Source organism: Flammeovirga sp. SubArs3, assembly GCF_947387565.1.
GTDB classification, from domain to species: Bacteria; Bacteroidota; Bacteroidia; order Cytophagales; family Flammeovirgaceae; genus Flammeovirga; species Flammeovirga agarivorans.
Genome location: NZ_CANDOA010000014.1, coordinates 1 through 115,343, shown reverse-complemented (window position 1 = coordinate 115,343; position 115,343 = coordinate 1). Strand labels below are relative to the sequence as shown.

General features: G+C 34.1%; 92 protein-coding genes (1 of these 92 running past the window's edge). 52 read left to right on the top strand and 40 right to left on the bottom strand.

Annotated elements, in window-relative coordinates; all coding sequences use genetic code 11:
- Positions 1–367, top strand: the 3' portion of a protein-coding gene (locus QL232_RS25350; RefSeq protein WP_168885443.1) for a gliding motility protein GldN. Its footprint begins 527 nt before the window's first position; 367 of the gene's 894 nt are visible here — the last part of the coding sequence; its start codon lies off the left edge, out of view; it ends in the stop codon at positions 365–367.
- A gap of 175 nt (positions 368–542) precedes the next feature.
- Here the strand turns inward: QL232_RS25350 and tsf are convergent, their stop codons facing one another.
- The 8 genes from tsf to QL232_RS25310 all read right to left on the bottom strand — a co-directional run bounded on the left by tsf (position 543) and on the right by QL232_RS25310 (position 6,940).
- A complete protein-coding gene (tsf, locus tag QL232_RS25345; protein WP_168885442.1) occupies positions 543–1,373 on the bottom strand; it encodes a translation elongation factor Ts in 831 nt (276 codons plus the stop codon).
- 126 nt (positions 1,374–1,499) lie between these two features.
- Positions 1,500–1,685 carry a hypothetical protein gene (locus QL232_RS25340; RefSeq protein ID WP_168885441.1) on the bottom strand — a complete coding sequence of 62 codons (186 nt, stop codon included), beginning with the start codon at positions 1,683–1,685 and terminating at the stop codon, positions 1,500–1,502.
- Positions 1,686–1,721: 36 nt separating this feature from the next.
- Entirely contained in the window at positions 1,722–2,483 is a 762-nt protein-coding gene (gene rpsB, locus QL232_RS25335; protein ID WP_168885440.1) for a 30S ribosomal protein S2, read from the bottom strand.
- 103 nt (positions 2,484–2,586) lie between these two features.
- Entirely contained in the window at positions 2,587–2,973 is a 387-nt protein-coding gene (gene rpsI / locus QL232_RS25330) for a 30S ribosomal protein S9 (protein ID WP_168885439.1), read from the bottom strand.
- 12 nt (positions 2,974–2,985) lie between these two features.
- Entirely contained in the window at positions 2,986–3,429 is a 444-nt protein-coding gene (rplM, locus tag QL232_RS25325) for a 50S ribosomal protein L13 (RefSeq protein WP_281616269.1), read from the bottom strand.
- Positions 3,430–3,686: 257 nt separating this feature from the next.
- The gene (locus QL232_RS25320) at positions 3,687–4,526 is read right to left on the bottom strand and encodes a hypothetical protein (RefSeq protein WP_281616268.1); all 840 of its coding nucleotides are present in this window, start codon (positions 4,524–4,526) and stop codon (positions 3,687–3,689) included.
- A gap of 211 nt (positions 4,527–4,737) precedes the next feature.
- Positions 4,738–6,012, bottom strand: coding sequence for a serine hydroxymethyltransferase (gene glyA, locus QL232_RS25315; RefSeq protein WP_168885436.1), 1,275 nt, complete (start codon positions 6,010–6,012; stop codon positions 4,738–4,740).
- Positions 6,013–6,253: 241 nt separating this feature from the next.
- Positions 6,254–6,940, bottom strand: a complete 687-nt coding sequence (locus QL232_RS25310; protein WP_168885435.1) for a Crp/Fnr family transcriptional regulator — start codon at positions 6,938–6,940, stop codon at positions 6,254–6,256.
- A 286-nt stretch (positions 6,941–7,226) separates the two neighbouring features.
- On the opposite strand from QL232_RS25310, the gene QL232_RS25305 reads away from it, so the two are divergent.
- From QL232_RS25305 to QL232_RS25295, 3 genes are all read left to right on the top strand, one after another.
- On the top strand, positions 7,227–11,936 hold the full coding sequence (locus QL232_RS25305) for a hypothetical protein (protein ID WP_281616267.1): 4,710 nt from the start codon (positions 7,227–7,229) through the stop codon (positions 11,934–11,936).
- A gap of 135 nt (positions 11,937–12,071) precedes the next feature.
- Positions 12,072–12,317, top strand: coding sequence for a type B 50S ribosomal protein L31 (locus QL232_RS25300; protein WP_168885433.1), 246 nt, complete (start codon positions 12,072–12,074; stop codon positions 12,315–12,317).
- A gap of 183 nt (positions 12,318–12,500) precedes the next feature.
- The gene (locus QL232_RS25295; protein ID WP_281616266.1) at positions 12,501–13,694 is read left to right on the top strand and encodes a GlmU family protein; all 1,194 of its coding nucleotides are present in this window, start codon (positions 12,501–12,503) and stop codon (positions 13,692–13,694) included.
- A gap of 59 nt (positions 13,695–13,753) precedes the next feature.
- Here QL232_RS25295 and QL232_RS25290 read toward each other — a convergent pair whose 3' ends face one another.
- The 3 genes from QL232_RS25290 to QL232_RS25280 all read right to left on the bottom strand — a co-directional run bounded on the left by QL232_RS25290 (position 13,754) and on the right by QL232_RS25280 (position 15,736).
- Positions 13,754–14,338: a hypothetical protein gene (locus QL232_RS25290; RefSeq protein ID WP_281616265.1), complete on the bottom strand. Its 585-nt coding sequence runs from the start codon at positions 14,336–14,338 to the stop codon at positions 13,754–13,756.
- Positions 14,319–14,801 carry a sigma-70 family RNA polymerase sigma factor gene (locus tag QL232_RS25285; protein ID WP_281616264.1) on the bottom strand — a complete coding sequence of 161 codons (483 nt, stop codon included), beginning with the start codon at positions 14,799–14,801 and terminating at the stop codon, positions 14,319–14,321. The genes QL232_RS25290 and QL232_RS25285 overlap by 20 nt, the downstream gene beginning before the upstream one ends.
- A 188-nt stretch (positions 14,802–14,989) precedes the next feature.
- Positions 14,990–15,736, bottom strand: coding sequence for a hypothetical protein (locus QL232_RS25280; protein ID WP_168885429.1), 747 nt, complete (start codon positions 15,734–15,736; stop codon positions 14,990–14,992).
- 153 nt (positions 15,737–15,889) lie between these two features.
- Between QL232_RS25280 and QL232_RS25275 the strand changes: the two genes are divergently transcribed.
- From QL232_RS25275 to QL232_RS25265, 3 genes are all read left to right on the top strand, one after another.
- The gene (locus QL232_RS25275; RefSeq protein WP_281616263.1) at positions 15,890–16,510 is read left to right on the top strand and encodes a hypothetical protein; all 621 of its coding nucleotides are present in this window, start codon (positions 15,890–15,892) and stop codon (positions 16,508–16,510) included.
- Between the two features lie 172 nt (positions 16,511–16,682).
- Entirely contained in the window at positions 16,683–17,702 is a 1,020-nt protein-coding gene (gene pdhA, locus QL232_RS25270) for a pyruvate dehydrogenase (acetyl-transferring) E1 component subunit alpha (protein ID WP_281616277.1), read from the top strand.
- 201 nt (positions 17,703–17,903) lie between these two features.
- Positions 17,904–18,626, top strand: coding sequence for a tetratricopeptide repeat protein (locus tag QL232_RS25265; protein ID WP_235958355.1), 723 nt, complete (start codon positions 17,904–17,906; stop codon positions 18,624–18,626).
- Between the two features lie 43 nt (positions 18,627–18,669).
- Here the strand turns inward: QL232_RS25265 and QL232_RS25260 are convergent, their stop codons facing one another.
- The 4 genes from QL232_RS25260 to QL232_RS25245 form a co-directional block, all read right to left on the bottom strand.
- Complete coding sequence (locus QL232_RS25260; RefSeq protein ID WP_281616262.1) at positions 18,670–19,512, bottom strand: AraC family transcriptional regulator; 843 nt, start codon at positions 19,510–19,512, stop codon at positions 18,670–18,672.
- Between the two features lie 108 nt (positions 19,513–19,620).
- On the bottom strand, positions 19,621–19,938 hold the full coding sequence (trxA, locus tag QL232_RS25255) for a thioredoxin (protein WP_168885424.1): 318 nt from the start codon (positions 19,936–19,938) through the stop codon (positions 19,621–19,623).
- Between the two features lie 195 nt (positions 19,939–20,133).
- On the bottom strand, positions 20,134–20,634 hold the full coding sequence (locus tag QL232_RS25250; RefSeq protein ID WP_281616261.1) for a hypothetical protein: 501 nt from the start codon (positions 20,632–20,634) through the stop codon (positions 20,134–20,136).
- A gap of 193 nt (positions 20,635–20,827) precedes the next feature.
- Entirely contained in the window at positions 20,828–21,607 is a 780-nt protein-coding gene (locus tag QL232_RS25245; protein WP_281616260.1) for an alpha/beta hydrolase, read from the bottom strand.
- Between the two features lie 175 nt (positions 21,608–21,782).
- Between QL232_RS25245 and QL232_RS25240 the strand changes: the two genes are divergently transcribed.
- A complete protein-coding gene (locus QL232_RS25240) occupies positions 21,783–22,655 on the top strand; it encodes a dienelactone hydrolase family protein (RefSeq protein WP_281616259.1) in 873 nt (290 codons plus the stop codon).
- Positions 22,656–22,889: 234 nt separating this feature from the next.
- Positions 22,890–23,537, top strand: a complete 648-nt coding sequence (locus QL232_RS25235) for a DUF1349 domain-containing protein (protein ID WP_281616258.1) — start codon at positions 22,890–22,892, stop codon at positions 23,535–23,537.
- 92 nt (positions 23,538–23,629) lie between these two features.
- On the opposite strand, the gene QL232_RS25230 is transcribed toward QL232_RS25235, so the two are convergent.
- Together QL232_RS25230 and QL232_RS25225 are read right to left on the bottom strand one after the other, a co-directional pair.
- Positions 23,630–24,271 carry a MarC family protein gene (locus QL232_RS25230; RefSeq protein WP_281616257.1) on the bottom strand — a complete coding sequence of 214 codons (642 nt, stop codon included), beginning with the start codon at positions 24,269–24,271 and terminating at the stop codon, positions 23,630–23,632.
- A gap of 199 nt (positions 24,272–24,470) precedes the next feature.
- Positions 24,471–25,835 (bottom strand): saccharopine dehydrogenase C-terminal domain-containing protein, encoded by a 1,365-nt coding sequence (locus QL232_RS25225; RefSeq protein ID WP_281616256.1) that lies wholly within the window; start codon positions 25,833–25,835, stop codon positions 24,471–24,473.
- 455 nt (positions 25,836–26,290) lie between these two features.
- Between QL232_RS25225 and QL232_RS25220 the strand changes: the two genes are divergently transcribed.
- A complete protein-coding gene (locus QL232_RS25220; protein WP_281616255.1) occupies positions 26,291–28,996 on the top strand; it encodes a carbohydrate-binding protein in 2,706 nt (901 codons plus the stop codon).
- Positions 28,997–29,036: 40 nt separating this feature from the next.
- Here the strand turns inward: QL232_RS25220 and QL232_RS25215 are convergent, their stop codons facing one another.
- Positions 29,037–30,086 carry a hypothetical protein gene (locus QL232_RS25215; RefSeq protein WP_281616254.1) on the bottom strand — a complete coding sequence of 350 codons (1,050 nt, stop codon included), beginning with the start codon at positions 30,084–30,086 and terminating at the stop codon, positions 29,037–29,039.
- Between the two features lie 255 nt (positions 30,087–30,341).
- Here QL232_RS25215 and thrA point away from each other — a divergent pair, with 255 nt between their 5' ends.
- The 3 genes from thrA to QL232_RS25200 all read left to right on the top strand — a co-directional run bounded on the left by thrA (position 30,342) and on the right by QL232_RS25200 (position 36,001).
- Positions 30,342–32,804: a bifunctional aspartate kinase/homoserine dehydrogenase I gene (gene thrA, locus QL232_RS25210; RefSeq protein ID WP_281616253.1), complete on the top strand. Its 2,463-nt coding sequence runs from the start codon at positions 30,342–30,344 to the stop codon at positions 32,802–32,804.
- Positions 32,805–33,226: 422 nt separating this feature from the next.
- Positions 33,227–34,159, top strand: coding sequence for a homoserine kinase (locus tag QL232_RS25205; RefSeq protein ID WP_168885415.1), 933 nt, complete (start codon positions 33,227–33,229; stop codon positions 34,157–34,159).
- A gap of 222 nt (positions 34,160–34,381) precedes the next feature.
- Entirely contained in the window at positions 34,382–36,001 is a 1,620-nt protein-coding gene (locus tag QL232_RS25200; RefSeq protein WP_168885414.1) for a cation:proton antiporter family protein, read from the top strand.
- A gap of 60 nt (positions 36,002–36,061) precedes the next feature.
- On the opposite strand, the gene QL232_RS25195 is transcribed toward QL232_RS25200, so the two are convergent.
- Positions 36,062–37,822: a long-chain fatty acid--CoA ligase gene (locus tag QL232_RS25195; protein ID WP_281616252.1), complete on the bottom strand. Its 1,761-nt coding sequence runs from the start codon at positions 37,820–37,822 to the stop codon at positions 36,062–36,064.
- A 254-nt stretch (positions 37,823–38,076) separates the two neighbouring features.
- On the opposite strand from QL232_RS25195, the gene QL232_RS25190 reads away from it, so the two are divergent.
- A complete protein-coding gene (locus QL232_RS25190; RefSeq protein ID WP_281616251.1) occupies positions 38,077–38,697 on the top strand; it encodes a class I SAM-dependent methyltransferase in 621 nt (206 codons plus the stop codon).
- A gap of 39 nt (positions 38,698–38,736) precedes the next feature.
- Here QL232_RS25190 and QL232_RS25185 read toward each other — a convergent pair whose 3' ends face one another.
- Both QL232_RS25185 and QL232_RS25180 read right to left on the bottom strand, forming a co-directional pair.
- A complete protein-coding gene (locus tag QL232_RS25185) occupies positions 38,737–39,177 on the bottom strand; it encodes a BLUF domain-containing protein (RefSeq protein WP_168885411.1) in 441 nt (146 codons plus the stop codon).
- Positions 39,178–39,247: 70 nt separating this feature from the next.
- On the bottom strand, positions 39,248–40,246 hold the full coding sequence (locus tag QL232_RS25180) for an AraC family transcriptional regulator (RefSeq protein WP_281616250.1): 999 nt from the start codon (positions 40,244–40,246) through the stop codon (positions 39,248–39,250).
- A 179-nt stretch (positions 40,247–40,425) separates the two neighbouring features.
- Here QL232_RS25180 and QL232_RS25175 point away from each other — a divergent pair, with 179 nt between their 5' ends.
- From QL232_RS25175 to QL232_RS25165, 3 genes are all read left to right on the top strand, one after another.
- A complete protein-coding gene (locus QL232_RS25175) occupies positions 40,426–41,934 on the top strand; it encodes a DUF1254 domain-containing protein (RefSeq protein WP_281616249.1) in 1,509 nt (502 codons plus the stop codon).
- 70 nt (positions 41,935–42,004) lie between these two features.
- The gene (locus tag QL232_RS25170) at positions 42,005–42,814 is read left to right on the top strand and encodes a hypothetical protein (RefSeq protein WP_281616248.1); all 810 of its coding nucleotides are present in this window, start codon (positions 42,005–42,007) and stop codon (positions 42,812–42,814) included.
- A 46-nt stretch (positions 42,815–42,860) separates the two neighbouring features.
- Positions 42,861–43,664, top strand: a complete 804-nt coding sequence (locus QL232_RS25165) for a hypothetical protein (protein WP_281616247.1) — start codon at positions 42,861–42,863, stop codon at positions 43,662–43,664.
- Positions 43,665–43,712: 48 nt separating this feature from the next.
- On the opposite strand, the gene QL232_RS25160 is transcribed toward QL232_RS25165, so the two are convergent.
- The 4 genes from QL232_RS25160 to QL232_RS25145 form a co-directional block, all read right to left on the bottom strand.
- Positions 43,713–45,434: a family 16 glycosylhydrolase gene (locus tag QL232_RS25160; RefSeq protein ID WP_281616246.1), complete on the bottom strand. Its 1,722-nt coding sequence runs from the start codon at positions 45,432–45,434 to the stop codon at positions 43,713–43,715.
- Between the two features lie 130 nt (positions 45,435–45,564).
- A complete protein-coding gene (locus QL232_RS25155) occupies positions 45,565–46,599 on the bottom strand; it encodes an alpha/beta hydrolase (RefSeq protein WP_281616245.1) in 1,035 nt (344 codons plus the stop codon).
- A 7-nt stretch (positions 46,600–46,606) separates the two neighbouring features.
- Entirely contained in the window at positions 46,607–47,167 is a 561-nt protein-coding gene (locus QL232_RS25150; protein WP_281616244.1) for a hypothetical protein, read from the bottom strand.
- A gap of 88 nt (positions 47,168–47,255) precedes the next feature.
- Positions 47,256–48,329 carry a hypothetical protein gene (locus QL232_RS25145; protein ID WP_281616243.1) on the bottom strand — a complete coding sequence of 358 codons (1,074 nt, stop codon included), beginning with the start codon at positions 48,327–48,329 and terminating at the stop codon, positions 47,256–47,258.
- Between the two features lie 384 nt (positions 48,330–48,713).
- Between QL232_RS25145 and QL232_RS25140 the strand changes: the two genes are divergently transcribed.
- The 3 genes from QL232_RS25140 to QL232_RS25130 all read left to right on the top strand — a co-directional run bounded on the left by QL232_RS25140 (position 48,714) and on the right by QL232_RS25130 (position 51,140).
- The gene (locus QL232_RS25140; RefSeq protein WP_281616242.1) at positions 48,714–49,121 is read left to right on the top strand and encodes a hypothetical protein; all 408 of its coding nucleotides are present in this window, start codon (positions 48,714–48,716) and stop codon (positions 49,119–49,121) included.
- Between the two features lie 111 nt (positions 49,122–49,232).
- Complete coding sequence (locus tag QL232_RS25135) at positions 49,233–49,964, top strand: hypothetical protein (protein WP_281616241.1); 732 nt, start codon at positions 49,233–49,235, stop codon at positions 49,962–49,964.
- Between the two features lie 249 nt (positions 49,965–50,213).
- Positions 50,214–51,140, top strand: a complete 927-nt coding sequence (locus tag QL232_RS25130; RefSeq protein ID WP_281616240.1) for a hypothetical protein — start codon at positions 50,214–50,216, stop codon at positions 51,138–51,140.
- 139 nt (positions 51,141–51,279) lie between these two features.
- Here the strand turns inward: QL232_RS25130 and QL232_RS25125 are convergent, their stop codons facing one another.
- On the bottom strand, positions 51,280–51,639 hold the full coding sequence (locus tag QL232_RS25125; protein ID WP_281616239.1) for a helix-turn-helix domain-containing protein: 360 nt from the start codon (positions 51,637–51,639) through the stop codon (positions 51,280–51,282).
- A gap of 217 nt (positions 51,640–51,856) precedes the next feature.
- On the opposite strand from QL232_RS25125, the gene QL232_RS25120 reads away from it, so the two are divergent.
- The 3 genes from QL232_RS25120 (at position 51,857) to QL232_RS25110 (ending at position 54,183) form a co-directional block, all read left to right on the top strand.
- Entirely contained in the window at positions 51,857–52,456 is a 600-nt protein-coding gene (locus tag QL232_RS25120; protein ID WP_168885398.1) for a nitroreductase family protein, read from the top strand.
- 181 nt (positions 52,457–52,637) lie between these two features.
- Positions 52,638–53,078, top strand: a complete 441-nt coding sequence (locus tag QL232_RS25115) for a GNAT family N-acetyltransferase (RefSeq protein WP_281616238.1) — start codon at positions 52,638–52,640, stop codon at positions 53,076–53,078.
- Positions 53,079–53,235: 157 nt separating this feature from the next.
- Positions 53,236–54,183, top strand: a complete 948-nt coding sequence (locus tag QL232_RS25110; protein ID WP_281616237.1) for an energy transducer TonB — start codon at positions 53,236–53,238, stop codon at positions 54,181–54,183.
- 60 nt (positions 54,184–54,243) lie between these two features.
- Here QL232_RS25110 and alaS read toward each other — a convergent pair whose 3' ends face one another.
- Together alaS and QL232_RS25100 are read right to left on the bottom strand one after the other, a co-directional pair.
- Positions 54,244–56,853, bottom strand: a complete 2,610-nt coding sequence (gene alaS / locus QL232_RS25105; RefSeq protein WP_168885395.1) for an alanine--tRNA ligase — start codon at positions 56,851–56,853, stop codon at positions 54,244–54,246.
- A gap of 251 nt (positions 56,854–57,104) precedes the next feature.
- Positions 57,105–57,449, bottom strand: a complete 345-nt coding sequence (locus QL232_RS25100) for a hypothetical protein (protein WP_168885394.1) — start codon at positions 57,447–57,449, stop codon at positions 57,105–57,107.
- A 388-nt stretch (positions 57,450–57,837) separates the two neighbouring features.
- Between QL232_RS25100 and QL232_RS25095 the strand changes: the two genes are divergently transcribed.
- The 4 genes from QL232_RS25095 (at position 57,838) to QL232_RS25080 (ending at position 63,061) form a co-directional block, all read left to right on the top strand.
- Positions 57,838–60,546 carry a family 14 glycosylhydrolase gene (locus tag QL232_RS25095; RefSeq protein ID WP_281616236.1) on the top strand — a complete coding sequence of 903 codons (2,709 nt, stop codon included), beginning with the start codon at positions 57,838–57,840 and terminating at the stop codon, positions 60,544–60,546.
- Positions 60,547–60,685: 139 nt separating this feature from the next.
- A complete protein-coding gene (locus tag QL232_RS25090) occupies positions 60,686–61,681 on the top strand; it encodes a helix-turn-helix domain-containing protein (protein ID WP_281616235.1) in 996 nt (331 codons plus the stop codon).
- 84 nt (positions 61,682–61,765) lie between these two features.
- Positions 61,766–62,449, top strand: coding sequence for a DUF4136 domain-containing protein (locus QL232_RS25085; protein ID WP_281616234.1), 684 nt, complete (start codon positions 61,766–61,768; stop codon positions 62,447–62,449).
- 9 nt (positions 62,450–62,458) lie between these two features.
- Positions 62,459–63,061: an OmpW family outer membrane protein gene (locus QL232_RS25080; protein ID WP_281616233.1), complete on the top strand. Its 603-nt coding sequence runs from the start codon at positions 62,459–62,461 to the stop codon at positions 63,059–63,061.
- Positions 63,062–63,332: 271 nt separating this feature from the next.
- Here the strand turns inward: QL232_RS25080 and QL232_RS25075 are convergent, their stop codons facing one another.
- Positions 63,333–63,461 (bottom strand): hypothetical protein, encoded by a 129-nt coding sequence (locus QL232_RS25075; protein ID WP_281616232.1) that lies wholly within the window; start codon positions 63,459–63,461, stop codon positions 63,333–63,335.
- Positions 63,462–64,732: 1,271 nt separating this feature from the next.
- On the opposite strand from QL232_RS25075, the gene tpiA reads away from it, so the two are divergent.
- The gene (gene tpiA / locus QL232_RS25070) at positions 64,733–65,494 is read left to right on the top strand and encodes a triose-phosphate isomerase (RefSeq protein ID WP_168885389.1); all 762 of its coding nucleotides are present in this window, start codon (positions 64,733–64,735) and stop codon (positions 65,492–65,494) included.
- A gap of 140 nt (positions 65,495–65,634) precedes the next feature.
- Entirely contained in the window at positions 65,635–66,450 is an 816-nt protein-coding gene (locus tag QL232_RS25065) for a hypothetical protein (RefSeq protein WP_168885388.1), read from the top strand.
- Here QL232_RS25065 and QL232_RS25060 read toward each other — a convergent pair.
- The 3 genes from QL232_RS25060 to QL232_RS25050 all read right to left on the bottom strand — a co-directional run bounded on the left by QL232_RS25060 (position 66,447) and on the right by QL232_RS25050 (position 71,606).
- Positions 66,447–67,235, bottom strand: a complete 789-nt coding sequence (locus QL232_RS25060) for an alpha/beta hydrolase (protein ID WP_281616231.1) — start codon at positions 67,233–67,235, stop codon at positions 66,447–66,449. The genes QL232_RS25065 and QL232_RS25060 overlap by 4 nt on opposite strands.
- Before the next feature lie 71 nt (positions 67,236–67,306).
- Positions 67,307–68,596, bottom strand: coding sequence for an amidohydrolase family protein (locus QL232_RS25055; protein WP_281616230.1), 1,290 nt, complete (start codon positions 68,594–68,596; stop codon positions 67,307–67,309).
- A gap of 10 nt (positions 68,597–68,606) precedes the next feature.
- A complete protein-coding gene (locus QL232_RS25050) occupies positions 68,607–71,606 on the bottom strand; it encodes an amidohydrolase family protein (RefSeq protein WP_281616229.1) in 3,000 nt (999 codons plus the stop codon).
- A 121-nt stretch (positions 71,607–71,727) separates the two neighbouring features.
- Here QL232_RS25050 and QL232_RS25045 point away from each other — a divergent pair, with 121 nt between their 5' ends.
- From QL232_RS25045 to QL232_RS25005, 9 genes are all read left to right on the top strand, one after another.
- A complete protein-coding gene (locus tag QL232_RS25045; protein ID WP_281616228.1) occupies positions 71,728–72,621 on the top strand; it encodes a TIGR01777 family oxidoreductase in 894 nt (297 codons plus the stop codon).
- Positions 72,622–73,336: 715 nt separating this feature from the next.
- Complete coding sequence (locus tag QL232_RS25040; protein ID WP_281616227.1) at positions 73,337–76,513, top strand: SusC/RagA family TonB-linked outer membrane protein; 3,177 nt, start codon at positions 73,337–73,339, stop codon at positions 76,511–76,513.
- 4 nt (positions 76,514–76,517) lie between these two features.
- Positions 76,518–77,963: a SusD/RagB family nutrient-binding outer membrane lipoprotein gene (locus tag QL232_RS25035; protein WP_168885382.1), complete on the top strand. Its 1,446-nt coding sequence runs from the start codon at positions 76,518–76,520 to the stop codon at positions 77,961–77,963.
- A 607-nt stretch (positions 77,964–78,570) separates the two neighbouring features.
- Entirely contained in the window at positions 78,571–81,546 is a 2,976-nt protein-coding gene (locus tag QL232_RS25030) for a TonB-dependent receptor (protein WP_281616226.1), read from the top strand.
- A 52-nt stretch (positions 81,547–81,598) separates the two neighbouring features.
- Positions 81,599–83,065, top strand: a complete 1,467-nt coding sequence (locus tag QL232_RS25025; protein ID WP_281616225.1) for a RagB/SusD family nutrient uptake outer membrane protein — start codon at positions 81,599–81,601, stop codon at positions 83,063–83,065.
- 568 nt (positions 83,066–83,633) lie between these two features.
- Positions 83,634–86,789: a SusC/RagA family TonB-linked outer membrane protein gene (locus QL232_RS25020; protein WP_281616224.1), complete on the top strand. Its 3,156-nt coding sequence runs from the start codon at positions 83,634–83,636 to the stop codon at positions 86,787–86,789.
- A gap of 30 nt (positions 86,790–86,819) precedes the next feature.
- On the top strand, positions 86,820–88,286 hold the full coding sequence (locus tag QL232_RS25015; protein ID WP_168885378.1) for a SusD/RagB family nutrient-binding outer membrane lipoprotein: 1,467 nt from the start codon (positions 86,820–86,822) through the stop codon (positions 88,284–88,286).
- 185 nt (positions 88,287–88,471) lie between these two features.
- Positions 88,472–90,001, top strand: coding sequence for a glutamine-hydrolyzing GMP synthase (gene guaA, locus QL232_RS25010; protein WP_168885377.1), 1,530 nt, complete (start codon positions 88,472–88,474; stop codon positions 89,999–90,001).
- Positions 90,002–90,228: 227 nt separating this feature from the next.
- Positions 90,229–93,738 carry a CUB domain-containing protein gene (locus QL232_RS25005; protein ID WP_281616223.1) on the top strand — a complete coding sequence of 1,170 codons (3,510 nt, stop codon included), beginning with the start codon at positions 90,229–90,231 and terminating at the stop codon, positions 93,736–93,738.
- Between the two features lie 84 nt (positions 93,739–93,822).
- Here the strand turns inward: QL232_RS25005 and QL232_RS25000 are convergent, their stop codons facing one another.
- Genes QL232_RS25000 through hemC form a run of 3 tightly spaced genes read right to left on the bottom strand, consistent with a single transcriptional unit; the run spans position 93,823 to position 95,795 of the window.
- The gene (locus tag QL232_RS25000) at positions 93,823–94,314 is read right to left on the bottom strand and encodes an NADH-quinone oxidoreductase subunit C (RefSeq protein WP_281616222.1); all 492 of its coding nucleotides are present in this window, start codon (positions 94,312–94,314) and stop codon (positions 93,823–93,825) included.
- The gene (gene nuoB / locus QL232_RS24995; protein WP_168885374.1) at positions 94,314–94,841 is read right to left on the bottom strand and encodes an NADH-quinone oxidoreductase subunit NuoB; all 528 of its coding nucleotides are present in this window, start codon (positions 94,839–94,841) and stop codon (positions 94,314–94,316) included. The genes QL232_RS25000 and nuoB overlap by 1 nt, the downstream gene beginning before the upstream one ends.
- A gap of 24 nt (positions 94,842–94,865) precedes the next feature.
- Positions 94,866–95,795, bottom strand: a complete 930-nt coding sequence (gene hemC, locus QL232_RS24990) for a hydroxymethylbilane synthase (protein WP_281616221.1) — start codon at positions 95,793–95,795, stop codon at positions 94,866–94,868.
- Between the two features lie 472 nt (positions 95,796–96,267).
- Between hemC and QL232_RS24985 the strand changes: the two genes are divergently transcribed.
- Both QL232_RS24985 and QL232_RS24980 read left to right on the top strand, forming a co-directional pair.
- Complete coding sequence (locus tag QL232_RS24985) at positions 96,268–96,669, top strand: metalloregulator ArsR/SmtB family transcription factor (RefSeq protein WP_168885372.1); 402 nt, start codon at positions 96,268–96,270, stop codon at positions 96,667–96,669.
- A 10-nt stretch (positions 96,670–96,679) separates the two neighbouring features.
- Positions 96,680–97,207 carry an RNA methyltransferase gene (locus QL232_RS24980; protein WP_168885371.1) on the top strand — a complete coding sequence of 176 codons (528 nt, stop codon included), beginning with the start codon at positions 96,680–96,682 and terminating at the stop codon, positions 97,205–97,207.
- Positions 97,208–97,284: 77 nt separating this feature from the next.
- Here the strand turns inward: QL232_RS24980 and QL232_RS24975 are convergent, their stop codons facing one another.
- The 3 genes from QL232_RS24975 to QL232_RS24965 all read right to left on the bottom strand — a co-directional run bounded on the left by QL232_RS24975 (position 97,285) and on the right by QL232_RS24965 (position 99,524).
- Positions 97,285–98,232 (bottom strand): hypothetical protein, encoded by a 948-nt coding sequence (locus QL232_RS24975; RefSeq protein ID WP_281616220.1) that lies wholly within the window; start codon positions 98,230–98,232, stop codon positions 97,285–97,287.
- A gap of 116 nt (positions 98,233–98,348) precedes the next feature.
- Complete coding sequence (locus QL232_RS24970; RefSeq protein ID WP_281616219.1) at positions 98,349–98,927, bottom strand: non-canonical purine NTP diphosphatase; 579 nt, start codon at positions 98,925–98,927, stop codon at positions 98,349–98,351.
- A gap of 45 nt (positions 98,928–98,972) precedes the next feature.
- Positions 98,973–99,524 carry a GNAT family N-acetyltransferase gene (locus QL232_RS24965; protein WP_281616218.1) on the bottom strand — a complete coding sequence of 184 codons (552 nt, stop codon included), beginning with the start codon at positions 99,522–99,524 and terminating at the stop codon, positions 98,973–98,975.
- A gap of 121 nt (positions 99,525–99,645) precedes the next feature.
- Here QL232_RS24965 and QL232_RS24960 point away from each other — a divergent pair, with 121 nt between their 5' ends.
- From QL232_RS24960 to uvrC, 11 genes are all read left to right on the top strand, one after another.
- A complete protein-coding gene (locus tag QL232_RS24960) occupies positions 99,646–100,272 on the top strand; it encodes an L-threonylcarbamoyladenylate synthase (protein WP_168885367.1) in 627 nt (208 codons plus the stop codon).
- Between the two features lie 32 nt (positions 100,273–100,304).
- A complete protein-coding gene (locus QL232_RS24955) occupies positions 100,305–101,240 on the top strand; it encodes a UDP-glucuronic acid decarboxylase family protein (RefSeq protein ID WP_281616217.1) in 936 nt (311 codons plus the stop codon).
- Positions 101,241–101,485: 245 nt separating this feature from the next.
- A complete protein-coding gene (locus QL232_RS24950; RefSeq protein ID WP_168885365.1) occupies positions 101,486–101,857 on the top strand; it encodes a hypothetical protein in 372 nt (123 codons plus the stop codon).
- Positions 101,858–101,944: 87 nt separating this feature from the next.
- The gene (gene lipB, locus QL232_RS24945) at positions 101,945–102,682 is read left to right on the top strand and encodes a lipoyl(octanoyl) transferase LipB (RefSeq protein WP_168885458.1); all 738 of its coding nucleotides are present in this window, start codon (positions 101,945–101,947) and stop codon (positions 102,680–102,682) included.
- Positions 102,683–102,693: 11 nt separating this feature from the next.
- Positions 102,694–103,902: a 3-phosphoshikimate 1-carboxyvinyltransferase gene (gene aroA, locus QL232_RS24940; RefSeq protein WP_281616216.1), complete on the top strand. Its 1,209-nt coding sequence runs from the start codon at positions 102,694–102,696 to the stop codon at positions 103,900–103,902.
- Between the two features lie 15 nt (positions 103,903–103,917).
- Entirely contained in the window at positions 103,918–104,496 is a 579-nt protein-coding gene (locus QL232_RS24935; RefSeq protein WP_168885363.1) for a MarC family protein, read from the top strand.
- A gap of 201 nt (positions 104,497–104,697) precedes the next feature.
- A complete protein-coding gene (locus QL232_RS24930) occupies positions 104,698–105,525 on the top strand; it encodes a GWxTD domain-containing protein (protein ID WP_168885362.1) in 828 nt (275 codons plus the stop codon).
- 65 nt (positions 105,526–105,590) lie between these two features.
- Complete coding sequence (gene hisB / locus QL232_RS24925; RefSeq protein WP_281616215.1) at positions 105,591–106,700, top strand: bifunctional histidinol-phosphatase/imidazoleglycerol-phosphate dehydratase HisB; 1,110 nt, start codon at positions 105,591–105,593, stop codon at positions 106,698–106,700.
- 96 nt (positions 106,701–106,796) lie between these two features.
- The gene (locus QL232_RS24920) at positions 106,797–107,345 is read left to right on the top strand and encodes a DUF2911 domain-containing protein (protein WP_281616214.1); all 549 of its coding nucleotides are present in this window, start codon (positions 106,797–106,799) and stop codon (positions 107,343–107,345) included.
- A 145-nt stretch (positions 107,346–107,490) separates the two neighbouring features.
- Positions 107,491–108,120, top strand: coding sequence for a transglycosylase domain-containing protein (locus QL232_RS24915; RefSeq protein WP_281616213.1), 630 nt, complete (start codon positions 107,491–107,493; stop codon positions 108,118–108,120).
- Positions 108,121–108,237: 117 nt separating this feature from the next.
- Positions 108,238–110,046 carry an excinuclease ABC subunit UvrC gene (uvrC, locus tag QL232_RS24910; RefSeq protein ID WP_281616212.1) on the top strand — a complete coding sequence of 603 codons (1,809 nt, stop codon included), beginning with the start codon at positions 108,238–108,240 and terminating at the stop codon, positions 110,044–110,046.
- Between the two features lie 36 nt (positions 110,047–110,082).
- Here uvrC and QL232_RS24905 read toward each other — a convergent pair whose 3' ends face one another.
- Complete coding sequence (locus tag QL232_RS24905; protein ID WP_281616211.1) at positions 110,083–111,030, bottom strand: ion channel; 948 nt, start codon at positions 111,028–111,030, stop codon at positions 110,083–110,085.
- Between the two features lie 16 nt (positions 111,031–111,046).
- A complete protein-coding gene (locus QL232_RS24900; RefSeq protein WP_281616210.1) occupies positions 111,047–111,904 on the bottom strand; it encodes an aldo/keto reductase in 858 nt (285 codons plus the stop codon).
- Between the two features lie 101 nt (positions 111,905–112,005).
- Between QL232_RS24900 and QL232_RS24895 the strand changes: the two genes are divergently transcribed.
- Positions 112,006–114,915, top strand: a complete 2,910-nt coding sequence (locus QL232_RS24895) for a PAS domain S-box protein (RefSeq protein WP_281616209.1) — start codon at positions 112,006–112,008, stop codon at positions 114,913–114,915.
- Positions 114,916–115,343 lie beyond the last annotated feature (428 nt).

Here is a 115,343-nt window from a genome sequence, read left to right as displayed (position 1 = left end):
CGATAGAAGAAGAGGTAAGTGGATTCACGACATACAAGTGTTATCATTAGTTCTTCCTGCTGAGAATAACGGTGGTACTCTAGAAAGACAAGTTGCTTCATTCTCTTACAAAGAGGTTGTTGAAAACTTATTCAAAGAAAATAGAGATGCACTATGGTACAATGATAAGAACCTTGCTGAAAGTAAAAACTTATCAGATGCATTCGATCTATTGTTATTCGATGGTAAGATCACTAAATACTCTAATACTCAAGATAAAGATATCGCTTTATTGTATGGAGATGCTAAAGGTGATATTGCCCTAATGAAAGGCTTAGAATACAAATATGATTTAGTTGAGTTTGAATCAGACTTATGGTCTAACTAATTCGATAAATCAAAATATATAAAAAGGACACTCTATTTTCTGTAGAGTGTCCTTTTTTTGTGGAATAGTTTTCTCAGTTCTTGTCAATCTATCATCCATTTATTTAATAAAAAAAGAGGTCTAATCAATGAAGATTAGACCTCTTTTTAATATAATTATTTCCTTTCGGAATGAATTACTTACCAGTTGAAACTCTGAAGAAAGACTTAACTTCCATACCAGATTTCACGCTACCTACGTAAGCTTTAACCGATTGGCTAGGCTCTTTAACGTAAGCTTGCTCAAGAAGAGTGTTTTCTTTTAAGAATTTCTTCACGTAACCGTCTGCAATACGCTCTAAGATATGCTCAGGCTTACCTTCTTGACGTGCACGCTCAACACCAATTTCTTTTTCTTTAGCGATAACTGCAGGATCTACATCATCAGCAGATAAAGCTAATGGACGCATAGCAGCAACTTGCATACCTACGTTTCTACCAGCTTCTAATACAGTTTCGTCAGCAGCTTCTGAAAGCTCAACTAATACCGCGATTGATGAACCGTGCTTATATGCAGCAACTGCAGCACCAGAAACGTTAGCGAAACCGCTAATTTCCATTTTTTCACCCATTTTTGCAGTAAGAGCAGTGATTGCTTCAGTAGCAGGAGCACCGTCGATCTCTAATGCAAGAACGTCTTCAGCAGTTTTAGCGTCTGAAGCAACAGCAGCGTCAAGTAATTTTTGACCTAATGCTTTGAACTCGTCGTTTACAGATACAGGTTCAGTTTCGCAAGCGAATGCTAAAGCAACTGATTTAGAGTTGTCATCGTTAGTGTAAACGAAAACTTGACCTTCAGTAGTCTCTCTATCAGCTCTTTTAGCAGCTAATTTTTGACCTTTTTTACGAAGGATCTCAACTGCTTTGTCGATATCGCCTTCAGCCTCAGCTAAAGCTTTTTTACAATCCATCATACCCGCACCTGTCATAGTACGAAGCTTTTTTACGTCTTGTGCTGTGATAGCCATCTCTAAAAGAATTTAAAAGATAGGTTAAAAATTGGTAGTAATACTACCTTGAATTTATTACGAACGAACCCGCAAGGTACTTGGTACGATGCGGGTTCGGTTTAAAACCCTAATATAAGTCTAAACTTATTTAGCAGCTTTTCTTACCGCCAAGCCTTCTTTAACTTTTGCTTTCAACTCAGCTACTTCCTTACGGATAGCTTCAAGAGCTGCAGCATCACGGTCAGCTTTTTTCTGCTTGAAGATATCGCCTTGCTTCACTTTTAAGTCGTGAAGTTTAGCTTCAAGCTCTTTGATATCTTTAATATCCATTGTTATTCAAAATTTAAAGGTAAAACGAGATAAGAATTACTCATTAGAAGCTTCGTCAGCCGCTTTCTTTTCTGCTTCAGCAGCAGCAGATGCAGCTTCGTCACGCTCTTTCTTACGCTCGCCAATTCCTTCTTCGATCGCAGAACCTACAGCACCCATGATAGCGCTTACAGACTTGAATGCGTCGTCGTTTGCAGGGATAACGAAATCAACTCCTTCAGGATTTGAGTTAGTATCAACCATTGCAAATACAGGAATACCCAATTTTTGAGCTTCTTTTACAGCGATAGATTCACGCTTAACATCAACGATAAATAATGCTGCTGGAAGACGAGTTTGGTCAGCGATACCGCCTAATACTCTTTCTAACTTCTCACGCTCACGTTGCATCATTAGACGCTCACGCTTTGCAAGAGAGTTATACTCATCCGACTTCATTAATTTGTCGATTGATGACATTTTTTTCAATGACTTACGTACAGTTTGGAAGTTAGTAAGCATACCACCTAACCAACGCTCAGTAACGAAAGGCATTTTTAATCTTGCCGCTTCTTGTGCAACGATGTCTTTTGCTTGTTTTTTAGTAGCAACAAACATCACCTTACGACCAGACTTTACAATATTTTTTAAAGCATTTTGTGCTTGCTCTAAAGCAGTCTTTGTTTTGTTCAGGTCAATGATGTGGATACCATTGCGCTCCATGAAAATGTAAGGAGCCATTTTAGGGTTCCACTTTCTGGTCAAGTGACCAAAGTGAACGCCTGCATCAAGCAGTTCTTTGTATTCTAAATTTTTCATTCTTCTAACAAGTAGATTTTTTTTGCAAAACGTATTCTAAGCAGCGCGGCAGATAGTCTTGAAACAAGACCATCGTATGCCGGCAAAACTGCAAAATACTTGATTAACGTTTCGAGAATTGGAATCTTCTTCTCGCTTTTCTGCGACCTGGCTTCTTTCTTTCCACCATACGAGGATCACGAGTTAAGAAACCTTCTGGTTTCAATGTCAATCTGTGTTCTGCGTTGATTTCGCAAAGAGCTTTAGAGATTGCTAAACGTACAGCTTCAGCTTGTCCGTTAATACCACCACCTTGCACATTTACGTTGATATCGTACTTGCCAGACTCATTAGTCAATTCTAATGGTTGTTGCACTTTGATTTGCAAAACCTCAGATGGGAAATAATCACCAAACTCACGTTTGTTGACAGTAATTTTTCCTTCACCTTGACTCAGGTAAATTCTTGCTACAGAAGTCTTTCTTCTGCCTGAAGTGTTAATTACTTCCATCACTTAATCTTATTAAAGTTCAATTTTCTTTGGTTGTTGAGCTTCGTGCTTGTGCTCTGTACCTGCATAAACATACAAGTTACGGTATAAGTCACGACCTAAACGCCCTTTTGGCAACATGCCTTTTACTGCGTTCTCTACTAATCTTGTAGGGAACTTTGCTCTCATTTCTGAAGCAGTTCTCGATTTTAAACCACCTGGGTATCCAGAGTAACGAAGGTAAACCTTCTCATCCTCTTTCTTACCAGAAAGCTTAACTTTCTCTGCGTTGATAACTACAACGTTATCACCACAGTCAACATTTGGTGTAAAGCTTGGCTTCTTCTTGCCACGTAAGTACATAGCAATTTCAGTTGCTAAACGACCCAATGTCTTACCTTCAGCATCGATTAAAACCCACTCTTTTTGAGCTGTAGCTTTGTTCACTGAAACAGTTTTGTAACTGAGTGTATCCACTGTGATTCTTCGTTTAATAAAAATTAAAACTTGAAGCATTTACACTACTGAGATACAGTTAGTTGCAAATACTTCGACCTGAACACGCAAAACGGGTAAACGTTTGCGACGGGCAAAGGTATTACTTTATTTTTTGATTACCAACAATTTAGCACTTATAAATGTCTAAATAATTCATAATTACATCATAAAAATAAGGTGTTCCTATCTGTATATGAACACCTTATAAATAAATATTTGGTAAACTCTCTGTTAATCTATTGTATATTGACTGTTTTTGACCATGTTCCAAACATAGGTTCACTATCACTTGTACAACCTATTGTAGAGTCAAAGAAATTATAGATAATATTGATTGTAAACTTGTCTTGAGGTAGCTCAGAATTATCTCCTGGTGTACTAACAGTATAAGTTGTACTGAAATTGTAAGTGTAATAACCGTTGCTATCTTGTTCCAATGAATGATCCGTAACTTCGAAACCAATTCTATTTGAATGTGGTAAATCAGATGCGTTATTATCTACAACTGCATCAAAAGCACCTTCAAGAACACTTGTACTAAATTGAATACCTGTTTGGCCAGGAACATTAATAGAGGTACTTGTTCCATTGAAAGGTAAAACTGATTTTATAGTACCTGTTACTGTAAAAGTCGAATTTTCAGCAGCTGAAGAAGGGACATTACTATCGTCAATATCAATAATAAATGGAGCTTCTATTACTTTTATTTTTTGACTAATATTTGAAGTTTTACCATCATCTGTATAAGCAGTAAATGTTATTGTATAATCTCCTTTTGAATAAGGAGCAGGCTGATTATAATTTAGATAGCCTTCATTTGCATTTAGAGTTGTGTCTTGTTGTTGAATACAATTGCCATCTGCATTTGTTTGGATGTCGCTAACCGGACGACCGTTATTTGTTTTTGCTAAAATATCTAGCCGTATGGGTTGTAATGGATAAACCTCTAGTACATCACTTTGATTATCTATTGAAATCGAAGGCCCATTATTGGGAGTTTCATTATTGTCGTTATTTCCACAGCTAAAGAAAGTGATAGTGAAGATTGATAAGATGATGATTGATAGATTTTTCATTGAGTAGTATAATTTGATATATTATAAAATACGTTAAAATCTATTATTCGTCGGTAAATTGTTTGCTAGCGTTACATTTATTATGATAAAAACGATGAAAAACTTATTCAATGAGTTGAATGCTAGTGATTTGATATAAAAAAAGCTAAGTCCAATGAAGAACTTAGCTTTTAGTCAGCATTTGAAAATCAAATACTTATAATATGTTTAATTACCACTGAAATAATGGGAATTGACGCATCCACTCATTGATCTCAGTTTTCACTTTCTCAATTTCAGCATCATTTTCATGATTCATCAATACACGATCGATAAAGTCAACGATTTTACCCATATCAGCTTCTTTTAAGCCACGAGTAGTAACTGCAGCAGTACCAACACGCATACCAGAAGTAACAAACGGTGATTTGTCATCAAATGGAACCATGTTTTTATTGATTGTGATATCCGCTTTGATTAAAGTGTTCTCAGCAATCTTACCAGTTAAGTTTTTCGAACGTAAGTCGATCAACATCATATGGTTATCAGTACCACCAGAAATGATTTCATATCCTTTTGCTAGGAAGTGCTTAGCCATTTCTTGTGCATTCTTTTGAACTTGAGTTACATATGCATCATACTCAGGAGTTAAAGCTTCACCAAAAGCAATTGCTTTAGCTGCGATAACATGCTCAAGAGGACCACCTTGAGTACCAGGGAATACACCAGAGTCTAATAAAGAAGACATCATACGTGTTTTACCTTTTGGAGTTTTTAATCCCCAAGGATTTTCGAAATCCTCACCCATCATGATAACACCACCTCTTGGACCACGAAGTGTCTTGTGAGTTGTAGTAGTTACGATATGACAGTGTTTGATAGGATCATCAAGTTTACCTTTAGCGATTAAACCTGATGGGTGTGAAATATCAGCTAGTAATAATGCTCCAATTTCGTCCGCCACGGCACGTAATTTTTTATAATCCCACTCACGAGAGTAAGCAGAAGCACCAGCAATAATTAATTGTGGCTTTTCTTTACGAGCAGTTTCAACAACTTTATCGAAGTCGATCAATCCTGTTTCTTTTTCTACACCATAGAACGTTGGCTTGTAAAGTTTTCCTGAGAAGTTTACAGGAGAACCGTGTGTTAGGTGACCACCATGAGATAAGTCAAAACCTAAAATTTTATCACCTGGCTTTAATACAGCAAGCATAACAGCTGCATTTGCTTGTGCACCAGAGTGAGGTTGAACATTGGCCCAAGCCGCACCAAATAGTTCTTTTAGACGGTCGATAGCAAGGTTTTCTACCTCATCAACTACTTCACAACCACCGTAATAACGTTTGCCAGGCAAGCCTTCAGCGTATTTGTTTGTTAATACACTGCCCATAGCTGCTCTCACTTGCTCTGAAGCAAAGTTTTCTGAGGCAATAAGCTCGATGCCTGAAATTTGTCTTTCTTTTTCGCGATCTATTAGATCGAAGATGATATCATCCTTCTTCATGGTTGCAATAGGGTTTGTTTTTTAGTTGAAATTCCTAAAAAATAGGGGGTTGTACCTTTATAGACATCGCAAAAGTACTAAATTTCAAATATTCAATAATGGAATTTGAGAAAAAAGATGTTTTTCCGACGAAAAATTGTGAATTATATAAGAAATAGAGCAAAAAATTGAATAAAAAAAATAGCCATAACGTGTGAGGTTAATGGCTATTTATACCTATTTCTTGAAAAGAAGGACTTAATTAATCGTAGAGATGACTGATTTTTACTAAGCCATCAGGATTAATTATTTTGATACTTCTTTTGTTGATTTCAATCAGTTTCTCATGTTTGAACTCTGAAATAATTCTGATTGCGGTTTCTTTCACAGTACCTACAAGGCCTGCAAGATCCTCTCTAGTTAGGGTTATTTGTTCTTTGTCCTCAAAAGCTTTGTCTAATAGAAGCAAAGCTTCTGCAATTCTACCTCTTACAGGTTTGTAAGCGATATCAGTAAGTTTTGATTCAGCATTGTCTATCTCATCACACAGTAAATGAACGATTTGCTGGTAGAAAGCAACATTCTCATGGAGTAACTCCATAAAAATCGCTTTAGGAATAAGACAAATTGATGAATCTTCTATCGCTATCGCAGATGCACGATATCGATTGCCCTTAATTAAGGATTTGTAGCCAACAAAATCGCCAGGTTTAGCAATACGTAAAATTTGTTCTTTACCGTTGCTTCCTAACTTAGTTACTTTGACTAGTCCATCACTGATACAAAAAACTCCAGTTGGTACTGACTCTTCTTGGAAAATAGGTTGCCCTTTTTTGTAGAACTGACAAGTATGTTGCTGAACTTTTTCTAGTTGATCAGGTGTAAGACAAGAAAACAAAGATTGGCTTCCCTTAGCTTTAAGTGCACAGGTGGGTTGTACCAATTTCATCTTTTTTATTGTAAGTGGATAATTCTGATAAAAGCGTTTAAAAGTAATACATGTATTAACAATTTTCCAAAAAAAAATGACATTTGTTACTTTTTAGACAAAAAAAACACAGCCAAGAGCGAAAATCACTCCCGACTGTGCGCTTTTATCAGAATTATCCATTGCAAAAGTAATTTGAGTTTTTCAAATTGCTTATGACAAAAGTTTTAATCAATAGTGAGAGAAGTCACTATTGAGACTTTTTTATTTTAACGATTCATAAATTTCTCTTCAAATGCTAAACTTAATGAAAACATTATTAAAGAGTTATCTCTTTTTAATGTTGCTTCTGCCGTTTACGGCCTACTCTCAAGCCACTAATTATTTTTCAGTTTTTTTTACAGACCAATTAGAACAAAAACTAAAATCTAGTGGAAAAACTCCCACAGGAGGTTATCAATTTATCGGAGATTCTATTGCAAGCCTTAAAACTGACGGTGGAACTGGACAAAGAGATGTTCAACTCTTTCATAAAGAAGAGTGGCTTTATAATTCTTCGGACACACTAGTGTGGAATCTTCAGGTTCAACAGAATTTTGTAGTTTCTTCATCACTTCAGAAAACAAATTTGACCAATTGGTGGGTCATTGAAGATGAACTATGTATCCACCTTGGTAGTAACTTAAAGGTAGAACATTTTGGTGAACGTATTGTTTCAACAAATTTTCCATGGAAATATGGTGAGTTATGGAATGATGTAAAATTAGTGTCTTATGGTAATGAATGGTTCTTAAAAATTAATGGGACAGATGTTCTTCAGTTTTCACTTTATGTAACTGATGGCCCTCATCGAACTGGTTTTAGTTCTTTATTTACATCTTCTGCTAGAGGCAAACATTTCTCGTACAAGAAATCATCGCTTGTTCGGCATGAAAAAGTAAAAGACACTTTTCCTCCAACGATTTTAATGCTTCAAGCTAAGAACCAAAATGAACTGGATATACTTTTTGATGAAGATGTTGTCCGAGATTGTATAGAGTCAAGCTCTATCTTCTTTAATAACGAAGAATTAGAAGTTAATCATCATGCTGAACATATAATTACCGTTCAGCTGCCTTCTGGTCTATCTTATAATAAGAAGTATCTGATTGAAGTGGAAAACCTCTGTGATACTGATGGAAATTATCTTCTTTATGATAGTATGACTTATATACATAAAGATGAAGTTCCCCCTCATTTAGAAAGTGTAAAAATAGAAAGTCCGTTTTCTGTATCTTTTACTTTATCAGAGCCTTCAAAGTATGACCTAGTATCAATAAAAGATGAGGAACAGTCTTTATTTAAAAATTTTTATTCTACACAAGGCTTTATCATTTCGGATACCATATACATAAATGATGTATTTCCAGAAAATGAAGAATTATATCTTATACTGTATAATAATGTAGATACCTTAGGGAATTTTATTGATTCACTAGAAATGTATTTTGAATATGATACTCAATTACCCAAGGTTACTTCATTTGGTTTTTTATCTGACTCAAGTCTAGAAGTGATTTTCTCAGAAGAGATAGAAGAGTATTCACTATTGCATCGATTTAATTATAGTATTCAAGAAGAACAACCATTAGAAGTGGTAGTGATTGATCTTAAAACTATTCATCTCATTTATCCTACTAGCTATTTTAAAGATTTGTATGAATACACTTTAGTAGTTCAAAATATTAAAGATAAGGCAGGGAATCTGATGAAGAAAAGAAGTCTCAAAATGCTTTTTGATCTCACCTTACCCTCATTAAAAAAAGTATGGACTCATAATGATACTTTACATCTCAGTTTCTCTGAGAAAATAATCAAAATGGATAGTATTAAGGTTTGTGGAAGGTTAATAGAAAATACACAAATTGAATGTTCGAAAACACGATTAAGTATTCTGAATCCTTTAGGCTGTAATCAGTATATAGAAATATTCGGATTGGAAGATGAAAATAAGAATGTAAACCATTATCAGAAAACAGACATTGCCTCTGAGCCTTTTGAATATTCTTATACGGATTTTGATCTAATTGTTGAGGATAGTAAAGTGATTAATCCCGATAAGTTGTATGTGTACTTTAATAAAATACTAGACAAGGATTCTAATATTGAATTTGAAAATAGATCTATTAGACATTGGGTAGTTGATGAGAATTCTATTCTGATTCAGTTCGAAGAAAACTTAATTGAAAATGATGAATACACTTTAGACATAAAAGGGTTAAAGACTTGTGAGGGAGATTTTCTTTCCAATGGAACGATTCGATTTACATTGGATCAAACTCCTCCGACATTATTATCAGCTGAGGTTTCTTCCATGAATAGTATTACGTTATATTATTCTGAATCTCTAGAAGAATCTAGAAATGAGATCAAAAGTCGTTTTTTATTAAAAGGAAATATTGTCGATGAAGTAGAAGTTGTAGATCAAAAAATTGTGATACACTTTAGTAACCCATTTAATTATAATGAGATATCGGTGCTGGAAATAGCAGAGGGAATATCCGACTTCAATCATAACTTAAGTGAGGCTGTTGCAATAGCAATACAATTCCCAAAAGCAATTACGGAACATGATATTGTATTTAATGAATTTATGATTGATCCTTTTCCTTCAATAGGAGGACCTGAGGATGAATTTATTGAGATATTTAATTCTTCTAAAGATACTCTGAATCTAGTTGGTTTAAGATTGAAAGTAAATGAGGACACTATCCCATTGCCTAATTATTATTTACCTCCATCTGAATTTGCCGTACTTATCGATGTTGATGATTTAAGAAAATTTACTTTTAATAATAAAAGAAGAATAATTGAAATTGACGGATTACCTACTTTAACTAACTCGAATTTTGAATGTCAGTTGATCAATTATAGTCGTATTGTTATTGATGATTTTACTTTTTCAGATCAATTGTTTCCTTCATCAAATGATGGTGGCGTAACTCTAGAACGAATTGATCCATTATTTAGTTGTGATCCTTTAGTGAATTGGAATTATAGTGATAATTCTGCTGGACATTCTCTATGTGAACAAAATTCTATTTTTGGAACATTACAAGATTTTGAAGATCCGATAATCGAAAAAATAAAAGTTATCAACAGTTATGAGCTGGATGTTTATTTTTCTGAAGCTTTATTGTTAGAATCTTTGAAAAATACAATGGATTATTCGCTTAGCAATGTTGATAACTCTGTGAATAAGTCATATTTTGTTGATAACTACCGGTTGAAACTGATATTCGAAAAAGAGTTACCATCCGGAATGTTGATATATTTAACTGTTGATAACTTTGTTGATTGTTTTAACAACCTTCAAAATTCATATCGTAAGGGCTTTGTAATACCAAAATTAATCACTAGTCAACAACTGTTGATAACTGAGTTAATGGTTGATCATTCACCAAAACGTCAAATGCCTGATTCTGAATACGTGGAGGTACATAACCAAAGTAAGTATTATCTTTCATTGGATCGGTGCAGAATGTTAGTGAATGGTGATACAATACACCTACCTGATAATTGGATTATTCCAAGTGAATATAAAGTATTATGTCCTGTTGATAACTTACAAGAATTTGAAGATCTAGGAATTAATGCAATTGGGGTAGAAGGATGGAGGTCATTACCAAATGAAGAGGGAGATATTTCTATTGTAAATCAAAAAGGTGAAATTATTGACCGAGTGAAATATCATAAATCCTTTTATCAAAGTACAAGAAAAAATGAAGGTGGCTGGTCTTTAGAATTAATTGATATTAATAGCTTGTGTAAAAGTGAAGATAACTGGTCAGCTTCCATTGACGACAGAGGTGGGACAGCAGGTGAACAAAATTCGATTTCTCAATCACTCATTGATATTAATGCACCGACCATTGCTCAAGCTTTTTCATTTAGAGATTCAGTAATTGTTCAGTTTACAGAAAATATAGATTGGGATATTTCATTAAACTATTCAGTTGAAGTGAATGGGAGATCAATAAATAATAATGACATCCATATTTTAGATCAAAGAAGTTTAGGGTTTCAGTGTTTATTTTTAACTGATGAAAATGAGGTAGTATTAGAGGGAATAAAAGATTGTTTTACTAATACAGAAATAATTTCTTCAACTATTCATAGACTAAATGAACACCCCGAAAATGATCTTTATTTATCAGAGATACTCTTTAATCCTTCTCCACTAAAGAATGATTTTGTAGAAATACATAATAATTCTGCTCAATATATTGATTTGAAAGAATACAAACTTGCTAACCTTAGAGATGGAGAAGTTCATGATTTTAAAAAGATATCCACAGATCATTTAGTAATACCACCTTTTTCTTATTTCGTGTTCACAGAAGATGTTGATAACTTTTTGAATTTTTATCCATCTGTTGATAAAGAATTACTTTTTGAGTTAAAACTTCCTTCTTTTCCGAATGATGAAGGTGGGGTAGCTATATTAAATGAAACGGATTCCTTGATTGATGCCTTTAGTTATCATGAAAGAATGCATCAACATTATCTAGAAAATGTTGAAGATATATCCCTAGAGCGATCAAGTTTTGATAAGAAACTTGACGGTTCCAAATATTGGGTGTCTGCTACAGAAAGTAGTGGATTTGCAACACCTACTGAAAGAAACTCTCGAGAAGGTAATGGAAATGATAGTTTTAATGATTTTGGAGGTTTAGTTATTAATAAAACATTGATTACACCTAATGGAGATGGTATTGATGATTTTCTTGAGGTACAAAATACGACTCAAGATGCCGTATATATTCTTCGATTAGAACTGTTTGATATGTCTGGAAAACTGGTAAAATCAATCGTAAATAATTATGAGTTGTCGTATGGTGATCAATTAAAATGGGACGGAAGTAGAGATGATGGACAACGATTTTATGGCCAGTTTATATTAATGTTACAGTCTGAAAATCAACAAGGAGACATTGAGTCTTTTACAAAGACAATTAGTGTAGCTACTTGGTTTTAACCGATTTAAGTAGTTTTTGTTAGATATTTATAGTTGTTATAGAATAAGTTGCAATTTATTTTGTATCAGTGATTTAAAAATACTACTTTTGCATTTCGATTTGGGATTACAGAAAAAGTAAAAAATATTTTAAAGATGAAAAAAGACATTCATCCGGAGTTCAGACCAGTGGTTTTCCACGATTTGACTTCAAACGAAAAGTTCCTTATTGGATCAACAGTAGCTACATCTGAGACTATCGAATTCGAAGGTGAAACTTATCCTTTATTCAAAGTCGAGATTTCTTCTGCTTCTCACCCGTTCTACACTGGTAAGAAAGCTGCTATCTCTGCTGCTGGTCGTGTTGATAGATTCAACAAAAAATACGGAAAGAAGAAGTAGTCATCTATTTCTTTACAAAGAGCCATGGTTTCATTTCGAAATCATGGCTTTTTTTTGTTATAGAAAAGTTTAAGACGCAATTTTGTAACAAAATCGATATACTGTCGTAATTATATCCGACCAAAGATTTTTTAATTTGTTCGTTATAAGCATGTTGCATGTGCAACATTAATACCTAAATACATGAATATCATATTATTCGATAACCCTTTAGCAAGGGTACAATTACTCCCTTTTACTTTTATTAGACCCATAGCTGATATACGCGTAGGCATTTTTAAAATCCATGAAAAGTGGGAGCGAGCTTTTGATAATTCAAAGATTTCATTTCTAACAGAAGAGTACCTACAAGGGAAATTTACGTTAAATCACGATACATCAGACCAATATTATATCAATGGTTCTTTATGTCCTAATAAGCCTTTAATTCAACGTATTCAAAATTTAAAGGAAGGGCAGGGGTTAGTTTGTGGAGATGATTTATTGGTCTTACATACTTCTCATCAGTTTAATAAAATGACTGATGAACCAGGTGATTTCGAAAAAATTGAAGTACCTGCTGATGAAGTAGTGCTTATAAAACACCCTTGGGAGATTTTTACTCACAATAGAGAGCAGATTATGTTGGATTTTGAGGTGGTGACTAGAGGGAGAGTCAGTCATCATATCGAAGATCCGCATACAGTTGTATATGGTAGAGCAAATATTTTTGTTGAAGAAGGAGTAGAAGTGAGAGCATCTATTCTAAACGCACAAAAAGGGCCTATTTATATAGGTAAAAATGCTGTTATTGAAGAAGGAGTGATTATTCAGGGTACTTGTGCAATCGGAGAAGGAACTCGTATTAACATGGGAGCAAAAATTCGAGAAGATTGTTCATTTGGACCGCATTGTAAAATTGGTGGAGAAATTAATAACTCTGTTGTTTTTGGTTATTCTAATAAAGCTCATGATGGTTACCTAGGCAACTCTGTAGTTGGTGAATGGTGTAACTTAGGAGCGGATACCAATAACTCTAACCTTAAAAATAACTATGGTCCGGTAAGAATCTGGAGTTATAGTGATCGTAAATATGTGAGTACAGGACAGCAATTCTGTGGTATGATGATGGCAGACTATTGTAAAGCAGGTATTAATACTATGTTTAATACAGGTACAGTAGTAGGAGTTTCAGCACATATTTTTGGAGGAGGTTTTCCTCCGAAACATATTCCATCTTTTGCATGGGGTGCTATTGATTCTAATGATGTGGCCAACCTTGATAAAATGATAGAAATTGCAGAACGTGTATTTGCAAGACGTAAGGCAGACTTTACTATTCATGATCGTCAAATTCTTGAGAAAGTATTTGAATTAAGTGAATTTGACAGAAAGTAGCTTAAAATAATATAGCGAAAGAGGTTGTACCAATATTACTTGATACAACCTCTTTTTTGTTAGTCTACATTCTTTTCTAAGTCTCCAAAGTATTTGATTAATTCATCTATCTTTTTAGTCTGTTTCCTAATTAATCTAGGTCTAAAAATAAACCAATTGATACCAACCCAAATGATAGTAGTTATAGCAATCGGTATAGAATAATTAGGACTTAGTGCGACTAGGTATTCTGCCATATAAAATCCTAAACCTAAAGAGAATAGAATGAAATAAAGAGAAGTTGTTGTTGTCTGAATCTTTCTTTGTTTTTCTTTTATCTCCTTTAGTTTTTTGATATAATCTATTGATGTAGTATCAAAACCTATATTATTAACGAGTTGGTATAGTGCATTAATAGAATAGATGTAGATCACTACTGCTAAGATCGATAAACCAATACCTATTTTTGGAAGAATGACTTCAGGATCATAATAAAAAGCGATAAATAATAAATAAGCGATGGTACCAAAAGCGGTGATATGTGAGATGATCATCGACTGTTGAGACTTTTTCTTATATGATTTTGCCTTTTGTAATACTTCTTCAACATTAGGTTGTGAAGAAGATTGTTGTTGCCATAAATTCTTAAGATCTAGAGTACTCATAACGCGACATTTTTTTATTTAATTTTTCTTTTATTCTGTGGATTTTAGTTCGAACATTTCCATTCGATAATCCTACGATTTCAGCAATTTCATTTTGTGGAACCTCCTCGAGTTCTAAAGAGATAATCAGTCTATCAATTTCAGATAATGTTGAGATACATTGGTAGAGAAACTTTATCTGATCATTGTCTTCAAATTGATTTTCTGAAGCAGACAAATTTTGAGGCAATTCAGTTGTTTGGTGCTTTTGTCTTTTTTCTACTGAACGTAAACAAGTATTTGAGGCAATTCTGAATATCCAAGTTCCAATACTTGATTGTTTATTGAAAGTAGAGAGTTTTTGGTACACAATAATGAAAACATCTTGTGTCAGATCTTTGGCAAGGTCATGATCATTGACATATCCCATTGCTAGTCGAAAGACTTTTTGCCAATAGTTCTGATATATTTCTTCAAATTTCATTGGTTATACATTGAGAGCTTAAATTTTTTGTTTTCATCTCTTTAGATACAAGTTATTGGGAAATGTTACACTGAGCCTCAATTATTTTTTAAAAAAGCAGTAAATGAGTTCTTTTGCGATCACTCTAGATATAAAAAAACGTCTGTATTGATTAAAATACAGACGTTTTTTGTTCATAAATATATTTTTTAATCGAAGGTTACTTTAGCCTTTTTTATTCTATTAATTTTTCTTTTTGTATCGAAGATGTCGCAGTTTAGAGAAAAGTAGAAGACATTGCCACTAATTTGATTATAACTTAATGTTGTTCCTTGAATATTAGCTTGATTGCTTCCCCAAGAATCATTAAAGAATGGGTCTAAGTAATATTTGAATTTGAGGTTAGTACCTTCTGCAAATTGAATACCTAGCATTACACTCTGTTGTACATTTACTCGATCAGTAAACCATAAAGAGAATTTATCCGTTTTATTCCCTCCTACGAATGTTTTTTCTTTATAATGTATTGGCTGTTCAATTTCATAACCTCCATAAAGAAAGAATCCATTGAGGTTACCGAGTTTAAAACCAACAGGAACACCTACGTTATAAGTTCTCATTTTTTTACGCATTGAACCTGTTATTCCATCCTCTTTATACTCGTCAGGAACATCAAAAATAAAACCTAGGTTTCGGATTGATAAACCTGCGAAAAGGCCAAAATGATTTCCAAGATCCATGTTCACATAAGTCTGCCCATTAAAAAAGGGAGCAAAACGAATCACATCATTCTGTATTTCTTGATTGTTAATATTGACTGCCGTCATTCCTGAAAAAATGATTTCTAATCCACCAGAAAGGTAGAAATCAGTTTTTCTTTCATCTTGTCCATAGACTGATACGGATAGGAATAGTGTTCCTAAAAGAGGTAATAGAAGTTTACTTAATTTGATCATGATCTTATAGTTTTTGTTTCAGTAGTTATTGATTGTTTTTGAAGAGAGTCACTACTGATAATTTGCACTAGTATTGTTCTAAAGACAAAAATTAAATGTGTAGGTTGCATCAATAATTAGAATTAGGAAAAATTTTTATTGATGGTTGACAGTATGAAAAAATATATAGCTCTTGATTTAGTTTTAATTCCTTCAAAAAAGCATATTGAAGAGTTAGTAAGTATTAATCAACAACTCTTAGATACCACTCTAAAATTAGAACGTACACATACGGTTCCGCATATTTCAATCAGTATGTGTAGGGTAGAAGCTAATCGTATTGATCAATTAATTAGTAAGTTAGAAGATTATTTAGGGATTTTGGATTTGTCTGAACTCTCTTCTCTAAGAATAGAATCATTATATCAGCATAATAAAAATACTGTAGGTTGGAATTTAGAATTAAACAAAAGTTTAACTGGTTTGCACTATAGTGTTTGTGCATTAATGAAGAACTATCATTTCTCTGAAAGAGAAGAACATCAAAACGATGACTTTTGTGTGATACATAAAGATATGCCCTTTTCTGGGGTAAGCTATCTTAATCAATTTTTTGTGGATTATGCATATGAAAACTATCAACCTCATATTACAATTGGGCAGGGAAAATTGGAAAAGAAACATCAGAAAATAGGAGAAAAAATCATCTTTGATCGAGTGTCACTTTATCACATGGGAACGGGGTGTACTTGTGAAAAAGAACTATGGTCAATGGATATTGACAACAATTATTAGCAAAGAAGAGAGTTAAACTTGACAAAAATCACTTTCACATTGTAATTGCCTTCGAATAAGATTGTTTTTTTATCGATTTATTAGCAGATTTGGGGCGAAAACGAAAAATTATAAAATATCTTTTAGCATCTACATCTTTATGCTTGATGCTAACACTCAACAACCGCAAGAGATGTCTCAAGAAGAAAAAGTACTGAAAGAAGAACGTGCATTCTCCAAAGAACAATATTGGGAATGGTATGAGAACATGTTATTAGTTAGACGTTTTGAAGAGAAAACGGCTCAACTATACGGTCAGCAAAAAATCAGAGGTTTCTGTCACTTATATATCGGACAAGAAGCTTGTGCAGCTGGTCAAGTTTCAGCGTTAACAAAAGATGATATCTATATTACAGCATATCGTGACCACGCGCATCCAATTATGTTGGGTACGGATCCAGGTGCGGTGATGGCTGAAATGTATGGTAGATCTACAGGTACAACTAAAGGTAAAGGTGGTTCAATGCACATTTTCGATAAAACTGTGAACTTCGCAGGTGGTCACGGTATCGTAGGTGCTCAAATCCCAATGGGTGCAGGACTTGGCTTTGCTGAGAAATATAAAGGAACTAAAAACCTTTGTGTAACTATGTTTGGTGATGGTGCAATCCGTCAGGGTGCAATGCACGAAGCCTTCAACATGGCGATGGCTTGGAAATTACCAGTTATCTTTATTGTAGAGAACAATGGTTATGCAATGGGTACTTCAGTAGAGCGTACATCAAATGTAACTCACTTATATGAATTAGGTGCTGCTTATGATATCCCATCTCGTCCAGTAGACGGTATGACGGTAGAAGAAGTACACATCGCAATGGAAGAGGCTGCTGCTCATATCCGTGCAGGTAAAGGTCCTTACTTCTTAGAGTTTAGAACTTATCGTTATAAAGGTCACTCAATGTCTGACCCTGCTAAATACCGTACTAAAGAGGAAGTAGCAGAGTACAAGGCACAAGACCCTATCGAGAAAGTAAAACAAACGATCTTGAAGAATAAGTGGGCAACTGAAGAAGAATTGAAAGAATTCGATAAGAAGTTGAAAGCGCGAGTATTAGAAGCTGTAAAATTTGCTGAAGAGTCTCCATATCCTGAAAAATCAGAAGCTTACACTGACGTTTATGTTGAAGAAAATTACCCTTTCTTAGATTCATAAACTGAAGAAAACATAAAAAAATTAGGCTACTCTTAAAAAAGGGTAGCCTTTTTTTATGAAATAAGTGTAATATTGATCATTTTTGAGTGCAAACGTAACTTAAAAATATTATGTTTGCCCGAAATTTTTTAAATTTGCCGACTGAAATATTGATTCAAGACATTTAGGCGACGAAACCTATAGTATATATACATGGCGATCATGAAAGAGAAAAACAAAAACGTAGAGAAAGGTAATACTCAAGATGAACACAAGGAGTTTGAGGTATTTGAGAGTGCAGAGGTATTACAAGAACACATTATTGAAACTCAAGGTTTCCTAGATAAAAATAAAAACTTAGTACTTGGTGCTATTGGAGCTGTTGTAGCTGTAATCGCTGGTTACTTCTTATATGGTTTAAACATTGAAAACCAAAACAAGAAAGCTCAAGCAGACTTATCTCCTGCAGTTTTCTATTTTGAGAAAGACTCTTTAGGTAAGGCACTTAACGGTGACGGTAACTTAACTGGTGGTTTCTTACAAATCGCAGATGAGTATAGCGGAACTAAAGCTGCTAATCTTGCTAACTACTATGCTGGTGTTTCTTATATGAGAATGGGCGAGTTTGGTAAAGCAATCTCACATTTAGAAAAATTCTCTTCTGATGATGAGTTGGTACAAGGTAGAGCATATGCTTTAATTGGTGATGCTTATGTACAACAAGAGCAATTTGGTAGTGCTATCTCTTCTTACAAAGATGCTGTAGCTTACAAGCCAAATAAAGAATTTACTCCTGCTTACTTGATGAAGTTAGCGTATGCTTATGAAGCAAACGGTGACCAAGCAAACGCTTTAGAAACTTACAACAAAGTAGCTAATGAGTATGCTAAATCTCAAGAAGCTAATGATGCTAAGAAATTTGCAGCAATGATGTCTGTAAAATAATATAGATCCTTCCAAAGGAAATAAAAAAAGTCAGTTGATACCATCAACTGACTTTTTTTGTATGTAGTGCCCTATACTCACTAGGACTACTCCCTTCTGTTTTCTTAAAGAATCTACTGAATGCTTGTAGGTCTTCATATCCCAATTCATAAGCAATTTCTGAAATAGACTTCTCTGTATATATAATCTGTCTTCTGGCTTCCAGTAATACTCTCTCTTGTATAAATTGTAGTGGTTTTTTTTGCCCTAATAACTTGAATACATTAGAAAGTGTCTTGGGAGATTTATGAAGCAATTCAGCATATTCTGCTACTGATTTCTTTTCTCTAAAGTGTTGTTCTACTAAGAAATTAAATTCTTTTACAATGGTCATCTTATCTTCTTCTATAGTGGATAAATCTGTTTGTCTCTTCATGATTCTTGTGCAGAGTATTAGAAGACGTTTTAGAAGCATCTGTAACATCTCTAGTTGATGTTCATCAGAAGATTTTATCTCGTGTTCGAATACTTGCCAAAGAGATTTAAGTGTTTCACCATCAGTATTGGTGAGGTTTATTTTTGGAAGATTTGATGCCCCAAAAAATAAGATACCCTTACATCCTACATCACTTTCGTGATGTAAAATACAGTAAAAAGGTCTGTTGAACCGTAAGATTTTTCCTTTGTTTAATCGAATATTTTCTATCTGATGAAACTCAGTAAGGAAAACAATTTCATTGGCCATGAATGTATATCTACGGCCATCAATAGTTAAGTAGTTATCGTTTTCAGTAAACCAAATTAGTGTAAGCTTCTCTTCTGAGTTTTCGAATAAGTTAGTTTGGTCTGATGTGATATCAAAATTCTGGATTTCTAGGTATTCACCGGTTGTTTTTAAAAACTTCATAGCTTATCGTTTATCAAAAAACACTTATTTATAGTAAGGGTATTCCTATCACAGAAGAAAGAAGTGAGTGAGTAATAATGTTTACTCACTCTATATGATAATGGGATATTAGCTGACTAAAACGTCAAGCTGATTTCTTAATTCTTTTTCTCCTGTTAAGCCAACATGTGTATTTACCACTTCTTGATCTTTGATAAATACTAAATTAGGGATACTTCTTACTTTATGTAGTGTAGCAAGTTCTGGTACTTCTTCGATGTTTACCTTGTGGATACCCACTTTACCTTGGTATTCATCAGAAAGTTTCTCAACTGTTGGCAATAATGCCTGACAAGGTCCACACCAATCTGCGTAGAAATCTAGTAATAGAGGTTGACCTTGGCTGATTAACTCATTGTATTGATCGATGTTCTGGATTTTATTCATGATTAAGTTTTTTATGTTTTAAATAAATGAACAATACAAATATCCAGATTAATCACAGCACCTAAGTATGCATTTTGTCACATAAAGTTATCAAAAGTTCCTTAATTGACTTATTGGTCAAAAATAACAAAAAATAAACTACTTATCCAAAATATATGGATAAGCAGTTCAAAATTCGCGATCATTGTTTATTGATTAGAAGATGATTTTTTTGATAGTATCATTTTTTACTGGCCTCCATCCAAGTGTTTTATACTTTTTATAAGTATACTTTCTCCAAATGATTTCTCCTTTTTCATCATAATCTCTGATTTCCCAAATGATCATGCATGGCTGTTGGTCATGAGAGTCTTTGTAGACTCTTAAAAAGTGAATATCCTTCTGAAGCTTTGGAAATAGGATATTATCAGACTCAGTATCTACAACTAAATGCCTTGTTTGCTTTCTGTAATCTTTTAATAGACCCAAAGACCTTTCTGTTGATATATTAATAAGATAGGGAGCCTTCTTTACTTCTGGAGGAGTATTGAAGTAATCAAAATTTGCTGGATGTTTTGTAGGTTCGATAATGATGAGATCATTGTCTTTGTTCTTAGACTTTTTCTTATCATCATTAAATGAAGAATCTGCAAAAGCACTAAATGATACACAGTAGAGAAATTCTACAAGGAGTAGAATTAATTTAGAAGTTTTCATAGTTAATAAATAGATATGTTAGGTAAAGAAAATTCTTATATCAGTTGGGTCACTATTGGTTTTAAGTAGTACAGATTCTATTGGGATAGGTAAAGATAGCGGTGTAATCTGTAATACTTTGTTAACTAAAATTATATAAATAATCACTTAATAGTAAGGTTATTAAGTGATTATTTATGTTGATTAACATATGTTATCGATTACTGCAATAGGTAAGAAAGTTTAAAATTACCTGTTGGCACTTAGTTGTTTCTTCAAACATTCCCATATGGCCAACATTTTCGAAGAAATAAACATGGGCATCTTTTGGCAGATGACATTGTTCTATACTTTTAGTAAGAGGAACAGCAACATCTTTTTTACCGACGATAAATAGTACAGGGATGTTGAGAGCACTAATAAGTTCACTACTGTCTTCTCTTGTTCTCATTGCTAAAGAGGTTTTTGCAATACTTTCGACATCCTCTTTTTCTGCTTCTTTGATAATTCTATTAATAATGCCTCTATGCTGTTCTCTATTTGTTTCATCAAATAGATTGGCAATCATTGGAGCAACAAAAGCTCTAGCTCCATGTTCTCTTACAAATTCTGCAGCTTTTATTCTTACTTCTTTTTTTGCTTCATCATCTTCAAATGCTGTTGAATGGAAAAGTCCAATACCATTGAGATAGGAAGTATATTTCTTAGCGTAAGCTAAAGTGACATACCCACCCAATGAGTGCCCCACCATACAATATTTTTGAACACCAATGCTTTGTAGTGTTTGATGAATTTGATCTGCAAAATCAGATAACTCTATAGTCGCTTGTGTAATGTTAGGACTTTCTCCACATCCAGGAAGATCAATACAGATTACTCGGAAGTAGGGAGTGATTATTTTAATAAAATCGTTCCATAAATTTTTAGTCTCACAGTAGCCATGGATGAGTACTAGAGTAGTTTGATTTTCTTTACTATCAGTATACGCTAACATAATTTTTTGAATAATAAGTCTAGGATAAATATAAAGCTTTAATAAAGTATATATTGTTTTATCACATTATTAGATCAGTGAAACTACCGATTTATCCTTATATTCATTGGAATTAAAAACCATTTATTCAATGAAGAGTTTATACTCTGATTATCCACTTCCAAACTTAAAGACAATGAAAAACGCACTCTATTTTTACCTTTTAGTCACTTTCAGTTTTGTTGCCGCTCTATTGGCTCTTCATGAACCAGAAAAACCTAAAGAACCCGTATTGTGCCATGCAGATATAGAAGCTGTACATGCTTTTGCAGCATTTACAACTCAAGAATCTTTCAGAAATGCTCATTCTATGTCAAGGGATTTAGGAGATGTTTCTTTTAAAGGGACTGAAATTACTTTTGATGTAGCAAATGGAAAACAAGGAAAAGGATATTATGTAGCGTCAAAGAAAAAGTCGAACAAGTATATTTTTATATTTCATGAATGGTGGGGGTTAAATGATTATGTTAGAAATGAATCTGATCGTCTATCCAAAGAATTGGGAAATGTCAATGTGATTGCACTGGACTTATATGATGGAAAAGTAGGTACTACAAGAGAAGAAGCTGGAAAATTGATGAAAGCCTGTGACCCCAAAAGGGCTGCATCGATTATTCAGGGTGCTTTAGCTTATGTAGGTAAAGATGCAGTTATTGCCACTATTGGTTGGTGTTTTGGAGGAGGTTGGTCATTACAGGCAGCACTTCAATTACATCAACAAGCTAAAGCCTGTGTCATGTATTATGGTATGCCAGTAAAAGATGTTGATCGCTTAGCATCATTAAATTGTGATGTCTTAGGAATCTTTGGAGAAAAAGATAAATGGATTAATCCAGAGGTAGTGGCCAATTTTGAAGACCACATGCAAGAGGCAAAAAAGAACCTTGAAGTTAAGATGTATAAAGCAGATCATGCATTTGCGAACCCTTCTTCTGACAGGTATAATGAAAAAGATGCAAAAGAAGCTAACAAAGTAGCATTGGCATTTTTAAAACAACATTTGAAATAATATCTCATTAGGCAATAAAAAAGACCACCCAAAATTTAGGTGGCCTTGTTTGTAGTTAGCTTGCTTAAAGTAATATGAGGTTATCATTGATTTCTTAATACAATAATAAAAAAGTAGAACGTAATCTGTTTACGTTCTACTTTTTTTGTTTATTTTTTTTCAAATCATTCTAAATATTTTCTTCTACACCAACATCTTTCTTTAACTTACTAGTAAATCTAATTTACAATTGTCATGAAAAACTTATTGATAGTATTGCTATTGGGATTTTCCCAAGTAGTACTTTCCCAAAACCTAAATGATATGCAATGGTTTAATGCCCCAGAGAAATGGGAAGTAGATGGTTCTTCATTAAAAATGTTCGTTACCCCACAGTCAGATTACTGGAGAAAAACACATTATGGATTTACCATAGATGATGGTCCATTTTATTATGCCCAACGCGGTGGAGAATTTGAAGTTTCTGTAAAAATCACAGGAGAATATAGAACTCGATTTGATCAAATGGGATTAATGATTCGAGTGGATGAAAAACATTGGATCAAGACAGGAATTGAATATGTTGATGGGGTGTATAATTTTAGTGCAGTAGTTACTAATGACCATTCTAGTTGGAGTGTTATCGCTTTAGAAGGTAAACCAAAATCAATTTGGATTAAAGCCATCAGACGAAGAGATGCTGTAGAAATTTTCTACTCTTTAGATGGGAAAAAATACCAAATGAGTAACCTAGCTTATCTTCCAGATCACAAACCTCTTATGGTAGGTATGATGGCAGCAAGCCCTGATGGTAATGGTTTTAATGCAACTTTCGAAGACTTTAAAATCACGCACCTTGCGGATGAAAGAAGATTGGAATGGTTAGAAAATAACAAAGAATAAGCGAAAAGTTATTTTAATAGTTCAGGTTTAAAAAAAGGTTCATGTGAATTGAGTATCACATGAACCTTTTATTTATTTAGAGAGTATATTGTTTACTCAACGATAATAAATCTTTTCACTAATGGCCCTAAACCGGCAAAGAAGAATTCTACTGCCATTACCATAACGATAAGACCCATCAAACGTAACATCAATTTATTTCCTGTATCTCCTAACACTTTCATGATTGGTCCTGCGCTTAATAAGCTCAAGCATGTAGTGAGTAATACAGCTGTAATGGCAATAAATAGTGTTCCTACTTTAAAAGGATCATCGCTGGCTGAATCCATTAAGATAATTGCATTGGCAATAGATCCAGGACCACAAATAATAGGAATAGCTAGAGGAGTTATAGCTACATCATTGGCATATTCATGAATTTCATCTTTTGTGACTTTAACGCTTCCCAAGCGAGCTTGTAGCATATCAAATCCAACTAAAAAGAAGATCATACCACCTACAACTCTAAGGCTGTCGATAGAAATACCAAAGAACTTAAATAGTGATTGTCCTGAGATAGCAAAGAACAATAAAAAACAATAAGCGATGAATGTAGCTCTTAATGCTGTGCGTTTTCTCTCCTTGGCCTCTAACTGATTTGTGATGGTCATAAACACCGGCATAATACCTACCGGGTTAATTAGAGTAAAAAATGAAGTAAACGCCAATAGACCGTATGTAATTGCTTCGTTCATTATTTATAGACTAGTATGTGTGATGGCTACAAAGTAAAGACAAATAACTCTAATAATCTATTAGTTATCAGAAATAAGAAAGCCCAACGAAAAGATTTACGTTGGGCCTTCGATATATCAAATACTTATTCTTTCATTATAGAATGAATCCTATCTCACCTTTGTAAGGTGAAGCGAATACAAAATATCAATGCAATGCTTATAAACTCGACATTTCTTGTGGACTCATCACTACCTCTTGCTCTTTAAAAGTAATCCCTAGTGTTTCGAGTTCTTCTAAAACAGGTTCATATATGTTTTTATGAACTGGAATACACGTACCCGTTTTAGTAATCTTACCCTGAAGGATTAATTTCGTAGCAATGGCCAATGGAATACCTACTGTATCTGACATTGCAGTGTACGTTTGGTCTTTTCCTTTTACGACCATGTGTGATGTACGTAAAATATTTTCAGCTCCTTTTTTATAGAAAAGCTTATGGTACATCACAATCATATCTTTGTCATTCTTATCTAATGCCCATTTTTCCTCAAGAATCTTTTGAAGGATCTGAGCAGGAGTGGCACTTGGTAAGCCTACTTTCTTATCACTAAAGATATCCAACCACTCTAGTTTTTCCATTTCGATATCGTCTTGAGACAACTTAAGGTATTGCATCAATTTCAATTCTACAGAATCGTTTGGATTGTAACGTAGGAAGGAGTTGATGAACTCTCTATAAGTCATGTTTTCTGTATTTTCCATAACATAACTATCATCTGTTGCTCCTAGGGTAACAAAGCAATTCCATGCTCTACAGAAACCAGGTCGGCGAAGTGTGCCTCTATATACAGTAGGTACTCCTTCTAAACCGTATTTTTCAACATATTTTAGAGAGTCTCTATTGGCATATCCTTCAAACTTTCCGTATTCATCAATTTCAATACGCTCTGTTCTTCGGAATAATTTATTATATGGAATGTATTTGTATTTTCCATTGTGTAAGAAACGGACCGCTCCACCTTGTCCAGCAATAACGACATTTCTTGGGTTCCAAGTAAACTTATAATTCCAAGGGTTATTATCTGATTCGGGAGCAATTAATCCACCCGTAAATGATTCAAATCCTTCAATGCTATGCCCTTTTTCTTTGACCTCTTCTATCATTTTCATAGCAGACATATGATCAATGCCTGGGTCTAGCCCAATTTCATTTAATAAAATGATACCTTTTTCTTGGGCTTCTTCATTTAAGGCCTGCATTTCTGGTGTAATGTATGATGCTGTCGTCATAGATACAGCATGTTTTATGGCCACTTTTGCCACCTCAATATGGAATCTTGCAGGAAGCATAGAGACAACAATATCTCCCATAGCAATGTACTTTTCCTTGTGTTCGTCATTATTGATGTCGAACTCGAAAGCAGATGCTACTTCTTCAAAACCTTTGATTTTTTCTGCAGCAAGAGTTTGTTGATAGTCGCCGACCATTATTTTCCATTGATGGTCTTTGGCGTGTTCACAGAGATAATGAATTAATGACGAAGCTGAACGACCAGCACCTAAAATGATTATCGTCTTCATAAAGTAGTGTTTATTGGTAAAAGTATGTGATGTAAAAAGTTATCGTTGTTGTACGATATGTTATTGTATATGTGTTGTGGTGTAAATGTAATTTTTTTTGATGAAAAGTGAATAGAAAATCACTTTTTTCCTTCTTGATTCTCAAAAACGCTCCTATAAACCACAACGAAATAAAGTTGTAGTAATAATGTTGTATTCAAAATCTATTTGTATACCATCTACAATTATAGCGAATTTAAATCACTTAAATATCTTTTAATCAGCTATTTGTGTTGTTTTATTATCTATAAAAATGCTACTTCTCCTAGCAACTCTTTGATATATTTTGGTGATTTGAAAAGGCTCTCATTTAAATGAAAAACTAACTAAAGAGCGATTACGCAAGTACTTTTTTGAATCATTTTTTTCTAGAGAGAATGATTCTAACAGAGAATAATTTAAATATCAGGAATGCTATGAAAAAAACAATCTTTATACTACTTACGATGATTAACTGTCATCTGAGTTTAGGAAATGAAATGAATATTAACTTTAAAAACAACAACACATGGAAACTGAATAACTACTCTTGTAATGCTACACCAATCCCTTCTACCATACAAAGTGAGTCTTATTGTAGAATGTTTGGTATATCAACAGAAACTACTCAAGATAATGGAGGAGGACAGAATGTTGGCTATATAGACGACAATGATTGGATGAGTTATAATATCTCTGTCCCGACGACTGGTTCTTATAAAGTATCGTATAGAGTAGCGTCCAATTTTGGAGGTAATGAAATACAGATCGATAAAGACCTTGGTAGTACAATTTTAGGTACAATATCAGTTCCTTCTACAGGAGGTTGGCAAAGTTGGGAAACTATATCACATTCCATACAATTAGAAGCAGGTGAATATGAAATAGGTATTAAGGCGAATATCGGTGGGTTTAATATCAATTGGTTTGCCTTTGAACAGGAATTTCCAACTGAGGAAGAAAATACTGATTTTTTACATACAGCAGGACAAAACATTGTTGATGGACAAGACCAGAACTTTGTGATTAAAGCTGTTAATCTTGACGGTTGGATGGTTCAAGAAGGCTATATTATGGAAGTTCCTTTCGGGCCTCAATGGGAAATTATGGAAGGAATTGAAGATATTATTGGTCAACAAAATACGCAGGAATTTCATGATGCTTGGCTCGATAATATGGTGACTGAAAGTGATATCCAACAGATTAAACAATGGGGCTTTAATAGTATCCGTGTTCCTCTTCACTATAATTTATTTACACTGTCTATTCAGGATGAACCCGTCGATTTCGAAAATACAGTTATAAATAAAGGTTATCAACTTATTGATCAGTTGTTAGTTTGGGCTGAGAAATATGAATTATACTTGATCTTAGATTTACATGCAGCTCCTGGTGGGCAGGGTGAGGATCAACCTATTTCAGATTATAATCCTGCATACCCATCATTATGGGAGAGTGGAGAAAATAGGTCAAAAACGGTTCATCTATGGAAAGAAATAGCGAAGCGTTATGCAGATGAAAAATGGATTGGAGGTTATGATCTAATTAATGAAACAAATTGGGAGTTAGGCGATCAAAATCAATTGTTAGCAGATTTATACGAATCGATCTTGTATGAATTGCGTCAAGTAGATAATAATCATATTGTCTTTATTGAAGGAAATTGGTGGGCAAATGATTTCAGAGGGTTAACACCCGCTTTTGATAATAATATGGTTTATGCTTTCCATAAGTACTGGACAGCTACTGATCAGGCTTCATTACAGGAATTTATTGACCTTAGAAACTCTACGAATACACCAATATGGTGTGGAGAAACGGGGGAAAACTCTAATCAGTGGTATGTTGAGAACTTTGAAATACTTGAAGCTAATAATATAGGGTATGCATTTTGGCCATTAAAAAAGGTCAACCAGATACAAGGTTTGCTAAATGTGGGTCAGCCAGAAGGCTTACAAAAAGTACTAGATTATTGGAATGGTGAAGGTTCAAAACCAAGTGTAGCTGAAGCAAAATCAGCTTTAATGGAATGGGCAGTGAATACTAGGTTAGACCGTTGTGATTATAATTATTCTGTTATTGATGCAACTACTCGAATGGTAGGAACTACGGATACAAAAGCTTATTCTACTGTAAGTATTCCCGATGATAATATTACTGCGGCACATTATGATTTAGGAAAGCAAGGACACGCCTACTTTGAACAAGGTGATCTTGGTGATTATGGGGACAAAGCTTGGTGGAATATCAATTGGACCTTTAGAAATGATGCGGTGGATATATATACTTTAGGTAACGAGTATTACATAGGAGAAACGAAAGACAATGAATGGTTACAATACACTATTAATGCTACGCAAAGTACAAATTATGAATTTCAAGTAGAGGTTGCAGCCAACAGTTCAGGAGGGAAATATCATATTGAGGTAGATGGAAATGATATTACAGGGTCGATAAATGTCAGTTCCACTAATGGATGGGAAGTTTTTTCTTGGCAAGATGCGGGGCAGGCTTTTCTAAGTTCGGGAACAAAAGTGATTAGGTTTGTTTTTGAAAAAGGTGGCTTTAATCTTAAATCATTACGACTAGTTCCAACAACTACTGAAGATGAAGAAGAAGTGGTTGCAGAAGGCTGTTCTAACTCTGAAAATATAAGTTTAGACTTTAGTTATGATGGTATAGAAGAAAAGTGCTGGGTTATTTCTGAAGATATCAATTATATCAACTCTTGGGGAGCAGAATACATTACGATTAATGGTGTTGATATTACTAATGTTTGGATAAATAGTAACCTTCCTCCGAGACAGAATGGTAAATACTATATTTCATTCAAAGGGTTAGAATCTTGGGCACATATTGAGATTATGGGAAATAGCTCTTCTCAAAGAAAAATAGATGTTACTACAAGTTCAGAGATACAAGTATATCCTAATCCTTTCTCAACATCAAATGTGACAATAAAGCATCACAATCGAAGTGGTGAACTGATAAAAGTGTTAGACATTCATGGGAATATATTATATGCTAATCTTATTGAAAATGATCAGACAATTTTATCAAGAAACTTATTTTACAGAGGAATCTATTTTGTTCTCATTGAAGGACAAGATCAAATAGAAACAATCAAACTTATAGTAGATTAAGAAAAAACACCAGACTCAAATATGGAGTCTGGTGTTTTTGTTATTGCAGGTTTTCCTTTAATTCTATTTCTTCTAAGAACCTTTTAATAACATCATTCCAATGACCTTCTTTATGTTTAGGTCTTCCATTTTCATCTAAAGGGAAATAGTTGTGATCGCAGTTATACCACCTTTTAATAGTAAGGTTCTTTTTCCCTTTTTCAATAAAAAATAAAGGGATAAGATCACAGAGCGCAGCAGCATGATCTTCCGTTCCATAGGTTAAGAAAATAGGAACATCCAGCTGCAGCCAATCATCAAATAAAGGTTCAGAAAAAGTATTGATACCTTTTAAGTAACTATGTTTGGCAACAGAATCGGGTTGAAACGAATCTTCATAATATTTATAATAAGAATTGATTCTTTCTTCTGCTTCTGTCCAAGATATTTTTTGATGTTGAGCATCAACTTTTGCTGTTCTCACATATTGATCAATCCTTCCAAAAGGATTAGCTCCACCAAGACCAATATGTTTGATGTCTTTATTTTTCAACGCTAATTTTGTAGCCACTTTACTTCCTTGAGAATGTCCAAAAACAACAACTTTAGAAGTATCAACCCAAGGCTGTCTTTTTAAAAACTGAAGTACTTCTAAACCGCGTTGTACATAATTATCTAAATAGTCAGCATTGGTAAAAGCTTCTGAAATCTGTGAAGGCTTTGAAGGATCTTCTATATAATAATTACCGTATGGACTAAGATGAAGACTATCAACAACCAATGGTGTATGTGGCATATTGATGACAACTAAATGATACTTCTTTTTTACTTCATCTATATCAAAATTTGAAATTCCTCCTCCAAATAAAAAAGGCGTATCTCTATTGGGAATGTCCATAAACATGGGGATAGGAAGAGATCCTTGACAGAACAGAAAAATCGGTTTCTTTTCTTCAAGCTTTGTGTCAACAACAATAAAATTTATGCTATCTGATTGATGTGGGTTTAATTGAAATGTAGTCACCTTATTAAATAAAATGCTTTCAGTTTGTCCTTGACATACCAGTGTAATCAATAGGCAACTGAGTAGTACTAATAGCTTGTTTTTCATTTGTAAGAGAATTGATTTTTAATGGTTAGTGATGAAAGTTTGCAAAAGGTATTATTTACATCGAAGTACATAATTTAATTCTAATATATAGCATAATTCATAAGAAATATTTTGCAAGACACACGTATTTTGAAAAAGTTAGGCCATCAATTAGTAAATTCTTGGTGATTCATTAATATTATTACTACTTTTATAACTTAACTCGCAATATTTTGCGAATTGTTTATTTTTAAGGACTAGCGAACAGGAACAAGGATGAAAGTACTCAAGTTTGGAGGAACGTCGGTTGGAAGTGCGAAAAATATCCAACAAGTAGCCAGTATCCTTTCCGATTATCAACAGAGCGGACAAAGGGTTGCCGTAGTCGTATCGGCAATGAGTGGCATCACAAACAAACTCATCGAAGTAGGTAATAGAGCTGCTTCAGGTGACGAAACCTACAAGTCATTATTAAAAGACATTGAGTCTACCCACTTGACCTGCATTCGTGAGTTGATTGAGGTGCGTAGACAGAGCAAGACAATTGCTTTTGTAAAGCTTTTATTAAATGATCTTGAGGACATTTTAAGAGGTATCTTTTTATTAAAAGAATTATCACTTCGTTCTCTTGATATTCTTCAGAGCTTTGGAGAGCGTTTGTCTTCATTTATTATAGCAGAATACTTAACACAAATTGGTGTTGATGCTGAGCAATTAGACGCGCGTTATGTTGTTCGTACTAATGCTGTATTCGGTGGTGCAAAAGTTGATTTTGTAACTACTAATTCTGCAATCACAAAGCATTTTGGCGAAACTGACAAAATGCAAATTGTAACAGGTTTTATTGCTTCGTCTGAAAGTGGTGAGACAACTACGTTAGGTCGTGGTGGTTCTGACTACTCTGCTGCGATTTTTGGTGCTGCATTAAATGCTTCAGAAATTGAGATTTGGACAGATGTTGATGGTGTTATGACTACTGACCCTAGAGTTGTACCAACAGCATTCTCGTTACAGCAACTTTCTTACGAAGAGGCAATGGAGATGTCTCACTTTGGTGCTAAAGTGATTTACCCTCCAACATTACAGCCTGCAATCAAAAAGAATATTTCATTAAGAATTAGAAATACATTCAATCCATCTTTCCCTGGTACACTTGTTACAAGTAAATCAGGACAAGAAGATTGGCCAGTTAAAGGTATATCATCAATTAAAGATATCTCTTTAGTAACACTTTCAGGAAGTGGTTTAATTGGTGTTCCAGGTGTATCTTCTAGACTTTTTGGTGCTTTAGCAAGAGGTGGGGTATCAATGATCTTGATTACTCAAGCTTCATCAGAACATACAATTACTTTTGCAGTAGCTCCTTCGGATGCTTCAGCAAGTAAGAAAATTATTGAGGAAGAATTCTTCAATGAAATGGCTTCTGGTAAAGTAAACCCTGTTGAAGTAGAAAATAACTTATCAATTTTAGCCATTATTGGTGAAAATATGGCACATCGTCCAGGTGTTGCAGCTAAGTTATTTAGTGCATTGGGTAAAAATGGTGTAAACATCCATGCTATTGCTCAAGGTTCTTCAGAGTTAAACGTTTCTGTTGTTATCGAACAGAAGCATTTATATAAATCACTAAATGCATTACACGAAATCTTCTTCTTGTCTGATATGGCAGAGTTGAACGTGTTTATGTTAGGTCTTGGTTTGATTGGTAATACATTACTTACTCAAATGAGAGATCAAGCAGAATACTTATTAACAGAGCGTAACTTACGTTTGAACGTTGTAGGTGCTGCTAACTCGAAGAAAATGATCTTCAGTGAGACAGGTTTAGATATTTCTTTAACAAAAGAAGAAATCTTAGCAGAAGGAGAAGCTTCTAATGCTGAGCAGTTTGTTGAGAAAATGATCGAAATGAACTTGCCTAACTCTGTATTTGTGGACTGTACTCCAGGTGAGAGTGCTGTGAAGCTTTACGAGAAAATCTTATTGAACTCTATCTCGATTACTACACCAAATAAAATTGCCAACTCTGGTACTCTTGAGTATTACTTAAGATGTCAGGCTGCTGCAAAACGTAGAGGTGTGAAATTCTTATATGAAACGAATGTTGGTGCAGGTCTTCCTGTTATCGGACCGCTTCAAGATTTAAGAAGATCAGGTGATAAGATCATTAAAATCGAAGGTATCTTATCAGGTACTCTTTCTTACTTGTTCAACACTTTTGCTGCAGGCATGAAGTTCTCAGAATTAGTGAAACAAGCAAAAGAAATGGGTTATACTGAGCCAGATCCAAGAGATGATTTAGGTGGAGTAGACGTTGCTCGTAAGATTTTGATTCTTGCTCGTGAGGCAGGGTATCACTTAGAGCCTTCTGATGTTACTGTTGAGCCTATCTTACCACAAGCATGTTTAGATGCTGCTTCAGTAGATGATTTCTTTGTTGAATTAGAGAAAGCAAATAGCTTATTCGAAAAACAAAGAGCAGAAGCAGAAGTAGAAGGTAAAGCTCTTCGTATTGTGGCGACATTAGATGAAGAAGGTAAAGCAACTGTAGCTTTAAAAGCTGTAGATAGCTCACATCCTTTCTATGGTCTTGTAGGATCAGACAATATGGTAGTGTTTACTTCTCGTAGATACTTCAATGAGCCGTTAGTAATTAGAGGCCCTGGTGCAGGTGCTGAAGTTACAGCTGCTGGTGTATTTGCTGAGATCATCACAATCGGAAATTTCTTGATTAACTAAGATTGAAGTGATATAAAGCGAAGTAGTTGAGTAATTCTCTTTCTACTACATACTTTATAAACTTTATAATTATATAGTGGGGACGAGGTATTTTACTTCGTCCTCATTCTCATTTTTGTTGACTCCAAATTCTTTGATATTATTAAACAAATTGAAAGGGATATTGTAGTCATTTTTATAGAATGGCCTTGAAGAGAAAAGCGATAAAAAATTAATAGAAGAACCGTAAAAAATCTTCATTTGTTTGAGTAAAGCGAGTCTGAAGATTTTAGGTGAAAGGAATTAGTTTTAGCTTTTGACTTCACAGTCTAGATTTTTTTGCTTCGTTTTTTTCATCAATGGAAAAAATGAAAGACAACTATGATTGAAAGAAGAACGATGATAATTATAACTACTGTCTCGTTCTTTAAAAGTATAAAACCATGAAAGAAGTAAAAGCTTTTGCCCCTGCTACTGTGGCTAACGTAGCTTGTGGCTTCGATATCTTAGGTTTTGCCGTAGATAGCCCAGGTGATGAAATAGAAATGAAACTTGTTGACAAGCCAGGTATTGTCATCAAAGACATCACGGGAGATGAAGGAAGATTATCTCGTAATCCTAGAGAAAATACGGCTACTGTTTCTGTATATCAGTTTTTAGAAAGAATTGGAGCAGAGAAAGCAGGTATTGAAGTAACACTTCATAAAAAAATGCCTTTTGGTAGTGGTTTAGGCTCTTCATCGGCGAGTACTGTTGCTGGTGCTTTTGCTGTGAATGCATTATTCGATAATCCATTGACAACGGAAGAACTTTTACCTTTTGCCATGGAAGGTGAGCGAGTAGCTTGTGGAGCAGCACATGCTGATAACGTAGCTCCGGCATTATATGGAGGTTTCGTATTAGTAAGAAGTTATGATCCATTAGATGTAGTTCGTCTGAATGTACCGGAAGAACTATGCTGTGCAGTGGTTCACCCACATATCGAAGTTTCTACAAAAGATGCTCGTAATATTTTAAGAGGAGAGATTCCATTAGTAGATGCCGTACGTCAGTGGGGTAATGTAGGTGGTTTAATTGCTGGTTTAGAGCAAGAGAACTACGACTTAATTGGAAGATCATTACAAGATGTTATTGTAGAGCCTATCCGTTCTATGCTAATCCCAGGCTTTGATGAAGTAAAAAGAGCTGCTGTTTATGCAGGTTCTATGGGTACAGCTATTTCTGGATCTGGTCCATCAGTATTCTCATTATGTAGAGGTATTGATAAAGCAGAAAGAATTGCAAAAGCAAAAGTTGAAGCATTCAAATCTATTGGTATTGATAGTGATTTGTTTGTTTCTAAAGTGAATAAAGTAGGACCGAAGATTATTTACTAATCTATCATATAAATTCCTATAAAAAGAGCAAGGTGTTTACAATAACATCTTGCTCTTTTTTCTTTACAAAGAACTTTGAAAACACCTCTTGAGTAGAGTTTTTGTATTGATACTAACTCTCTATTAATTAACTATTTAAAACAAATTCCATCTTTGATATATGAAGTTTTTTTCATATTATCTGTCGCAGTGAAAAACTAAATTAATTATCTATTTGCAAGCATGACTGTACATATTATTATCATTCTTTCAGCCTTTATCGCTGGTTATATTGCATTAAGACTCAAATTTCCACCCTTAGTAGGTTTTCTAATTACTGGTTTTGTATTACACTATCTAGGTATAGATGATACGACACAGATTAAATCATTAGCGGATTTGGGTGTCACTTTATTGCTGTTTACCATTGGACTTAAGCTAGACATCAAAATGCTTATTGGTAAACACATATGGCTGAGTTCATTGATACATAATTTGGCAAGTTCTGTTTATTTTATTGCAGCTCTTTGGAGTTTACAATGGATGGGATTATCGATTCTTCAAGGATTATCATGGATGCAATTAATGCTCATTGCCTTTGCCTTATCTTTTTCAAGTACCGTGTTTGCTATAAAAACATTACAGGAAAAAGGGGTAATGAATGCAGTATATGGTTCATTAGCCATAGGTGTTTTAGTGATGCAAGATATTTTTGCTGTTGTGTTTATGACCATTAGTTCTGGTAAAATGCCTGAGGTTTGGGCGTTGCTACTATTTGCCCTTCCATTATTAAGACCTCTGTTCTTTAAGATTTTGGATAGTGTGGAACATGGAGAGATGTTAGTGCTTTTCGGAGTATTTATGGCTTTGGTAGTGGGTGCTGGACTATTCTCATTAGTTGGATTAAAAGCAGATTTAGGAGCTTTAATTATTGGTGTTTTATTATCAAGCCATAAAAAGGCATCGGAATTATCTAAAGCACTTTTTAATATTAAGGAGCTATTATTAGTTTTCTTCTTTTTAGATATTGGCTTAACGGCATCAATCACATTAAACTCACTATTATTTGCTATTGCTTTGGTGATTTTATTACCAATAAAAGGTTGGTTGTATTTCCAGATATTTGACCGTTTTAATTTTAGAATTAGAACTTCAGTATTCGGTAGCTTGATACTTATGAACTACAGTGAATTTGGTCTAATTGTAGGTGGTTTAGCTTATAAAATGGGATGGTTACCAGGAGAGTTATTGGTGAGTATAGCTATAGCAGTTTCTTTATCTTTCCTTATTTCTTCTCCAATTAATAATTGGAGTAATGAAGTGTATTTAGGTTTAAGTCAGTTTAAGAAAGAAGGCAACCGTTTAAACAGCATGGACAAAATGATCGATATTGCTAATGCTAAAATTTTAGTAGTAGGTATGGGGCGTATTGGTTCGGGTGTTTATGATGAGATGCAAAAGCAATTTGGAGGTTTAGTTTTAGGAGTTGAAGTCAATGAGCATACCGTCGAGAAGCAGCTGAATGAAGGTAGGAATGTGATTCAGGGTGACGCCGTAGATAATGACCTTTGGGAAAGGATTAATAACCTTGATGCTATAGAGCTGATATTTTTTGCTATGCCTCACCATCATGCCAATGAGTTGGGAGCAAGGCAACTTCAAAAAATGAACTACACAGGTAAGACCACAGCAATTGTGGAGTTTAATGATCAGGTTCAGCCATTAAAACAGCTTGGTGTTAATGCAGTATTTAATGTTTACAGGGAAGCAGGAAAAGGTTTTGCTCAGCATGCTATTGAAGAGTTTCAACCTCAGAAATTGATATCAGAGAAACCATTTAAGAAGGTTTCAATTACCATATAAAAAAAGCCGATAGCTACGTTTCAATAGCTATCGGCTTTTTACTTTTATAAAGATGTTCTACTAAGTGTAAATTTCATCAATTAAGTGTTTATACTTTTCATTGATGATTTTTCTCTTAGGCTTAAGTGTAGGGGTTACCTCGCCTGTATCGATGGTCCATTCATTTTCTAGGAGCTTGAACTTCTGTACTTGTTCATATCTAGCAAAATCTTTATTGGCTTGCATCACTTCCCTTTTGAATTTTTTCAGTACCTCTGGATTTTGAATAATATTCTGAGGAGCTGTATCGAAGATATGGTTTTCTTCACACCATTTTTCTAGAGCATCATAATTAGGAACAATTAAAGCGGCAGGGAATTTTTGGTGATTTCCCACAACGGCAACCTGTTCAATAAAGAAAGATTCCTTTAATTTATTTTCTAAGAATTGAGGGGAAATATATTTACCTGCAGAGGTCTTAAATAACTCTTTCTTACGATCAGTTATTTTTAAGAATTTTCCATCAACCAATTCTCCAATATCTCCAGAGTGTAACCAACCCTCTTTTATTGTTTTGGCTGTAAGATCTGGTTGTTTAAAATAACCAAGCATAACATTAGGCCCTTTGATCAATATTTCTCCATCTGATGCAATTTTTAATTCTACACCTTTTAGAGGTAGACCAACAGTTCCAACCATCATATCTTCCGGATTAACTCTGTTGACACAAACTACAGGAGCTGTTTCCGACATACCGTAACCTTCGCATACTTTAATACCAGCAGCCCAGAAAGAACGTATAAGTCTTGGTTGTAGAGCAGCGGCACCCACGTTCATGTTTTTGATATTACCACCCAATGCTTCTCTCCACTTCTTGAAGACTAATTTATCTGCAATAGCATGCTGGATATTGAACCAAAGTCCCATTTTTTCTCTAGGATTATACTTTAGTCCTAAGTTAAGAGCCCAGAAAAAGATGGCTCTTTTAAGGCCTTTCGTTTCCATGCCTTTACTGACAATGGTATCGTAAACTTTTTCGAGTAATCGAGGTACAGTACAAAAAACATCAGGTTGTACTTCTTTTAAGTTTTCAGCCACCTTTGCAACATTCTCTGCATAGTAAACAGAAACACCGCCACATATATATGAATATACACTTGTACGTTCATAAACATGTGATAAAGGTAAGAAGCTAAGTGCTTTGGCATTTCCTCTAGTAACAGGTAAGGTTTCTGCTGCAGCAATTGCATCACTCACAACATTTTTATGTGATAACATTACCCCTTTAGGGTTGCCAGTAGTACCCGAAGTATAGACTATAGTGTAGAGATCATCCTCAGAGATTTCAGCTTTAATCTGATTGATACTTTCCTGTTCCGAAATAGTGACATCAACTAAAGAACTCCAATGAATTTCTCCATCAATCTGATTAAATGTATAGACTTGTTCCAATAAAGGAAGCTGATCTTTTATCTTATTGATTTTGTTTGAAAGTGCTTTTGTTTCAATAAAAGCTACTTTGATCTCTGCATGATTAAAGATGAAAATATAATCATCAGGAGTGATTGTAGGGTAAATAGGAACTACTGTAACTCCTATTTGTGCACAAGCCAAATCAATAAAATTCCATTCTGGTCTATTATCTGAAACAATAGCAATTTTATCTCCTTTCTTTAGACCATAACGTAATAAGCCACTACCTAATTGATCGAGAAGTTCTGATATTTTTTCAGTAGAATATGTTATCCAATTACCATTTTCTTTATTGGCAAAACAAACATTGAGTCCACCGTAGTTTTCTTTTTGTTGGTCAATAAAATCAAAGACACGTTTAGGTTCCATGTAAATGAATTCTTATGCTTATATATGTTGATAAGTATGTAGTGCATTAATATTTGCACACATAATGCAAATAAACGCTTTTTTCACTGAAAAATAGGTTGTTTTCACAGAATAATCCAATGTTTTGTTTCTTAACTTATTGATAATCAAAAATAACAATATGAGTGAATATTCATTTTCATTGTTTTGTAATTAATGTTACTTAGTCATTTTTGATAAAGTAGTATATTGCTCGAGTATTAACCGACATTCAAATGACAGATTTTAATAAAGAGGCCCATTGGCAAGATATTTATTCTAAAAAGCAATTAACTGAAGTAAGCTGGTATCAAAAAGTACCTAAGACCTCCTTAGATTTTATAGAAAGAGCTGTATTATCAAAAAATGATGCGATAATCGATGTAGGGGGGGGAGATAGTTTCTTGGTAGATCATTTATTAGAGGAAGATTATACAGATGTTACCGTATTGGACATTTCTTCTAAGGCGTTAGATCGAGCAAAAAAGCGTTTAGGAGAAAAGGCTGCAAAAGTAAACTTTGCTGTAAGTGATGCCTCACTATTTAAATCAGATAAAACGTTTGCCTTCTGGCATGATAGAGCTGCTTTTCATTTTCTAACAGAACAAGAAGACATTGATAATTACAAAAAAGTGGTTGCAGATCATATACAATCGGATGGAATTTTAGTTGTTGGTACATTCTCAGATAAGGGACCAACAAAATGTAGTGGTATTCCTATTAAACAATATACAACTCAACAGCTAGCAGAGGTTTTTCAAGATCATTTTGAATTGGTAAATACCTTGATTGAAGATCATGTTACCCCATTTGAGACCGTTCAAAATTTCTCTTTTGTTTGTATGAGGAGGAAATAGAAAATGGGTATCGAAGTTAAAAGTTCGATACCCATTTTTTTAGCTTGGTAAATTCAATTGGAGCTCATTAATTCCATTATAAGACTTAAGGAACTCAATAATGTAATGGTCTTTTTCTTTGAGGTATTGTTCTAGTGAAATACTTTTATCGTATTCTTTTACCAGTCCGGCATCTTCTAGATCGTCCCAATGTATTTCGTGGAAGGCCATGGCCCAAGTTTTAAAATTACGTTTTTCAATCTCACCAGAATAGACCTTTTGAACATACTGATGTCGGTTATCTTTCATGATTTTGTTATAAATATCATTGACATCATTTTCATCGCCTTCTAGTATTTGAATGAATTTGTCTTTTAGAAGTACTAAAATACCTGTAAGATTCCTGAATCGGTTATTTTCTCTACTATGAAGAAGAATCTGTTTTAGTATATCATCGTCAAGATCATGCTTTCTAGTGCTTATATAGCAAAGGCAGTACATAATAGTTAATTAAATAGGGTTAAAGATTATAATGCATACAATCGTATTGCTTTGGGTTATTATTAATATACTAATTTTTTTGATGAAGTGAGGCAATTTCTTTAGGAGTGGCCTGAAATTTATCTTTAAAGTTTTCAGAAAAATTCGAAATACTCTTGAACCCAAAATGTCTGGAAACTTCTGTAACAGAGATATTTTTTTGTGATAACATCTTATAAGAAAGTTCTAATCTATAGTTTAAATGAAACCTAGGTATAGTTGTACCAAAAGCACTTTCGAAATCTCTTTTTAGTTTAGAAAGAGATACTCCATATTTCTCAGCCAATGAATTAAGTGAAGGAGTTTTATCCATCAGTTGTGTCAACTCACCTTTAATAGAATGCATTCGTCTAATATCCTCGATATGCATATTATTATTTTGTACATCTCCTTGGTTTCTTCTAATGATCATATCCAAAAAAGTCCCAATGATTTCTGCTGTACGAGATAAAATGATACTATTTTTTCGTGGTGGAGTCATTTCATCATTCACAGAAAATAATTCATCGATTAAAATTTGAACATTCGTAGGTATGATATCATAAATGATCCATGGGTTATCAATATCGAAAACCTTCCCAATGTGTTTCTTCATATGCGACATATAATTATTGAAATGGTCTTCAGAGACTCTAACAGAGACCCACTCACTAATGTCACCTTTATTGGCTTTCATTTCTAAAGGGATATTAGTGCTTTGCATACTCATCAAATTTGTTGATGTTGACAATAACTTCGACGCCTCTTCTGTTGATTTAGGAGCGATATTATTTGAGTAATCAAATTGGAAGTAGATATATTTTTCTTTCTCATTACCATCGATAATCTCGATTTTGAAATCCTCTTTAAAAGCCACTTTATGCAATCCTATCTCGATACCTTGAAATGGAGTGAACCATTGGTAATCAATCTTTACTAAATTATTATTGATCAATAATTTATTATCATCTGATGGGGTGATATTGAATGCCGATTCTAATTGTTGTATAGTACTTCTAACTGACCCGGTTTTTATTTTAAGTTCTTGCATTGCTAAGAGGAGTGATCATTTTTATTAAGTGGATACATCACTTTATACATTGAAAATAAAATAAAGTTTCAAGAATAAATATGATTTGAGCTTATTACGATAGTTAGTGAACTAATCGATGTAATCTGAAGACTGACTTTTCAGTTTAATTAATCATCAATCATTTAATAAAACGAAAGATGAAATTGAAAAGTGTTCAACTACTAGGAGCTTCCCTGTTATTACAAATGAGTGCATCTTCAATCTATGCACAAACGCCATTATCAAAAGCATCACTGCAAGGTGATGAAATTATTGAAACTGTATATGGTGATATCGAATTAGAAAATAACTTTATCAACAAAGGTTCGGATGAACTGTTTGATGCAATGGATTTTCAAAGAGCTTCTCAAGCTTATATCTGGTCTACTCCAATTGTCTCTATGAAAACTTGGGGCGATAGAGAAGATGCAGCTTACGATGCTGCAGGCCTTGAAAACTTTGTGGTATTAAAATCATTAAAAGAGAAAAGAGGTATTGTTACAGGTAACTTAACTACCCCTTATATTTTCACTTTTTCTAATCTAAAAGATGGAGCAGTAAAAGTTGATTATCCAAAAGGAATGACAGCAGGAGGTTTCTTGGACCTTTGGCAAAGACCTGTTGCTGATCTTGGGCTAACAGGACCAGATAAAGGACAAGGTGGTACTTACATTATCTGTGGCCCTAGTGATAATCCGGATAAGTATAAAGGTCAAGCTGATTTTATTGTTCAGTCAGAAACGAATAACTTTTTTATCGGATTAAGAATATTAGAAGCGGACCCGAGTGCTGTTGATAAATTTAAATCAAACCTTAAGCTAGGTAAAGTAGGTACAAAATTAAAAGATGCATCATTTATTGAAGATAAGGATGTAGAGTGGTCTGCTACTGCTCCAAGAGATTTAGACTATTGGAAAAAACTTCATACCATCATCAATGAAGAACCAGTAAGAGAGCAAGACAAAGCTTGGATTGCTATGATTAAGCCTTTAGGTGTAGAAATAGGAAAACCATTTAACCCTACAGCAAGACAAAAAGAAAACCTAATGAAAGGATTAAAGATGGGTGAGTTGATGTTAAGAAACCTACAAACAAATCCAAGATTTAGTGAACCATATTGGGCTGGAACGAATTGGTATAAATCATTTGATTTTAATATTCCTCAAGCAAATGAAATGATGGTCTATTTGGATGAAAGAGCAGTTTGGTACTATGAGGCAGTAAGTTCTACAAAAGGGATGGTAGAGCCTTCACCAGGTTATGGTCAGATTTATATGACTTCAAAAAGAGATCAAAATGGAGAGTTATTAAGAGCTGATCAAACATATAAGTTACATGTGCCAGCAGACGTACCGGTTGATCAATTCTGGTCTGTGACTTTATATAGCGAAGATACACGTAGACCGTATGATAATGGAGGAACAGAGATCGCCGATATCGGAATCAACTCTAGAAGAAAAGATGTTACTTATAATAAAGACGGTTCGATTGATATTTATATAGGTGCTGAACGTCCTGAAGGGGTAAATCCTGCGAACTACTTAAAGACAGTAGGAGATGATGGATGGTTTATTTATTTCAGATTATATGCTCCAAGAGAAGCATTTTTCGATAAATCATTCCAATTACCAGATTGGGAAAAAATCACTTCAGGTTTAAGTAAATAAATTCTTTATCCAACAATATATTTTAATTCTAGCAATCGAACTTCTTTTAGTTCGGTTGCTTTTTTTAAACATGATGAGATACCAATTATCACTGTTTTTCATATTGCTGAATGTGTACTTATTGGCACAGGATGAAAAAACAGAGGTTCAGAAGTTGGCAGAGACAGCTTCTAATCCAGTAGCACCCGTAGGAAAATTAATCTTTCAAAATTTTACCCATACAGGGTCAGGAAATACTTGGTCCAATACTTTATTGGTAGAGCCAGTGATTCCACTTATGATCAATGAGGATATTAAGGTGATTAATTATGGAATTATTCCATTAGAAACAAATTATACTGGAGAAGCAAAAATTTCACAGACCCACCTTGGGAATATTTCTTATCAGGGATTGATGGCGAATAGAAAGCCAATTAGCTTAGGAGAAAATGGCCACCTTACAGTTGCAGTAGGGCCATCTTTTGTGATGGGAACAAGTACAAATGAAAGGCATGGAACATGGAATGTAGGTGTTGCTTTGGCTGCAATTTATCATCACAAGAGTTTTATGGGGTTGGTAAACTACAGTCCATCTTGGGGAGTAGGAGGAAGTAGTATTGATCAGAGCATGTTTCAATACATTTTCAATTATACATTTAAAACAGGTACCTCTATCAATACCCAACCGATGATGATGAAAAGTGAGGCTTTCGTGGGAGATACAAAATGGTTGATTCCAGTAGGGGGAGGTGTAGGTCAAATGCTTCCTTTTAAGAGCCTACCCATGAATGTGAGCTTTAATGTTTACTATAATCTAGTTAGACCAGAAATAATGCAACATCAAGAGTGGCAATTTAATGTGAATATTGTTTGTGTATTGATGGGCAAAAATAAATACTAGAATAGTTGTATAAACTGTGTGATACCTTTTGTTCTTCTCTTAAATTATGAAAAATCTATTAATCATTGTTCTATTGTCCATGGGTATAAAGTCATATGGTCAAAATTATGATGATGATATTCAGTTATTTGCAGAAACAGTAACAGACCCATCCTCACCCATTGGGAAAATCAACTTTCATAGTTATTCTCATGTCGGTACTGGGGGTGATAAATCAAATATGTTATTGGTTAAATTCATATTTCCTGTAATGTTAACAGAGAATATTGAATTATTAAATTATGGGATTTTACCGATAGAATCAATTTATAATAGTGAGTTACAGACATCAAAGACATTCTTAGGTAATGTGATTTATCAAGGTTTAATAGCGAATAGAAAACCTATTGAACTTGGAAACGATGGTCAACTAACACTCGGTTTAGGTCCCTCGGCTGTATTTGCTACAAATACAATAAAAGGATTAGAAACATGGGATATAGGTTTCGCTATGGCTACAATTTATCATTATAAATATTTTATGGCTGGGGTAAATTACAATCCTACATGGGGAGTTGGGGGAAGTAGTATTAATCAAAGTGTATTTCAATATATTTTAAATTATACGTTTAAAACAGGCATTTCTGTAAATACTCAGCCAATGATGATCAAAAGCGATGCATTTGTAGGAGATACAAAATGGTTGATTCCAGTAGGTGGAGGTGTAGGTCAAATGCTTCCTTTTAAGAGTTTGCCTATGAATGTTAGCTTCAATGTTTATTATAATCTAATTAGACCTGAAATTATGCAAAAACAAGAATGGCAATTTAATGTGAATGTTGTTTGTGTATTGATGGGAAAAGACGCATGATTATATAAAAAAGCCATTGAACTTTATTTCGTTCAATGGCTTCCATTATTATTCTATCACTAGTTTTTTTGTATCAAGTAGTCCTTTAGACTCGAATACTACATAGTATAGTCCATGTCTTAAATCATCTAAAACAATAGAGATCTCTTCTTTTTGTTTTGCTATATCCATGAGTTCTACTCCAACTGCATTAATAATTTTGAGAGATCCATTAGAGTTAGAATACACATTGATAATCGAAGAAGAAGGATTTGGGTACATTCCCCAGTCAATCTTTAATGGTTGATCGGAGTGGGTAGGTTTTTCTTCTTCGTCTTTAGGGTATTCCTGTTCTGTATATTCATCATCAGGAAAAGGATACTCAGGTGATACATCACTTTCATTAGAATTTTCGAAGCTGATGTCATCAATAAAAAATAGTGCTTCAGTACTCTCGATACTTTCTGCTTGGATTTTTACCTGAATTCTATCACCATTAATAATACTGGTATCTGACTTATCATTTCGTTCAAAAGAAGTATTAACTTCTACCCATTGTCCTTTCTCTATTGAACTTAGGTCTACATTTATCTCTTTATATGGTTTACTGAGAACAAAATCAATAGTATTGACCTCAGTAGATTCATCAATCCATATATAAAACGATAAAGTATTGGCTCCTTCGGGAAGATCAAGAGAACCATAAGGGGAGAAGGTTGAATAATTTCCTGTGAAAGGAGCATTTCCTTGATAACGTAAACTAAAATCGCCTGTTCTAGCTTTATCATCTTTCATTCTCCAATCGGAGGCTTGCGATGACCACCAGTTCACACTTCTTCCTGAGAAATAGAAAGGACCTTCAAAACTTAAAGCATCAAAAAAAGATTGAGGTTCTTCTTTTTGCCACACTCTTACATAATCAATAATAAATTCGGCAGGGGAAGATAGATCTTCTTGGTTCGGTAAACCATACCATTCAAACACTTCAGAGTCTAGCCACATTTCCTGAGGATAATCGTATTTCCATTGATCTTTTTTCAGAAGTTCCTCTTTTGTAGCTGTCTTAATTAAATGCCCATCGAAATATATTTTCATATAGTTTTTATCCCATTCAAAGCCGTAAATATGAAAGTCATCTGCTAAACGACTATTCATAACATTTTCGATTTTCCATTCTTCATGATCTTCAGCCCTATCAGGGTCCCAACTAATGAGATTGGTTCTATATTTATATTCTAATTCTTCAGGTGTTTCTTCTGGATTTCCAATAGGTCGTTTACCATAATTTTCAACCATATCAATTTCACTATGGTAACCAGTTGTCCAAAATGCGGATGTTACAGGAGCATCAGCAATTTTACATTTGATTTCCATATATCCATACTTGAAAAATGTTTCACTCATAATACATGCTTGAGTGATCGGTTTGGAAAGATCAGCAGCTGTTTTTGTTCCTCCATAATAACAGCCATCATTGGTTTCGTTAGCAAAGTTGAAAGTAGGATCCCATTGGCTAGTAAGTACCAGTTGTCCATCACTTACTTTTACATTGTGAGAGGCAAATTGACCAGGGGCTCTTCCTTTCCATTTACTTCTGTAATCGTTGTTTTCTCCAAGAATCCACCACTTGGTCTTGTTCAATTCAGTACCGTTAAACTCATCACTTATCCATTTATTTAAAATCCACTTTTGAGTGTTTTCTGGATCAGAAACAGGGTTGATTTGTGAGTATACAGGAAGTATAACATTCAATAAAAGAAGAGTGAAAAGAAGTATAATTTGATTTTTCATATTCGTCTGATAGTTGTTTAGGTAAAATTAGTTGAAGTTTCAGAGGGACTATTCCTCAAATTTACCCTTTTCCGAATATTCTGTAACAGAAAAGGTTACCTCTTAAATTTAAAGAAGTAACCTTAATCTATTATTTATATTCTTCAATGAATGCCCGAACTTCATCGGTCCATATATATGGTTTCTCCCAATGTGGAGCATGGGCACATTCATCAAGTTGAACTTTGTATTTATCTTCGATAGGAGTATTTACTAAAGAATATACGGTATCAGAAACAGCAACTGGAACCGCACCGTCTTCTTTTCCCCAAATCAGTAAAGTAGGAATAATGATATTCTTTGCTCTTGGCATAAAATCATAATGTGCCATAAAGTTGAAATCTTCGTATTGATTATGTAGCCATCCAAAAGAATAAGAAGCTAAAAAGCGTTGTTCAAAAACTGAATTGTTATGTAGAGCATCTGAAGTTTCTTTGTCATAAATATATCCTTCGAGCATTCGTACATGTTGGTAAGGTTCATCCATGCTTTCATTTGGATTGGGGTGATCTTCCCACCATTGGATAACTTCTTTCCATTTTTTATCATCTGTTGCTTCGTATTTTGCTTCTGCTCTTGGTACAATCCATTCTCTTTTCAACTCCATTTCATATTTGTCCTGAATGGCACCGTCTTCATCAATCCATCCATTAAACTTACTCTGATTTTCATCTTTTCCCATATATAGGATTGATAATCCACCACCCCAACTATGACCATACATAAACATGGATTTTGGAGCATATTTGTGTTCTATAAGAGTGACTAACTTTTCTAAATCTTCTACATGTTGTTCTATAGTAAGATCTTCTAAGCTAGGGTTTCCTTTTGACGAACCTGCCATTCTTTGGTCCCAATAAACTAGAGCATATTCCTTTTCTAATTGTTGGAAACTTTCTGTGGCAGTATGGAAGTTCATGCCAGAATCATAACCTGGACCTCCATGGTTGGTGATAATAAAGATTCCTGAATCAACATTTCCAACGACCCAAACTGGCATAAAAGCACCTTTGTTTTCTAGGTAGAAAAACTCTCCATCTTTATAATCGTAAGCATCTTCGTCATTTCTGTTACAAGAAGTAAAACCAATTAGAGTCGCTAATAAAGGAAGTAAATATAATTTCATAGTTGATTTAGTTTAATGTGATGGAATAACCGATTTCTACAGCTAAATGATAAAGTGATTGTTGATTGACTTGTGTTTGCCATGTCATACGAGGTCTTACCCAAAGGTATTGAGGGCGTTCTTTAGAGATTTGATAGCCAAAATCTACACTAGTCATATAAGTAAGGCTTGTACCTGCGTAATTAGAGTCTTTTTTAGAAACATTGCCGTTATCATTTACTTCATAAATTCCGTCATCGGAATGATGCCAAGAAGACATTGCTCCAATACCACCATAACCAGACATATACCATCTTTTTGTTTGGCCGAAGTGCCAACGTATACCAGGAGTAATTTCTAAGAAGACTGCTTGATGGTTTCTTTTGTGGAAGTAATATCCTGTGGTTGCTCTTAAAGGCAGTGACCAGCTTTCACTAAGACTGATTTCATATTCTCCATTGATTGAGAAACCTGGATGAAAGATAGTTTCCCCGTAATAAGCGGCACCAACATTTAGTTTATTTTGAGCATAAGAGGAAAGGCTTACTACCCCTAAGAAGAGTAATAATAAATAGAATCGTTTTTTCATTTTAAGTGATTAATAAGATCAGTTGATAATGTGTATTGCTTGCTTTATTAATAAAAGTGTGGGGGAAATAAATTCCCCCGATTTTTTTCTAGAATGTGAAGTTTACACCTGCTTGGCCACCTACCCAAATGGCAGTTCTTGTACCATTATTTGTAGTGTTATCGTAGAATGCATGGTCTGGAACATCCAATGAACCTGGAGTTTCGTTACCATTTACTTTATAATCTGTAGTATAAATATTCAATGAAGGACCAGCGAAGATGCTGAAACATTTAGCTAATTGTACATGAACATTCAAATCAGCTTTGTTTAATAAGTTTAAGCCAGTGTTTTCGAATTGTCCATCGTAAATAACTTGGTTAGTAGAAAGGTCTACTGCTAAAGCTACCCTTTTTGCTAAATCGAATTTAGTACCGAAACCAAGACCGAATGTATTGATTTCTTTATCATTGTATTGAGAATAACCACCTTTAAAGATAGTATAGAATTTCTCTGTACCCATTTTAAAGTTTACGTTAGCCCAAATCGTCTCACCTGCAGATAACTCTACCGCATAATATCCATCTTTTACTACGTTGATTAAACCGATCGGAACACCACCATCAGTACCTTTTGCAACGATGTTGATTAAACCAATTTGTGAGCCTTTTAAACTATCAGTATAGTTAACTAAACCAACTTGAGCTCCTGTTAAATTACCTCTAACGGTATTAGTCAAACCAATTTGAGCACCATTTAAATCTGCATTTACAACGTTAGCGATACCAGAAACCTGAGCACCATTCATTTGTTGTTGTGAATAGTTATTGATTCCTGCTAAATGCAAACCTTTTGCTGTTTCTGTATTTAAGTTGGTGATACCTGATATTATTAAACCGTTACTTTCTCCTCTTGTAACGTTAGCAATACCTGCAATTTGTCCACCAGTAACATTTCCATTATTTACATTGGCTAAACCACCTAATTCAAAATATCTAACACCTCCATTAACTCCCCATAAAACGTTGAATGAAACATCACTCGAAACATCTGTATTTGTTCCATTAATACCTAAAGGATATAAGAATGAAACTTGGGCAGGGATATGTTTTGTACTGTCTTGTGCAAAAACTGAAGTAATTGAAATGATAAGGATAAATATATTTGAGATTAACTTTTTCATCGGAATAATAAAATTTACTTTGTTGTTTTTTCTTGATGATTTTGGGAAAGAAGTAAAGGACGTCTCCTTTGTTATTCTTCATTTCCCGTTTTCATAGTAATGACCCCTTAGTGATCATATCCCCCTATCCCAAATTGAAAAATAATAATAAAAATCTCATCAATTTATTTAATGTAATGATATTCAGTTATTTATATGTTGGTTTTTTCTTTAAAATAATTTTTTGAAAGAAGAAAATACTCGGATTATTACCTTTTTGTTGTTCAAACAAATATTTTTTTGATCAAAAGTTTGCGATATCAATTTTTCTATCTAAATTTGTTTAAACAAATAAAGTATAAACAAATACTACATTATACATAAGGAAATTTAATAATAAATATCATGGCAACTCAAACAGTTACATCAGCTCAAAGTAATTCAGAAACTAAAGTGACAATGGTAGTAAGATACCTTTTGGCATTTATGATGATCGTCTTTGGAGCGAATAAGTTCTTGCAATTTTTACCAATGCCTCCAGCAAACGACCAGGTGGCACAAGTATTTGGTTCATTAATGCTAATGGGAGTTTTACCGATCGTAGGTATTCTAGAAGTGGTAGGAGGAATCTTACTTGCTATTAGAAAAGCAGTACCAGCTACTTTAGTAGTTCTTGGAGCTATTGGTTTTAACGCGGTATTATTTCATGCAACATTGGATCCTGCTGGGATTGGTGGAGCAGTGTTCTTCTTAGGTATGGTTGTTTATTTAGCCTATGCTTATAGAGAGAAATTTGCACCTTTATTTAAATAATAGTCTGTACATTATTATTTTCTGCAAGCAGTTGTTATTCCGTAGCAACTGCTTTATTTTTGTCTTAATTGTTATCGACATTCAATTTTTTTAAGGCAAACTATTCTAAAAATGAACTTAAGCAAACTTATCTCCATTCTAGGAGTGTTATCATTCACTATCTTCAGTTGTACACCAACAGAAGACCTATCTATCGTAATAAATAAGTCTGGATCTTTATTGATCAAAGCAGAAGGAGTTACTAATGGTAAATTAAAAGTCAACTATACTTATGGTGACAACATAATTTATGATAGCTTAGATGCAAGCGGTCAACTAAAAACGGAATTGTTATTAGAAGGTGCTTACTATGTTTCAGTAGAATCTGAACATAATAATATGAAGTATTTTGATGCGAAAAATACTCAAGTAATTGCTACAACTGAAAAAGAAGTAGTATTAAGTCCATTAGATAATTATGGTTCTATTGAAGTAGCAGTAACTTCAGATTATTACGATGACGAAAACTTCCAATATGTTTATGATGATTCATTGGCTAATGTCAATATCGGGATCATCTCTACAGAAAAGTATTCTGAAGTTTATGATGGATCAGACTTAACAATCATCAGTAACCTTCAAAATGCGACAGTTACAGATATGTATGGTGTCGCAAGGTTCGAGAATATTCCTTCAAGTGTTACCATGTTTGGAGAAAGAAACTATAACGCAGAATATTATATTTTCGTCATGAATAATGCAGGAACAGAAATTCTAAACTATCCAAATAGTATCTCGGTTCCTTATCAAAATACTTATAATACAAGAATTAGAATTTATAAAGACGATCTAACAGATTTCTAAATAGAGACTAATTTATTCGATAACACCAAAAAGTCATTCTTACCTAATTACTGTAAGAATGACTTTTTTGTTTAATAACTAAATCTCTTTTAAAAATATTTTTCGAAAAAGTAAAGTCGTTTTGTTGAAGTAAGGAGAACCACTAGACCCGTTGTCTAAATAGTAAATTAAAGAAAGTGGTCAATGTTATTGTTTACAGATTGTAATAGTGCACACCATGAAGCAGACTTAATCAATAAACGATAATATATGAGAAGACACTTACTAAATTTTATTTTATGGCTAGCTATTTCCTTGGGAATAGTCTCATGTGCCACAGACAATACTTCTTTTGATGATGAGCAACAATCTATAGGACCTGTTGTAGAGTTATCTACCAAGTTTTTTATGTCTCAAAGTCACCTTGATAAATCCTCGAATGTGAAAACGGACGATGTGATAATTTCAAAAAATAACATTGAGGTATTTGCTAAACAAGGAAAAGAAAAAGCAGGAAGGTACGAATACTTATCAGAAGAAGAGTTACTCATTAATGTTCCTGTTGGGAAGACTGAATTTTATGCAGATTATAATGCCGCTATTCCAGAAACTCATCAATCGGTAATCGCACAGTGGATTTCTTCTAGTGCATTAGAAACTTCAAGTCTTTTAGCATTAGATTCTATTCGTAATTATAGAAACCCAGTTGTGGATTTTATATCCGAAAGAAGAACTGTTGAAGTATCTGAAACGGCTCAATTAAGACCATTTTACATGCAACCTTTAAATGGTCGTATATCATTTGGTATTCACTTTTACAGCCCTGACTCTTCATGGAGAATGAGTGCAGAAATGTATGCTTTCAATAAAAAAGGAAAACAAGTCGGTTATGCCAATAAGGGAATTCAGTTAAATGAAACAAACCAGATGACTTTTCCTTCTATTGGGATTGATTTTTCAGATATAGAAGCAGTATCAGGAGCTTATGTAATCGTTAAAGTGCACCTTTTTCAGTTGAATACAGAAGGTACACCAATCGACAACCAAGATAACAAAGAATGGATTTTTGATGGATCTATAAATGAAAAATATATGGTAGTAAATGGGGTTTCAAAAGGATTTACAATTGATATTGATTCCACATTTACACCAACGATAACGTCTTATATCACTGAGTTTAACTTTATAGAAGAATAAAGAAAACGATGATGTAGCAAAGATAATAGCAAGCAAATGGAAGGTCTTTCCGGTAATTTTACTGGATTGACCTTTTTGTGTTTACAATCAATAATAATGAAATACGAGAGACCAAAGAGAAGGAAAATTGAAATAGTATCTACTCTTCAATTTCTTCTACTTTACTATCCCATTTTACAGCTTCTTCTCCCCACGACGAAATCATTTCTAACAATGGAGTAAGTGTTCTTCCGAAATCTGTCATACTGTATTCTACTTTTAGTGGAGGTTTTTCAGTAGGAATCACTTCTCTTTTTATCAGTCCGTCTTCTTCTAATTGTTTTAGTTGAAGGCTTAATGTTCTTTCGCTTACAGTTGGAATCATTTTTCTTAATTCACTGTATCTTAAGGTAGCATCTTTAAGGTGAATTAAAATTACTGATTTCCATTTACCGCCAATGTATTTCATTGTTAAGCTCGTACAGCATGGGTATTCTTTACCATCAACTTTATATTTCATCACTAAAATCTTTTATTGAATAAACCTTAAAAATAGATACTTACATTTTTGCCCGTTATTGTATTGTTTAAAAACACTACTTATGTTTGTAACTATCAAAAGTAAAGTTACTTAAAAAAGTAAAGAAATAGTCGTTTATATAAATTTATTAATAGTTCTATTAAAACTTTAAGTGATTTTAGACCGTTTTTAAAATCAACAAATAAAAAATATTATCATGGAATTTATCGACATCGCAAAATCAAGATACACAACAAAAAAGTACGATCCATCTAAAAAAGTTAGTGATTCGGACATTCAGAAGTTAAAAGAGATTTTGCAATTAAGTCCATCTTCTATCAATAGCCAGCCATGGAAATTTACAATTGTAGGTAACCAGGAATTAAAAGAGAAATTAGCTGAGGCTTCTTATTTTAATGCTCCAAAACTAATCGAGGGTAGTCATGTTGTTGTTTTTAGTGCAATCGATGACGTAGAGAAGTTTGAAAAAGATATCAACGATTACTTGCCAGAAGGTGCAGTAGGGTATTTTAATAATTTCTTAAAACCTCAGGGTGAAGAGAAAATCAAAAATTGGTTCTCAGATCAAGTATACTTATCTATTGGGTATTTCTTATCTGCAGTTGGATCAATGGGTATCGATTCAACACCAATGGAAGGTATTGAACAAGATAAATACAAAGAAATTTTAGGATTAGAGGGGTATCAACCGCTAGTTGCTGTAATGATTGGTTACAGAGATGCTGAGGATGGAAACCAACCATCTAAAAACCCTAAATCTAGATTGAACCTTAAAGAAGTAGTAGAGGTGATCTAATTCTACTTTTTTATAACACATTTACATTAGAAGAATATAAATCTTTATTGTAGATGAAATGAAAGTTATCTTATGAAAATAGGATAACTTTTTTTGTTGGTCGATGATAGGTAGTAAAATGATAATTCGAATATATTTGAACATTAAATCATTTCTCTATTCAATTTAATAAATCAAATTCATGGTACGACAAGCAACAGCAAACGACCTAGACCAACTCTCAGTACTCTTTGATGGTTATAGAGTATTTTATAGAAAAACATCTGATTTATCTGCTGCCAGAGCATTTTTAGCAGAAAGAATAGCTTTAGAAGATTCAAAAATTTATGTTTTTGAAGAGGAGGGGCAACTTTCAGGTTTTGTACAATTATATCCATTATTTTCATCAACTAGAATGAAAAAACTTTGGTTACTCAATGATCTCTATATTGATGCTTCACAACGTGGAAAAGGTGTTTCTTTGAAATTAATTGATGAAGCTAAAAAATTAGCTTACGACACTAATGCATGTGGAGTGATGCTTGAAACAGAAATTACAAATCAGATCGGAAATAAACTATACCCTAGGGCAGGGTTTGAATTAAATCAATCTTCAAATTTTTATGAATGGTCTGTTGAGTAGACAATGGTTGATGGGTTCTGAGAAATCCATCAACTTTTTTCATTGATGATTTCGATCAAACTACTTGTCGATTATGATAGTTATCAGAAGATAATTGTCTAACTTTCTATCTCTTCAAAGCAAATTGTATTTTACTTAAATCTGACAAACTAATAACATGCGAAAAACAACTTTAGCTTTTCTCTTATTTTTAATCACATCTATTTCTAGTTTAGGCCAATCTATCATTTATTTTAATGAGGACCATACCGAAGTAATGGATAAAAATGATGCTGTTTATTATGCCAACTCACACATTGGAGAACTTGAAAACGAAAAGTATAAACATACTACTTTTTATCTCGATGGCACTATCTATTCAACCTATTATACTAAGGAGAAAAAACGCTATAAAGATAAATTTGGTGATTTTGAATCCTATTATAAAAACGGGAATCTAAAGGAGAAAGGAGTTTTTGATGCGTCTAAGAAAGTGGGTATTTGGCACTATTATCACTCAAATAGCCAGGAGAATTTCAGTTATGAAATGAAATATAAGGAGGGAGAGTTTGAAGAAACTACCCTATTTATTAATGCTTGGGATTCTCTAGGAAATCAAACGGTGAAGAATGGAAATGGTCAACTGAAGTATTTGACAAAAAATAGTTTTTATCAAGAGGGTATGGTAAAGAACAAGTTGAAAACCGGAGAGTGGAATGGAACATATATTGACGGTAAACCATACTTTATTGAAACCTACAAAAATGGTAAACTAAAGAAAGGAAACAGTTGGGATAGTGAAGGTAAAAAATATAGTTACACAAAAACATATAAGAGGGCTTTCTACCCTGGCGGTATTTGGGATTTTTATAATTGGATAGGTAAAGTATTAAGATACCCTGACGATGCTAAAAAACAGGGAATAGAAGGTAAAGTTTATGTTGCCTTTATTGTTGACAAAAGTGGTCAACTGACAGAAATTAACGTTGTAAAAGGAGTTTATGAATCTATGGACCAAGAGGTGCTAAGAGTAATGCAATTAGTAAAACCTTGGAGCCCTGCGAAAAAAAGAGGGCAAAAGACCATATCAAGAATGATACTTCCAATATCTTTTAGATTAAGTTAATAAAAAACGGCCTTCTCAATAAAGAGAAGGCCGTTTCTATATCTATAAAAACTAGCTTAATTAAGCTAACTCTTGTGCTTTTGCAACAACAGCATCCAAACCGTTGATATCTTTACCACCTGCAGTAGCAAAGAAAGGTTGTCCACCTCCGCCGCCTTTGATTTCTTTCGCTAATTCCTTAACGATTTTACCAGCGTGAAGATCTTTTGCTTTTACTAATTCTTCATCGATCATAACTGCTACTTGAGGTTTACCGTCAACGTCAGCGGCTAAGATCAAGAACATATTTTCAACAACAGCTTTTAAGTCGTAAGCCAATTGCTTTAATCCTTGAGCATTTGCAACAGAAACTTTAGCTGCAATAAAGTTGAAACCGTCTTTAGCAACTGCTTTAGAAGCTAATTCGTTTTTCACTGCTTGTAACTCTTTGTTACGAAGCGTTTCTACTTCTTTCGATAAAGCTGCTTTTGCTTCTACTAAGTCAGCTACTGCTTTCTTAGGGTCTTTCGCTTTTAATAGTTCTTTGATCTCTTGAAGTAAAGTGATTTGCTCATCTACATACTCTTCAGCAGCATCTGCAGTAATTGCCTCAATACGACGTACACCTGCAGCTACCGATGATTCAGCAGTAATTTTGAATAAACCAATTTTACCTGTAGCTGGAACGTGTGTACCACCACAAAGTTCTACTGAGTAATCGCTATCGAAAGTAATTACACGAACGAAGTCACCGTATTTCTCACCGAATAATGCAGTAGCACCCATTGCTTTAGCTTCTTCGATAGGAACACTTCTTTGCTCGTTCAATTGGATATTCTGACGGATTCTTTGGTTAACGATTTTCTCGATCTTTTCAATTTCTTCCGCTTCCACTTTTTGGAAGTGAGAGAAGTCAAAACGTAAGTGTTTCTCGTTTACCAATGAACCTTTTTGAGCGACATGATCACCCAATACTTCTTGTAATGCAGCGTGTAATAAGTGAGTTGCCGAGTGGTTGTTCTCTGTTAGAGATCTACGCGTAGCATCTACTTTAGCCGTTACAGGAGCAGCTGGATTAGAAGGTAATTTGTTAGCGAAGTGGATAATCAAATCGTTTTCTTTCTTCGTATCGAAGATAGCGATTGTCTCATCACCAGAAACTAAAGTACCTTTATCACCTACTTGTCCACCACTTTCAGCATAGAAAGGAGTTTGATCAAGTACTAATTGTATAATTGTTTTCTTCTTCTCTGTTACTTCACGGTAACGTAAGATAGAAGCATCTGATTCTAATGCATCGTAACCCAAGAATTCTACTGAGTCACCATCATTTACATCAATCCAATCGCCTTTTTCTGAAGCTGATGCTGCACGAGCTCTGTCTTTTTGCTCTTTCATTGCTGCATCGAACCCTGCTGTATCTACAGTGAATCCGTTTTCAGAAGCGATCAATTGTGTTAAATCAAGAGGGAAACCGAATGTATCGTACAAAGTGAATGCTTCTTTACCAGCAATCGTTTTGTCTGATGCACCATCCATTGCTTTTTGAAGAATAGATAAACCTTTCTCTAATGTTCTTAAGAAGGCTTGCTCCTCTTGCATGACTACTTTCTTGATGAAATCTCTTTGAGAAATTACCTCAGGGAAAGTTTCTTCGAACTGATCAGAAAGAATATCAACCAACTCATACATAAATGGCTTGTTGAATTCTAAGAAAGTATATCCGTAACGTACCGCTCTACGAAGAATACGACGAATCACATAACCCGCTTTGTTGTTCGAAGGTAATTGACCATCAGCAATAGCAAATGAAATTGCACGGATATGGTCTGAGATTACACGGATAGCGATATCTGTTTTCTCATTCTCACCGTAAGCCTTACCCGACTTTGCTGCTAAGAATTGGATCATTGGTTGGAATACGTCTGTATCGTAGTTCGATTCTTTCTTTTGAATCGCCATACATAAACGTTCGAATCCCATACCTGTATCGATATGTTTGTTAGGAAGAGAAACTAAAGAACCATCCGCCTTACGGTTGAATTGCATAAATACAAGGTTCCAGATCTCTACTACTAATGGGTGATCTTCGTTTACTAAAGCAAGACCATCTTCTTTGGCTCTTTCCTCATCATTACGAAGGTCAATATGGATTTCAGAACAAGGACCACAAGGACCTGTTTCACCCATTTCCCAGAAGTTATCTTTTTTATTAGCAAGAATAATTCTTTCTTCAGCGATTAAGCCTTTCCAGATATCCTTTGCTTCTTGGTCCATTTCAGTACCGTCAGCGTCGTCACCTTCGAATACTGTAACGTACAATCTATCTTTTGGTAGTTGGTACACTTCAGTAAGAAGTTCCCATGCCCACTCAATTGCTTCTTTTTTGAAATAATCTCCGAAAGACCAGTTACCTAGCATTTCGAACATAGTATGGTGGTAAGTGTCAATACCCACTTCCTCCAAATCATTGTGTTTACCAGATACACGTAAACATTTTTGAGTATCGGCGACACGTGTATCCTCGGCGGCTTTGTTTCCTAAGAAATAATCTTTGAATTGATTCATACCTGCGTTGGTAAACATCAACGTAGGATCGTTTTTAATCACAAGTGGTGCCGAAGGAACGATGGCGTGCTGCTTGCTTTGGAAGAATTCCAAGAACGTGCGGCGAATACTTTTTGCGTCCATGTATATCTCTCTACTGAGTAATTTTTAAAAATTATACTTTTCAATCGGCAAAAATAAGATATTTCTTGAATCTAAATAGAAATATTAGTTAGTAAGTGCTGATAATAAGATTCTTTTAAAAAAAATTAGAGGAACTAGGAGTAAAAACTTACTAAACCATCATTTGAGAGAGACTTTATTTATCTATAAGCACAAAAAAAGAGTACCGAAATAACGGACTCTTTAAATTGAAACCAGCTGTGAAAATAGATTTACAGGTTGTAAATCGAAATAATAAGATCTGATATCACTGGACCTAAATTGTCTTCTTTGTGGTTGATCACTGTCCAGCCATATTTATCCTGAATATGAGTGATAATCATTTTGTCTCCGTCTTCATTTTGAAAAACATCAACCATAACACCACCAACATTCATTGTTGATACTTTTTCCTGATTTTGAGTAATGTGGTAATAATCATTATTGATATCACCTTTACATAGAGTGTATTCTGCATCAGCAACGCTACTTTGCACTTTACTATAAATGTTTCCAGCAAATGAGTTAAATGAGAATAATAATACGGTCGTAACTATATATAATATCTTGTTAAGCATAATCTATTTAAACTTTGGGGTAAAAAAGGTATACTTAACTAACGATAATGTTTAATTGGTAACTAAATGTATTTGTGCTTATTATGAAATAAATGAACGATATAGGCTAAAATAATCATATTTGCTCGATCGTTCAGTGTAGTATGAGTTCAACTTTTATTGTTTAGTGTATTATGACTTTATTTGTTATAAAAATGACTATCACTTAATTCTATTGATAATCTTTAAAGAACTAATCTCATAATTCATTGTTATGCAAACGGTTGAAATTTTGGTTGGAAAAAGAACTTTCAAAATCTTCCCTATATTTGTTATATAACGATCACTGAATAACACTAGTGAATTTTGTTATACGTGCGAAATAGATAGGAAAAAACTAGCAAAGTCAATGAAGACGTTTGAAATTCGATTACCATATTCTGTATTAGAAACTGATACATGTTTTTCTCAGGAAAAGCCTGATTGGACTGAGTTAGAAAAATGGGTAATTAGAGCAAAAAAAATAGGAGTTAATGCAGTTGTTGTTCCCGTTCTTTGGAAAATCGTCGAAGGAGAAGGGAAAGCATCTAATGATTCCAACCATTATATACAATACGACTGGACATACTACAGAAGTTTATTAGAGACATTAGCGAGCAATGAGTTACATATGGTTATAGAATTTAATTTCCATATGATCAACAACTATGAGCAAAGTTTCTTATGTACCTTACCAGATTGGCTATGGGGTAAATTGATGTCTGACCATGATGAGATCAAATACTTAAGTCAATTGAAGTATGTCAACAAGTCTGGAGGCAGTACACAAGACGCAGTGTCTTTATGGGCTGATCATTATGTAATGCCTTATTACGAAGAACTAGTTCTCTCATTTAAAAATAACTTCAAAGATCTTTCTCAACACATCACTAAATTTGTGATATCAACAACACAAAACGGTGAATTGTCTTATCCAATCAATGAATGTTCTTTCCCAAGGAGGAATATGCAATGCTATTCACCATTAGCATTAGATGATTGGGATAATTACGTTAGAGAAAAATATAAAGATTATGCCTCTGCCTCTAAAAAATGGGGTGTTGAAATAAAAGACAAAGAAGAACTGATCGCTTATTTTAAAGAGAATGATGTTCTTCAGAGTCGAAAGTACAATGATTCTGCTTTTGGTAATGATGTATCAACATGGTACAACAAGTGCCTGACAACACATGGTAACCGCACACTTCATATTCTACAAAGTGCGTTTAGTGACCATGGGTTCGAAGAGTCAAAACTGTGCTTAAGATTACCGATTGCTTATGCTGAGAAAAACTTAAAAAATATGTCTTCTCAGACAGAAGTAGGAGCTGGTATTATTGCAGTAAATAACGATACTGATCATAAAACAGCTTACTATAATTCAATGGATGCGATTGGAGAAGGTATCACTCCTTCACGATTAGGGTTTATCGTTCCTACAAAGAGTAGAAATGAATATAAATCTGAGTCGTCTTTTGCAGAAAAGGCAAAATCTATTCTTAGTTATGGTATGCATCATGAGGTGTCTTTCTATTTTGAAAATGAATCGATAGAAGGTTTAAACTCTCATGTGATCTGGGATAATGCAGCAACTTGGTTATTGAAATCGGACCAAATCAATGGTTTAATGATCAATAACTTAAAAGTGATGTTCGACAAGATGGCAACTGGTAGTACTCGTCTTCAAGAACTTATTCACAAGGTTAAATTCCATGACGATTATGTGGAAAAGAAACAGAAGTCGTTCAGAGTAATGGGGCCACTTCATGTGAAAACACATAATGCAAAACGTTTATTAGAAGAGAGAGATTGGCAGACTGTTTCCAAGCAATTGGACCGAATGAGAGATATTGGTGTGTCTGCTGTGTCTATTGATATATGGTGGGGATTGGTAGAAGGTAGACAGTCTGGTAACTTTGATTGGTCTTATTATGATAGTATGGTAAAACTAATTGAGTCAAAAGGCTTGAACTGGGTACCTATTTTATCTTTCCACCAAGCTGGAGGTAACGTAAATGATGACTTCCTTCAGATGATCCCGTTATGGGTTTGGGGTAAAATTGTAGAAGAGAATCCACATTTAGAAAGTATTCAGGATTTACAATATGTTTCTGAAACAGGAGATGTAAGTGTTGAGTATGTATCACTTTGGGCCGATACTTTTGTAATGCCTTACTATGAGCGTTTCATGAAAGCATTTAAGCAACGTTACAAGAAGTATGCTTGGATGACTGACGAAATCAACATTAGTTTAGGACCTGCAGGAGAGCTTAGATATCCATCGTACAACTCTCATGACTGGGGTGATTATCCAAACAGAGGTACTTTACAATGCTATAGTAGATTGGCCAAAGAAGACTTCCAAAGGTATATTTTAAATGCTTACGGAAGTATCGACTATATCAATGAAGTATGGCAAACAAAGTATGAAGGCCCTGAAGAGATTCCGATGCCTAATGCTGATGAATTGTTTAAAAACAACAATTACTCTACTTCGAGATATGGTTTGGATTTCTTTAACTGGTACAACCAAAGTTTAGCTAATCATGGTAATAAGATCATCAGAAAAGCGGTAGAAATCTTTGATGGTGATTTTAAGGATGTACCTGTAGGGTTTAAAATGCCAGGTATTCACTGGTTAATTTCAGATCCTAACCAACCAAGAGTAGCGGAGATTACAGCAGGTCTAATCGCTCCTTATCCAAATATCGGTGCAGTTGATAGAGGAGAGTACAAAGATATGTTGAAGAAAATCATTGATAGAGACTTCAAAGAAAGAGTGGTACTTCACTTTACTTGTTTAGAAAAAATGAACAAGGACTGGGAAGGATACTCTAGAGCAGAAGATCTTGTGATGTGGTTCTCTAATTCAGCAAAAGAATTGGATATACAAGTGATGGGAGAGAATGCTCTTTACCACGAGTTATATGCTCAAAGTGGATGGGATCAGATTGAGAAAGCCTTGACAAGAGCAAATACTAGTTATACTGGTATCACTATCTTAAGGATGCAAAACCTATTCTCTGACAATAACTTTGCGATTGAAAAATATGCTGAGTTAATAAATAGATTAAGATAGATTATTCTAATATATCACTAAAAATACCGTTGGAGATCTCTTATTTCTAACGGTATTTTTTTATCTTAATATGAGGAAATTATACTTTTTAGACTATCAAAAAGAGAAAATCAATTAAAAATTAAACTGTTGTTAGACCATGAATTCGGAATTAAGTAAAGCTTTGTTGGCTTGGAATCAGGTGTTTGATGGAAGGATTGATGGTGATATTCTTTCTTTTAATAACGAGAAAGGCAAAGGTAAGGTGATTGCTTACGATTTTGACGATAATCTACAAGCTTTACAATTCAAGATTAAATTAAACGCACCGTTGACTTGTTCAGGAAAGAAAATGAATGAGATTAATGAGTATGTACCTATATTTTTTGGAGAGCCTGTCGAACAATCATTGGAAATTGAACAACAGTTAGAAAAAGGAGAAGGATTTTCTAAAGAAGACTTTTCGATTAATTCCCAAGGAGCATTCGCTACCAACACTAAGGATACAATCAATTGGGAGTTTTCCGATGCAAGAGAACTAACCTTTCTCTCTATTCGATTGAAAAAAGAACATTTCTTAAAGTTGATACAGCGATCAGAGCGTTTAATTCAACTTTTCGACTTTGACGATTCCTTTTATATTTTTGAGGAATTCGATCCTATTATGTTTGGTATGTTTAATCGATCATTTGCCTTGTTAGAAGACGAAACCCTGATCTATAAAAAGGAACTTGTAGAAGCTTGTGTGAGACATCTATTCGCTACTTTTTTTACCAAAGTAAGTGAAAGGGAAGAGTTATTAGCTTCAAATAAATACCCTGTAAATACCAAAGCAGTTTTTATAGCGAGGACAATTCTGAAAAATCAATTAGACAAACCTATTCATATAGAAGATCTCTCAAGAGAGTGTGGTTTGAGTGGTAGTAGATTAAGAGCACTGTTTAAACAAGTGTTTGGTACTACTATTCATCAGTATCATCAAGATGTCCGTTTAGATAAAGCTAGAACATATTTAACCCAAGGGGAGAAATCGATGTCTATGATTGCGATGGATCTAGGGTTTTCTAGTGCAAGTCATTTTTCTGCAGTATTTAAAAAACAATATCACATGACTCCCAGGGAGTTTAAAGAAGATTTGAAGCAAAGAAAGTTTTAATAAATTTTTGATATCTTTTAATCAAAAACTATCATCAGTGACTCCAAAAAGCATCGTTTACATAACCAAATCAAAATAAAAACTATGAAAACGATGACCAAGCACTTTACATCAATTCTATTATTAGTAAGTCTAATGACTTCATGTGGCAGTTTACAAGATAATCCTGATGAAGTATCGGATTATGATACAGTGATCACTCACGAAGATCCAAGTTATGAGATTAGCTTTTCTACTGCTAGAACATTTGGAATGCCGGATTATGTTATCCATCCATCAGAAGATAACGAATCTCTTTCAAATTATGAGTTATCTTCTACGGACCAAGTAATCCTAGATCAAGCCATGGACAACATGTTGGCAGCAGGGTATACTTATGTGGAAGAAACTTCTGGAGAAAAGCCAGACTTAATTGTATTACCTTATTCTTTTGATGTGTCTTATGCTGGTACTGTTACTGCATGGCCAACATACGATTGGTGGTATGATTACTGGGGATGGGGCGGTTTCTATCCTGGTTGGGGTGGATATTATCCTTATTATGGCTATCCTGTATCAGCTGTTTATGCTTATGACCAAGGTACTGTTGTTTTAGAAATTGCAGACAACAGAGAGGTAGTAAAAGATAACGGTGAAGAAAAAACACCTATTATCTGGCAGGGTATCTTAAACGGAACAGAAACCAATACGATAGACAATCAGAACAGAATTGTTACTGGTATTGATCAAATGTTTACACAATCTCCTTATATCTCAACATCTAAATAAGCTAAAACCATGAAAAACTTTAAAAATCTTCTTTTAACAATCTCAGTACTTTTATTGGGAGCGACAGCATCTTTTGCTCAAGATAATATTGTGGGTATCACATACAGTATGGCTGTACCGACAACGGGAGTGAATAATTACATCAATGAAGCATCATTTTCTGGTGTAAATGTAGAATACAGAAAATTCTTAAACGATAACCTTTCTGTAGGAGCAAATATTGGATGGAATTACTTCCAACAGAGTAATGGAACACAAACTTATTATGGTGATAATGGAGCAATTACAGGTGAAGAATTTAGAGATTCGGATATTCTTCAGACAATGGTAACATCTCATTATTACTTTGGTGAAGAAGGTGGAATCCGACCTTATATCGGTGTGGGAGTAGGTGCTGCTGGTAACTATTTCGATAACCAAGTAGGTGGAATTGCAGTAGTAGATCACTATTGGAGTTTTGCAGTAACTCCAGAAGTTGGTGTTTTAGCACCTCTAGGTGGTAGTGGTACTTATCTTCTTACAAATGTGAAATACAATTATATGACAGCAGCTAAAGGATATGGAGACTATGGATTTTGGTCTTTTAATATTGGATTAGCCTTTGATTTCTAATAGTATTCCTATTCGTTAGATATATTTTAATTAAGAATATTTATATAAGCCATCCTTTTTAGGGTGGCTTTTTTACATTATTTAAAAACCGTTGTGCTTGATGTTATAGATAAATCGTTTTTTGATAGTTTTCAATCGAATAATATAAATCATGTCAGTTAAATACAGCTTTCTTTGTACTTCTAAAATGAGGAAAAAATAACAATAGTATAGACAGTAGTTAGATTATATAGTTGAAAGAGGTATCCATTTTGGGTGCCTTTTTTTGAAATTAGTTATATAAAGTAGATAAGGCTGGGAGAAGCGACACTCCTGGCCGTTCTTTTTTCTCATCTATTGAGAGTATAAATAGTTGATAGAAGTTTGGATTCTTTTTCCACTTGAACGGAATCAATTTCATAGTGTTAATATCTTAAGTGTTTGTTTTTAAGTGAATTAAAATTCTGTATAGTCGGATTATGATATTAAATAATAGTAATCTGTCAATATTACTTTAATCAACTATCGTTTATAAATATGTAGATAGAATGATAACAGTAGTATAGACAGTAGTTAGATTATTATAGTGAAAGAGGCGTCCATTTTGGATGCCTTTTTTATTTGTTGAGAAATATAAAAATCAGATTGTGATATTTTAAAGTAAAATACTGAAAGTAAGTGATTTACTTGTTTCGTTTATAAATATGTAGATAGAATGATAACAGTAGTATAGACAGTAGTTAGATTATTATAGTGAAAGAGGTGTCCATTTTGGATGCCTTTTTTATTTGATGAGAAAAATAAAAATCAGATTGTGATATTTTAAAGTAAATCATTGAAAGTAAGTGGTTTACTTGTTTCGTTTATAAATATGTAGATAGAATGATAACAGTAGTATAGACAGTAGTTAGATTATATAGTAGAAAGAGGTATCCATATTGGGTGCCTTTTTTTGTGTCTGTTAAAATAATGAAAATCAAAATTTGATAGAATACGATAATAATCTGATGATTTGTAGATAAAACTAACCGTTATATAAGATGTAGATAGAATGATAACAATAGTATAGACAGTAGTTAGATTATTATAGTGAAAGAGGTATCCATATTGGATGCCTTTTTTTGTTTCAAAACAGCATAAAAGTCAAAAAAGTGACAGTAGAAGATTACATAGATAAAAAAATATTCTAATGTGTAAGAATTAGAGTAATAGAAAAAATTTAGGTTAAGTATTATGTCTTAAAAAAGTAGCTGTTTTGTAATATTTGTAAATATAATATAAATTTTCCTTGTTTGAAAGCTACCTTATAAAAAAGTGAGCAAAAAAAAACACTTGAAAATATTCAAGTGTCTTTCCACAGCTGGTTAATGTTACTGGTGTATCATGCCATACAATAGGTGACTAACCTATGATTCTTTACCCACTATCTTTAAGACATCAACTGTGCCATAACAACGTTTTTTGTGTAAATGCCTGTTAACGACCTGTTAGAGCGGTTTTTTGGTTTTGGCACACTTTCTTTCAGTTTCATTATGAAACTCATTTTCCAAATTTTGGAAAAATAGAATATTCAATTGTGTAAATTGTTTCTAACTTACTTCAACAGTATGACGAAACTCATTTTGAAACCACAATCAGCTACGTATATTCGCACCGAACTTAAAATCACATACATTCAAAAAAAATAGAACTATGAGACAAAAGATCGTAGCAGGTAACTGGAAAATGAATCTTCTTAAAGAAGATGCTGAAGTATTAGCTTCTGAAGTAGCAAACATGGCTAAAGACGAAACACCTTCAGATGTTACTGTTATTATGTGTACTCCATTTATCCACTTGAGCAAAGTAAAATCAATCGTTGGTAATTCTGCGAATGTATTTGTTGGTGCTCAAAACTGTTACACAGAGCCAAAAGGAGCTTATACAGGAGAAATTTCTGCTGCTCAATTAGCATCTTATGGTATTGATTACGTAATCTTAGGTCACTCTGAGCGTCGTGAATATTTTGGTGAGTCTAATGCTATGTTAGCAACAAAAACTGATGCAGTTATTGCTAACGGTATGAAGCCAATCTTCTGTTTTGGTGAAGTATTAGAAGAGCGTGAGGCTGGTACTCAAAAAGCTGTAGTAGAGAAGCAATTATCAGAAGGTTTATTCCACCTTTCTGCTGAGGACTTCGGTAAAGTAGTTTTAGCATACGAGCCAGTTTGGGCTATCGGTACTGGTAAAACAGCTACATCTGCACAAGCACAAGAAATGCACAAAGATATCCGTGATATGATTGCTGCTAAATATGGTCAAGAAGTTGCTGATGCTACTTCAATCTTATATGGTGGTTCTGCTAAGCCAAGCAACGCTCAAGAATTATTCGCTCAACCAGACGTTGACGGTGGTTTAATTGGTGGTGCTTCATTAGTATCAAGAGACTTTATCGATATCAGCAAGTCTTACTAATTCGTTAGTAAACTTAGAAAATATAGAGTTTATAAAGACTGTTCTATTCGTAGAGCAGTCTTTTTTTTGTATTCATTTTTTGGTATTTTTAATACTAACAACTTTAATGTCTCTACTTCAATAAAAAACTAAACATTTCTATGTCCAAATATGCACTTATATTACTCTTACTTACTTCTTTATTTTCAACAGTGACTGCACAGGAGAAAACCAAAAAGAAGAAAAAAACATTACTGTCCGAAGCTCAGAAGAATATTGAAGCTCAAAATAACATGACTAGAGATAGTATGGTATTTTATTTTAATGATTGGATGCAAGGATCTGTATGGTTAAAAAATGGTGCTATAAAAAGAGATATTCCCTTATTATTTGACCTTCAACATGACCAATTGGAAATGATGGAGATTGAAACTACTACTTTATATGGTGGTTTAGAAATGCAAGATACCTCTGTAAATGTGGTGGAAGTGAGTGAAGTAGAGAAATTTGATATCACTTATGTAGATGAAAGTAAACCCAATTTAGTGACCACATCAGAATATCATTTTATTAATGTCTACAAGTATACTAGAGAAGGTATTCCTGCTACTGGAATTTATGAATTAGTAGAAGGTGGCAGTGGTAAACTAGGTTTGTTGTCTTATCCTTTCCTTTTAAAGTCAGCTCATAAATACAATACATTTGATAATGATAGGGCAAAGATGGAACGTAACCGATTTACGAATGTACATGATAACAATGAAACTGTCTTTTATTCTTATCAGCTTAAAGAAAGGTTGTATTTTTTATCTATAACAGGAGAAATAATACCAGTAGATACCAAAAAGAAAGAATTATATAAGTTATTTATCGGGAGAGAAGAAGAGGTGAAAGAATATATTCGAACGTTAGAAGTTCCTTTAAGATCTAAAGAAGGACTAAGAAGGGTAGTTGCATTTTATAATGCAGAAAATTAATGATTCTTTGTCATCCAGTCTGAAATATATTTCCCAACAATTTCCCAATCTGGTTCAAACATAAAAGCATGAGCCATGTTATCGAAAATCTTGTACTCCTGTTGGTAGAATGATGCAGTTTTAATTACATCTTCCGGAAAAATAATTTTATCATCTTTGAAGCCAATGTGATGCATTGGGCAGTTTACTTTTTTAGGTTCAATATTAAAGTCTCGAATAAGCATTTCTATCATTGCCTTTAACGATTCCCTTTGGATATTCTTATTGACATGTAATTGAACTTCTCTTGTTGGTAAAGTAGAATAAATACCTTCAGGAGCTTCAGTTTTAAAGAATTTCCAAAATGGAAAGAGTGTAGAAGCGGCAAATTTAGTTAAGCTGATAGGAGCTGAAAACATATGCTGTAACATAGGTCTAAATACTCCATAAGGTGGAACTGCTGCTAGCAAAATAACAGAGGTTAGACTTACTTTTTGTGCTACCATTTGTGCAACAAGCCCTCCCATAGAATGTCCAATAAGTATTGGTTTTTCTTTAAGGCTTGTAATAAGTTGGACGACATCTTCAGTAAAATCATCAATTCCGTATAAGTTTAGCAGTAACTTATTTCCTTGGTTTCCATGTCCACTTAAACTAATAGCATAGGTGTCGTATCCTTGTTTTGGGAAAAATTCTAGAAAGTTTCCTCTCCATGCTTCTGCACTAAACAAAGCACCATGAATTAATATAATAGGTTGGGAAAATTGTTTGTTTTCAGCAGGAATATAAATGACACTAGATGACATGCTATCTGGGATTAAATTTATGGTTTAGGATGAAGTTACAAATTCAAACACCCTAAACCATAATTTACTATTTAGTTATCGTATTTCTTCTTAAACTTTTGGTATAGCATTTCATGCTTATTGTTCAAATCAACTGTTCTACCATCAATAAACGCATGGGTGATAATACTTGTTCTCATATCTAGTACATCACCTTCGCTGATAATAAGAGTAGCTGACTTTCCATTTTCAAGCGAACCAAATTGCTTTTCAATACCTAAAATAGTAGCAGTATTAGAAGTGATCATTTTCAGTGCATCTTCTTGATTTAATCCATATGCCACCAATGTACCGGCATAGAAAGGAAGGTTTCTGGAGTTTGATGCTGAGGAATGGGTTAATCCAACAAGAACACCTACATCAGATAATAATTTTGCCCTTTTGAAAGGTAGGTCAACATCATCCTGTTCTCTTGTAGGGAGACTATGAACATCGGTCAATAATACCGGAATATTATTTTCCTTCAAGAAATCGGTGATTAACCATGCATCTGCACCACCAACAACAACGATATCTTTGATATGATACTTTTGAGCTAATTTCACAGAAGATATTATACTTTTAGCTTCATCTACATGTATATATAGCTTCTCAGTTCCTTGGAAAATACCTTTTAATGCTTCCAAAGGAAAATCAGGAACATTAGGAGTTGGAGCCATAGAATAAGCTTCTGCATCCATTAATGTTTGCTCAATAAGATCTACTGTTTTATAGTATGATTTACTGGTTTGTAAACTCTTGTCGGGGTTTGTCCATGAATTCTGGTAATACTTTTTTGGCCAGTGTAAGTGTTGTCCGTCATTTTCTTTTATAATGGCATCTTCCCAGTTCCAAGCGTCAAGTTGGACAATCGAAGACCGGCCAGAAAATAGGCCACCTTGTGGCATCACTTGCTCGACTAAAACACCATTAGAGCGTACGGTTGGAATTACATGAGAATCCGTATTATATGCAATCACAGATCTCACTTCAGGGTTACTCTTACCAGTTTCATAGGTATCACTCGAAGCACTTACAGCTTCAATTTCAACCAATCCAAGAGGAGAAGTGGGTAGTATAAACCCTGGGTATAGATGTTTTCCTTGTACATTAATAACGGAATATTCAGCATCAGAAAAATTATTTCCAATGAAGGAGATCTTTCCATCAATAAAAGCAACATCAGTATTTTCTTTTACATTGCCGTTGCCATCATGGACGGTACCTCCTTTTAATACAATTCCTTTGTTTTGCTTTTCTCCTGGAGAAGGAACCTGTGCTTGTGATATTTGACAGATACCCAATATTCCAATAAAAGCAACGATATATTTATTGAATCTCATTTCTTTAAAATTAATCAAGGTGTAGATGGTCACAGTGTAATAAGTGGTTAGCTTTTGGAGCCACTTCTTTTACAGAAGCTCCATTCTTTTCTGCCTCTTGCATTTTATTGACCAGACGAGCTCTCTCAGCTTTCATCGCTTTACGTAGTTGTTCGTCTTTTTTCATCGAATAATAAATGGTACCATCAATCATTGTATATTCTGCTTTGGCATAAATGGACAATGGGTGATCAGTCCACAATACAACATCGCCAGACTTACCTACCTTTATGGATCCTACTTGATCATCTATATGAAGAAGCTTTGCAGGATTTAACGTAACCATTTTTAATGCATCCTCTTCAGGCATACCAGCATATTTTACAGACTTTGCGGCCTCTTGATTTAATCGACGCGCCATTTCAGCATCATCCGAATTAATAGCTACTGTAACACCTTGACTAGCCATTAATGCAGCATTGTGAGGAATTGCTTCATACACTTCAAATTTATAGGCCCACCAATCTGAGAAGGTTGATGCTCCTGCACCATGTGCTGCCATTTTATCAGCTACTTTATATCCCTCAAGAATATGAGTAAAAGTATTTACATTAAAGTCAAATTGATCGGCAACATGCATTAGCATATTAATTTCTGATTGTACGTAAGAGTGACAAGAAATAAAACGTTCACTATTTACAATCTGTGCAAGTGCTTCTAATTGTAAATCTTTTCTTGGCGCTAAGCCATCACCATCAAATGATTTTTGAGCCTGATCATAAGCTTTTGCTCTACTGAACCCATCAATATATACAGCTTCAACTCCCATTCTGGATTGTGGGAAACGATGGGACATTGGCCAACTAGAACGTTTGACATTCTCACCCAAAGCAAACTTGATAAAAGGTTCTGCTCCTTCGAATAACATATCATTAGGGTTTGTTTTTCCCCATCGTAATTTAATGATAGCCGATTGTCCGCCTACAGGGTTAGCAGACCCATGTAGTAACTGAGCCGAAGTAACACCTCCCGCTAATTGACGATAGATATTGACATCATTTGGATTGATAACATCTTTCATGCGTACCATTGAAGACATTACAGCTACATCATTTACCGAGAATAAAGCAATATGAGAATGTTCATCAATAATACCTGCAGTAAGGTGCTTTCCTGTACCATCAATAACTTTAGTTTTCTTATTGGCTTTTAACCTTTTTCCTATTTGTGCAATCTTACCATCTTTGATCAGAACATCGGTATCTTTTAGAATTCCTTCATTCTCGTTAGTCCAGACAGTTGCATTAGTAATTAAAATGGTCTCTTGAGTAGGAACTTGATCACTTCCATAAGCATTGAAAGGATAAATAACCGATCCTACAGCGTCGGTAGTACTGTTGGTGTCTTTTTCTTTTGTCTTTTCTGATGTTTCTTCAGGTTTAGTGTCCTTTATAGCCGACCATTTTAGCCAATTGCCAGCAATATCTTTTCCTTCTCCTGAGAAATTACCTTTCTGATCAGCCCATCCTGACAAACGAATTTGGTGTGCACTTTTACTAGTATCTGCAGCAAAAGATAGGGTCAGCATTCCGTCATGTATTTTTGCCTTTGTATCCAATGTAGTGGAATCATTAATGTTAATTTTCCACTTTGTAGATTGAGGTGTATCTCCAGTTACCTCTAATTGATACTTTTTATTTGCTACTTGTAAGGTATAATCGCCTCTGAAATCATCTTGATTCCATGATTTTACCACAAAGCGTTTACCTCTAATCCAGTTTTCAAGAATATCGCCTTTTTCGAAGATATTATCTGAAGTGATGATCAGGTTAGCTATTTTTCCACTTTCTAATGTACCTAAGCGGTCGCTTGCATTAACAAATTTGGCAGGTACTGTTGTTAATGCAGCTAATGCATCTTCTTCCGATAGTCCTTGCTTTACCGCTAATCTTATATTTTTAAGGAAATCACCCTTCTTTTTAAGTTTACTTGTAGTAATAGAAAACTCAACTTCTGCTTTTGATAAAACAGATAAGTTAGTAGGGGCAAGTTCCCAATGTTTCATGTCTGCAAAACTCGCATTCATCGCGTCAATCGGGTCTTTTACATCTAATGCCTGAGGGTAATTAACAGGTACAATAATAGCACTACCTAAATTCTTTATTGAAACGATATCTTGATATTCATCTCCATTACCTAAATAGATATATGTCTTGTTGAATTCATTGGCCACTTTTGCAGCTCTTTCAATATCAAAACGATCTTGTGCAAAGAAGAATTGAGGTAAACTTTGGTTGGTGTTAAAAGCTTCCAAAGTTAAATCTGTAAATTGTTCATGTCCGCCGGCAGCGTACCATTGGGCATCATAATACGTTTGACGTAACAATGCGACATACCCCATTGTAGATACAGGATACATTTGTTGAGAAGACCCTTTGCTAAAAGCATAGTGTGCTCCCACTTTAGAATCAAGCATTAACTCATTGGCTTTGCCCTTCCCGAAAGTAACTAAAGCAGATGTTCCTCTAGCGACACCATCAGGTAAAAAAGTTACTGCTGTGCCAAAACCAATAGAACGCATAGTTTTGGCATCTGATTCTTTACTCTTAAATAAGTCTGCTGCATTTGTATTGGCATTGATGGCATCATTTGCGTTGTAGGCCTTAGGGTTTTGGGAACCAATATTTTCTGGTTTTGAGAACGACCAAAAGCTTCCTTTTTTTACTTCTGGCATACCATAACTAGAATTAGCATCAATAAAGGACGCGTAAATATGTTTTCCTTCAACATTAATTTCAGCAGCGCCTTTTGGAATATCATTGGAGGAATTCACACTCTGAATTTTTCCATTCTTTATCACGATGGATGCATTATTGAGTGTTTTTGTTGGGGAAATATGAACTGTTGCATGGGTAAATGCATAGAAATTACTTCTATCATCCCTGACACCATTAATAGTAAAAGTTTCTTGTGCAAACAGAACATTTCCAATGGCCATAAAGGCACAAATGAATAGTGATAGTTTGTTCATATTGGAAATAAAATCGATGAAGTCTAAAATTCTCTCTAACTTAGTTAGAGCATTGATGTAATGCAAACAAAATTAAAGTTTGGAAGTTTTAATGAAAAGCATCAATTAAAGTATTACAAACATGAAAGTTCTGATCACTGGAGGCTCTGGGTTAGTTGGGCAAGAGATATCCGACAAGTTATACAGCAGAGGAGATGAAGTAAGATGGTTGTCTCGAAAAGAGGACCTTAATGCGAGATATAAAAGATATAAATGGGATATCCAAAATGACTTTATTGACGATAAAGCACTCGAGGATATTGATGCTGTGATCCATTTAGCTGGAAAAAGTGTCGGTGATGGAAGATGGACTGATACAGCAAAAAAAGAAATATTAGAAAGTAGAACGAAGTCTACTCATTTATTGATGGATAAAATCAATAGTATGGAAAATCCTCCAAAGACAGTCGTTTGTGCCTCTGCAATTGGTTTTTATGGTGATCAAAAAGATAAAACCTGTGATGAAAACAGTGCGGTTGGAAACGATTTTCTTGCTGATGTTGTCAATCAATGGGAAACAGAACAGCAAAAACTTCAAAGAAGTAGATTAGTTCAATTAAGAATTGGAGTAGTACTAACGGAAAAAGGGGGAGCATTACCTAAAATGATGATGCCTATAAAATTTGGTGTAGGATCACCCATTGGAGATGGACAGCAATGGATTTCATGGATCTCACTTAGGGATTTATCCAACCTTTTTATCTATAGTATAGATAATACTGAAGTGCAAGGAATTATTAATGCTGTAGCTCCAAATCCTGTAACTAATGAACAGCTAACAAAAGCGATAGGAACGAAGCTTAATAGACCAGTTTTTTTACCTAATGTTCCTGGGTTTGTCTTGAAAACAATATTGGGTGAAAGTGCATCATTGGTTCTTTCAAGTACAAAAGTGGTTTCCGCTAAAGAAGTAGGATATAAATATGTAGATCAGATTATCGATGATGCATTAAAAGAACCTGAGAAATGCTGTTGATTTTCTAGTACTTACATATCAAAATTATAAATTTTATAAAAAGAGGAGTGATATGGTCGTAACATTTTACACTTTTCTAATAAAAGGGGGGATCTATAAAAGAATCCCTCTTTTTTTGTACTACAAATTCTTGAAAATGAGAGATTACTCTATTAAATAGATACAGAGTTTATAATCCTATTATCCACCACAACCCAATAATCTAATTAGAATTCAATTTGAAAATGAAAAAGTGATCTAATACATAATAATAATTCGGTAGTGAAACTATAACAATGCATTTACTGAGTTAATGAAGTATCATATTAGGATTGTGATGAAAGGTGCTATTTCATCAATATTGACTATAAAAAATTATAGAATAAAGTAACTACTTACCCTTGTAGGTTTTAAAGAAATAGTGTCCTTTTTAAGCTTAATGAATTATCAAAATAGCTTTAATTGTATCGATTTCATTTACAATTGTATTCCTTAAAGTAAATCTGTTAATAGTTATCTTCTTGATACTGAAATTAGTAAATTTAAATAGTAACCTTAAATCTAACTATACTTAAAAATTTAATATTTTGACCAATTATAAACATTTCATTGACACGTCTTAATTTATTCTTTCTTCAATCGGGACTCCAAAAACTAAATATTTAACGACTTGAATTGACAATTTTCTTTTCGATTAAATGAAAATATCCCATTAACTCAATTATTTCTCAATTTCATGAAAAAGAATTTATTACTATTTGTAGCATTGCTATATATGGTTTGCAATGCTATGGCCCAAGAACGAACCGTTACTGGTACCATATCAGATGGTGCTGAACCTCTGCCCGGGGTTACTGTAGTTGTGAAAGGTACTAATTCGGGTACCATCACTGATTTAGACGGTAAATATTCCATATCTGTATCTGAAGGTAGTACACTGGTGTTTAGTTTTATCGGATATGCTACTCAAGAAATTCCTGTAGGAACTCAATCTGTTATTAATGTACCAATGGAAGTAGATGCTGAAGAGCTAGATGAAGTTGTAGTAACAGCACTAGGTCAACAATCTGATAAAAAATCACTTGGTTATGCCGTACAGGATGTGAAAACAGAAGAACTTGTACAAACAGGTAACCCTGGTTTAGCTGGATCAATGCAAGGTAAAATCTCAGGTGTAGATATTAAACCTTCATCAGGTATGCCTGGTGCTTCAACTCAAATTAATATTAGAGGTGCAAGATCGTTTACTGGAAATAATACTCCATTATATGTAGTAGATGGTATGCCTATTAGTTCACAGGCAGACGTTTCAACAGGTAACTCGGTAACAGGTGCAGATATATCAAATAGAGCAGTAGATATTGATCCTAACGATATTGAAAGTATAAATATCCTTAAAGGTCAGGCAGCAGCTGCATTATATGGTATTAGAGCATCCAATGGTGTAATTATTATCACGACCAAAAGTGGTAAGGGTGGTAAAGCAGGAAAACCCATTGTTCGTATATCAAACTTTACGAGTTTCGAAAAAGTTTCAAGAACACCGGATTATCAAAAAACTTATGCTCAAGGTTATAGTGGAGCCTATAGTGCTTACAGTTCAATGGCTTGGGGACCGCTTTTATCTGAATTGCCAAATGATCCTAACGTAGGGGGTAATTCACAAGGTCAACAAGGAAAGTACTATGTAGACCAGCGAGCAAGAGCAGGATTGGATCCTTGGGTAGAACCTGGTTTATACGATAACTTTAATGATTATTTTGAAACAGGTCATACCATCAACTCTTCAGCAAGTATAAGTCAGTCTACCGAGCATGCTAATTATAGTATCGGCCTTTCAAATACGACTCAACAAGGTGTTGCCGCTGCAACAGGTATGAATAGATACAATGCGAAAGGTAAGTTTGATGCAACTGTAAATGACTTTTTCTCAACAGGTGTTTCAGCGAACTATGTTCAAACTGATATCGATAAGTTGTCAGCCGGTAATGATGCATCATTAGCAGGTGTGTATGCAGCTCCAACATCGTATGATTTAAAAGGAATTCCTTACCATGAGCCTGATGATCCATACAAACAAATCTATTATCGTTCTCCTACTTTTGATAACCCGTATTGGGCAGCACAAAATAATGTATTTAACGAACGTACGGATAGATTCTATGGTAATGCATATATCCAATATGAAACAGATATCAATGATAAGATGGATATTCGAGTGAAATACCAATTAGGTATTGATACTTATACTACTCACTATCAGGATATTTTTGAATATGGTCATAGAAGTGGTGCGGGTTACATGTCAAATTATGGTGTAACCAATAATGTAATGAACTCATTAGCGACAGTTAATTTCAATTATGACATAAATGACAAGAATAACTTTCAGGTTATTTTAGGTAATGAGTTAAACGATACAAGGTTAAAAACATATACTGAAGATGGTAATGATTTTAACTTCGGTGGTTGGAAGCATATCTCGAATGCAAATGTTGTTACCGCAAATGAAACACAAAGAAGAACAAGAACTGTAGGTTTCTTTGCAAGTTTAACTTATAGCTATAATAACTTATTCTACTTAACAGCAACAGGTAGAAATGACTATGTTTCTACGATGCCATCTGGAGCAAGATCATTCTTCTATCCATCTATCTCGGCGAGTGTTGTATTGAGTGAATTTGATTTCTTGAGAAATGTTGATCAAGTTTCTTTAGTGAAAGTTAGAGGTTCATTCGCACAAGTAGGTCAGGCAGGTGATTATTATGAAAACTACTATTATACTCCATCATATGGAGGAGGTTGGTGGACAAATCCAACACCAATTAACTATCCATTGAATATCAATAATAGTAATGTTAATTCATATACTCAGTTCCCTCAGATTTATGATCCAGGATTAAAGCCTCAGAATACAGCATCATATGAGTTAGGTGCAGATTTAGGGTTCTTTGATGACAGAATCTCGTTATCATATACTTACTCTAGACAGAATGTAACAGATCAAATCTTTGCAGTTCCTTTATCATCATCAACAGGTTTCTCTGAATTATATACCAATGGTGGTAAACTTCATACAGATGCACATGAGGTAACATTGACATTAGTACCTGTATCTACTACAGATTTCAACTGGGCTATCAATGTGAACTACTCTCGTATTGTCAGTTTCGTAGATGAATTAGCAGATGGCGTTGAAAGTATCTTCCTTGGTGGTTATGTAACGCCACAAGTAAGGGCAGCGGCAGGGTATGCTTATCCAGTAATTTATGGTTCTACATTCCAAAGAGATGATCAAGGAAGAGTTTTGGTAGAAGAAGATCCTAATTCACCTTATAGAGGTATGCCACTTGCTGGTGAGCCGGGTATTATTGGTGATGTGAATCCAGACTTTATCTTAGGTTTCTCGACAAACTTCTCTTATAAGTCTTGGACATTAGCAGCTGTATTCGAATGGAAAAATGGTGGTGAAATGTATTCTGGTTCTAACGGTTTAGGTAACCTTTATGGTGTATTATCAACTACAGAAGACAGAACAACTCCATTTATCTACGATGGATATAAGTTAGATGGAACGAAAAACGACATACAAAGAGGTGGAGAGAATGATCCGCAAGCTTATCAATATTTATATTCTGATATCGAAGGTAATATAGATGAAGCATACATTTATGATAACTCATTTGTAAAAATGAGAGAGCTTTCTTTAGGATATAAATTCCCTGAAAAAGTGATTAAAGGAACAACTGCAATTGGTTTATCTGTATTTGCAAGAAACATTCTTTTATGGACAGCATTGCCAAACTTTGACCCTGAGTCTTCTCAAGGTAATACGAACATGGGTGGATCTTTTGAAAGATTCTCTATGCCTAATACGAATAGCTTTGGTTTCGGAGTAGACTTGACTTTCTAGAATAATGAAAACATTGAAATATATTTTCTTATTGGTTTTAAGTGGGATTTCATTGTCTTGTACAGATGAGATAATGGATGAAATCAATAAGAACCCTAATAACCCCGCAAATGTACCCTCAAGACTGATTATCACGGATGCTTTAAACAGGTCTGTAGTATCAGTAACTAATGGCGATTACGCTTTTTATGCTTCTCTTTTTGTTGAACATCACGTTGGTATTTTCAATCAGTTCTATAATGCTGAGATCAGAAACGATGCATCAATGATTCAATCAACAACATACAATAATGCTTGGAACTCTTCTTATACAGCAATGAGAGATTTAAAAGATGTTATTGATAAGTGTTCCGAAGGGGGAATTGAAGACGGTAATTACCATACTCTAGGTGTTGCTCAGGTAATGATGGCTTATAACTTGGCAGTATTAACTGATGCTTGTGGAGATGTGCCTTGGACAGAAGCACTGCGTCCAACGGAATATTTACGTCCTCAATTAGATAAGCAACAAGCCATTTATGAAGATGTTTTTACATTATTAGATGCGGCAATTGCCAACTTTGATAAAACTACAACTTTCGATCCTTTAGGAGCTCAAGATGTTATTTACGGTATCCAAACAGACCCGCAGACCTATTGGAAAAAGTTAGCTTATGGTTTAAAAGCTAGATATACTATGCGTTTATCGTATATCGATCCAGGTAAGTATACTTATAGTGATGTAGTTTCATTTGCAGGACAATCTTTTGCTGATGCATCGGAACAGGCAAGTTATACTTATAATGGAGCAACATCATACAATCCATATTATCTTCTTTTCCAACAAAGAGATATGTACGGTGCAAGTACAAGTTTAAGAGATAATATGAATGCTGCTGACCCAAGGATTGCCAAGTATTTTGTACCTCATCCGGATAATGCTGACAGTTTAGCATTTGCTCCAAATGGTGAACCGACTCAATTACAAGGTTTGTATGGTGTTTCAAGTTATTTTTCTAATTCAGTACAACCAACTTACTTAATGAGTTTTCATGAGCTGAAGTTCTTGGAAGCAGAAGCAAAAGAGAGAATGTCAGCTGGTACTGGTAGAGCAGCTGCTGAAGAAGCAATTCAAGCAGCAATGGTTGCTGCGGCAATAGAAACAGCAGATATTACTGCATATATAGCAGCAATTGCAGGTGAAAGCTTTGATGCAAAATATATTATGAAAGAAAAATATATCGCTTCTTTCATTGTGGAGTCATTAGAAGCATATGCTGATATGAGAAGGTTAAATGTTATGGGAGAAGGGGATTATATTACTTTACAAAACCCTCAACCAACTAAATTTCCATTAAGATTCACATATGGAGCAGACGATGTAAACAACAATACATTTGTAAGAGATGCTCAAGGTGATGGGCGTTTTATCTACACTGAACAAGTCTGGTGGGCAGGAGGTGATAGATAAGCAAAACACTTAATTGATAAAGAAAAGAGCTACCTGTTTGAGGTGGCTCTTTTTGTTTACATCTAACATTGTAAATGTTGTGTAGTAATCAGTGTTAGGTGTATGTTATTTTGATTTTGTTTTTTATTGCCGGAAAAAGTTTTGTCAATAACTTTTATTATGAATATATATTTCAATAAGATGTTAAATATTGAAATATAATTATTGAACTATTCTAATATAGTTGTGTGTGTTGTTTTTGTGAAAATTATCTTACTGTTAAAGAAAATTTTAAATAAAAGTAAATAGCTGAAATTAATATAATTAACTGATAATCAGTATAAATTTCATGTGTTTAATATTTTGGTTTATTTTATTTACAACCATTAACCAAAAATAAGCAAACAATTAAATTTTTCAGTGTTAATATTGCATTATATCATTAAGGTTAATTAAGAGATTTTTTAAGTTTCGAATTAAATACAAACAATTTCTCTTGAGGACCAATTCAATTAATCCATTCATCTTGTAATTTGATTAACCTGTTTTAAACCTATTATATCTTTTACTGATGAATATCTGTTAGCTTAATTAGTTTAATTTTATGTACAGACGACTTCTATCTCTAATGGTACTTACTATCGGTTTTGTAGTAAGTGCTCTAGCACAAGAAAGAACTGTTACAGGTCAAGTAAGTGAGGCGGGTGAACCTCTTCCTGGCGTAACTGTAGTAGTTAAAGGAACATCAAAAGGTACTATCACAGACTTCGATGGTAAATTCTCTATTATGGCAGACGAACAAACTGTATTAGTATTCAGTTTCGTTGGTTATGCAACTCAAGAAATCAAAGTAGGATCTCAATCAAAATTCAGCGTTTCTTTAGAACAAGATGCTGAACAATTAGAAGAGGTGACAGTCGTTGGTTATGCTAAAAAAGATATGGCAACGAACACTCCAGAGATTGAGAACGTAACAGACATTGTTACACCAAACATTGCTAACTCATTACAAGGTAAAGCAGCAGGTGTAAACATTAACGCTTCATCTGGTCAGCCAGGTTCTAAATCAAACATCGTAATTCGTGGTGTAGGTTCAGTAAATGCTTCATCTGATCCATTATATGTAATTGACGGTGTCATCCAAACATCATCAGATATCATCTCTGCAAATCAGCAAGGGGAAAGAGATCCATTAGCGAACTTAAACCCAGAAGATATTAAAGATGTAAAAATCTTAAAAGATGCAGCTGCTACAGCTTTATATGGTGCAAGAGCAGCAAATGGTGTAATCTTAGTAACTACTAAAGGTGGTGCTTCAGGTAAAACACAAATTACTTTCAGTACTAAGCAAGGTGTTTCTTCAGTATATGAAGGTAACTCTAAAAGAATGAACGCTGATCAGTATGTAGAAGCACAATCTAAAGGTTTAGCTAACTACTACGGTACAGGTACTCCAGCAGATTACGTACAATATGTAAGCGGTGTTAAAGAAGATGGTTCTTATGCTAATACTGATTGGGGTGATCATTCATTCCGTCAAGGTAGAACAAGTTCATACGAAATCTCAATGAGAGGTGGTGATGAGAAAACTAAATTCTTAGTATCAGGTGGTTACTATGACCAAGAAGGTATCTTAGTTGGTTCAGACTTCCAACGTTATTCAGCTCGTTTCAATGTAGATCATAAATTCAATGATAAATTAGATATCCAATTTATTGGTAACGCATCATACATTGATCAATTAGATGCTTCTGACGGTAACTTATTCTCGTCTCCTCTTTTAGGTACTTATATGAGTGTTCCTACGGTTAATCCATTTAACCCTGACGGTACTCCAAGAGCTTGGTTAGATGATAACCCTATCAACGCGAACTTTATCCATGACGTAGATAAAAACCCTCGTAGAACTAAATCTACTACAGGTCAGTTAATCGGTAAATTAAACTACCGTTTCAATGATTGGTTAGCATTCCGTCAAACAAACGCAGTAAACGTTGAGGACGTGAAGTTTGGTTACTATACTTCTGCTTTATCATATGATGGTAGATCAACAGGTGGTTCTAAGTCGAACTCATGGGGTGTAAGTACTACTCTAACAAATACATCATTATTAACTTTCGATAAGACAATCAATGATGTTCATAATATCTCAGCTATCGGTGGTTTTGAATACCAATCAAACAAAGTGAATGGTATCAACGCTTACGGTGAAGGTTTCCCAACAGGATTACAAAACTTAGACAATGCAGCTAAGCCTGTATCAGTAGGTGGTTATGAAACTGAATACAGATTCATGTCATTCTTAGGTCAAGCACAATATAACTATGATGGAAAATACTATGCGACTGCTTCTTACCGTCGTGATGGTTCTTCTAAGTTTGCTGCTAACAACAAATGGGGTGACTTCTACTCAGCTTCAGCTTCATGGTATATCTCAAGAGAAGACTTCTTGAAAGATAACACAATCTTAACTGATGCTAAAGTAAGATCTTCATATGGTGTAACTGGTAATGCTGAAATCGGTAACTTCGAAGCTAGAGGTTTATATGCTTACTCAAGCTACAACAATGCTTCTGCAGCGTACTATACTCAATTATCTAACCCTGATTTAACATGGGAAAAGAGAAAGAAATTTAACGTAGGTGCTGACCTTACTTTCATCGATAGAATCACATTAAATGTTGATTACTACATCGAAGATTCAGAAGATTTATTATTAAACCAACAGTTATCAGGTACAACTGGTTTCGAATCTGCTCGTCGTAACATTGGTGCAATGAGAAACTCAGGTTGGGAATTCCAATTGAATACTGAAAACATCAGAGGTGAGTTTACTTGGACAACTAACTTCAACATCTCACTAAACAAAAACGAAATTACTCGTTTAGATAACGATCAAGATATCCTAATTGGTTCAACTCAAATCGCTAGAGTAGGTTCTTCAATGAGAACATTCTTCTTAAGAGAGTGGGCTGGTGCTGATCCAACAACAGGTGCTGCTTCATGGTATGTAAATGACGGTGAGGATCACACAGGTAAAGCTGGTTACTTCCAAAAAGACGGAAGATGGGCAACTACTTCATATAGTGCTGCACAAAGAGTTGAGAGTGGTAATCCTTACCCTAAAGCAATTGGTGGTATGACTAACAATTTTGCTTACAAAGGATTTGACTTCTCATTCTTCTTAACTTACTCAGTAGGTGGCAAGATTTACAACTCTACTCGTAGATATACTGATTCTGACGCTTGGTATCCATACAACATGCTTGAGTCAGCATATACTGCAGATAGATGGGAAAAAGAAGGTGACATTTCAGATAACCCAGCTTGGGGCTTAAACGGTGGCCAACAAAACTCTACAAGATTCTTAGAGGACGGTAGCTACTTAGCATTAAGAAATGTAACATTAGGTTATACTTTACCTAAGAGCTTATTAAGTAAAGCAAAAGTGAGCAACGTAAGAATTTATGCTTCAGCTCAAAACCTATTCATCCTTTCTGATTACAAAGGTTTCACTCCAACAACAGTGGATCCAACAGGAATCAACTTCTTCGAATACCCAGAAGGAAAAGTATTTACAGGAGGGTTAACAGTATCATTCTAATTTAGATCATACTGTAACGAGTAAATTATCAAATACTTTAGCTTAGAGAATAATGAAATTATATAAAATATTATTAGGTGCAGCACTAGTGGGAGCAATGTCTTCTTGTACATTAGATGTTGAACCTCAACAAAACGTAGATGTAGAAAACATCGAGTCTGTATTGCCTCAAGACCTTGTAGGAGGTTTATATAACAGAATGCAAGAAATGGGTTACTATGGTCGTAACTTCAACTTGTACGGTGATATCGGAACAGATTTAATTTCTGCAGCTCCTTCAACAAGTGGGCGTTTTGAATTTCACTACGAGTTGAAAAAGAACTTTGCAACAACTGGATCTGATGCTGATAAAAACACTTTTGATGCGATCTACGAAGTAATTTCAAATGCAAACCTAATCCTTCAAGCTGAAGGGTTAGATATGGAAGATTCAGATGTAGTTAATGCAATTGGTCAAGCATATTTCGTAAGAGCTTTTGCTTACACTGATTTATTAAAAGCATACGGTAGTGTACCATTAGTACTTTCTGCTCCAACTACAGTAGAAGAAGCTATTGCTCTTAAGCCAGAGTTGGCAAGCCGTTCTGAGATCTTCACTCAGGTATATGCTGATATCGATAATGCAATTAAGAATATCTCAAATACATCAAAAATTAACGCTACTGTAGATGCTGCTAAAGCATTAAAGATCCGTGTTATGTTATTTGAGAATGAGTTGAATCCTTCAAAAGCAAGTGATAATGCTACAGAGATTATCAACTTAGCGGATGAGCTTTCAGCAAATTATACTTTAACACCAATCGATAAGTTATTTGATTACTACCAAGGAGAAGGTGGAGCTGAGACAATTTTCGAATTGAAGTTCGCATCTAACCAAGGTCGTGGTTCAAACAACTATGGTAACATTTATGGTTCTCCAGATGCTGGTATGTATGGTGATTACATTGCTTCACCATTATTATTCCATGCTCACCCTGATACTGTAATCTTAGGTGGTGTAGTAAATGATGCTCGTTTTGAGGCTTCTGAAGAGATTGGTAAAACGCTTATCTATCAAACAGCAGATAAAGACGGTTCTACATTAAACTGGATCATGAAGTACTATAGTCATGATAATACTATTGGTCTTCATACTCCTAAGTTATTACGTTATGCTGAAGTGTTGTTAGCAAAAGCTGAAGCACACTTGATTAAGGGTGAAACAACATTGGCTGCAGCTGCAATCAATGAGTTAAGACAGAATCGTATCGTTGGTTATACTGATGTAACTACTGTAACATTGCAAGATGTATACAATGAGGCTGCAAAAGAGTTCGCTTTTGAAGGTCACAGAATGTGGGATTTAAGAAGAACTAAGCAAGAAGTAGTTGTTACTGACCGTACAGGTGTTGAGATCGCTACAGAAGATCCAACGGTTGAAGGTGGTGTAAATAACGAAGGACAGCAAACTTGGTTCCCTATTCCGGAACGTGAAATGTTGGCAAATCCTAATATTCCTGAGAACAACTGGGGATATTAATAAGTAATATACTTCTAATTATCTGTATAGATAGTTAGTTAAGACCATTGAAGCAGGTTATCATTTTTGGTAACCTGCTTTTTTATTTTAATAAATATTTAGGTGCAACGTGTTAGGTGTAGAATTATTTTCAAATATTAACTTTTGAAATATAAGTTGCACTATTCTATTAAATCACTGCTAATCAGTCGTATAGTATTGTACTATTCTAAGATTTATATGGTAATATGCTAATGTTGTCGTGAATTAAATGTGAAAAAATTATAACAATTGTTTAGATAATTAAAGTTAATGTTATATAATTGCAATGTGGCTTTTGAAAACCACATTACTGTACTATTTAAACATTCAATTATTTAACTTAATTTTCATAATACTATATGATCGCATTTCTACTTTTAAATTCAATCAAATCTATGGCTAGCAATTTTTTAATTTGTATTGCTACGAGCTAGTCCATTAACCTTTTATCCAATTCAATAAGAAAAACAACAGTCCGACACAATAGGTGAATTTCAATCTTAGCCTAGGACTAAACTTTAAGTTCCAATTCAATTATTTTTTTATCATGAGAAAAGCACTCTTGCTAACATCTCTTATGTTGAGCGTGATTTTTACATTCGCTCAAGAGAGATCCGTGACTGGTGTGATTAATGACCCAACAGGGGAGCCACTACCAGGTGTTACAGTTATCGTAAAAGGGACGTCTCAAGGTACCGTTACAAATATCGATGGTGCCTATCGTCTAATGGTTTCTGGTGACAATCCAGTTTTACAATATCGTTTGATCGGTTACAAAACAGTAGAGAAAACAGTAGGTACTCAATCTACAATTTCATTCGACTTAGAAGAGGACGTTGAGCAACTAGAAGAAGTTGTAGTAACAGCGTTAGGTGTTGAGAGATCAGAAAGATCAATCGGTTATGCAATGCAAGAAGTTTCTGGTGAAACTTTAACTCAGTCAAAAGAGCAAAACCTAGTAAACTCGTTAGCGGGTCAGGTTGCAGGTGTACAAGTACAAGGTACTGCAGGTAATTTGGGTGGTTCATCTCGTATTACAATTCGTGGTGTAAACTCATTCTTAGGTGATAACCAACCTTTATTCGTAGTAGATGGTCAGCCAATCGATAACTCTAACTTCGCTGCTTCAGGTCAAGATAGAGGTTTTGGTGGCGGTGCTTACGATTACGGTAACGCAGCTTCAGATATCAACCCAGAGGACATTGAGTCAATGTCAGTTTTAAAAGGTGCTACAGCATCTGCACTTTATGGTGCTCGTGGTGCAAACGGTGTAATCCTTATCACTACAAAATCAGGTAAAAGAAACACAGGTATCGGTCTTTCAGTAAGTACTGGTGTAACTTTGGAAAACGCAGTTAACATGATGGAGCACCAACAGATTTATGGTGGTGGTTCAATCAATGGCGACCGTGCTGATGGAATGTACGACTATGATGGAATCATTGGACCAAACTATGCATTAGATGGTTCTTGGGGTCCTAAATATGATCCTAACTTAATGGTTAGACACTGGGATTCATTTGATCCAAATGATACACAAAACTACGGACAAACTAGAGCTTGGGTAGCTCCTAATAAAGGATACCAAGATTTCTTCGAAACTGGTAAGACTTTCAATAACAGCTTCTCATTATCAGGTGGTAATGATAAAGGTGCTTTCCGTTTAGGTTACACTAATAACAGCTCTTCTGGTATTATGCCAAACTCTTCTTTAAATAAGAACACTTTTACTGTAAACGCTAACTATAATTTATCAGATAAATTAAAAGCTTCAGTTTCTGCTTCTTATATTAATCAAGATGCTTCAGGTAGAACTGCAACAGGTTACGATAACAACAACGTAATGCAAGGTTTTACTCAGTGGTGGCAAACACAATTAGACTTCGATCGTCTACAAAATTATAAGTCAGTTGATGGTTCTCAAAGAACTTGGAACATCATCAGCCCAACAAACTTATCTCCTAACTACTTCGATAACCCTTATTGGGTACGTTTCGAAAACATCCAAGGTGATACTCGTGACCGTTTAATGGGTAACATGACATTATCTTATGATTTAGCTAAAGGTCTTAAAGTTGTAGGTAGAGCTTCAACAGATAGATATACTCATACTTTCTATGAAGGTCGTCGTCCAGGTGGTGTAGATGTTTCTTCTTACAAAGAAGAAGTAAGAACACAGTCTGAAGATAACTTCGAAGGTCGTTTAATGTATGACAATCGTTTCGGTGAATTCTCTGTTAATGGTATCTTAGGTGGTAACATGATGGCTAGAAAGTACATGAGAACTACTACTGAAACAAATGGTGGTCTTCCATTAGATGGATTCTGGAATGTAAATAACTCAGCTTCTCCAGCTACTACAGACACTTACCAAAGAGAGCAAGCAATCAACTCAATCTTCTTCTCAGGATCAGTTGGTTATAAGGACATGGTATTCGTTGATGCTTCATTAAGAAATGACTGGTTCTCAACTCTACCTACAGATAACAACTCTAAGTTGTATCCTTCAGTAAGTACATCATTTGTATTCTCTGAACTACCTGCTTTCCAAAACTCAGAAGTAATTTCATTTGCTAAAGTAAGAGCTTCATATGGTGAGTCTGCATTCGGTGCACCAGTTTACTCTTTATATGATGTATATGAGCCATTAACTCCAGCTTTCGCAGGAAATCAAAGATATACTGTACCTAACACTCAAAACAACGCTAACCTTCTTCCTGAAACTACTTCAGAGTACGAATTCGGTTTAGACATGCGTTTCTTTAACGGTCGTTTAGGTGTTGACGTTGCTTACTTCAACAGAACTACAAGAGATCAAAACGTATCAGTTGATGTGTCACCAACTACAGGTTACATTTCAAGATACTTGAACGCAGGTTCAATGAACAACAACGGTATTGAATTAATGTTAACTGGTACTCCTATTCAAACAAACTCAGGTTTCAGATGGGATATCGCAGTGAACTACTCTAAAATCAATAACAAAGTTGTTGAGTTAGCTCCAAACTTACCATATATCGGTATGGGTGGTACTTGGGCTGCTGACTTAAGAATCAAAGAGAATGAGCCTTACATGTCAATCTACGGTAATGACTATGTTTACAATGACCAAGGTCAAAGAGTTGTTGACTCGAACGGTTTCTACCAATTTACTGAAGATAGAGTATTCTTAGGATCAGTAATGCCAGATTGGACAGGTGGTATCCGTAACACATTCTCATTCAAAGGTGTAACTGTTTCAGCATTAATTGACGCTCAAATGGGTGGTAAAATTCACTCAACTTCATTACAATGGGCTAAGTACTCTGGTTTATTACCAGAAACTGCTGAAGGCGGTATCCGTGAAAACGGTATGGTATTACAAGGTGTTAAAGAAGATGGTTCTGCAAACGATATTGCTGTAAGCCCTCAAGTTTACTATGGTTCTTACTGGAACATGGCTGCTCCTAACGTATTTGATGCTTCTTTCGTGAAATTACGTGAAGCTTCAATCGGTTACCAATTACCAAACAAAGTTGTTTCTAAATTACCATTTAGAGATGTAAACTTCAGCATCGTTGGTCGTAACTTATGGTTAATCCACTCTGAGATCCCTTACTTAGATCCTCAAGCAGTAACGACTACTTCAAACGTTCAAGGTTTAGAGAACGCGCAAACTCCTGCAACTCGTTCATTCAGCTTTAACTTGAGCTTCAAATTATAAGATTGACCATCTTTATTTAATTAGATTCAAATGAAAAAGTTATTATATACATTGTCCGCGGCCGCAGTATTAGGTCTGTCATCGTGTGACAACGGGTTCGAGGAAATGAACGTCGATCCTAACAACCCAACTTCAGTTCCAGTAGAGAACTTATTAACACAAGGTCAGTTTGCATTAGCAGATAGAACTTGGGGTACAGCAATGAACGCAGAATGGGGTATGTTACTAGTACAATACTGGGGACAAAACCAATATGCTTCAGAGTCAAGATACCAACATGACAAAGCATACTTCACAGGTTCATGGCAAAGTTATTATGCTAATTCTCTAAAAGACTTAACTGAAGTTGAAAGAATTTTAGGTGAAACTGAAGCTGTAACTCCTCAGTTAGAAGCTGAAAAGAAAAACATGCTTGCAATTGTGAAAATCTTGAAAGTTCACGTTTTTCAAATTGTAACAGATACTTGGGGATCAGTTCCTTATTCTCAAGCATTAAACCCTGCAGAGTACCCATCTCCAGCTTATGATACTCAAGAAGATATCTATCTTGATCTTATCTCTAAGTTAGATGAGGCACTTTCAGAGCTTGATAACACAAATGCTGCATTTAATCAAGGTGATATCATTTATGATAATGATATCGATTCTTGGAAGAAGTTTGCAAATGCATTAAAAGCAAGAGTTGCAATTAGAATGATTGATGCTAACGGAAGTGCATCAACTTTCTTACAACAAGCGCTTACTGCTGCTGACAAATTCGAATCAAATGCAGACAATGCTACATTGGTATTCGATAACCAAATTCAATTAGCAAACCCATTATGGGTTAATGTTACTCAAGATAATCGTGATGATTATTCAGTAACTGAATTCTTTGTTGAGCATATGAAAACTATGAACGATCCTCGTTTAGGTTTATATGCTGCAATGAACGCTGATGATGAGTATGTTGGTTTACCATTTGGTTTAACTGATGCTGAGTCTTTAGAAGCTTCTAAAGACGGTAAAACTTCTCGTCCTTCAGGTGCAACTAAAGACGAGCAAGATTTGCCAGGTATCAGAGCTAAGCAACAACCTGCAATCTTAATGTCATATGCTGAATTGAAATTTATTGAAGCTGAGGCAATCCAAAGAGGTGTTATCGGTGGTAGCGCTGAAACAGTATTCAAAGAAGCTATTGCAGCGTCTATGGATGCATGGGGTGTTGAAGAAGCAGATAAAGATGCTTATTTAGCAACTGTAACTTATGATGCTGCTAATTGGAAGAAATCAATTGGTGAAGCTAAATATGTTGCTCTTTATGGACAAGGTGTTGAAGCGTGGTCTGAGTGGAGACGTTTAGATTACCCTCAATTAACTGTTCCTGCAGCTGCAATTACTATTGGTAATACTGCAATCCCAACAAGAGGTTACTATCCAAATGATGAGGAAGGTTTGAATGCTGAAAATGTACCAGCAAACAACTATACTGATAAAGTTTGGTGGGATGTTAACTAATCTTGGATTAGTTTGATATAATAATATGTTAAAGGTCACTTATTTCGGTAAGTGGCCTTTTTTCTTTATTACGTATGTTTTTTAGTGTAAATAATTATAGAAATCGTATAAGAAACATCATTTTTTCAATAAAAAACGTCATCTTTGCATGCATCATAAATTAATCTCTGAATACTTCCAATAATATGGACAAGATCCTAATTTACGACTTTGGTTCGCAGTATACTCAATTAATTGCTAGACGCGTTAGAGAGTTAAATGTTTATTGTGAGATTTTCCCTTACAACCACGAACCAAAGATTGATCATTCTGAGTACAAAGGTGTTATACTATCAGGTAGCCCGCACTCAGTTTTAGAAGAAGATGCACCGAACTTCGACGTATCGGAAATCCGTGGAAAAATGCCTTTACTAGGTGTTTGCTTTGGTGCGCAAATGCTTGCCCATCAAAACGGAGGAACAGTTGCACGTTCAGAGCACCGTGAATACGGTCGTGCTAACCTTGATTTCATTGACCACACAAGCCCAATGTTCAAAGGGGTACCTGAAGAATCTCAGGTTTGGATGTCTCATGGTGATACAATCACTAACCTTCCAGAAAACTTTAAAGTAATTGCAAGTACAAGCAGTATTCCTGTTGCAGCATACAGAATCACTGGTGAGGAAACTTTCGGAATTCAATTCCACCCAGAAGTAACTCACTCTACTGATGGCAAATTCATGTTACAAGATTTTGTTGTTGGTGTATGTGGATGTAAGCAAGACTGGACTCCTGAGTCATTTGTAGATGCTACAGTTGCTGAGTTAAAAGAGAAGTTAGGTGATGATAAAGTAATCCTTGGACTATCAGGTGGCGTTGACTCATCAGTTGCAGCAGTTTTATTACACAAAGCAATTGGACCTAACTTACATTGTATCTTTGTAGACAATGGTTTGTTACGTAAAAACGAATTCGAATCTGTATTAGAATCTTACCATGGTTTAGGCCTGAATGTAAAAGGAGTAAACTCTAAAGATTTATTCTATGCAGAGTTAGAAGGTAAAACAGATCCGGAAGATAAAAGAAAAGCTATCGGAAAAGTATTCGTTGACGTTTTCGAAATCGAGTCAAAGAAGGTAGAAAATGCAAAATGGTTAGGCCAAGGAACAATTTATCCAGATGTGATTGAATCTGTTTCTGTAAAAGGACCTTCTGCAACAATTAAATCACACCATAATGTGGGTGGTTTACCTGACTACATGAAGTTAAAAGTAGTGGAGCCGTTAAACACTTTATTTAAAGATGAAGTTCGTTTAGTAGGTAAAACACTAAACATCCCTCAAGAAATTTTAGGTCGTCATCCTTTCCCAGGTCCTGGTCTAGGTATTAGAATCTTAGGAGATGTGACAGCTGAAAAAGTGGAGATCCTACAAGAAGTGGATCATATCTTTATCCAAGGTTTAAAAGACCATGGTTTATATGATCAAGTATGGCAAGCAGGTGCTATGTTATTACCTGTACAGTCAGTAGGTGTTATGGGTGATGAAAGAACTTATGAAAAAGTAGTAGCTTTAAGAGCAGTATCATCTTTAGATGGTATGACTGCAGATTGGGTACACTTACCATATGATTTCTTAGCTGAAATAAGTAATAATATCATCAATAGAGTGAAAGGTGTAAATAGAGTGGTATATGATATCAGCTCAAAGCCACCAGCAACTATTGAGTGGGAATAAAAAACATTAATCTAGTCTTATCTATATTAATCTTGATAGCTTGTGAACCTAAGCAAGTTATCGTCAATCAACAAGGACAGGGAGAAATCTCTGTCCTTTTTTCGTTTGTAACGTTTTGTAACCCTTGTAATTATTATATTTCAACTTTTTAGCGTCTATTTGAGGTACTACTTTATTTAGACAAGAGGTACACACTATTACTTTCACGACTATCAAATCGTTGCTTTATGAGATTTACTCTACTATTATTTTTTATCATTAGCATGATTTACACTTCGCCCACAATGGGGCAAGGTGTCACTTATCTTTTAGGAGAACAAAATGAAATAACAGATTATGGTTATACCTTAAAAGATTTAGGTGGGGATGAAAACTATCCTATAAATCAGGATATGATAACTACACTTTATCCTAAAATAGAAGGAGAAAAAGTGAGTATTACATTTGAATATTTTTCTTTGGAAGAAGAATATGATTATTTATTTATATATGATGGTACATCAGAGTCAGATGATTTAATTGCTGAATTAGATGGTACATCTGGAGAAAATAAAACATTTACTGCTACAAACGAAGATGGGGCATTAACGCTAGTGCTATCTTCGGATGAGATTATTAATTATCCTGGTTTTGTAGCTCATGTAGGAAGTCATAATTTTAGAGTTCAACTTTCTTCATCAAATTCGATTGTAGTAGATTGGCCATATCAGCCAAATTTCTTTGATAGTTATGAAATTACATTAAGTACAAAAGATGATTTCTCAACAATTGTTGAAGAAGTTACAGTAAATAAGTTTACAACGAATGTACAGTTTGAGAATCTAGCTGAAGGAGATTATTACATAGCATTTCAATATTCTACAGATACAGAAATAAATCGAGTTAAACAGATAAGTATTGGTCATAATGTATCTGATGATGAGTATGATGCCTTAACAACACTCTATAGTGAGTTAAAAGGAAAGATCTGGAATGATAATTCAAACTGGTTGAAGAATACCGATGTAAATACATGGGAAGGAGTTACTGTTGAAAGTGGTAAGGTCACAGGCTTAAACTTGTTTAATCAGAATCTTTCAGGTATTCTTCCAGATGCTATCACTAGCTTAACCAATTTAAAGACACTTAATTTATCTTCAAATCCTCAATTGAAGGGGACTATCCCTTCTCAAATTGATGAAATTGAAAATTTAGAAGACATAGATTTGAGTTATTGTTCGTTTGAAGGTGATGTTCCCACTTCTATAAATGAATTAACTCAATTAAAAACTTTACAATTAGAGGGAAATGTTTTTTCAACTATACCAATTTTTTCAGTCCTTTCCCTTCAATTGGATGTGAGTCATAATGCGATAAGAATTTCTGGCATTGAAGATAATATTGATCTTTTTAGTGAAGAAGAACAATACAACAATCAGTCAATTGAACTTACGCCAGAAATAGCTTGGAATAATGACTTTTCAAGTTTTACACTTTCTGTAGAAAATATTGGAGGAGTTAACACTACGTATACTTGGTACGATGAGAGTAATGGAGTTGTATCTAATAGTAGAAATTTTTCATCGGATGTAATTGATGAAGAATACCATTGTATAGTGAGTAATGCAGATTACAACTTTAATTTTACTTCTTCTGATATTACAGTGACAGAAGCTCATGCCACTGCAGGTGTATCACAGAATGAATTCAATGCACTTAATGATATTTATGATGCATTAAATGGTGAAGAATGGGTAGAAAATACAAACTGGAAATCTTATCAATTAGCTGAAAATTGGTATGGTGTTACTGTGGAAAATGGACATGTTGTAGAAATTAATTTAAATGAGAATAATTTAAATGGAGAAATTCCATCTTCTATCTCTAAGCTTTCATATTTGAGAGTTTTAAATATCAGTCATGTACAAATTGAGGAACTTACTACGCTAAACCTACCAAAATTAGAGCAACTTTATGTATCTAATTCACCGGTAAAAAAAATAGAGACACAATCTAAGCTTACTTCCTTAAAAAGCTTGGTTGCAATTAATTCAAAAATTCAATCTTTCGAATCTTTTGAAGGTTTAAGTTCACTAGAGAAATTATATATTCAAGGTAATTTATTATCAAGCTTACCTAGTTTATCTCCTTTATCACAGTTAGATACACTGATCATTAAGGATAACCAATTAACCTCTTTAATAGATCTTGATCAACTATCTGTATTAAGCTATTTTGATGCTTCAAATAACGAATTATCAGATCTGTCTTTTGCAGAGAATTTATCATTTGAGGAATTTGATGTTAGTAGTAATCAATTAACTTTTAGCCATTTGGATGAAGTTTATGATTATATGGAAAAAGATGAATTTAATATCGCACATACAAGTCAAAGTATAGATTTTGATATTAATATCACTTTTAATTCATCCAATTTTACATTAGAAGCGACAGATTTAGGTGGTGAGGGTACACAGTATTTATGGTATTTAGATGAAGAAGAATTAGAGATTACTACTTCTAATCAATATACTGGAACTGAATATGGAACCTATAAAGTAATTGCCACTAATGGTAAATATTCAGACAGTTATGAAGTATCGAAAAGTTTTAGTGATACCAACTCAGCTCCATCTTTATTATCCCTTTCAAACACTATAATTGATGGAATTCAAGATGAGCTAGTAGGAGTATTATCAGTTGAAGATGCAGACGAACTAGATTCTCACAATTTTAGTGTTGATAATAGCAATTTTTATATTGATGGTAATCTTCTAAAGGTAACTAATGAATTAAACTTCTATGAACAGAATAGTTTTGATATAGAGTTAACTGTTGCTGATGCTAGAGGAGCAGAATTGACGCGTAGTTATACCATTGATTTAATTCCACCAACGGTAGAAATTAGTGTCAATAAGATTGATGAAAATATCGAAAAAAATACAGCTATTGGGGTAGTAGGATATAATAAACAAGCCTCTTTAACTTTAGTAGAAGGAACGAATTATTTCTATTTAGACGGTGATTCAATCAGGTTGAATAGAGTAATAAATTTTGAGCAACTCACAGAAGTGGAACTTGTATTTGAATATACAACCCTTTTACAAACTGAGGAGATAAGTACAATAATTTACATAAATGATGTAAATGAGGGAATTACAAAAATAACTTACGAATCAAATCAAGATATCTTTCCATTTGAAGTTTCTAATGAGACATCCTTTGGTACTTTCCTAGTCATCGATCCTGATGAAACAGATAATTACACTGTAGAATTTACAAATAACGATGGTTTCTTTGAAGTATCAGATGGAAAACTAATGGCTAAGAAAAACTTCTCAGCTGATGAATTAGAAAACTATACAGTAAAAATGACTTTCTTAGATAAAGGAGGATTGAGTTATAACCATAATGTTAAACTTCAATTTGAGGAAGGAGAATCGGATGATGATGGAGATGATAATAACGGAGGAGATTCTGGAGTTACATCTTTAGAAGATGATTTGACAAAAAATATTTTAATCTATCCAACAATCCTAACCTCACATCAGACATTGTCTGTAAAAGGATTGGATATTTTTAATGGTCATGTTTCTGCCAATGTATATGCTTCAACAGGCCAATTGATAAAGAAATTTGCTGTTATACCAAATCAAGAAAACGTAGAACTCTTGTTGCCTTCTCTGAATAGTGGTATCTACATTATTCAAATTGGGGATGCAACAACCCAAAAGACACTAAGGTTTATTTTACGTTAAAACTATCTTACAAAACAAAATGAGGTTAGAGTTGATAACTCTAACCTCTTCTTTTTTATAGCTTGATTAATCATTTAAAAAAGATTAATCTTTTTCATATTTTACTGTAATGCCATGATAGGTTTCTTGTTCTTTATAATCCTTTTGTAAAGGATGTCCAATCCAATCATCAGCAGATAGGATTCTACGAAGATCAGGGTGATTTTCAAATTTCATACCTACCAAATCCCAAGCTTCTCTTTCATGCCAATTGGCAGCTTTCCATACAGAAGTAACAGATGGAAGTTTTGGATCTTCTCTATCAAGTACCACCTTTAGAGTTAATCTATAACCGTTGGGTATAGAATATAAGTGGTATAATACTTCCATTGATTTTTTTGCAGGGCCATTATCAAGGCCTGTTAAACATGATAAAGTATCGAAGAATGTAGTATTATCTGTTTTCAGAAACTGACAAACTTCTTCAATTTTATCAGCAGGAACAACAATTTCATGTTGCGGAAGCTTTGTATTCACCTCCAACTCACAGTCTTTTATATTTTCCTGAATTAATGCAGCGATTTCTTCTGTAGTCATTATTTTACAGTTTCTTTGTTCATTAATCGTTCAACAGCTTTAGGTGCCATAAGTGTTTCCTTACGGATTTCATCTCTTAATTTTAAGATACCACCAATAAGAGCTTCAGGTCTTGGAGGGCATCCTGGCACATAGACATCCACAGGAATAATTCTATCCACACCTTTTACTACATTATACCCATGTTCCCAGTAAGGACCACCACAATTGGCACAACTACCCATAGAAATAACATACCTAGGTTCTGCCATCTGTTCATATAAACGTCGAACTCTATCTGCCATCTTAAAAGTTACAGTACCAGAAATGATCATTGCATCAGATTGACGAGGTGTACCCCTTGGAATGACACCAAAGCGGTCAAGATCGTAGGTTGATGACCATGTTGTGATCATTTCAATTGCACAACATGCCAAGCCAAATCCTAGTGGCCAGAATGATGATAATCGGGCCCAGTTAATCAAATCATCTACTTTAGAGATGACAATTTCACCTTGCCCAAATCTTTGGTCCAATAAACCTTTCATATAGACTGAGTTGTTCGTTTGAGTTTATGAATTCTTCAGTGCTGCTAAAATTTCAGCACCTCCATTTGCTAGTGTGTCTTTTGCTATCTGTGTTCCTTTTGATTCCACTTCATCAGGAGAACAGGTATATGTATATCTAATTTCTTCAGTGTTAGCTTGAGCTAAACCTCCAGTAATTTTTAGTTCATTATCAGCAGTCCATGTAGCAAGACAGAAAGCAGGGATACTACATCCGCCTTGAAGTTCTTTTAAGAAAGCTCTCTCTGCTTTTAAGCAAACTTCTGTCTTTTCGTTATTAATTGCTTTTCTAACAGCTGATCTTACTTCAGGGTCTAAATTCGTAGCTGATTCGATGGCTACACAACCTTGTCCTGTCGCAGGAGTAAACGTATCTAATGGATGTTCATGAACAATCATATCGTTATAACCCATACGATGAACACCAGCATATGCAAGCATAAGAACATCACATAATCCATCTTCCATTTTCTGAATACGAGTTTGTAGATTACCTCTAACATCTACAATCTTTGCATTAGGAAAATGTTTTGTAAGCATAGCAACTCTTCTAACTGAAGAAGTACCAATAACAAACTCTTTATCTTTATCTACAGTAAATCCTTTTTTATGACTTACGAAAACATCATGACAAGCTTCTCTTTCAGTGAAAGCAATTAATTCAAAGTCATCTCCTAAAGAAGCTTGCATATCTTTTGCACTATGCACTGCAATATCTATATCACCATTACGAAGTTGGTCTTCTAATTCTTCAGTGAAAACACCTTTAGAACCAATTTTCGATAATGCTCTATCTAAGATTTTATCTCCTTTAGTTTCAATCAACACCAATTCACCTTTTAAACCATTTTGTTCAAGAAGTGCTTTAACATATTCGGCTTGCCATAAAGCAAGCTTACTTTTCCTAGTACCGATTTTTATTGCTCTCTCTATCATGTTATTATTAATATAAGTGCGAAGATAATAATTTTGAGGCGAGTAGAGGTAACAAATTAGGGATCGATAAGATATTAAAAATAAAAAAAAGACATCCAACAATATTGAATGTCTTTCCACAACTGGTTAATGTTACTGGTGTATCATGCCATATAATAGGCGATTAACCTATTATCTTTACCTATTACAAGTTTAAGGCTAAATTTTCTAACCAAAAAATTATGTATTGTAAAAATTTACTAATCTTAGAATTATTATATCGACTTGATTGATTTATTCTATTTTTACGTTGTTATGCAGGTTGTAATCCTAAGAAATGAAATATTTGCATATGTAATTTTAGCTCACAAAAACGATAACTTTGTGATTATACGGTGATTTCGATTTTATAAAACCCTTTTTTTCTGATTTTTAAGGAGATATCAAATGAATTCATATATTTGTGAACGCGAATTAAAGCATTGATATTTCTATGAAGCTAAAACACTTCAATTTATCTATAGGTACTCAAATAATGAAAGCCTTAGGTGAAGAATCACGTATAAGAATTATGCATCTGCTTTATGAAAATGAAGAGATGTGTATTTCAGATATTGAACTAGTACTCGACTTTACGCAAACAAAGACTTCAAGACATTTAATTTACATGAAAAATGCAGGTCTTTTAAATGTAAGGAAAGTAGATCAATGGTCGTTTTATTCTATCAAAGAAGAACTGATGGGAATAATAGAAACGATTTTTAAATATATGGAGAGAGATGCTCAATTGATTGAGGATCAAGAAACGTATAGAACACTTTCTAGTAATAGAGAGTTGGCAATGAATAAGATTGAACGCCGTAGAATGAGTCATCATTATCCGGAAGGAGATTAATAAGTAAAGAATGAGAAAGTTAAGCATGGATGAACTTAACAGAGTGAGTGCTGAAGAGTTCAAGAATCAAGAAAAAAATAATATTGTTGTTGTCTTAGATAACATCAGATCATTAAATAATGTAGGTTCTTCTTTTAGAACAGGTGATGCTTTTGCTATTGAGAAAGTAGTTTTATGTGGGATCACAGGAAAACCACCTCATAGAGATATTCATAAAACTGCCCTAGGAGCTCAGGATACTGTAACTTGGGAACATCATGAGTCTACAGTAGAAGCGATTGAAAAATTGAAAGAAGATGGATATAAAGTAATTGCTGTTGAACAAGTTGAAGGTTCTACTATGCTTCAGGATTTCGAAACAACTAAAGAAGAAAAAGTAGCTTTAGTTTTTGGTAATGAAGTAATGGGCGTTAGTGATGAAGCCATTGCAGCTTCGGATATGGCATTAGAAATTCCACAATTTGGTACCAAACATTCATTGAATGTATCTGTTACCATTGGTGTTGTTTTATGGCAAGTATTACAAAAGAAGATGTAATAGAGGTCTTATTTATATATTAAAAAAGGCATGTAGATTATCTTTTCTACATGCCTTTTTTATTTATATCAACCCAATTATTTTGTTTTCACTCTTGGGGATTTGTTAGATTTATTTTCAGACCTTCTTGAGAACTCGAATAAGCCAAGAACTAATAAACTAAAACCAATACCAAAGGCCGCTTCAGCTGAATTAGTTTGATAGAAAGCTACAATTCTACCAATCAGTGAAACCAATGTTAGTGCCATACCAATGGTAATAATATTTTTACTGAAATAAACGATACCAATAATAGCAAATACCATTTGGAATAAAATATTCATTTCAGCTTGCCAACTCATTCCACCTTTCCAGAAATCGGCAAAATAAAGACCCAATAACATAAAGTAAAATACCAATTGAGAAGGTGAGAAAGTAGGGATTTCTTCTTCTACTTTTTCTCCTTCATGATCATCATTACCAATGAATATTTTAAATAGGATATAACCAATGCCTAATGTAAATACATAGAATAATCCACCCCAAAGGCTTTGTTCCAAGATTTCAGTGGCAGTAAGCTTTTCAGAATATAATAGGAATGAATTGAGTGTAGCTAACACTACAATTGCCATAAACCCTATGATTAAATGAATAAAATTATTCTTTTGGAAGTAATAACGCAATACTAATAAACTAAGTATCATGGCCATTCCTTTACGTGTGATACTATTTAATATAGTTTCTAAAAGAACTTCTTGTCCACCATAAAAAATATATAGGTTTAATATGACGCTCATCCATACGCCAAGCAAGCCAATCCAGAATAATGCTTTTTCCTTGTAGCTTTTAAGAATTGCTAATCCAATAAATAAAATAGCAGGAGTGCTAAATGGCACAATGATTAATTTTCCGATAACAGAAGTAGCTGCAACATCAGTTGTAAAAGCACCATAAATGAGTGGGAATGATTGAACTAGAATAGCTGCTAGCCCAAAAGCTAATCCAAATTTTTGGTACTCTTTTTTTGTCTGTAATGTTAGTTCCATGATGATGAATTTTAGACTAAAAAATACTTTAGGCGAAGACCAATAATACGCATTTTATAAAAAAAAACATATTTATCCACACTATAAAGTTATGTGTATGAATATAAAAGTAGTGATTAAATACTTTTTAGTAATTCTATTAGCTTAGTAACTGCTCTACCTCTATGACTAATTTCATTTTTTTCCGAAGCAGATAATTGAGCAAACGTCTTTTCATGTCCAATTGGTCTAAAAATAGGGTCATAGCCAAAGCCCTGATCACCGGTACGTTCTTTTATAATTTCTCCTTCAGCAATACCATCGACTTGTTTGATTTCTCCATTCCAAACCAATGTAATAACAGTTCTGAATCTTGCTGATCTATCTGGTTTACCTTCAAGGTTTTTCAAGACCAGGTCCATATTGTCATCACTATCTCTTTGTGGACCAGCATACCTTGCTGAATATACCCCTGGATCTCCATTTAAGGCGTTAACTTCTAAACCTGTATCATCAGCAAAACAACTTACTTGGTAATTGTCCCATACATATTGAGCTTTCTGCGCAGAATTACCTTCTAGAGTTTCCTGTGTTTCAGGGAGCTCTTCATTACAATTGATTTCTTTTAAACTGACAACCTCATATAAACCATCTAATTGTTGTTGAATTTCTTTCAACTTATTGGGGTTATTGGTTGCGAAGCAAATCTTTTTCATGGTTAAATATATTTGACTTTAAATGTTTCTAACTCTGGAATAGAGTTATGAGTATTTCTCTTTAAAAGCTTTTAAAAAATCGTCATCATAAGGTTCTTCATCAATTGTCTCTTTTGTGATGTAAAACCCTAGCTTTTGATATATTCTAATAGCAGAAGGATGATCATATTCACAGGTATGTAGCCATACATTTTCAATTTGTAATTTTGTGAACATCATTTCTGTCGATTGACTTAAAAATGGTAAGCCGAGTTGTCTGCCAATAAATTGATCTAAAAGTCCAAAATACACGATTTCAGCTTTGTTCTCTTGTGATAAATCAAATTCAATAAACCCTGCATGATCATTATCTACTCTTAGGATATATAAAACACAATTTTCTGAAAACAACCATTTCTTTAATTCATCTTGTGGCATAAGGATTCTTCCAGTCCATCCCCAATCGTCTCCCACTTGTTTATAAAGCGATAAATACTCATCCACATTCTCAGGAATCCACCTCTCAATTGATGCCTTATTTTTAAATTCAAAAGGGACAATTTTGTCTTCTGTAATTTCCAGATAAGTTGTTTTAACTGGAATCGTTATGTATGCCATTTTAGGTATTAATATTTAAATTAATCATAGCAATATATAGTAAATATTTTATGTGTTACCTTCTTTTGTGCATATAAATTAAAAAGCAACCATTATCTTCACATGAATAAATATTAAGACCATGGCAGATTTTTTTAGAATCAATCCTGACAATCCACAAGAACGTATTTTAAATGAGGTAGTAAACGTTTTAAAACGAGGTGGATTAGTAATTTATCCTACAGATACTGTATATGGTGTAGGTTGTGACTTAACCAATCAATCAGCATTAAAAAAGTTACTTCGTTTTAAAGGTTTAAAAGCCAATAAAATGAATCTTGCATTTATTTGCTACGACCTGTCAGACATTACAAATTATGTAAAACAGATTGATACACCTGTTTTTAGAGTGTTGAAAAAATCGTTACCAGGTCCATTTACATTTATCATGAAGGCCAGTAGTTCTGTACCTAAATTGGTAGATACAAAAAAGAAAGAAGTGGGTATCCGTGTACCCGATCATAATATTCCAAGGGAGTTAGTAAGGTTATTAGGTAATCCTATTGTTACAACTTCTTTGAAACAAGATGATGATATTTTAGAATATCCAACAGACCCAGAATTAATCTATGAAGATTACGGAAATCAAGTTGATGCTGTAATTGACGGAGGGTATGGAAACATACATTTATCTACTGTTGTTGACCTAAGAGATGGAGATTTTGAAGTCATCCGTCAGGGAGCAGGAGATATTGAAGATTATCTTTAAAATTATTTTTTATTACTACGATACAATTAAGAATGAAAAGAGTACTGATTACAGGAGCTGCAGGCTTCTTAGGTTCTCATTTGTGCGATAAGTTTTTGGCAAATGGGTTTAAAGTGGTAGGAATGGATAACTTTCTAACAGGAAGTGAAGACAACATCTCTCACTTGTTTGGTAATCCCAACTTTGAGTTCTATCACCATGATGTAACCAAGTTTGTACACGTTTCTGGAGAATTAGACTACATTCTTCATTTTGCATCACCAGCAAGTCCTATTGATTATTTAGAGATGCCTATCCAAACTTTAAAAGTAGGCTCTTTAGCACCATATAATTTATTAGGATTAGCGAGAGTAAAGAAAGCTCGTTTCATTATTGCTTCAACTTCAGAAGTATACGGGGACCCAAGTGTACACCCTCAACCAGAAGAATATTGGGGTAATGTAAACCCAATTGGTCCAAGAGGTGTATATGATGAAGCAAAAAGATTCCAAGAAGCAATTACTATGGGATACCATAATTACCATGGTATTGATACTGGTATTGTTAGAATCTTCAATACTTATGGACCAAGAATGCGTCTGAATGATGGTAGAGCATTACCTGCTTTTATGAGTCAGGCATTAAGAGGAGAAGATATCACAGTATTTGGTGATGGTTCTCAAACTAGATCATTCTGTTATGTAGATGATTTGGTTGACGGAATTTATCGCTTAACATTGTCAGATTATCATTACCCAGTGAATATTGGTAATCCTCAAGAGATCACAATCAAGCAATTTGCGGATGAAATTGTTGAGATCACTAATTCCGGTAGTAAGGTAACTTACCAAGAATTACCTAAGGATGATCCTAAACAACGTAGACCAGATATCACAAAGGCCAAAGAAATCTTAGATTGGGAGCCAAAGGTTGATCGATCTGAAGGTTTAAAAAGAACATTAGAATACTTCCAACAAAAGGTGAAGTAATCTCAAAATTGATAGATACTGAGAGGTAAAAGTGAAGGCTTTTACCTCTTTTTTCTTACAGAAGTAATCTATTTCATAGAAAGAATTTATTGAAATATGATAAAAGCTATTTTTCTCTAAGTTGTTTATTCACAAAGATTTGAAGTATAAAGTGTGAATATGAATAGTGTTTTACGTTAACGTTTATTTGGTTGAACGACTTATAATGTTATATTTGTCTTGATTAAACCTCGTTACAGGCAAAAATGACTAGTGAAGAGAAAAAAGCTTACTTATTGATCAAATCAGTGATATTCCATTATCACGGACTAGACGAAGACGAGCAGGCAATTTTGGAGGAAACTGCAACAAATATTCAAGGTCATGATGAGTTAGAGTGGGCTACTCAATTTATCGCAGAAGACTATGTGAATGCTTTTGACAGAGCAAAAGATTACCTATCAGAGGTAATGTTAGAATTCCCTTCAGAAACGCGCTTAAAATACATATGTCTCGCTTGGGATGCCAATAATAGAAAAGGCTACATAAGTGAGATGGAGGCTACTGCTATGCTAAAATTAGCGAATACACTAGGTGTTCAAGGCGAATTTTTGGCATACATCAAGTCTACGAGTTAAAATATTCTATCTTTTTTATAGATATCAACCTCTTCTTGCATTAGAAGAGGTTTTTTTTGTGCAATTTCGCAGTACAGTATCGTTTTGATCAAAGTTGTCATGAACAAGAAAGTAGAATTTCAAGATTTAGGTAATATGCCTTATGGCAAGGCATGGGACTATCAAACAGAGTTATTTGACGGAATCGTTCAAACAAAACTCGAGAATAGAAGAAGAAAAGACAGAGGAGAGGAAGAAATCCCTACAAAGAATTATTTATTGTTTGTGGAGCACCCTCATGTATATACTTTAGGAAAAAGCGGTAAAGAAGAGCATCTACTATTAGATCAAAAAGGTCTTGAAAGAGAACATGTAGAGTTTTTCAAAATTAATAGAGGTGGAGATATCACTTATCATGGCCCAGGCCAGATAGTTGGGTATCCTATTCTCGATTTGGATAACTTTTTTACAGATATCCATAAATATCTACGATTACTAGAAGAAGCAGTCATCTTAACTTTAGGTGATTATGGAATCAAAGCAGGTCGTATTGATGGACTTACAGGTGTTTGGATTGGTGAAAACGGCGATCCAAACCCAAGAAAAATATGTGCGATGGGTGTAAAAACATCCCGTTGGGTAACTATGCATGGATTTGCCCTCAACGTAAACGCAAACCTTAATTACTTTGGAAATATTGTTCCTTGTGGTATTTCTGATAAAGCTGTAACATCTATGCAGTTTGAACTAGGTAAAGAGGTGGACATGCAAGAAGTAGAAAAGGTACTTAAGCAGCATTTAAGTAATCTTTTTGAAATGGAACTATTTGAAAACCAACAGAACTAACAAAAAAGACGATGAAAATATTTCACCCTTCTAAAACTGTAAAGTTAGATGTGCCATTGGTATCATCTAAAAGTGAGTCGAACAGAGCATTGATTATTCAAGCTTCTGCAAAGGAAACCATTGAATTAGGAAACATCTCTAAAGCAAGAGACACTCAGACAATGATGCGTCTTTTAGCATCTAATGATGAAACTCTTGATGTTCTTGATGCAGGTACTACGATGCGTTTTTTAACTGCATATGTAACAGCCAATAATCGTAAGACGATTATGACAGGTACTGCTCGTATGCAAGAAAGGCCAATTGGTATTTTAGTAGATGCATTAAGAAGCCTTGGAGCAGAAGTTGAATATCTAAAGAATGATGGATACCCTCCTCATAAGATCAATGGTTTTACACAAAAAACAGATACAGTAAGTATTAGAGGGGATGTAAGTAGTCAATATATTTCAGCTTTATTACTAGTTGGTCCTACATTACCACAAGGGATCAAATTGGTATTAGAAGGAACGGTAGCTTCAAAACCGTATATCATGATGACTTTAAGTCTAATGGAACGTTTTGGAGTAAAGTATACTTGGGAGGATAATACAATTACTGTTGCTCCTCAAGAGTATAAAGCAGGTAATTATACTATTGAATCAGATTGGTCTGGTGCGAGCTACTGGTATTCAATTGCTGCTCTAAGTGAAGAAGCTGACATCAAGATTATGCACCTTAGAGAAGATTCTCTTCAAGGAGATAAAGCCATTGTTGAGATCATGGAGCAATTGGGTGTGAAATCAACTTTTGAAGCAGATGGTGTACGTTTAACTAAAACAGAAAAAGCAGAAAAGTTCTTTTTCGACTTTACACACTGCCCAGACCTTGCACAAACTATTGTATCTTTAGTAGCAGCTTTAGGTATGGAAGGTCGTATGATTGGTCTTCAAAGCTTGAGAATTAAAGAGACAGATAGAATTGCTGCTCTTCAAAATGAGATCAAAAAATTAGGTTTAGAGATTGAAGTAATTGGTGATGAAGAGATCATCGTTCCAGCTGGAGGTATTTCAATCGATGGACAAACTATTCATACATACGAAGACCACAGAATGGCAATGGCTTTTGCTCCACTGTCAATCTTGGGTGAATTAAATATTGATGAGCCAGAAGTAGTAGCAAAATCATACCCTAGCTATTGGGAAGATTTAACTGCAGCAGGCTTCAAAATTGAGGACTAAATAATTGATTAAATCATGACTGATTTTGATTTAAGTGTCAGCTTTAAAGCTGTTGCATCTGTAACCCTTATTTTATTTTCTGTAATTGATATAGTAGGTTCAATTCCTATTATTATTGATTTAAGACAAAAAGAAGGGAAAATTGAATCAGGAAAAGCCACGGTCGTTGCTGGGATTATCATGATCCTATTCTTGATTGTTGGTACACAAATACTAAATCTTTTTGGTATTGATGTAAATTCATTTGCCATTGCAGGTGCCATAATTCTGTTTCTTTTAGGAATAGAAATGATTTTAGGTATAGTTCTTTTTAAGAGTGAGCCTGATGCAGGTTCAGGGTCTATTGTTCCTTTAGCGTTTCCTCTAATTGCAGGAGCAGGATCAATGACTACGATTATATCACTAAAATCAGAATATTCAGAAATGAGTATTCTTTTGGGTATCATTCTTAATTTACTTTTTGTTTATATCGTTTTGAAAAGCTCAGGATGGATTCAAAAGAAATTAGGTAAAGGAGGAGCAAATATTTTGAGGAAAGTATTTGGTATTATCTTGCTTGCTATTGCAATTAAATTGTTTAAAACAAATATCTAAGTAACAACTTGAGTGATGTTTATGAATATCACACTTGCTGTTAGAGAGACATAGATTGAATAGAAAAGGTATTCTTAATGTGAAAATTAGGAATACCTTTTTGTTTTCATTGTTTCTTATAAAAATTGGCTTCTTACTTTCTTCAAAAATTATTAACTTAATTCTCTGTAAAACTTAAAAACTCATTCCGAGACTTTTTAAATGAGAAAGACAGCATCATACTTTTTTAAAATTCTATCTATTCTTCTCTTTACTGTTGAAGCCTCCGCACAGACTAATTTCAATGTTGATTTAGGAAGCAGTATGGCTTATATCAAACAAGGTGAAAACTTTACGGTAAAAGGTAGTGCCGGAACCCCATATTATGTGTATCATTTTTCTACAGATTTTATGCCTGCTCCACCACCCATGATAGAAAATCCAAACCTTGGTAACCCTATGGTGGTTGATTCTAGTTTTCAGATCATGGCCAATGAAGCGATAGATGTTAAATCAACTGGGTTATATTTTATTCAATCAGATACGGCCAGTAGAGAAGGTGTTGGTTTTATGTCTGTTCCAGAGGATTTTCCTAAGTACAGAAAAATGAGACATATCTATCCTCCAATGATATATATATCTACACAAAATGAGATGATGTCTTTTAAATCGGGAGATCGACCGAGATTAGCATTTGAAAATTTTTGGTTAAACGTGGCAGGGTCACCAGATAATGCTAAACGTATGATCAAAATGTATTTTGATAGAGTAACGGAAGCTAATATTAAGTTTACAGATTATAAAGAAGGCTGGAAAACCGACAGAGGAATAGTTTATATCATTTTTGGTGAGCCTAATGAGGTATCTAATATAGACGGTGGAATTCGATGGTCATATGAGAGTAATTTAAATCATGGGCAGGTGGAATTCGACTTTATGGAAGACAATAATCAGTTTACGGGTACTCATTATGAATTAAAAAGATCCTTCGATTATAAAAGAGTTTGGTTCGATACCGTTAAAAAATGGAGAAACGGGACAATCCAATAATGAAATACATCGTATATTGTGAGCTGAATTAAACAAAAGTATAATCAGAACTACGAACAAGCTTCATGAAAAAGGCATTATTTATTGATCGTGACGGAACAATCATCGTTGAACCTCCTGTAGATTATCAGGTAGATTCATTAGAAAAGTTAGAGTTTGTTCCAATGGCTATTTCTCAATTACAAAAAATAGCACAAGAACTCGACTATGAATTAGTAATGGTAACAAACCAAGATGGCTTAGGTACTGATAGTTACCCAGAAGATACATTTTGGCCTGCACATAATAAAATGTTGGACACCTTAAAAGGTGAAGGAATTGTCTTTGATGATATGTTGATCGATAAGACTTTTGAGCATGAAAATGCCCCAACAAGAAAGCCTAGAACAGGTTTAATGACAGCCTACATGTCTGGAGATTATGACTTAAAAAATAGTTTTGTCATAGGCGATAGACTTACAGATGTTGAATTAGCAACAAATTTAGGTGCTCAAGGAATTTTTATTGGTGAAAAAGGTTCTTCAGAAGATGCAGTTTTAGAAACTAAATCTTGGAAGGAAATTTATGAGTTTCTATCAAACTACTCTCCAAATGGAAGAGAAGCTAAGGTAGAGCGTATCACTAATGAAACATCTATTCTGATTAAAGTAAACTTGGACGGTAGTGGTAATTCAGACCTTTCTACAGGAATTGGTTTCTTTGATCATATGTTACACCAAGTTGCTCGTCATGGTAAAATAGACCTTACTGTAAAAGTAACAGGTGATTTATATATTGATGAGCACCATACTATTGAAGACACAGGCTTAGCTATCGGTGAAGCTTTCAAACAAGCATTAGGTGATAAAAGAGGTATTGAAAGATATGGTTTCTTTATCGCTCCTATGGATGAAGTATTAGCTCAAGTGGCATTAGACTTTTCAGGTAGACCTTGGTTTGTTTGTGATGCACCTTTATCAAGAGAAAGTGTTGGAGATTTTCCAGTAGAGATGTTCTCGCATTTCTTTAAGTCATTCTCAGATACAGCAGGCTGTAACTTAAATATTAAGACGACAGGAGATAATGATCATCATATTATAGAAGGGACTTTTAAAGCATTTGCAAAAGCAATAAGAATGGCAATAAAAGTTGAAGAAGGAAATAACGAAATTCCAAGTACCAAAGGGGTACTATAGAATAAGAATTCTTTTTACGATATTTGAAACGGAAATCACTGATAATATTTTTTTGAGTGATTTCCGTTTTTTTATTGATTTGACAATCCATACAATATGAGAAAATATATAGCCCTATTACTTTTTATTTTTCCTTTCAGTTTACAGGCTCAAGATATCAAACATAAGCCAAGAAAAAGTGAGACTGGAATGGCAACTCATAAAATGGAAGACGGTACTTACGTTAAAGTCACATACGGAAGACCAAAGATGAAGTCTGATTTCGATAAGAAATTTGGTGTTTCCGTACCTTGGAGAAAAATCTGGAGATTTGGTGATGATGATGCAACAGAAATCACAATAACTAAGGATGTGATGTTTGGGGGAGAGTTATTAGAAGAAGGTACTTATTCGCTTTATGCGATTCCAGATACAGCAGAATGGACCTTAATAGTCAACAAAGCACAAGGGGCTTGGGGTACCTACAAGTACAATAAAAATGAGGATGTATTTAGACTTAAATTACCTGCATTAAACTCGTTTAGGATTTTCCAAAAATTCTCTATTTTCCTACAAGATGATCCAGAAGGATGTAATTTAGTAGCCATATGGGAAAGAATTTCTATTGTCGTACCTATTAGAAAACCAGAAGATTCTGAGGAATAATTTTTGAATTTTAAGAAAATAAGTGGAAATTTAACGTAATTCAAAAAAATAATTACGAATCACTTAAGTGTATCTAACTTGTTTTCAATAAATTATAGGAGTATTACACTCAACGATATAGTACTACCTAATACCCCTCACTAACATGATTTTACCATTTATAAAACGATTATCTATTACGATTTTAGGGGCTCACATCCTCTTTATTATTTATGTAGCTTTTAGTTCATTTTATTTAAAATGGGCCAATCCTACTATGTCTTTATATATGTGTGCCAGAGCAAATTTTGATATAAATCAGATAAGTATACCAAAGTTTATTCCCAAAGATGCTGTTCCTAATGATATTCAAACTGCGATCATTGGGGTAGAAGATCCTACTTTCCAACAACATAATGGTTATGCTCAGGCAGACCATCCATTAACGGATGCTACTATTTCTCAAAAAGTAGCAAGAAATATGTTCTTAATGCCTCATCAGAATAACTTGGGGAAATATCTAGAGACTATTGGTGCTGTAGGTATGGAGTGTATTCTTGATAAAGATCGAATCTTCGAGTTGTATTTAAACTATGTAGAATGGGGCGATAATATTTATGGTATCGGAGAAGCTGCAGACTTTTATTATAAAAAAGATCTTAGATATTTATCTAGAACACAAAAACTAAAACTTGCATCAGTATTATCGAATCCTGTTGAAATAGAACCATCTACCTATAACACTGACAAGATAATAGAGGCTAGATTTAACTTGCTGAATAGATTTATGCAATAGTCTAAAAAATATTACAAATATCTGTAAGGAGTATGCTAGTTGTAAATCTAGTTACTCCTTATTTTTTTACCTTTTAAAAACAGTATATTCGTAAGTGCTTTTTATCAAACTGTAAGTATGGAAGATTATAAAGAAGAATTAATGAAGGTGGTAAAAAACCTTCCAATGCAACCTGGAGTATATAAGTATTTTAATGATGAAGGAAAAATCATTTATATAGGCAAAGCCAAAAAACTTAGAAACAGGGTGTCTTCTTATTTTCTGAAACAGGCCACAATGAATCGTAAGACGAAACGCTTAGTGACTGAGATTCGAAAAATTGAATTCATTGTAGTGGATACTGAATATGATGCTTTATTACTTGAAAATAACTTAATAAAAAAGAATCAACCCAAATACAATATTCTTCTAAAGGATGATAAAACATATCCCTATATCTGTGTAACGAAAGAGCGATTTCCAAGAGTATTTTATACCAGAAATACAGAAGATAAAAGACATAAATATTTTGGTCCTTACCCTAGTTTAAGGACAATGAATGCTCTTTTGGATCTTTTTAAACAGTTATATAAAATCAGAAACTGTACATATAATTTATCAGAATATAATGTAGCTGCAGGAAAATACTCTGTCTGTTTAGAATACCATATCAATAATTGTTTAGGTCCTTGTGAAGGAAAACAAAAGGAGGAAGATTACCAACAAGATATTAATCAGGTATTACAGATCCTGAAAGGTAATTTAAGTGTTCCCAAAGAGTTCTTTACACAAAAAATGGAAGAGGCTGTTAGTGCTTTAGCTTTTGAAGAGGCACAACAATGGAAACAGAAGTTAGATCTTCTTACTAATTATCAGTCTAAATCATTGGTTGTTTCTCCTACATTCAGAGAGTGTGAAGTATATGCGATAGTTACTGATGATAAGTTTGCCTACGTTAACTTTATAAAAATAATGAACGGAGGAATTATGCATTCAGAATCCAATCAACTGACAAAAAGAATGGACGAATCTGATAGTGAACTTCTCCTTTATGCAATTATGGATTTTAGAGAACGATACTCTACAAATTCAAGAAAAATATATACGAATATCGACCTTAGTGATGTCATCGATGAAGATGAACGTATGGAATTTTCAATACCTAAAATTGGAGATGGGAAGAAATTAATACAATTGTCTTTTAAAAATGCAATGTATTATAAAAGGGAAAGAGAAACATCAAGAGGAGAAATAAGTGATAAGAAAAGTAGCTATCAGACATTACTTCAACTAAAAAATGACCTTCAATTAAAAGAGGTTCCTGTTCATATTGAGTGTTTTGATAACTCAAACATACAAGGTTCAAACCCAGTTTCTGCTTGTGTCGTTTTCAGAGATGGTAGACCAGCGAAAAAAGATTACAGACATTTTCATGTGAAAACTGTAGAAGGCCCTAATGACTTTGCATCAATGGAAGAGGCTGTATATAGAAGATATAGAAGGTTACTCGATGAAAAACAAAAGTTGCCACAATTGGTAATTATCGATGGGGGTAAAGGGCAACTGAGTTCAGCTGTAGAGGCATTAGAAAGGTTAGGCTTGTATGGAAAGCTTCCGGTGATTGGTATCGCAAAAAAATTAGAAGAGATTTTCTTTCCAGAAGATCCAATACCACTACATCTTAGTAAGAAATCGAGGTCTTTACAATTGGTACAAAGATTAAGGGATGAAGCTCATAGATTTGGTATTACTTTTCATAGAAATCTAAGAAGCAAAGGAAGTATTCATACGAAGCTTGAAGACATCCCAGGAGTTGGTCCAAATACAATAAAAAAATTACTCACTCACTATAAAACTTTATCAAATATAAAGGCTGCATCTGTAGATGAAGTGGCAGATCTGATAGGACAAAGTAAAGCTCAAAAAGTGAAAGACGGTTTAGCATAAAAAAGGCTCTTGGTTTATACGACCAAGAGCCTTTTTTTATAAATCTTCTGTCATATGTACATCATCAACATTAAGAATAATATCACCATTATCATCTACAGTAAAGTTTCTGATAAACTTCTTATTTTCTTCAAATTCTGATGCAAAATAGGAGAAGTAAGTATATGTATCCTGACCAAAAGTTTCATCAAAACCATTTAGTGTAATCAACATTTCAGTTTGTCTATCCACTAACTCTTTTAAATTAATACCATACAAAGGACTGTTTTCATCAATGATATGAACAATAGTCCAAGTAAGTGGTAAAAACATAATGCTACTACGCTCTAAGGATAAATCATAAAAATCTCTTTTTAATCGAAATTCTCCTGGTTGTTGTGATTTAGCATTAATTGATAAATACACTGAAGCTCGAATATTTAGTAAGGTATTAGCCCTTTTATTTACAACTCTGAATTGGATGGAATCGTACTTTGTATTCTTGTATGGTGTAAGTAAGGCCGTTTGCGAAAACTTAATTTTAGATATTGGTCTTGAAAAACGACCATAAAGAATACCGGTAGAAAACGCAGAAAGTAATAGCCCATTAAAAGCTTCTAAACTGGCTATTAAACTTGTGAGGTTTCCAATAGGAGCCATAGCTCCATACCCAACTGTAGTGAAAGTTTGGACACTAAAAAACAATGCACTTATAAAATCATCCATAAGGTAGCCACTTGGTTGAACGCCACTGATGTGTTCTACACCTATTATGAGATATACCAATGCATAAACGAAATTCGTTGCTAAAATTACACTCGTAACTACTGCAATAAAAGGAGCCCAAGGAATAGTAATTAACCAATGGTAGGCATCGTTGATAATATTTAATGTACCAACTCTCTTTACATTAAAAGAACCATCTGGATTAATTATCCTTTTTGTTTTATGCTGATAGCTAGCCCCAACTCCAGGGTCTTGAATTTTTGAACTTTTATCAGGCATTATAAATCAATAATCATTAAGGTACTTCGTGTCCTTCTGCAGCTTGTAGAATTCTAAACCAATCTTCTCTTTCTAATGTTTTGTCCATTACTTCTGCTGCAGCAACAATACGACTTCCTTTTGTTGTGCCTAAAACAGGAATAATTCTCGTAGGATGAGATAAATGCCAAGCAAAAATAGTCTGATCTAAGGCAAGACCATATTTCTCTCCAACTTCACTTAGAACATTTTTCAGTGAGTCAATTTCCGGAGAAGATTCTGTAAAGATTCTACCATTGCCAAGCGGTGACCACGCCATCGGACGGATATCATTTTTTAGACAGTTGTCTAAAGATCCATCATATAGAGCCGTTGTGTGCAATGGTGAAATCTGAACTTGATTGATCTCAATATTAACCTCTTTCTGTAATGCATCTACCTGATGAGGAAGGAAATTACTAACACCAAAAGCTTTTACTTTACCAGCAGTTTTTAGCTCTTCGATAGCTTCTGCCACTTCTTTAGGTTGTAATAAAGGATCAGGTCTATGAATTAAGATGTAATCTAAAACATCCACCTGTAGATTTTCTAAAGACTTATCTACAGACTGAATAATATGAGATTTACTAGTATCATAAGATTTTAACTGATGTGATGGACGATTTGGATGTAATAACTTAATGCCGCATTTAGTGACAATCTGTAACTTACTCTTCAATTCTGGTGATAAAGCTAATGCATCACCAAATAATTTTTCAATTGTATATCCACCATAAATATCTGCATGATCAAAAGTAGTGATACCTGCATCAATACTTTGGTGTATTAATTTATTTATTTCTTGAGGTGAAAGATCTCCCCAATTCCAAACTCCAGTAACAATTTGTGATAACATATTAGTATTATAATTTTTCGTTTTTTCTATAAATTTTTAAATTGTAAGGACAATCAAATTCAACACAATAACTACTGGCTATCTAAGGAACTCCCGAAACTATGTTCAAACCGTCATTGCTATCAAATATAGATAAAGACAATACAATCCCTTTTTTACAAATACAAAAAAAGGACTTCTTATTACTAAATGAAAATAAGGCGGCTATCTTTTTGTTTGATATTACGGATGAACACCTAAAATACAATTCATTTTTTGATTTATGTCCCATAGAATGGAAGGGAGTTTTTCTTGGGTCTTTCAATGAATTAGAGATAGGTCAGAAAGTTAAGAAAGAGTTATATGATCAAGAAGGGAATCGATCAACAATTATTATTGAAGATGTGATAGAAGGGTATTTTATTTATCCTGATATTTTTGAAAAGAACCAGTTATCTCATTTTCCTCAAAATGCAATCATTCAATTATTAATCAAAGATTCCAGAGACGCGATAGCATTAGTCAGCCAAGAGAATAAGTTTATCGATTATAATAGTGCTATGGTTAATCTTTTAGAAAGGTTAGTCCCTAATGAAATAGGTTTGCTTAATCAGTATAGAGCATTATTCAATCGATCTAAAAGAGTAAAAACAGGAATAAACTCTGCCTTAAATGGAGAAACATATACTACAGAAGTAGCCTATTACACAAAGGATGATGATTCTGTTTATGTAAAAACGATTTATCAGCCCATCTTCAATGAAGCAAATCAAGTATATGCATGTCTAGTAAGATGTAAAGATGTTACTGCTAGAAACTCTGTAGAAGACATGTTTAGTCTAATGCTTAATTCAGGGAATACTGGATATATTTTGATAGATCAATACTCAAAGATTTGTAAGGTAAATAAGCACTTAGCTGACTTGCTGCAATATTCTCAAGAAGAATTAATTGGGGTTTCATTTCTTGAATATGTCCATTCATCCATAAGAGAACATGTAAAGAAAGAGTTTCATCAAATCGTATCATCAGATTTAAAGACAAGTATTAATGAAAAGGCATTCTTAGATATCAATAGAAAGGACGGAGAATCTTTATTATTTGAATTGGATGTCAAACGAGTAATTCTAGGAAATCATTCATTCGGAATGTTTGTGACACTAAAAAATATTACTCAAAAAGAAAGAAACAGTCATATTCTTAGAGAGATGCAACGCCTAATTAAGGCTTGTGGTTGGGTGTATGATCGTTTCTCTAAAAAAATGCTTGTAACTGAGGAAGTTTCTCAGGTAGTAGGTGTATCCAAAGAGTTTGTTGAAAAAAATCCATCTTTTTTGTTATCAATGTGTGATAATAAATCAAGAAAAGAAGCGATGGTAATTCTTAGAAATGCCTACAAGAAACAAGACGATTTTGATTTAGAACTATGTATTAGACTAAAATATAAAGGAGAACAATGGGTGAGACTTACAGGGCGACCAATTATTAGACATAATAAGGTAGTTGGTTTGTATGGAGGTCTACAAGATATTTCTCAACAGAAAAATGCCCTAACTCAATTGAAAAGACATGAAGCCTACATGAAAGAGATTCAAAGAGTCACTAAAGTAGGTAATTGGGTGTATGAAGTAGACGAACAAAGGTATTATTGGTCGGACTACTTGTTTAACATGTTAGGAGCAGCCGGTACTGAAAAGCAAATACCTTCATTGAGACATCAATTTAAATACATCTACAATAGCTATAAATTTCCTTTAATGGAGGCTGTTAAACAATTGTCTATTCATCATCAACCTATTGATCTAGATGTAAGGTGTAATAATTGTATGAAGGAAATCTCAGGAATTGAATATTTAAATATTCAAGCTAGACCTATTTTCAACAAAAAAGGAAAACTATTACGCTTTGTAGGAGCTGTTACTGACATTACTGATAGAAAGCTAGAGGAGGAATCCAATAAGAGTAAAAAGATCTGGTTGAAATCAATGATCAATGCGGCAAGGGATAGTTTTATTGCAGAGTATTCTGGCAGGGTGGCGAATTATAATCGAGGGTTACAAAAACTTCTCGGTTACAATAACTTTTTTGATCTAAGAGGAAGTGTGATCATAGATTTTTTCCATAAAGAAGATCAAAGAAAAGTGATTGTCTACCGACAACAGTGTAGAAGAGGAGATATTTCAGCACCTCAAAAGATAGAGGTGAGAATGAAAAGAAGAGATGGAGTTTACGTAAATGTAGAGTTAAGTGCTAATCTTGCTAAAATCAAAGGGCGTTTATATACTATCTTCAACGCTCATGATATCTCTAAAAGAAAAGAATACGAAGAAGGGCTTCTAGAAAAAAATCATGAACTAGAAGTGACCAATAAAGAACTTGATCGCTTTTTATATAGTACTACTCATGATCTAAAAGGTCCTATTACATCTATTAAAGGCTTGCTGAATCTTGCTAATAAGGAAACTGCCGATACTGTAAAACAAACCTATTTACCTATGATGGATAAAAATGTAGATAGGATTTTAGATCTAATTAAAGATTTTGGTGAGTTTTTAAGAAACAACAGAAATAAAGTTGAACCTAAGTCAGTATCACTTAAAGATGAACTAAAATCAATTATTGCAACTCATCAATTTAGTATGTTACCTCAACAGAAGTTAAATATTGAGGTTAAAATGAATAGAGGCTTTAATACAGATAAGAATAGGATAAGGAGTATTCTGACAAATCTATTCACGAATAGTATTAAGTACTTTGATGTAGATAAGGAAAACCATTTCCTAAATATCAAAATATATCCCGAGAAGAAAGGTATTATGATTGCATTTGAAGATAATGGTGAAGGTATTGGAAAAAATGACCAATCAAAGGTGTTTGACATGTTCTATAGAGCAAGTGAAACAGGAGATGGTACAGGTTTGGGCCTTTTTATAGTAAAAGAAGCCGTTGAAGTATTAAAAGGAACGATCTCTTTAGAGTCAATAAAGGGTAAGGGAACGGTAGTTAAAGTATATGTTCCTGAATTTTTTTAATTATTTATTGAAATATACTATACACGTTGTTAGTGTGTTGTGTGATGATTAATCTTCATTTAATATAATAATAGCTAGAAAATATTGCATTTATCAAGTTAGCTATTACCTTTGCACTCGCTTCAAACGGAAGGCCAAATGAAAAACACTCCTAGTGATACTATTCATTTCAACATTTTGCAAAGAAGAAAGCGATGCAAATTAAAATTTCAAATGAAATTAAATAAGCATTGCATATTAAATTTCTCTTCTTACCTTTGCACACGCTTCTGAAAAGAGGTGGTTATAAAAGACTAAAACGTTAGTCTTTATAAGCAGAGAGTAGGAGTTGAAAATCTTCAGAAATTAGCCCGAAAAAATAAAATAAAATTTTTTCAAAAAGAGTTTGGAGATTAAAATTTAGTTCTTACCTTTGCACTCGCTTCTCA

Excerpts from the sequence above, each read along its gene's own strand:
- QL232_RS24915 (WP_281616213.1), top strand. The coding sequence starts at position 107,491 with ATGATTTTACCATTTATAAAACGATTATCTATTACGATTTTAGGGGCT.
- QL232_RS25215 (WP_281616254.1), bottom strand. The coding sequence starts at position 30,086 with ATGAAAAACAAGCTATTAGTACTACTCAGTTGCCTATTGATTACACTG.
- QL232_RS25040 (WP_281616227.1), top strand. The coding sequence starts at position 73,337 with ATGAAAAAGAATTTATTACTATTTGTAGCATTGCTATATATGGTTTGC.
- tpiA (WP_168885389.1), top strand. The coding sequence starts at position 64,733 with ATGAGACAAAAGATCGTAGCAGGTAACTGGAAAATGAATCTTCTTAAA.
- QL232_RS24930 (WP_168885362.1), top strand. The coding sequence starts at position 104,698 with ATGAGAAAGACAGCATCATACTTTTTTAAAATTCTATCTATTCTTCTC.
- QL232_RS25140 (WP_281616242.1), top strand. The coding sequence starts at position 48,714 with ATGGCAACTCAAACAGTTACATCAGCTCAAAGTAATTCAGAAACTAAA.
- QL232_RS25095 (WP_281616236.1), top strand. The coding sequence starts at position 57,838 with ATGAAGACGTTTGAAATTCGATTACCATATTCTGTATTAGAAACTGAT.
- QL232_RS25230 (WP_281616257.1), bottom strand. The coding sequence starts at position 24,271 with ATGAACGAAGCAATTACATACGGTCTATTGGCGTTTACTTCATTTTTT.
- QL232_RS25050 (WP_281616229.1), bottom strand. The coding sequence starts at position 71,606 with ATGAACAAACTATCACTATTCATTTGTGCCTTTATGGCCATTGGAAAT.
- QL232_RS24950 (WP_168885365.1), top strand. The coding sequence starts at position 101,486 with ATGACTAGTGAAGAGAAAAAAGCTTACTTATTGATCAAATCAGTGATA.
- QL232_RS25045 (WP_281616228.1), top strand. The coding sequence starts at position 71,728 with ATGAAAGTTCTGATCACTGGAGGCTCTGGGTTAGTTGGGCAAGAGATA.
- guaA (WP_168885377.1), top strand. The coding sequence starts at position 88,472 with ATGGACAAGATCCTAATTTACGACTTTGGTTCGCAGTATACTCAATTA.
- QL232_RS25145 (WP_281616243.1), bottom strand. The coding sequence starts at position 48,329 with ATGAAAAAGTTAATCTCAAATATATTTATCCTTATCATTTCAATTACT.
- QL232_RS25025 (WP_281616225.1), top strand. The coding sequence starts at position 81,599 with ATGAAATTATATAAAATATTATTAGGTGCAGCACTAGTGGGAGCAATG.
- QL232_RS25310 (WP_168885435.1), bottom strand. The coding sequence starts at position 6,940 with ATGAAATTGGTACAACCCACCTGTGCACTTAAAGCTAAGGGAAGCCAA.
- QL232_RS25165 (WP_281616247.1), top strand. The coding sequence starts at position 42,861 with ATGAAAAATCTATTAATCATTGTTCTATTGTCCATGGGTATAAAGTCA.
- QL232_RS25155 (WP_281616245.1), bottom strand. The coding sequence starts at position 46,599 with ATGAAATTATATTTACTTCCTTTATTAGCGACTCTAATTGGTTTTACT.
- QL232_RS25280 (WP_168885429.1), bottom strand. The coding sequence starts at position 15,736 with ATGATCAAATTAAGTAAACTTCTATTACCTCTTTTAGGAACACTATTC.
- QL232_RS25185 (WP_168885411.1), bottom strand. The coding sequence starts at position 39,177 with ATGTACTGCCTTTGCTATATAAGCACTAGAAAGCATGATCTTGACGAT.
- QL232_RS25160 (WP_281616246.1), bottom strand. The coding sequence starts at position 45,434 with ATGAAAAATCAAATTATACTTCTTTTCACTCTTCTTTTATTGAATGTT.
- QL232_RS24985 (WP_168885372.1), top strand. The coding sequence starts at position 96,268 with ATGAAGCTAAAACACTTCAATTTATCTATAGGTACTCAAATAATGAAA.
- QL232_RS25085 (WP_281616234.1), top strand. The coding sequence starts at position 61,766 with ATGAAAACGATGACCAAGCACTTTACATCAATTCTATTATTAGTAAGT.
- QL232_RS25065 (WP_168885388.1), top strand. The coding sequence starts at position 65,635 with ATGTCCAAATATGCACTTATATTACTCTTACTTACTTCTTTATTTTCA.
- QL232_RS25030 (WP_281616226.1), top strand. The coding sequence starts at position 78,571 with ATGGTACTTACTATCGGTTTTGTAGTAAGTGCTCTAGCACAAGAAAGA.
- QL232_RS25135 (WP_281616241.1), top strand. The coding sequence starts at position 49,233 with ATGAACTTAAGCAAACTTATCTCCATTCTAGGAGTGTTATCATTCACT.
- QL232_RS25295 (WP_281616266.1), top strand. The coding sequence starts at position 12,501 with ATGAATATCATATTATTCGATAACCCTTTAGCAAGGGTACAATTACTC.
- QL232_RS24955 (WP_281616217.1), top strand. The coding sequence starts at position 100,305 with ATGAAAAGAGTACTGATTACAGGAGCTGCAGGCTTCTTAGGTTCTCAT.
- QL232_RS25080 (WP_281616233.1), top strand. The coding sequence starts at position 62,459 with ATGAAAAACTTTAAAAATCTTCTTTTAACAATCTCAGTACTTTTATTG.
- QL232_RS25170 (WP_281616248.1), top strand. The coding sequence starts at position 42,005 with ATGATGAGATACCAATTATCACTGTTTTTCATATTGCTGAATGTGTAC.
- QL232_RS25180 (WP_281616250.1), bottom strand. The coding sequence starts at position 40,246 with ATGCAAGAACTTAAAATAAAAACCGGGTCAGTTAGAAGTACTATACAA.
- tsf (WP_168885442.1), bottom strand. The coding sequence starts at position 1,373 with ATGGCTATCACAGCACAAGACGTAAAAAAGCTTCGTACTATGACAGGT.
- QL232_RS25055 (WP_281616230.1), bottom strand. The coding sequence starts at position 68,596 with ATGAGATTCAATAAATATATCGTTGCTTTTATTGGAATATTGGGTATC.
- QL232_RS25225 (WP_281616256.1), bottom strand. The coding sequence starts at position 25,835 with ATGAAGACGATAATCATTTTAGGTGCTGGTCGTTCAGCTTCGTCATTA.
- trxA (WP_168885424.1), bottom strand. The coding sequence starts at position 19,938 with ATGAATAAAATCCAGAACATCGATCAATACAATGAGTTAATCAGCCAA.
- QL232_RS25100 (WP_168885394.1), bottom strand. The coding sequence starts at position 57,449 with ATGCTTAACAAGATATTATATATAGTTACGACCGTATTATTATTCTCA.
- QL232_RS25265 (WP_235958355.1), top strand. The coding sequence starts at position 17,904 with ATGAAAGAGAAAAACAAAAACGTAGAGAAAGGTAATACTCAAGATGAA.
- QL232_RS25000 (WP_281616222.1), bottom strand. The coding sequence starts at position 94,314 with ATGACTACAGAAGAAATCGCTGCATTAATTCAGGAAAATATAAAAGAC.
- QL232_RS25220 (WP_281616255.1), top strand. The coding sequence starts at position 26,291 with ATGAAAAAAACAATCTTTATACTACTTACGATGATTAACTGTCATCTG.
- QL232_RS25190 (WP_281616251.1), top strand. The coding sequence starts at position 38,077 with ATGACAGATTTTAATAAAGAGGCCCATTGGCAAGATATTTATTCTAAA.
- QL232_RS24965 (WP_281616218.1), bottom strand. The coding sequence starts at position 99,524 with ATGGCATACATAACGATTCCAGTTAAAACAACTTATCTGGAAATTACA.
- QL232_RS24905 (WP_281616211.1), bottom strand. The coding sequence starts at position 111,030 with ATGCCTGATAAAAGTTCAAAAATTCAAGACCCTGGAGTTGGGGCTAGC.
- QL232_RS25150 (WP_281616244.1), bottom strand. The coding sequence starts at position 47,167 with ATGAAAAAACGATTCTATTTATTATTACTCTTCTTAGGGGTAGTAAGC.
- uvrC (WP_281616212.1), top strand. The coding sequence starts at position 108,238 with ATGGAAGATTATAAAGAAGAATTAATGAAGGTGGTAAAAAACCTTCCA.
- rpsB (WP_168885440.1), bottom strand. The coding sequence starts at position 2,483 with ATGAAAAATTTAGAATACAAAGAACTGCTTGATGCAGGCGTTCACTTT.
- QL232_RS25245 (WP_281616260.1), bottom strand. The coding sequence starts at position 21,607 with ATGTTAGCGTATACTGATAGTAAAGAAAATCAAACTACTCTAGTACTC.
- QL232_RS25130 (WP_281616240.1), top strand. The coding sequence starts at position 50,214 with ATGAGAAGACACTTACTAAATTTTATTTTATGGCTAGCTATTTCCTTG.
- QL232_RS24960 (WP_168885367.1), top strand. The coding sequence starts at position 99,646 with ATGGCAGATTTTTTTAGAATCAATCCTGACAATCCACAAGAACGTATT.
- pdhA (WP_281616277.1), top strand. The coding sequence starts at position 16,683 with ATGTCTCAAGAAGAAAAAGTACTGAAAGAAGAACGTGCATTCTCCAAA.
- QL232_RS25320 (WP_281616268.1), bottom strand. The coding sequence starts at position 4,526 with ATGAAAAATCTATCAATCATCATCTTATCAATCTTCACTATCACTTTC.
- QL232_RS25205 (WP_168885415.1), top strand. The coding sequence starts at position 33,227 with ATGAAAGAAGTAAAAGCTTTTGCCCCTGCTACTGTGGCTAACGTAGCT.
- QL232_RS25200 (WP_168885414.1), top strand. The coding sequence starts at position 34,382 with ATGACTGTACATATTATTATCATTCTTTCAGCCTTTATCGCTGGTTAT.
- QL232_RS24900 (WP_281616210.1), bottom strand. The coding sequence starts at position 111,904 with ATGTTATCACAAATTGTTACTGGAGTTTGGAATTGGGGAGATCTTTCA.
- nuoB (WP_168885374.1), bottom strand. The coding sequence starts at position 94,841 with ATGAAAGGTTTATTGGACCAAAGATTTGGGCAAGGTGAAATTGTCATC.
- QL232_RS25005 (WP_281616223.1), top strand. The coding sequence starts at position 90,229 with ATGAGATTTACTCTACTATTATTTTTTATCATTAGCATGATTTACACT.
- QL232_RS25120 (WP_168885398.1), top strand. The coding sequence starts at position 51,857 with ATGGAATTTATCGACATCGCAAAATCAAGATACACAACAAAAAAGTAC.
- QL232_RS25125 (WP_281616239.1), bottom strand. The coding sequence starts at position 51,639 with ATGAAATATAAAGTTGATGGTAAAGAATACCCATGCTGTACGAGCTTA.
- hemC (WP_281616221.1), bottom strand. The coding sequence starts at position 95,795 with ATGATAGAGAGAGCAATAAAAATCGGTACTAGGAAAAGTAAGCTTGCT.
- thrA (WP_281616253.1), top strand. The coding sequence starts at position 30,342 with ATGAAAGTACTCAAGTTTGGAGGAACGTCGGTTGGAAGTGCGAAAAAT.
- QL232_RS25115 (WP_281616238.1), top strand. The coding sequence starts at position 52,638 with ATGGTACGACAAGCAACAGCAAACGACCTAGACCAACTCTCAGTACTC.
- QL232_RS25340 (WP_168885441.1), bottom strand. The coding sequence starts at position 1,685 with ATGGATATTAAAGATATCAAAGAGCTTGAAGCTAAACTTCACGACTTA.
- QL232_RS24920 (WP_281616214.1), top strand. The coding sequence starts at position 106,797 with ATGAGAAAATATATAGCCCTATTACTTTTTATTTTTCCTTTCAGTTTA.
- QL232_RS24935 (WP_168885363.1), top strand. The coding sequence starts at position 103,918 with ATGACTGATTTTGATTTAAGTGTCAGCTTTAAAGCTGTTGCATCTGTA.
- aroA (WP_281616216.1), top strand. The coding sequence starts at position 102,694 with ATGAAAATATTTCACCCTTCTAAAACTGTAAAGTTAGATGTGCCATTG.
- hisB (WP_281616215.1), top strand. The coding sequence starts at position 105,591 with ATGAAAAAGGCATTATTTATTGATCGTGACGGAACAATCATCGTTGAA.
- QL232_RS25090 (WP_281616235.1), top strand. The coding sequence starts at position 60,686 with ATGAATTCGGAATTAAGTAAAGCTTTGTTGGCTTGGAATCAGGTGTTT.
- QL232_RS25250 (WP_281616261.1), bottom strand. The coding sequence starts at position 20,634 with ATGAAAACTTCTAAATTAATTCTACTCCTTGTAGAATTTCTCTACTGT.
- QL232_RS25175 (WP_281616249.1), top strand. The coding sequence starts at position 40,426 with ATGAAATTGAAAAGTGTTCAACTACTAGGAGCTTCCCTGTTATTACAA.
- alaS (WP_168885395.1), bottom strand. The coding sequence starts at position 56,853 with ATGGACGCAAAAAGTATTCGCCGCACGTTCTTGGAATTCTTCCAAAGC.
- QL232_RS25235 (WP_281616258.1), top strand. The coding sequence starts at position 22,890 with ATGAAAAACTTATTGATAGTATTGCTATTGGGATTTTCCCAAGTAGTA.
- QL232_RS24970 (WP_281616219.1), bottom strand. The coding sequence starts at position 98,927 with ATGAAAAAGATTTGCTTCGCAACCAATAACCCCAATAAGTTGAAAGAA.
- QL232_RS25195 (WP_281616252.1), bottom strand. The coding sequence starts at position 37,822 with ATGGAACCTAAACGTGTCTTTGATTTTATTGACCAACAAAAAGAAAAC.
- QL232_RS25300 (WP_168885433.1), top strand. The coding sequence starts at position 12,072 with ATGAAAAAAGACATTCATCCGGAGTTCAGACCAGTGGTTTTCCACGAT.
- QL232_RS25015 (WP_168885378.1), top strand. The coding sequence starts at position 86,820 with ATGAAAAAGTTATTATATACATTGTCCGCGGCCGCAGTATTAGGTCTG.
- QL232_RS25305 (WP_281616267.1), top strand. The coding sequence starts at position 7,227 with ATGAAAACATTATTAAAGAGTTATCTCTTTTTAATGTTGCTTCTGCCG.
- QL232_RS25275 (WP_281616263.1), top strand. The coding sequence starts at position 15,890 with ATGAAAAAATATATAGCTCTTGATTTAGTTTTAATTCCTTCAAAAAAG.
- QL232_RS24895 (WP_281616209.1), top strand. The coding sequence starts at position 112,006 with ATGTTCAAACCGTCATTGCTATCAAATATAGATAAAGACAATACAATC.
- QL232_RS25035 (WP_168885382.1), top strand. The coding sequence starts at position 76,518 with ATGAAAACATTGAAATATATTTTCTTATTGGTTTTAAGTGGGATTTCA.
- QL232_RS24975 (WP_281616220.1), bottom strand. The coding sequence starts at position 98,232 with ATGGAACTAACATTACAGACAAAAAAAGAGTACCAAAAATTTGGATTA.
- QL232_RS24980 (WP_168885371.1), top strand. The coding sequence starts at position 96,680 with ATGAGAAAGTTAAGCATGGATGAACTTAACAGAGTGAGTGCTGAAGAG.
- QL232_RS25110 (WP_281616237.1), top strand. The coding sequence starts at position 53,236 with ATGCGAAAAACAACTTTAGCTTTTCTCTTATTTTTAATCACATCTATT.
- QL232_RS25290 (WP_281616265.1), bottom strand. The coding sequence starts at position 14,338 with ATGAGTACTCTAGATCTTAAGAATTTATGGCAACAACAATCTTCTTCA.
- QL232_RS25060 (WP_281616231.1), bottom strand. The coding sequence starts at position 67,235 with ATGTCATCTAGTGTCATTTATATTCCTGCTGAAAACAAACAATTTTCC.
- QL232_RS25075 (WP_281616232.1), bottom strand. The coding sequence starts at position 63,461 with ATGAAATTGATTCCGTTCAAGTGGAAAAAGAATCCAAACTTCTATCAA.
- QL232_RS25260 (WP_281616262.1), bottom strand. The coding sequence starts at position 19,512 with ATGAAGTTTTTAAAAACAACCGGTGAATACCTAGAAATCCAGAATTTT.
- QL232_RS25285 (WP_281616264.1), bottom strand. The coding sequence starts at position 14,801 with ATGAAATTTGAAGAAATATATCAGAACTATTGGCAAAAAGTCTTTCGA.
- rpsI (WP_168885439.1), bottom strand. The coding sequence starts at position 2,973 with ATGGAAGTAATTAACACTTCAGGCAGAAGAAAGACTTCTGTAGCAAGA.
- QL232_RS25020 (WP_281616224.1), top strand. The coding sequence starts at position 83,634 with ATGAGAAAAGCACTCTTGCTAACATCTCTTATGTTGAGCGTGATTTTT.
- QL232_RS25240 (WP_281616259.1), top strand. The coding sequence starts at position 21,783 with ATGAAAAACGCACTCTATTTTTACCTTTTAGTCACTTTCAGTTTTGTT.
- glyA (WP_168885436.1), bottom strand. The coding sequence starts at position 6,012 with ATGAAGAAGGATGATATCATCTTCGATCTAATAGATCGCGAAAAAGAA.